The organism is Afipia sp. GW821-FHT14H12 (genome assembly GCF_058803465.1).
On sequence record NZ_JBXAOZ010000001.1, the window covers coordinates 511292 to 621228 of the forward strand.

118 protein-coding genes and 5 pseudogenes (1 of these 123 cut by a window edge) are annotated in these 109937 nt (G+C 56.8%); 77 read left to right on the plus strand and 46 right to left on the minus strand.

Translation table 11 applies throughout. The features are described from left to right. Positions 1-257: 257 nt before the first annotated feature. The 3 genes from AC1RNA_RS02480 to AC1RNA_RS02490 form a co-directional block, all read right to left on the minus strand. Complete coding sequence (locus AC1RNA_RS02480; protein WP_492950094.1) at positions 258-707, minus strand: hypothetical protein; 450 nt, start codon at positions 705-707, stop codon at positions 258-260. Between the two features lie 96 nt (positions 708-803). Beyond that, positions 804-1244, minus strand: coding sequence for a hypothetical protein (locus AC1RNA_RS02485; RefSeq protein ID WP_492950095.1), 441 nt, complete (start codon positions 1242-1244; stop codon positions 804-806). Between the two features lie 204 nt (positions 1245-1448). Beyond that, positions 1449-1835 (minus strand): outer membrane protein, encoded by a 387-nt coding sequence (locus AC1RNA_RS02490; protein WP_492951170.1) that lies wholly within the window; start codon positions 1833-1835, stop codon positions 1449-1451. Here AC1RNA_RS02490 and AC1RNA_RS02495 point away from each other — a divergent pair. From AC1RNA_RS02495 to AC1RNA_RS02515, 5 genes are all read left to right on the plus strand, one after another. Continuing rightward, positions 1758-1928 carry a hypothetical protein gene (locus AC1RNA_RS02495; RefSeq protein WP_492950096.1) on the plus strand — a complete coding sequence of 57 codons (171 nt, stop codon included), beginning with the start codon at positions 1758-1760 and terminating at the stop codon, positions 1926-1928. The genes AC1RNA_RS02490 and AC1RNA_RS02495 overlap by 78 nt on opposite strands. A 535-nt stretch (positions 1929-2463) precedes the next feature. Beyond that, complete coding sequence (locus AC1RNA_RS02500; RefSeq protein ID WP_492950097.1) at positions 2464-3417, plus strand: DUF4357 domain-containing protein; 954 nt, start codon at positions 2464-2466, stop codon at positions 3415-3417. 11 nt (positions 3418-3428) lie between these two features. Further along, positions 3429-3833, plus strand: a complete 405-nt coding sequence (locus AC1RNA_RS02505) for a hypothetical protein (protein WP_492950098.1) — start codon at positions 3429-3431, stop codon at positions 3831-3833. Then, a complete protein-coding gene (locus AC1RNA_RS02510; RefSeq protein ID WP_492950099.1) occupies positions 3830-4603 on the plus strand; it encodes a metallophosphoesterase in 774 nt (257 codons plus the stop codon). The genes AC1RNA_RS02505 and AC1RNA_RS02510 overlap by 4 nt, the downstream gene beginning before the upstream one ends. Beyond that, entirely contained in the window at positions 4600-6204 is a 1605-nt protein-coding gene (locus AC1RNA_RS02515; protein ID WP_492950100.1) for an AAA family ATPase, read from the plus strand. Before AC1RNA_RS02510 ends, AC1RNA_RS02515 begins: the two co-directional genes overlap by 4 nt. 47 nt (positions 6205-6251) lie before the next feature. Here the strand turns inward: AC1RNA_RS02515 and AC1RNA_RS02520 are convergent, their stop codons facing one another. Both AC1RNA_RS02520 and AC1RNA_RS02525 read right to left on the minus strand, forming a co-directional pair. Next, positions 6252-6458 carry a hypothetical protein gene (locus tag AC1RNA_RS02520; protein ID WP_492950101.1) on the minus strand — a complete coding sequence of 69 codons (207 nt, stop codon included), beginning with the start codon at positions 6456-6458 and terminating at the stop codon, positions 6252-6254. A 92-nt stretch (positions 6459-6550) separates the two neighbouring features. Next, positions 6551-6850: an HU family DNA-binding protein gene (locus AC1RNA_RS02525; RefSeq protein ID WP_492950102.1), complete on the minus strand. Its 300-nt coding sequence runs from the start codon at positions 6848-6850 to the stop codon at positions 6551-6553. Positions 6851-7665: 815 nt separating this feature from the next. On the opposite strand from AC1RNA_RS02525, the gene AC1RNA_RS02530 reads away from it, so the two are divergent. After that, positions 7666-7911 carry a DUF6894 family protein gene (locus tag AC1RNA_RS02530; protein ID WP_492950103.1) on the plus strand — a complete coding sequence of 82 codons (246 nt, stop codon included), beginning with the start codon at positions 7666-7668 and terminating at the stop codon, positions 7909-7911. A 150-nt stretch (positions 7912-8061) separates the two neighbouring features. Here AC1RNA_RS02530 and AC1RNA_RS02535 read toward each other — a convergent pair. The 3 genes and pseudogenes from AC1RNA_RS02535 to AC1RNA_RS02545 form a co-directional block, all read right to left on the minus strand. Further along, positions 8062-11386: pseudogene (locus AC1RNA_RS02535) on the minus strand (error-prone DNA polymerase). Then, complete coding sequence (locus tag AC1RNA_RS02540) at positions 11383-12885, minus strand: Y-family DNA polymerase (RefSeq protein ID WP_492950104.1); 1503 nt, start codon at positions 12883-12885, stop codon at positions 11383-11385. Before AC1RNA_RS02540 ends, AC1RNA_RS02535 begins: the two are co-directional and overlap by 4 nt. Continuing rightward, positions 12878-13690, minus strand: a complete 813-nt coding sequence (locus tag AC1RNA_RS02545) for an ImuA family protein (protein ID WP_492950105.1) — start codon at positions 13688-13690, stop codon at positions 12878-12880. The genes AC1RNA_RS02540 and AC1RNA_RS02545 overlap by 8 nt, the downstream gene beginning before the upstream one ends. A gap of 264 nt (positions 13691-13954) precedes the next feature. On the opposite strand from AC1RNA_RS02545, the pseudogene AC1RNA_RS02550 reads away from it, so the two are divergent. Continuing rightward, a pseudogene (locus AC1RNA_RS02550) lies at positions 13955-14536 on the plus strand (UdgX family uracil-DNA binding protein); the annotation flags it as partial. 38 nt (positions 14537-14574) lie between these two features. Here the strand turns inward: AC1RNA_RS02550 and AC1RNA_RS02555 are convergent. Beyond that, a complete protein-coding gene (locus AC1RNA_RS02555; RefSeq protein WP_492950106.1) occupies positions 14575-15012 on the minus strand; it encodes a DUF3147 family protein in 438 nt (145 codons plus the stop codon). Then, positions 15013-15351, minus strand: a complete 339-nt coding sequence (locus tag AC1RNA_RS02560; RefSeq protein ID WP_492950107.1) for a DUF3147 family protein — start codon at positions 15349-15351, stop codon at positions 15013-15015. It abuts the gene before it with no gap. Between the two features lie 72 nt (positions 15352-15423). Between AC1RNA_RS02560 and AC1RNA_RS02565 the strand changes: the two genes are divergently transcribed. Together AC1RNA_RS02565 and AC1RNA_RS02570 are read left to right on the plus strand one after the other, a co-directional pair. Beyond that, positions 15424-16005, plus strand: coding sequence for a phosphatase PAP2 family protein (locus tag AC1RNA_RS02565; RefSeq protein ID WP_492950108.1), 582 nt, complete (start codon positions 15424-15426; stop codon positions 16003-16005). Beyond that, positions 16005-16613, plus strand: a complete 609-nt coding sequence (locus AC1RNA_RS02570) for a cysteine hydrolase family protein (protein WP_492950109.1) — start codon at positions 16005-16007, stop codon at positions 16611-16613. The genes AC1RNA_RS02565 and AC1RNA_RS02570 overlap by 1 nt, the downstream gene beginning before the upstream one ends. Before the next feature lie 283 nt (positions 16614-16896). Here the strand turns inward: AC1RNA_RS02570 and AC1RNA_RS02575 are convergent, their stop codons facing one another. After that, positions 16897-17457, minus strand: coding sequence for a M15 family metallopeptidase (locus tag AC1RNA_RS02575; RefSeq protein WP_492950110.1), 561 nt, complete (start codon positions 17455-17457; stop codon positions 16897-16899). A 394-nt stretch (positions 17458-17851) separates the two neighbouring features. On the opposite strand from AC1RNA_RS02575, the gene AC1RNA_RS02580 reads away from it, so the two are divergent. From AC1RNA_RS02580 to AC1RNA_RS02590, 3 genes are all read left to right on the plus strand, one after another. Then, positions 17852-19015 (plus strand): GNAT family N-acetyltransferase, encoded by a 1164-nt coding sequence (locus AC1RNA_RS02580; protein WP_492950111.1) that lies wholly within the window; start codon positions 17852-17854, stop codon positions 19013-19015. 765 nt (positions 19016-19780) lie between these two features. Continuing rightward, complete coding sequence (locus AC1RNA_RS02585; protein ID WP_492950112.1) at positions 19781-20053, plus strand: hypothetical protein; 273 nt, start codon at positions 19781-19783, stop codon at positions 20051-20053. Next, positions 20050-20262, plus strand: coding sequence for a hypothetical protein (locus AC1RNA_RS02590; protein ID WP_492950113.1), 213 nt, complete (start codon positions 20050-20052; stop codon positions 20260-20262). The genes AC1RNA_RS02585 and AC1RNA_RS02590 overlap by 4 nt, the downstream gene beginning before the upstream one ends. A gap of 197 nt (positions 20263-20459) precedes the next feature. Here AC1RNA_RS02590 and AC1RNA_RS02595 read toward each other — a convergent pair whose 3' ends face one another. Next, positions 20460-20651: a hypothetical protein gene (locus tag AC1RNA_RS02595; protein WP_492950114.1), complete on the minus strand. Its 192-nt coding sequence runs from the start codon at positions 20649-20651 to the stop codon at positions 20460-20462. 1211 nt (positions 20652-21862) lie between these two features. On the opposite strand from AC1RNA_RS02595, the gene AC1RNA_RS02600 reads away from it, so the two are divergent. The 5 genes from AC1RNA_RS02600 (at position 21863) to AC1RNA_RS02620 (ending at position 24499) form a co-directional block, all read left to right on the plus strand. Then, a complete protein-coding gene (locus AC1RNA_RS02600; protein ID WP_492950115.1) occupies positions 21863-22072 on the plus strand; it encodes a hypothetical protein in 210 nt (69 codons plus the stop codon). 78 nt (positions 22073-22150) lie between these two features. Next, positions 22151-22864, plus strand: a complete 714-nt coding sequence (locus AC1RNA_RS02605) for a hypothetical protein (RefSeq protein ID WP_492950116.1) — start codon at positions 22151-22153, stop codon at positions 22862-22864. Positions 22865-22949: 85 nt separating this feature from the next. After that, entirely contained in the window at positions 22950-23207 is a 258-nt protein-coding gene (locus tag AC1RNA_RS02610) for a hypothetical protein (protein ID WP_492950117.1), read from the plus strand. Positions 23208-23569: 362 nt separating this feature from the next. Next, positions 23570-23935: a PRC-barrel domain-containing protein gene (locus AC1RNA_RS02615; RefSeq protein WP_492950118.1), complete on the plus strand. Its 366-nt coding sequence runs from the start codon at positions 23570-23572 to the stop codon at positions 23933-23935. A 66-nt stretch (positions 23936-24001) separates the two neighbouring features. Further along, the gene (locus tag AC1RNA_RS02620; RefSeq protein WP_492950119.1) at positions 24002-24499 is read left to right on the plus strand and encodes a hypothetical protein; all 498 of its coding nucleotides are present in this window, start codon (positions 24002-24004) and stop codon (positions 24497-24499) included. Positions 24500-24515: 16 nt separating this feature from the next. Here the strand turns inward: AC1RNA_RS02620 and AC1RNA_RS02625 are convergent, their stop codons facing one another. Continuing rightward, a complete protein-coding gene (locus AC1RNA_RS02625) occupies positions 24516-24803 on the minus strand; it encodes a hypothetical protein (RefSeq protein WP_492950120.1) in 288 nt (95 codons plus the stop codon). A gap of 109 nt (positions 24804-24912) precedes the next feature. On the opposite strand from AC1RNA_RS02625, the gene AC1RNA_RS02630 reads away from it, so the two are divergent. Continuing rightward, on the plus strand, positions 24913-25245 hold the full coding sequence (locus tag AC1RNA_RS02630; protein WP_492950121.1) for a low affinity iron permease family protein: 333 nt from the start codon (positions 24913-24915) through the stop codon (positions 25243-25245). A 193-nt stretch (positions 25246-25438) separates the two neighbouring features. Here the strand turns inward: AC1RNA_RS02630 and AC1RNA_RS02635 are convergent, their stop codons facing one another. Together AC1RNA_RS02635 and AC1RNA_RS02640 are read right to left on the minus strand one after the other, a co-directional pair. Beyond that, positions 25439-25681: a hypothetical protein gene (locus AC1RNA_RS02635; RefSeq protein WP_492950122.1), complete on the minus strand. Its 243-nt coding sequence runs from the start codon at positions 25679-25681 to the stop codon at positions 25439-25441. A 525-nt stretch (positions 25682-26206) separates the two neighbouring features. Continuing rightward, positions 26207-26359: a hypothetical protein gene (locus tag AC1RNA_RS02640; protein WP_492950123.1), complete on the minus strand. Its 153-nt coding sequence runs from the start codon at positions 26357-26359 to the stop codon at positions 26207-26209. 1009 nt (positions 26360-27368) lie between these two features. Between AC1RNA_RS02640 and AC1RNA_RS02645 the strand changes: the two genes are divergently transcribed. The 3 genes and pseudogenes from AC1RNA_RS02645 to AC1RNA_RS02655 all read left to right on the plus strand — a co-directional run. Continuing rightward, positions 27369-27590: a hypothetical protein gene (locus AC1RNA_RS02645; protein ID WP_492950124.1), complete on the plus strand. Its 222-nt coding sequence runs from the start codon at positions 27369-27371 to the stop codon at positions 27588-27590. A gap of 1059 nt (positions 27591-28649) precedes the next feature. Beyond that, entirely contained in the window at positions 28650-28910 is a 261-nt protein-coding gene (locus AC1RNA_RS02650) for a GCG_CRPN prefix-to-repeats domain-containing protein (protein WP_492950125.1), read from the plus strand. Between the two features lie 115 nt (positions 28911-29025). Further along, positions 29026-29268: pseudogene (locus tag AC1RNA_RS02655) on the plus strand (low affinity iron permease family protein); the annotation flags it as partial. A 124-nt stretch (positions 29269-29392) separates the two neighbouring features. Here the strand turns inward: AC1RNA_RS02655 and AC1RNA_RS02660 are convergent. Both AC1RNA_RS02660 and AC1RNA_RS02665 read right to left on the minus strand, forming a co-directional pair. Then, a complete protein-coding gene (locus AC1RNA_RS02660; RefSeq protein ID WP_492950126.1) occupies positions 29393-29671 on the minus strand; it encodes a hypothetical protein in 279 nt (92 codons plus the stop codon). Between the two features lie 379 nt (positions 29672-30050). Continuing rightward, positions 30051-30305, minus strand: coding sequence for a DUF2231 domain-containing protein (locus AC1RNA_RS02665; RefSeq protein ID WP_492950127.1), 255 nt, complete (start codon positions 30303-30305; stop codon positions 30051-30053). A gap of 375 nt (positions 30306-30680) precedes the next feature. On the opposite strand from AC1RNA_RS02665, the gene AC1RNA_RS02670 reads away from it, so the two are divergent. Further along, positions 30681-30890: a hypothetical protein gene (locus AC1RNA_RS02670; protein ID WP_492950128.1), complete on the plus strand. Its 210-nt coding sequence runs from the start codon at positions 30681-30683 to the stop codon at positions 30888-30890. A 982-nt stretch (positions 30891-31872) separates the two neighbouring features. On the opposite strand, the gene AC1RNA_RS02675 is transcribed toward AC1RNA_RS02670, so the two are convergent. Further along, positions 31873-32208, minus strand: coding sequence for a hypothetical protein (locus AC1RNA_RS02675; RefSeq protein ID WP_492950129.1), 336 nt, complete (start codon positions 32206-32208; stop codon positions 31873-31875). Positions 32209-32246: 38 nt separating this feature from the next. Further along, positions 32247-32609 (minus strand): MltR family transcriptional regulator, encoded by a 363-nt coding sequence (locus AC1RNA_RS02680; RefSeq protein ID WP_492950130.1) that lies wholly within the window; start codon positions 32607-32609, stop codon positions 32247-32249. A gap of 80 nt (positions 32610-32689) precedes the next feature. Here AC1RNA_RS02680 and AC1RNA_RS02685 point away from each other — a divergent pair, with 80 nt between their 5' ends. The 6 genes from AC1RNA_RS02685 to AC1RNA_RS02710 all read left to right on the plus strand — a co-directional run bounded on the left by AC1RNA_RS02685 (position 32690) and on the right by AC1RNA_RS02710 (position 35507). Further along, complete coding sequence (locus AC1RNA_RS02685) at positions 32690-33202, plus strand: recombinase family protein (RefSeq protein WP_492950131.1); 513 nt, start codon at positions 32690-32692, stop codon at positions 33200-33202. A gap of 164 nt (positions 33203-33366) precedes the next feature. Further along, positions 33367-33582 carry a hypothetical protein gene (locus tag AC1RNA_RS02690; RefSeq protein ID WP_492950132.1) on the plus strand — a complete coding sequence of 72 codons (216 nt, stop codon included), beginning with the start codon at positions 33367-33369 and terminating at the stop codon, positions 33580-33582. A 42-nt stretch (positions 33583-33624) separates the two neighbouring features. Then, a complete protein-coding gene (locus tag AC1RNA_RS02695; protein WP_492950133.1) occupies positions 33625-33909 on the plus strand; it encodes a hypothetical protein in 285 nt (94 codons plus the stop codon). 302 nt (positions 33910-34211) lie between these two features. Continuing rightward, positions 34212-34535 carry a hypothetical protein gene (locus AC1RNA_RS02700; RefSeq protein ID WP_492950134.1) on the plus strand — a complete coding sequence of 108 codons (324 nt, stop codon included), beginning with the start codon at positions 34212-34214 and terminating at the stop codon, positions 34533-34535. A 61-nt stretch (positions 34536-34596) separates the two neighbouring features. Then, a complete protein-coding gene (locus AC1RNA_RS02705) occupies positions 34597-34839 on the plus strand; it encodes a DUF6894 family protein (protein ID WP_492950135.1) in 243 nt (80 codons plus the stop codon). A 389-nt stretch (positions 34840-35228) separates the two neighbouring features. Then, positions 35229-35507 carry a hypothetical protein gene (locus AC1RNA_RS02710; RefSeq protein WP_492950136.1) on the plus strand — a complete coding sequence of 93 codons (279 nt, stop codon included), beginning with the start codon at positions 35229-35231 and terminating at the stop codon, positions 35505-35507. 38 nt (positions 35508-35545) lie between these two features. Here the strand turns inward: AC1RNA_RS02710 and AC1RNA_RS02715 are convergent, their stop codons facing one another. Then, positions 35546-35935 (minus strand): PRC-barrel domain-containing protein, encoded by a 390-nt coding sequence (locus AC1RNA_RS02715; protein WP_492950137.1) that lies wholly within the window; start codon positions 35933-35935, stop codon positions 35546-35548. A gap of 244 nt (positions 35936-36179) precedes the next feature. On the opposite strand from AC1RNA_RS02715, the gene AC1RNA_RS02720 reads away from it, so the two are divergent. The 4 genes from AC1RNA_RS02720 to AC1RNA_RS02735 all read left to right on the plus strand — a co-directional run bounded on the left by AC1RNA_RS02720 (position 36180) and on the right by AC1RNA_RS02735 (position 38303). Then, the gene (locus AC1RNA_RS02720; RefSeq protein WP_492950138.1) at positions 36180-36470 is read left to right on the plus strand and encodes a hypothetical protein; all 291 of its coding nucleotides are present in this window, start codon (positions 36180-36182) and stop codon (positions 36468-36470) included. A 170-nt stretch (positions 36471-36640) separates the two neighbouring features. Beyond that, the gene (locus AC1RNA_RS02725) at positions 36641-36823 is read left to right on the plus strand and encodes a DUF3606 domain-containing protein (protein WP_492950139.1); all 183 of its coding nucleotides are present in this window, start codon (positions 36641-36643) and stop codon (positions 36821-36823) included. 156 nt (positions 36824-36979) lie between these two features. Then, a complete protein-coding gene (locus AC1RNA_RS02730; protein ID WP_492950140.1) occupies positions 36980-37312 on the plus strand; it encodes a low affinity iron permease family protein in 333 nt (110 codons plus the stop codon). 493 nt (positions 37313-37805) lie between these two features. Beyond that, complete coding sequence (locus AC1RNA_RS02735) at positions 37806-38303, plus strand: YciE/YciF ferroxidase family protein (RefSeq protein ID WP_492950141.1); 498 nt, start codon at positions 37806-37808, stop codon at positions 38301-38303. Positions 38304-39347: 1044 nt separating this feature from the next. Here the strand turns inward: AC1RNA_RS02735 and AC1RNA_RS02740 are convergent. Then, on the minus strand, positions 39348-39695 hold the full coding sequence (locus AC1RNA_RS02740; RefSeq protein WP_492950142.1) for a hypothetical protein: 348 nt from the start codon (positions 39693-39695) through the stop codon (positions 39348-39350). Positions 39696-39707: 12 nt separating this feature from the next. On the opposite strand from AC1RNA_RS02740, the gene AC1RNA_RS02745 reads away from it, so the two are divergent. The 5 genes from AC1RNA_RS02745 to AC1RNA_RS02765 all read left to right on the plus strand — a co-directional run bounded on the left by AC1RNA_RS02745 (position 39708) and on the right by AC1RNA_RS02765 (position 42041). Continuing rightward, positions 39708-40199, plus strand: a complete 492-nt coding sequence (locus AC1RNA_RS02745) for a hypothetical protein (protein ID WP_492950143.1) — start codon at positions 39708-39710, stop codon at positions 40197-40199. A gap of 79 nt (positions 40200-40278) precedes the next feature. Then, positions 40279-40509, plus strand: coding sequence for a hypothetical protein (locus AC1RNA_RS02750; RefSeq protein ID WP_492950144.1), 231 nt, complete (start codon positions 40279-40281; stop codon positions 40507-40509). A 219-nt stretch (positions 40510-40728) separates the two neighbouring features. Continuing rightward, positions 40729-40998, plus strand: coding sequence for a hypothetical protein (locus AC1RNA_RS02755; protein WP_009339548.1), 270 nt, complete (start codon positions 40729-40731; stop codon positions 40996-40998). A 508-nt stretch (positions 40999-41506) separates the two neighbouring features. Beyond that, positions 41507-41773 (plus strand): hypothetical protein, encoded by a 267-nt coding sequence (locus AC1RNA_RS02760; protein WP_492950145.1) that lies wholly within the window; start codon positions 41507-41509, stop codon positions 41771-41773. A 91-nt stretch (positions 41774-41864) separates the two neighbouring features. Beyond that, on the plus strand, positions 41865-42041 hold the full coding sequence (locus tag AC1RNA_RS02765; protein ID WP_492950146.1) for a DUF3606 domain-containing protein: 177 nt from the start codon (positions 41865-41867) through the stop codon (positions 42039-42041). A gap of 457 nt (positions 42042-42498) precedes the next feature. On the opposite strand, the gene AC1RNA_RS02770 is transcribed toward AC1RNA_RS02765, so the two are convergent. Further along, the gene (locus AC1RNA_RS02770) at positions 42499-42825 is read right to left on the minus strand and encodes a hypothetical protein (protein WP_492950147.1); all 327 of its coding nucleotides are present in this window, start codon (positions 42823-42825) and stop codon (positions 42499-42501) included. Between the two features lie 75 nt (positions 42826-42900). Then, positions 42901-43356 carry an Hsp20 family protein gene (locus AC1RNA_RS02775; protein WP_492951171.1) on the minus strand — a complete coding sequence of 152 codons (456 nt, stop codon included), beginning with the start codon at positions 43354-43356 and terminating at the stop codon, positions 42901-42903. 558 nt (positions 43357-43914) lie between these two features. On the opposite strand from AC1RNA_RS02775, the gene AC1RNA_RS02780 reads away from it, so the two are divergent. Next, positions 43915-44208: a hypothetical protein gene (locus AC1RNA_RS02780; RefSeq protein ID WP_492950148.1), complete on the plus strand. Its 294-nt coding sequence runs from the start codon at positions 43915-43917 to the stop codon at positions 44206-44208. 2 nt (positions 44209-44210) lie between these two features. Here the strand turns inward: AC1RNA_RS02780 and AC1RNA_RS02785 are convergent, their stop codons facing one another. Next, positions 44211-44453: a hypothetical protein gene (locus AC1RNA_RS02785; protein ID WP_492950149.1), complete on the minus strand. Its 243-nt coding sequence runs from the start codon at positions 44451-44453 to the stop codon at positions 44211-44213. Positions 44454-44802: 349 nt separating this feature from the next. Between AC1RNA_RS02785 and AC1RNA_RS02790 the strand changes: the two genes are divergently transcribed. Continuing rightward, complete coding sequence (locus tag AC1RNA_RS02790) at positions 44803-44958, plus strand: hypothetical protein (protein ID WP_492950150.1); 156 nt, start codon at positions 44803-44805, stop codon at positions 44956-44958. Between the two features lie 669 nt (positions 44959-45627). On the opposite strand, the gene AC1RNA_RS02795 is transcribed toward AC1RNA_RS02790, so the two are convergent. Continuing rightward, entirely contained in the window at positions 45628-46383 is a 756-nt protein-coding gene (locus AC1RNA_RS02795) for an outer membrane protein (RefSeq protein ID WP_492950151.1), read from the minus strand. Positions 46384-46582: 199 nt separating this feature from the next. On the opposite strand from AC1RNA_RS02795, the gene AC1RNA_RS02800 reads away from it, so the two are divergent. Together AC1RNA_RS02800 and AC1RNA_RS02805 are read left to right on the plus strand one after the other, a co-directional pair. After that, complete coding sequence (locus AC1RNA_RS02800) at positions 46583-46849, plus strand: hypothetical protein (RefSeq protein WP_492950152.1); 267 nt, start codon at positions 46583-46585, stop codon at positions 46847-46849. Between the two features lie 264 nt (positions 46850-47113). After that, positions 47114-47590 (plus strand): hypothetical protein, encoded by a 477-nt coding sequence (locus AC1RNA_RS02805; protein ID WP_492950153.1) that lies wholly within the window; start codon positions 47114-47116, stop codon positions 47588-47590. Positions 47591-47648: 58 nt separating this feature from the next. Here AC1RNA_RS02805 and AC1RNA_RS02810 read toward each other — a convergent pair whose 3' ends face one another. Beyond that, complete coding sequence (locus tag AC1RNA_RS02810) at positions 47649-47858, minus strand: con-10 family general stress protein (RefSeq protein ID WP_492950154.1); 210 nt, start codon at positions 47856-47858, stop codon at positions 47649-47651. A gap of 191 nt (positions 47859-48049) precedes the next feature. Further along, positions 48050-48250, minus strand: coding sequence for a hypothetical protein (locus AC1RNA_RS02815; RefSeq protein WP_492950155.1), 201 nt, complete (start codon positions 48248-48250; stop codon positions 48050-48052). An 882-nt stretch (positions 48251-49132) separates the two neighbouring features. Here AC1RNA_RS02815 and AC1RNA_RS02820 point away from each other — a divergent pair. Together AC1RNA_RS02820 and AC1RNA_RS02825 are read left to right on the plus strand one after the other, a co-directional pair. Next, positions 49133-49462: a hypothetical protein gene (locus AC1RNA_RS02820; protein ID WP_492950156.1), complete on the plus strand. Its 330-nt coding sequence runs from the start codon at positions 49133-49135 to the stop codon at positions 49460-49462. 575 nt (positions 49463-50037) lie between these two features. Beyond that, positions 50038-50151 (plus strand): annotated as a pseudogene (locus tag AC1RNA_RS02825) (ACP phosphodiesterase); the annotation flags it as partial. A gap of 95 nt (positions 50152-50246) precedes the next feature. Here the strand turns inward: AC1RNA_RS02825 and AC1RNA_RS02830 are convergent. The 4 genes from AC1RNA_RS02830 to AC1RNA_RS02845 are packed head-to-tail and all read right to left on the minus strand — an operon-like array spanning position 50247 to position 55003. Next, complete coding sequence (locus tag AC1RNA_RS02830; protein ID WP_492950157.1) at positions 50247-51227, minus strand: hypothetical protein; 981 nt, start codon at positions 51225-51227, stop codon at positions 50247-50249. Further along, complete coding sequence (locus tag AC1RNA_RS02835; protein WP_492950158.1) at positions 51227-52345, minus strand: HlyD family secretion protein; 1119 nt, start codon at positions 52343-52345, stop codon at positions 51227-51229. The genes AC1RNA_RS02830 and AC1RNA_RS02835 overlap by 1 nt, the downstream gene beginning before the upstream one ends. A 19-nt stretch (positions 52346-52364) precedes the next feature. Next, positions 52365-53657 (minus strand): glycosyltransferase family 2 protein, encoded by a 1293-nt coding sequence (locus AC1RNA_RS02840; RefSeq protein ID WP_492950159.1) that lies wholly within the window; start codon positions 53655-53657, stop codon positions 52365-52367. Beyond that, on the minus strand, positions 53657-55003 hold the full coding sequence (locus tag AC1RNA_RS02845) for a TackOD1 domain-containing metal-binding protein (RefSeq protein ID WP_492950160.1): 1347 nt from the start codon (positions 55001-55003) through the stop codon (positions 53657-53659). The genes AC1RNA_RS02840 and AC1RNA_RS02845 overlap by 1 nt, the downstream gene beginning before the upstream one ends. A 453-nt stretch (positions 55004-55456) precedes the next feature. Here AC1RNA_RS02845 and AC1RNA_RS02850 point away from each other — a divergent pair, with 453 nt between their 5' ends. The 4 genes from AC1RNA_RS02850 (at position 55457) to AC1RNA_RS02865 (ending at position 58084) form a co-directional block, all read left to right on the plus strand. Then, positions 55457-56374 carry an NAD-dependent epimerase/dehydratase family protein gene (locus tag AC1RNA_RS02850; protein ID WP_492950161.1) on the plus strand — a complete coding sequence of 306 codons (918 nt, stop codon included), beginning with the start codon at positions 55457-55459 and terminating at the stop codon, positions 56372-56374. A gap of 250 nt (positions 56375-56624) precedes the next feature. Continuing rightward, complete coding sequence (locus AC1RNA_RS02855; RefSeq protein ID WP_492950162.1) at positions 56625-56984, plus strand: hypothetical protein; 360 nt, start codon at positions 56625-56627, stop codon at positions 56982-56984. Between the two features lie 546 nt (positions 56985-57530). Continuing rightward, positions 57531-57749: a hypothetical protein gene (locus AC1RNA_RS02860; protein WP_492950163.1), complete on the plus strand. Its 219-nt coding sequence runs from the start codon at positions 57531-57533 to the stop codon at positions 57747-57749. 104 nt (positions 57750-57853) lie between these two features. Then, a complete protein-coding gene (locus tag AC1RNA_RS02865) occupies positions 57854-58084 on the plus strand; it encodes a hypothetical protein (RefSeq protein WP_492950164.1) in 231 nt (76 codons plus the stop codon). 64 nt (positions 58085-58148) lie between these two features. Here the strand turns inward: AC1RNA_RS02865 and AC1RNA_RS02870 are convergent, their stop codons facing one another. Next, positions 58149-58373, minus strand: coding sequence for a hypothetical protein (locus tag AC1RNA_RS02870; RefSeq protein ID WP_492950165.1), 225 nt, complete (start codon positions 58371-58373; stop codon positions 58149-58151). A 965-nt stretch (positions 58374-59338) separates the two neighbouring features. On the opposite strand from AC1RNA_RS02870, the gene AC1RNA_RS02875 reads away from it, so the two are divergent. Beyond that, entirely contained in the window at positions 59339-59512 is a 174-nt protein-coding gene (locus AC1RNA_RS02875) for a DUF1328 domain-containing protein (RefSeq protein WP_492950166.1), read from the plus strand. 4 nt (positions 59513-59516) lie between these two features. Here the strand turns inward: AC1RNA_RS02875 and AC1RNA_RS02880 are convergent. Together AC1RNA_RS02880 and AC1RNA_RS02885 are read right to left on the minus strand one after the other, a co-directional pair. After that, positions 59517-60272: pseudogene (locus AC1RNA_RS02880) on the minus strand (Y-family DNA polymerase); the annotation flags it as partial. A 299-nt stretch (positions 60273-60571) separates the two neighbouring features. Further along, a complete protein-coding gene (locus AC1RNA_RS02885) occupies positions 60572-61870 on the minus strand; it encodes a PAS domain-containing protein (RefSeq protein WP_492950167.1) in 1299 nt (432 codons plus the stop codon). A 1730-nt stretch (positions 61871-63600) separates the two neighbouring features. Between AC1RNA_RS02885 and AC1RNA_RS02890 the strand changes: the two genes are divergently transcribed. From AC1RNA_RS02890 to AC1RNA_RS02925, 8 genes are all read left to right on the plus strand, one after another. Beyond that, positions 63601-64032 carry a sugar 3,4-ketoisomerase gene (locus tag AC1RNA_RS02890; protein WP_492950168.1) on the plus strand — a complete coding sequence of 144 codons (432 nt, stop codon included), beginning with the start codon at positions 63601-63603 and terminating at the stop codon, positions 64030-64032. Then, the gene (locus AC1RNA_RS02895; RefSeq protein WP_492950169.1) at positions 64025-65131 is read left to right on the plus strand and encodes a DegT/DnrJ/EryC1/StrS family aminotransferase; all 1107 of its coding nucleotides are present in this window, start codon (positions 64025-64027) and stop codon (positions 65129-65131) included. The genes AC1RNA_RS02890 and AC1RNA_RS02895 overlap by 8 nt, the downstream gene beginning before the upstream one ends. 5 nt (positions 65132-65136) lie before the next feature. Then, positions 65137-65886: a hypothetical protein gene (locus AC1RNA_RS02900; RefSeq protein ID WP_492950170.1), complete on the plus strand. Its 750-nt coding sequence runs from the start codon at positions 65137-65139 to the stop codon at positions 65884-65886. 3 nt (positions 65887-65889) lie between these two features. Further along, positions 65890-66585, plus strand: a complete 696-nt coding sequence (locus AC1RNA_RS02905; protein ID WP_492950171.1) for an acetyltransferase — start codon at positions 65890-65892, stop codon at positions 66583-66585. A gap of 1 nt (position 66586) precedes the next feature. Beyond that, positions 66587-67558, plus strand: coding sequence for a GNAT family N-acetyltransferase (locus AC1RNA_RS02910; protein WP_492950172.1), 972 nt, complete (start codon positions 66587-66589; stop codon positions 67556-67558). A gap of 130 nt (positions 67559-67688) precedes the next feature. Then, on the plus strand, positions 67689-68351 hold the full coding sequence (locus AC1RNA_RS02915) for a phytanoyl-CoA dioxygenase family protein (protein WP_492950173.1): 663 nt from the start codon (positions 67689-67691) through the stop codon (positions 68349-68351). Beyond that, on the plus strand, positions 68285-70051 hold the full coding sequence (locus AC1RNA_RS02920; RefSeq protein ID WP_492950174.1) for a hypothetical protein: 1767 nt from the start codon (positions 68285-68287) through the stop codon (positions 70049-70051). The genes AC1RNA_RS02915 and AC1RNA_RS02920 overlap by 67 nt, the downstream gene beginning before the upstream one ends. 174 nt (positions 70052-70225) lie before the next feature. Continuing rightward, positions 70226-70483 carry a hypothetical protein gene (locus AC1RNA_RS02925; protein ID WP_492950175.1) on the plus strand — a complete coding sequence of 86 codons (258 nt, stop codon included), beginning with the start codon at positions 70226-70228 and terminating at the stop codon, positions 70481-70483. A gap of 36 nt (positions 70484-70519) precedes the next feature. Here AC1RNA_RS02925 and AC1RNA_RS02930 read toward each other — a convergent pair whose 3' ends face one another. Together AC1RNA_RS02930 and AC1RNA_RS02935 are read right to left on the minus strand one after the other, a co-directional pair. Continuing rightward, the gene (locus AC1RNA_RS02930) at positions 70520-71059 is read right to left on the minus strand and encodes an isochorismatase family protein (RefSeq protein WP_492950176.1); all 540 of its coding nucleotides are present in this window, start codon (positions 71057-71059) and stop codon (positions 70520-70522) included. A 4-nt stretch (positions 71060-71063) separates the two neighbouring features. After that, a complete protein-coding gene (locus AC1RNA_RS02935; RefSeq protein ID WP_492950177.1) occupies positions 71064-71684 on the minus strand; it encodes a TetR family transcriptional regulator in 621 nt (206 codons plus the stop codon). Positions 71685-71777: 93 nt separating this feature from the next. On the opposite strand from AC1RNA_RS02935, the gene AC1RNA_RS02940 reads away from it, so the two are divergent. Beyond that, positions 71778-73328, plus strand: a complete 1551-nt coding sequence (locus AC1RNA_RS02940) for a 4-hydroxyphenylacetate 3-hydroxylase family protein (RefSeq protein ID WP_492950178.1) — start codon at positions 71778-71780, stop codon at positions 73326-73328. A 45-nt stretch (positions 73329-73373) separates the two neighbouring features. On the opposite strand, the gene AC1RNA_RS02945 is transcribed toward AC1RNA_RS02940, so the two are convergent. Then, complete coding sequence (locus AC1RNA_RS02945; RefSeq protein WP_492950179.1) at positions 73374-73871, minus strand: hypothetical protein; 498 nt, start codon at positions 73869-73871, stop codon at positions 73374-73376. Between the two features lie 145 nt (positions 73872-74016). Further along, complete coding sequence (locus tag AC1RNA_RS02950; protein WP_492950180.1) at positions 74017-75810, minus strand: ABC transporter ATP-binding protein; 1794 nt, start codon at positions 75808-75810, stop codon at positions 74017-74019. Positions 75811-76015: 205 nt separating this feature from the next. Here AC1RNA_RS02950 and AC1RNA_RS02955 point away from each other — a divergent pair, with 205 nt between their 5' ends. Then, positions 76016-77086: a glycosyltransferase family protein gene (locus AC1RNA_RS02955; RefSeq protein ID WP_492950181.1), complete on the plus strand. Its 1071-nt coding sequence runs from the start codon at positions 76016-76018 to the stop codon at positions 77084-77086. Here the strand turns inward: AC1RNA_RS02955 and AC1RNA_RS02960 are convergent. Continuing rightward, positions 77075-78301, minus strand: a complete 1227-nt coding sequence (locus AC1RNA_RS02960; RefSeq protein WP_492950182.1) for a rhamnan synthesis F family protein — start codon at positions 78299-78301, stop codon at positions 77075-77077. The two genes, AC1RNA_RS02955 and AC1RNA_RS02960, sit on opposite strands and share 12 nt — an antisense overlap. 209 nt (positions 78302-78510) lie before the next feature. Here AC1RNA_RS02960 and AC1RNA_RS02965 point away from each other — a divergent pair, with 209 nt between their 5' ends. The 8 genes from AC1RNA_RS02965 to AC1RNA_RS03000 all read left to right on the plus strand — a co-directional run bounded on the left by AC1RNA_RS02965 (position 78511) and on the right by AC1RNA_RS03000 (position 87134). After that, a complete protein-coding gene (locus AC1RNA_RS02965; RefSeq protein WP_492950183.1) occupies positions 78511-79974 on the plus strand; it encodes a UbiA family prenyltransferase in 1464 nt (487 codons plus the stop codon). Continuing rightward, positions 79971-81293 (plus strand): FAD-binding oxidoreductase, encoded by a 1323-nt coding sequence (locus AC1RNA_RS02970; RefSeq protein WP_492950184.1) that lies wholly within the window; start codon positions 79971-79973, stop codon positions 81291-81293. The genes AC1RNA_RS02965 and AC1RNA_RS02970 overlap by 4 nt, the downstream gene beginning before the upstream one ends. Positions 81294-81295: 2 nt before the next feature. Further along, positions 81296-82042: an SDR family NAD(P)-dependent oxidoreductase gene (locus AC1RNA_RS02975; protein WP_492950185.1), complete on the plus strand. Its 747-nt coding sequence runs from the start codon at positions 81296-81298 to the stop codon at positions 82040-82042. Next, positions 81976-82971, plus strand: coding sequence for an NAD-dependent epimerase/dehydratase family protein (locus AC1RNA_RS02980; RefSeq protein ID WP_492950186.1), 996 nt, complete (start codon positions 81976-81978; stop codon positions 82969-82971). Before AC1RNA_RS02975 ends, AC1RNA_RS02980 begins: the two co-directional genes overlap by 67 nt. 7 nt (positions 82972-82978) lie before the next feature. Continuing rightward, a complete protein-coding gene (locus AC1RNA_RS02985; RefSeq protein ID WP_492950187.1) occupies positions 82979-84265 on the plus strand; it encodes an NAD(P)/FAD-dependent oxidoreductase in 1287 nt (428 codons plus the stop codon). A gap of 226 nt (positions 84266-84491) precedes the next feature. Beyond that, positions 84492-85145: a class I SAM-dependent methyltransferase gene (locus tag AC1RNA_RS02990; protein WP_492950188.1), complete on the plus strand. Its 654-nt coding sequence runs from the start codon at positions 84492-84494 to the stop codon at positions 85143-85145. A 28-nt stretch (positions 85146-85173) separates the two neighbouring features. Then, a complete protein-coding gene (locus AC1RNA_RS02995; protein WP_492950189.1) occupies positions 85174-85581 on the plus strand; it encodes a GtrA family protein in 408 nt (135 codons plus the stop codon). Then, positions 85578-87134, plus strand: a complete 1557-nt coding sequence (locus tag AC1RNA_RS03000) for a hypothetical protein (protein ID WP_492950190.1) — start codon at positions 85578-85580, stop codon at positions 87132-87134. The genes AC1RNA_RS02995 and AC1RNA_RS03000 overlap by 4 nt, the downstream gene beginning before the upstream one ends. Positions 87135-87237: 103 nt before the next feature. Here the strand turns inward: AC1RNA_RS03000 and AC1RNA_RS03005 are convergent, their stop codons facing one another. Then, positions 87238-87924 carry a methyltransferase domain-containing protein gene (locus AC1RNA_RS03005; protein WP_492950191.1) on the minus strand — a complete coding sequence of 229 codons (687 nt, stop codon included), beginning with the start codon at positions 87922-87924 and terminating at the stop codon, positions 87238-87240. Between the two features lie 217 nt (positions 87925-88141). Beyond that, positions 88142-90241, minus strand: a complete 2100-nt coding sequence (locus AC1RNA_RS03010) for a glycosyltransferase family 2 protein (RefSeq protein ID WP_492950192.1) — start codon at positions 90239-90241, stop codon at positions 88142-88144. Between the two features lie 475 nt (positions 90242-90716). On the opposite strand from AC1RNA_RS03010, the gene rfbB reads away from it, so the two are divergent. Genes rfbB through rfbC form a run of 4 tightly spaced genes read left to right on the plus strand, consistent with a single transcriptional unit; the run spans position 90717 to position 94153 of the window. Beyond that, complete coding sequence (rfbB, locus tag AC1RNA_RS03015) at positions 90717-91796, plus strand: dTDP-glucose 4,6-dehydratase (RefSeq protein ID WP_492950193.1); 1080 nt, start codon at positions 90717-90719, stop codon at positions 91794-91796. Continuing rightward, on the plus strand, positions 91730-92716 hold the full coding sequence (rfbD, locus tag AC1RNA_RS03020; protein ID WP_492950194.1) for a dTDP-4-dehydrorhamnose reductase: 987 nt from the start codon (positions 91730-91732) through the stop codon (positions 92714-92716). Before rfbB ends, rfbD begins: the two co-directional genes overlap by 67 nt. A 1-nt stretch (position 92717) precedes the next feature. Next, entirely contained in the window at positions 92718-93614 is an 897-nt protein-coding gene (rfbA, locus tag AC1RNA_RS03025; RefSeq protein ID WP_492950195.1) for a glucose-1-phosphate thymidylyltransferase RfbA, read from the plus strand. Continuing rightward, entirely contained in the window at positions 93611-94153 is a 543-nt protein-coding gene (rfbC, locus tag AC1RNA_RS03030) for a dTDP-4-dehydrorhamnose 3,5-epimerase (RefSeq protein WP_492950196.1), read from the plus strand. The genes rfbA and rfbC overlap by 4 nt, the downstream gene beginning before the upstream one ends. A 21-nt stretch (positions 94154-94174) precedes the next feature. On the opposite strand, the gene AC1RNA_RS03035 is transcribed toward rfbC, so the two are convergent. Next, on the minus strand, positions 94175-95923 hold the full coding sequence (locus tag AC1RNA_RS03035; protein WP_492950197.1) for an NADPH-dependent assimilatory sulfite reductase hemoprotein subunit: 1749 nt from the start codon (positions 95921-95923) through the stop codon (positions 94175-94177). Positions 95924-95934: 11 nt separating this feature from the next. Further along, complete coding sequence (locus AC1RNA_RS03040; RefSeq protein ID WP_492950198.1) at positions 95935-97767, minus strand: assimilatory sulfite reductase (NADPH) flavoprotein subunit; 1833 nt, start codon at positions 97765-97767, stop codon at positions 95935-95937. A gap of 605 nt (positions 97768-98372) precedes the next feature. On the opposite strand from AC1RNA_RS03040, the gene AC1RNA_RS03045 reads away from it, so the two are divergent. Next, on the plus strand, positions 98373-99977 hold the full coding sequence (locus tag AC1RNA_RS03045) for a PAS domain-containing sensor histidine kinase (protein WP_492950199.1): 1605 nt from the start codon (positions 98373-98375) through the stop codon (positions 99975-99977). 55 nt (positions 99978-100032) lie between these two features. Further along, positions 100033-100404 (plus strand): hypothetical protein, encoded by a 372-nt coding sequence (locus AC1RNA_RS03050; protein ID WP_492950200.1) that lies wholly within the window; start codon positions 100033-100035, stop codon positions 100402-100404. Here AC1RNA_RS03050 and AC1RNA_RS03055 read toward each other — a convergent pair. From AC1RNA_RS03055 to AC1RNA_RS03065, 3 genes are all read right to left on the minus strand, one after another. Continuing rightward, a complete protein-coding gene (locus AC1RNA_RS03055; protein ID WP_009338841.1) occupies positions 100401-101081 on the minus strand; it encodes a polysaccharide biosynthesis/export family protein in 681 nt (226 codons plus the stop codon). The two genes, AC1RNA_RS03050 and AC1RNA_RS03055, sit on opposite strands and share 4 nt — an antisense overlap. A gap of 122 nt (positions 101082-101203) precedes the next feature. Further along, positions 101204-101860, minus strand: coding sequence for a peptide-methionine (S)-S-oxide reductase MsrA (msrA, locus tag AC1RNA_RS03060; protein ID WP_492950201.1), 657 nt, complete (start codon positions 101858-101860; stop codon positions 101204-101206). Positions 101861-101926: 66 nt separating this feature from the next. Beyond that, positions 101927-102244 (minus strand): hypothetical protein, encoded by a 318-nt coding sequence (locus tag AC1RNA_RS03065; protein WP_009338837.1) that lies wholly within the window; start codon positions 102242-102244, stop codon positions 101927-101929. A 314-nt stretch (positions 102245-102558) separates the two neighbouring features. On the opposite strand from AC1RNA_RS03065, the gene rpsT reads away from it, so the two are divergent. From rpsT to gyrB, 5 genes are all read left to right on the plus strand, one after another. Next, on the plus strand, positions 102559-102825 hold the full coding sequence (gene rpsT, locus AC1RNA_RS03070) for a 30S ribosomal protein S20 (RefSeq protein ID WP_009338835.1): 267 nt from the start codon (positions 102559-102561) through the stop codon (positions 102823-102825). A 1213-nt stretch (positions 102826-104038) separates the two neighbouring features. Beyond that, positions 104039-105472, plus strand: coding sequence for a chromosomal replication initiator protein DnaA (gene dnaA / locus AC1RNA_RS03075; RefSeq protein WP_009338833.1), 1434 nt, complete (start codon positions 104039-104041; stop codon positions 105470-105472). Positions 105473-105644: 172 nt separating this feature from the next. Then, positions 105645-106763, plus strand: a complete 1119-nt coding sequence (gene dnaN, locus AC1RNA_RS03080) for a DNA polymerase III subunit beta (protein ID WP_009338831.1) — start codon at positions 105645-105647, stop codon at positions 106761-106763. Between the two features lie 164 nt (positions 106764-106927). Next, complete coding sequence (gene recF / locus AC1RNA_RS03085; RefSeq protein ID WP_492950202.1) at positions 106928-108067, plus strand: DNA replication/repair protein RecF; 1140 nt, start codon at positions 106928-106930, stop codon at positions 108065-108067. A gap of 237 nt (positions 108068-108304) precedes the next feature. Beyond that, on the plus strand, positions 108305-109937 hold the 5' portion of the coding sequence (gyrB, locus tag AC1RNA_RS03090) for a DNA topoisomerase (ATP-hydrolyzing) subunit B (protein ID WP_009338827.1). The gene runs 797 nt beyond the window's last position; only the first 1633 of its 2430 coding nucleotides appear in the window; the start codon lies at positions 108305-108307; the stop codon falls past the right edge of the window.

The window sequence follows — 109937 nt, forward strand, 5'->3', positions numbered from 1 at the left end:
TCCGGCGGAAATATAGGGCAATCCCCGTTCCGAGAACGTAACACGCTGCGCCGGCACTGATCTGTGCCAACGCGGCGCAAAATCGTGCGAGGTGTAAAGATGATGCTGATCAGTTTGGGTGCCATGCTGTTATCTTGGGTGGCTTTCATTTGGCTGTTTGATCCTGATGGTTTTCATAAGACCGCGCATGAACGATCAGTCCCGCGCGAGGGCAAGAGATCGAGATATTACCAGGAGAACGATCGATGATAACTGGATCACAATGTCGAGCTGCGCGTGCTCTTGTTGAGGTTTCGCGCCCCAAGTTGGCCAGACGCTCTGGAGTCGACCTTTGCGCTATTGAGCATTTCGAGAATATCACCAGTTCTCTCAAGCGTGACGAGATTGAGGCGGTTCAGCTTGCTCTGGAAGAACTTGGAGCAATCTTTATTTCCGAGAATGGGGCAGGTTATGGAGTTCGCTTGAAATTCAGCGACCTCGAGGCCGCGCAGATCGCTCGCCTCGAATGCGAAGGCGGCATCGTTGCGAACGATCGCGTCCCCTAATCGAATATCGCTCAACCGATGAACGAGGCAGCAGATCACGGATGTACTGACTGCTGCAAAGCCCCGCCAGAAATGGCGGGGCTTTCTTTTTCCGTAGGAACTTCTACGCCAATAGAAAACCCCGCCGGAGCGGGGCCAGGTCTTTTGGGGTGCGGTACGCATCGCGATACTCTACGAGCGATGACACAAAGATATTCACTTCCTAAACGAAAAGAAGCCCCGAAAATTGGGGCTTCTGAACGATTCTTCGACGACTAGTTAGCGGTGATGGCCGCCATGACCACCTCCGCCGCGGCCACCCATATGTCCGCCGCGTCCGCCACCAATTGCTCCACGATTCATCGTCGATGCGCGCATGGTGCGAATAGAAGCGCCGCCTCGAGGCCGAACGGCATTGCCATGCCAGTGACCACCGCCACCGCGATAATGACCGCCGCCACCACGGTGCCAGCCGTGCCAACCTGCACCGCCGCCCCAGCCGTAACCACGACGCCAGCTATAGCCGCACCAATAGAATCCCGGTCCATGCCAGCCATCGTCATACCAACAGTAATTCCGGCCGCTGAAAAAGAACTGCACCTGTTCAGTGGCAGATGGCAAAGCTGTCGAAGCCGGAACGTTAGCCTGAAAAGCCATCGCTGGCGCCGCAAATAGAATGCATCCAGCCATTGATGGCAGAGCGAATTTTGAAATTTTCATTCGATGTTCTCCCGTTAGCGAACGGCAATTTGGACGGCAAGTTCCAAGTTCCGCTTCCGCCAGAAGCCTGATTCGGCCAGCACCTAACGATCGGCCAGAAAACGAAAAAGCCCGGCACAAGGCCGGGCTCAGAGTATCGGAATTCACCTATTGGAGAAGTCGTCTTGTCATCCTGTCAGGTCCTCACCCGACGATCAGAAGATCTTAGTACTTGGCAACAACCGGGCCACCCCAGTTGAAGTGGTAGTTGATGCCAGCCTTAACCGTGTGAACAGTTGCGCCGACGTCTGCCAAACCAAAATAGGTCTTATCACCATAGTCAGCGTACATGTATTCAGCCTTTGCCGACCAAGCCGGAGCGAACATGTACTCAACGCCAGCTCCGATAGTCCAACCAGAGTGGAGCTGAGTATCGGAGATCGTCGCACCGCCGCTGGAAATGGCCACCCGATTATCAGCCCAAGCCCAACCGCCCTTGGCGTAGAGGAGTGCCGGACCCGAAGTCCAGCCGAGATGGCCAGTCACGCTGCCGAACGAGCGAATTTTGTCTTCGAAGCTGCCAAGACCAACAACTGTCTCGTTGTACTTGATACCCGAACCAGCGGCGTCAGCTTCGATACCGATTTTGTCAGGCTCCGCTCAACCGCCGACAAGCTCAAGCACCTGGTGCCCTTCGCCCTCTGAGGCAAGGTAATAGCGGCCACCTTAGCTTGTTTCATCCAATAGGGACATCAGCCACGAAACAGAGCCCTCCATTAACCATCGTGCCGGATGTATCGTTTACGTATCTAGCTTTTTGATTTGGCGGCCTCCACGTTGAGGAGGCCAGAGCGCGAGAGCTTTTGGCGGCCGCCGCCTGGTGTTGGAGCACCAAACGACGGCCTAACCACAACCGACTTGATAGGAGTCCGTCATGGCTAGGTGCCAGTTTATCCGCGATTCGCGGCCCCCTTCCCATCCTTTGTTGTCGATGATCGTTGCCTGTTTAGGGCGGCCGGGCCGGACCTTGTTCCGTTCTGACGGCTGTATGCCATTGAGCCTGCCCATCATCGGCTTCTCACTCGCCATCTAGCGATCGGCCGTCCTGGACGGCGTGCATAACGCACGCCCTGGGTTCGCCGTCTCGTGACCTGCGCTCATCGATGTGAGCGCGGCAAGGGATGCGTGCGCCCTGCCCTCAGGACCCGATACCTTCATCGTACAGCAAGGGATTTCATCAATGTCTTCAGTTTGTCAGCCCGCTTTTGATACGGGGACCACGACCATCATCCATCGCCCAAAATCCGGGATCACCGGCTTTCGGGACATCATCGACGAGGCATCAAGGCTCTCGGTCTGTGTCTTCCCGTTTGGGCCGATCAACGAGGAGCTGCGCACCCGCCTTTCCTGGCTACCTGCCTGTTACATCCTCTCCAACGGACGCGAGATCTATGTCGGCGAGACCGGCCATATGGCGCGGCGGCTCAATGACCACCTTGCCGATCCGGACAAGTCCTTTGCTCGCGAAGTCTATGTGGTCAGCGGGATTGCGCACCGCTGGTACGACAAGTCCGGACCGATGTTCCTGCAAGAGCGTCTGACGTGCATGGCGGAAGCCGCAGGCTTCGTCGATGTCCGCAAGGACAAAAGCCCACCACATGCGGAGCCAACATCCTGGCATCGGACCACACTGGAACGCATCGTCATGGACGCCGAGCGTCTGTTGTTCGATGCCGGCTGCCGCGCGTTCCACTCCAATAATGCCAGGCCCACACTTTCCCTTATGCCGTCGTTGGCGCCAGTTACCGCCAGCGACGACGAGGATGACGAGAACAGCCTGATGCAGATCGGCGTCTCAACCGCACCGATCGGCTCAGAAGAGTACGAACTCAACTACTCCGGCATCTGGGCGCGCGGTTATCCCCTGGGTGACAGTTTCGTCGTGGCCGCAGGATCTGAGGTTCGCGCCTCCATCAACCCCAGCGCCCGGCCAATCGTCGCCACCCGTCACGCCATGCTGCGGGACGCCTGTGCCCTCGCCCCGATCAGCGGCATCGAGGATCGCCTGCGTCTGACGCTGGCCGTGGCCTTCGGCTCCCGGAACATCGCAGCCCAAGTCGTTTGCGGTGCCCAGGCCTCCGCCCGTCACTGGCAACGGCTCAGCCATGCCAGTCCCGTCATCGTGGCCGCGTGAGGAGTGAGGCCATGACACACGCTCTCGATAAGACGTCTCCGCTTGCCTGGTGGCGAACGGTGCCTCCCAGCCGCCTCGACGCCACGCATTGCTATACCCTGCGCCGATCGCTGGCGCAGATCGTCGTTCTTGGCGAATCCGGATGGCAACGGGCCGTTGCCGGCGATGCCGAAGAAGCGATCGGCATTGCCCTGCCGCTCATCCACCGCGAGGAATCCGGCTCACGCCTCGATATCGTCATGAGCGCGGTCCTGCTGTGCGCCCTGAACGGCAATCCCGCCGCGGCGCTGCTGCTCGCCCATGCGCTCGATAGCCGGTCCCATCAGGATCTGTGGCCACTCACCGAGCCCTGGCTCGCCAGGATCCCGACACCAAAGACGCCCAAGTCCGAGCGTTCGCAGGAAGGTGCAGCATGAAGCTTCAGATCTTTAGCGACCTCCACGCTGATATCTATCCAGCTAAAGCGATCCAGTTTCAGCCGGACATCGATGCGGCGATCGTGGCCGGCGACACCTGCGAAGGCGCCGACAAGGCCTTCGCCACGTTGCGCGGGATCGTACCTTCCGAGATCCCGATCATCATGGTGCTGGGCAACCACGAGTTCTATCGCCGGTGCTTGCCGGAGGAAGTCGCCCTGGCAGAGAGGCTCGCACCTGAGTTCAACATCCATCTGCTCGAGAACGAGACAGTGGTCTTGAACGGCGTTCGCTTCATCGGTGCCACCTTGTGGACCGACTACAGACTCTTTGGGGAGCACGCCGCCCCCCTCATAATGGAGCACGCCCGGGAGATCATGAACGATCATCACCGGATCACCTGGTCCAAGCAGCCATTCCAGCGCTTCCGCCCCACTGACGCCTGGCGGCTGCATCTGGAATCACGCCAGTACCTGGAGACGATGCTCAGAACGCCGTTTGACGGCCCGAGCATCGTCGTCACCCACCATGCGCCGCATCCTGGATCGCTGCATCCGATCTACAAGGATGATCTCTTGTCGGCGGCGTTCGTGTCCGACCTGTCGACGTTGCTGGAAGGGCCTTATGGGCCTGACCTGTGGGTGCATGGCCACGTCCATCACGCCTTCGACTATGCCGTCCACAAGACGCGCATCGTCTGCAACCCCAATGGCTATGGCGACGAGAACCCTGCCTTCAATCCCTCCCTGGTCCTGGAGGTGGGGTCATGAGCGAGCCATTCGATGGGGATGACGACGATGACGACAACAGCCTCGGCCCGGACGATCATGAAGGTGATAACGAGGAGATCAGCATCACGGTCGATGGCGAGCGGCTCCTGTTGGGGACGGCCGCCGACAGTGGGGACCTCAAGGACGAGCGGCTCAGCCTGCACCGGCTGTTCCGTTACGGCCTGCTCTGCGCCGAGCGCTCCAGCCTCGCCGAGGAGCGGCTTGCCGCCGAGATCAATGAGATTGCACCAAAAGTGGCGCTGGAGCCCTGGCTCATAGCTAAAGACTATGCCACCGGCGCACTTCTTGCCGAGGAACTGGATCGTCTTGCCACGGCAGAGGACCGGGCGATCCTGCGCAGTCTTTCCGACTGCGTGCGGCTGTTGTCCTTGCCGGCGCCGCATATCGCCTATGATGCCAAGGCCTATTGGCGCGTCACGGCGGCCCTGTTCACGGCCCGCAAGAAGCGCTGGCATGTTTTAAGCCAGCCGATGCTGGCCGAGGTGGAATCCTTCCTCTACGGCTGGGCAGCAGCACCTCTTGTCTTGCGAGTGACACCCGAGCTGCAGCACTACAACCGCGCGGTGGATGCCGCCCTTGGTTTGGGCGACTTCATGGTGGCGTGCCGCATCCAGGCCGCCCAGGAGGAAATCCGCAACGAGTACCGCCATCGCGACGACGAGAAAATACCGGACAAAACACCAGCCAGTGAAGATTCTGGCCCCGCTGAGGCGCCTCCCGACCATGTCATGGTGTGCTCCCTGCCCGAACAGGGGGCCAGTTCTTCTAGCAAGAGCCTGACCAAAACCTACCAGTCCGCGATCAACTCACCTTTGCCGCTTACGTTGGCGCCCGCGCTGCCCAAGGTGCGCGCAAAGCTGCTGTTCGAGTTCCCTTACGCACAGGAGGCGATCGACACCATCCTGTCCGACCTCGTTGGCCAACGGATCGTGAGACTCAAACCCACCTTGCTGCTCGGCCAACCCGGCGCCGGCAAGTCCCGCTTTGCCAGACGTCTGGCGGAAGAACTCGGGCTTATTGTCTGGCGCGTCGACGGCGCGCAGTCGGACGGCTCGATCTTTGCCGGCACCGACCGGCGCTGGCACTCGACCGAACCCTGTCATCCGTTCATGGCAGTGCATCGCGCGGGGCACGCCAATCCGCTCGTGCTGATTGATGAGATCGAGAAGGCTGCAACCCGAAGCGACCATGGCCGGCTGTGGGATTGCCTGCTCGGCTTCTTCGAACCGGAGACAGCCGCGCGTTATCCCGACCCTGCGCTACAGACCGCGCTCGACCTGTCGCATGTCAATTACATCATGACCGCGAACAGCACCGATGCCCTGCCCTCGCCGCTCAAGGATCGGCTGCGCGTAATCGGCTTCCCCTCGCCGCAAGTCCGTGATCTCGACGCACTGCTACCCGCGGTCATTGCCGGCATCGCCCTTGAGCGCCAGCTCGACCCGCGCTGGATCACGCTGCTGGACGGTGAAGAGCACTGTGTAACTGCTCAACATTGGAAGGGTGGATCTGTCCGGCAACTCAAGCGGATCGTCGAGGTCATCCTGAAGGAAAGAGAGAAACAGAGCGTCCAAAATTAGCCGGATGCAAATAACGCAGAACAGCGGTCTTCTGGGAGTAAAACGACCTAACGCTGATGACCCAGTCCGATGCCGAGCTTCAAGGCTTTCTGACGCAGCGAGCCTTCCGTGCGCTTCATTTGCTTCGCAATTTTAGCGACCGGGGTTCTGGCTTTCGAATGGGCTCGCAGGGTCTTGACGTCATCCTTTGTAAAAGGCCGGCGCACGGATTTCTTCGGCGCTTTCTTCGTCAACTTCCTCACCTGCTTGACCATCCAACCCTCCTAATTACTGGCAGATGCGCTTTAGCACATCATCGACCGGGATCAAGAAGTGGAGATCACAACGGGTCTCCACTTCCATCAAGTCAGACAGCGTCCTTGGCAGCCTTGACTGGGCGTGCTCGAACGATCTTTCGAGCAGGCTTGGCTTTAAACGTCATTGGCTCTCCAGTGAACGGATTGGTACCTTTGCGTGCCTTCGTCGCCGGCTTTTTGATTACGACAAACTTGGCAAAGCCCGGAACGAGAAACGTCCCGTTCTTCTTCAGCTCCTTGTAGCCAATCGTTGCGAGAGACTCGAGAACGCCTTTCACATCTCTCTTCGAGAGCTCGTTAGCTTCGGCGATCTTTTCGATCAGTTGCGATTTCGTCATCTGAGTTGCCATGTCGACTCCATTGATTCGGGCGGTCGACGATACTCGATTTCGCAACTCTTCACCGGCCCATCAGGGCGTTTCCCACCACCATCCGAAGAACTGACGTCGGCGGCTTGCAGGCGATAATCTGTCGTGTTTTGGAGACGACAATAATAGTCCAGATAATCATCTGCCCTCGGTCAAACATGGGGCGGTGCTGTCGGCTAGCGCTTGTGCCCGACGGTTAGCGTTTGGCTCGCGGACGTTAATCGCGCCTACCTTGCAAGGGCGCTGCCCTTGCAATGAGACCACAAGAAGCTCTTGTGTAACATGGTCGTGGCCGTCCTTATCCGTGTCGACACGCCAGGCTCGCAGGATCGCGGTAATTGGCTTACCGTCTGACACCCGCCATTCGAGCTTGTCGCCAAATACCTTGTCTGCCCCACGCCAAATCAGACCAGGCTCGTCGTCTCGTTTACCTGTCGGAAAATCTTGAAGGCAACCAGATTGCCCTCATCGGCAACGATTGCTACCGCCGTGTTCGTTATGGCACTGCTCTACAGCTTGTTTTTGCCATGACGCGACAAATGAAAACGTCATGGACTGACGACGATCACCGTCGCCTCCGGGAATACGCCGAAAGAGGCCCATTCCGCCTTCCGCATAGCCGCCGCCCTAAAGCGATCTGTCGCTGGTGTGAGAACGGTGGCGCAGCGAATCGGCATCACGATCCTCAGTGGCAGAGCCATCCGTGCAAAAAATAACTTGAGTTAAAGGTCCTTCGGAAGGCCCGGAAACTTTCTCGCCCTTTTCGTTTTAAACACTCGAAAGGGGCTCGGCGGATAATGGCACGTTACTATTTCGATATACGGGAAGATGATGTCCTTGTCCCGGACAAGGAAGGAATGGAATTCCTCGACTTGGAAACGATGCAGAGAGAGGCCGTGCACACTCTTGGTGATCTCGCAAAGAGCATGCCCTTTACGATTCAGGAGCCCGGCCCTCAGGCGGCTACGATTGAAGTCCGAGACGATAATGGGCCGGTGCTGAAGGTCGACTTTCTGGTTTCGTGGAACGTATTCCGCCAATAGAAATTCGCCTGGTATCCTTACGCTGACGGTTTGAACCTTGGAGTAATGCTTTCGAGTGATGGAGCTGGATTTAAGCTGCGGAGTGATTCATTGCCGCAGCGTCGTGTATCGGCGGCTAGCAAGCGCGCGTTGCTAGGAGTTACTCTGCTTTTAATGAAAATCCCGGGAAGCAGGAAGAATCCGCACTTGACGCGGATGCCGGGCTTTAGTCGAAGCCGGGGAAATCAACCGCTGCCTGTCAAAAGAATTCTCCGCTGGCAGATATGGGGGTAAAGCGTCGTTGGAGAGTCCAATCAGATCGGGCGTGCGATCGAACAGGCGATCCGCCACCAGATGGACCACACGATCCGGGCTACTCTGGATAACACCTTCGATTTCGATCAGCCGCGCACCCATCACTTCCTTGCGGAATTTCTCCATCACCTTCGGCCAAACTACGATATTGGCGATGCCGGTCTCATCCTCCAGCGTCATGAACACGACGCCCTTCGAACTGCCTGGCCGCTGACGAACGAGTACCACGCCCGCACACCGCACGCGCCGCTTATCATTCGCATGGGCAACGGTCGCACAGGAAACAATCCCCTCCTCCGTGAATGTCGCACGGAGGAATTCCATCGGATGCCCCTTCAGGGACAACCGTATCGTCTGATAGTCGGCCACCACTTCTTCCGGCAAGGGCATTTGCGGCAACGAGACACTACCTTCATCAGGCTGCTCACGGGCGGTCATCGATTGAAACAATGGCAGCGACTCATCGTCTGGCAGACGTCGAACGGCCCACAGCGCGCTGCGCCGATCCAGCCCCAGCGAGCGGAAGGCATCGGCATCGGCCAGCAGGATCAGAGCACGCTTCGGCAACTTCGTCTCGCGCGCGAAATCCTCCAGTGATGTGAATGACTGCCTCAACCGCGCCGCGACGATCGCCTCGCCCCAGTCCTCCGATTTTGTCTTGCCTTGTATCCGGCGCCACCTCTCCTCATCCGGATCGGCGCATTTGAATCCATCGATCTGCCGGAAGCCGAGGTGCAGCACGTGGTATATGCCGCTTCGCTCTCCCAGAGTGTTCTGTGAAAAGCCGTGAGACACATCAATCTCACGGACCTCGACGCCGTTCTGGCGCGCATCGCCGACGATCTGTGCCGGCGCATAAAATCCCATCGGCTGCGAGTTCAAAAGACCGCAGGCAAAAGCATCGGGATGGAAACATTTCAGCCAAGCGGACACATAGACAAGCTGGGCGAAAGCCGCGGCGTGACTTTCAGGAAAGCCGTAGCTGCCGAAACCCTTGATCTGATCGAAGCAGCTTTGCGCAAATGCGGGATCGTAGCCGCGCTTAATCATGCGGCCAACCATGCGTTTCTCAAATTTCGGCATGGTGCCGACGTTGCGGAACGTCGCCATCGCACGCCGCAAACCATTGGCTTCCTCGGGCGTGAATTCTGCCGCCGCCATGGCGATGCGCATGGCCTGCTCTTGAAATAGCGGAACGCCGAGCGTCTTGCACAGCACGTCCTTCAGTTCATTCTTGTTGCCGCTCTTCGGATAAGGATATTCGATCTCTTCCGGCTTCATCTGCCGCCGCTTCAGATACGGATGCACCATATTGCCCTGGATCGGGCCGGGCCGGACGATCGCGACCTCGATAACAAGATCGTAGAAGGTTCGCGGCTTCAGGCGCGGCAGCATATTCATCTGCGCGCGGCTCTCGACCTGAAACACGCCGAGCGACTCGCCACGGCAAAGCATGCCGAACACCGGGCCGCTATCATCCTTTTCTGCCTTGATATCTGAAAGCTGGTAGCGGTGCTCCTTGTGATCCGCGATCAGATCGAAGCATTTGCGGATGCAGGTGAGCATGCCAAGCGCCAGCACATCGACTTTCATCATCTTCAATGTGTCGATGTCGTCCTTATCCCACTCGATAAAGGTGCGGTCCTCCATCGCGGCATTGCCGATCGGCACGTAGGTATCGAGCCTGTCTTGCGTCAGCACATAGCCGCCGACATGTTGGGATAGATGGCGCGGAAATTCGATCAGTTCGGTGGCAAGCTCGACGGCGCGACGGATCATTCCATTCTGCGGATCAAAGCCCGCCTGTCTGACTTGCATATCACTGACGCCGGTGCCCCAGCTTCCCCACACTGTATCGGCCAATGCTGCAGTGACGTCTTCTGTCAGCCCGAGCGCCTTGCCGACATCGCGGATAGCGCTGCGCGGCCGGCAGTGAATGACGGTAGCGACGATTGCCGCGCGGTGGCGCGCCATAGCGATGGTAAACATACTGCATCACCTCTTCGCGCCGCGAATGCTCGAAATCCACATCGATATCTGGCGGCTCAAGTCGTTCTTCGGAGATGAAGCGCTCGAACAGCACATCCGTTTCTGTCGGATTCACCGAGGTGATGCCGAGCATATAACAGACGGCGGAATTCGCCGCTGACCCACGCCCCTGACACAGGATACTCTGCGAGCGGGCATACTGAACGATGTCATGCACCGTCAAAAAGTAATGCGCATAACCGAGCTTTTCGATCAGGCCCAATTCCTTGTCGATGGTCGCCTGTAATTTTTCGTCGATACCGCCGGGAAAATAATGCCGGATTCCTGCGTTGGTGAGATCCCTGAGATGTCCTTGCGCTGTCTTGCCGGGCGGTACGGGCTCATCGGGATATTGATATCTTAATTCGTCGAGGCTGAAGGTGATGCGATCTGCGAACCGCATGGTCTCCTCGATCGCCTCCGGCAGATCGCGGAAAAGCCGCACCATCTCGTGGCCGGGCTTCATATGTCGCTCGGCATTGGCTTGCAGCTTTTTGCCGATAGCGTGGATCGTGGTCTTTTCGAGGATGCAAGTCAGCACGTCCTGCAGTGGACGACGCGACGGATGATGATACAGAACGTCGTTGGTGGCGAGCAGAGGCACATCCGCTGTTGTTGCGATCCGGTACAGACGGGAGAGGCGCCGCCTATCGTCGCCACGATACAGCAGGCTTGCAGCCAGCCAGACTCCATCGGCGCGGCTTTGCTTCAGCCGGCCGAGCACCTTCAACGCAACCGTCGTTTCAAACCGATGCGGCAACGTCAGAACCAGCAGCTGCCCCTCGGAGAACTCCAGAAGATCATCGAGCGTGAGAAGGCATTCGCCCTTCTCCGCTTTGAGCTTGCCGCGCGACAGCAACTGGCAGAGACGACCATAGGCAGCGCGATCGCGCGGATAGGCCAGAATGTCCGGCGTTCCATCCATGAAGACGAGGCGCGCACCGATCAGGAGTCTGGGCTTGTATTTGACCTCATCGTTTGCAAGCTCGCTATAGGCACGCACAACGCCAGCCAAGGTATTGCGGTCGGCGATGCCGATCACCGGTAGCCGGTGTTCGCTGGCCTGATGCACATATTCCTGCGGCTGAGACCCTCCGCGCAGAAACGAAAAATTGGTGGTGATGCCGATTTCCGCATAATCGGTGACCTTCATGCGAACACCCCATGGACGTACCATTTAGGGTCGATACGCTCGCCTTTGTCATCGAGAGACTCGCTTCCGTAGAGACCATCGCGATAGATCCAGAAACGCAGGCCTTCCGTGTCCTCGACACGAAAATAATCGCGTGTGAGGACAGACGTCTCGTTCTTCCACCACTCCATCGCAATGCGTTCTGGCCCTTCCGCCCGCACGACCGCATGGGTCGCACGCCGCCATGTAAAACGAGGTGGCGGACCATCCGGAACGGGCGCCGCTGTGACCTTGATTTCCTCTGGCCGCTTGAACAGCCGCAGCGGGCGTAGCGGCGGTTCTTTCGCGACACGTTCCGGCCATTCAGTGACAGAGGCCACGCTAAAATGCTGCTGCGCCGGCAGGGCCAGCGCGGCGCACTCGGGGACATGCGTATCCTGCGGCAGGTAAATCATGATCCGCTGCCTGCCAAGATGTGCCGCAAGGCGGTCGATCAATGCCGCCACCTCATCATTGTCCTGCGTTCGTGCATCGAGATCGCGCTGCTCCTGCACCACGGTATCGACGCGGCTTGCAGACAGCCGGATGAGATCGAACCCGAAGCCCGGGTCGAGCGGATCGGCCAGCGCATTAAACCGTTCTCGGAACAGACGATCGATCAGGCCTGGGCGCGTCACCGGTTGTCCCGCATCGACGGCGATGGTACGCACCGCGCCATCGACGCGAAAGAAACTGGCCTCCAGCCGACGGGCGCCCTTGCCTTGCTGCTCCATCGCAACCACGAGTTTTTGCGCCAAGCCCGATACGGTCGCGGAAATCGCATCTTCGGTCGCAACCGGCTCGGCAAAATGCCTCTCGACCAAGAAGTCAGGCGGCAGCCGCCGCGGACTGATCGGCGCATCGGATTGCCCGAGCACTTCCCGCAACACATCCGTGAACGCCTTGCCGAACCGCGCGGCGATCTCGCGGGGCTCACGAGAGGCAACGTCGCCAATAGTCTTCAGCCCGGCACGGCGCAATCCGCGTGTGATGGCATCCTCCGCGCCGAGCGCGAACACAGGCAAGTTCTCAACAGCTGCAGACTCTTGCCCTTCCGGCACGATCCGGCCGCGCACTGCGCGCGTCAGCGCCCGCGCGCAAGCCGACGTTCCGGCAATCGCCGCATTGACGACGAACCCTTGCCGCGTCAGTGAATCGCACACCAGCGCCAGCATCTTGGCTTCGCCGCCGAACAGATGCGCGCAACCGCTGATGTCGAGAAACAATCCGTATGGCGGATCGAGCGCGACCAGCGGCGTGAAGCGGTCGCACCAGTCCGCGATATGAGCGAGAGCCTGCGCATCCGCCGCTACATCGACCTCGAACATCTCAATGTCGGAACAGATCGCCCGCGCATTGGCGACCGGCATGCCAATCTCAAGCCCGATGGCCGCCGCCGCATCGTTCATCGCGACGATCTGCAGCGCGTTATGCTGCTTGTCAGCGACAATCCAAGGTTTACGAAAAAACGTCTCACCCAACCCGGCGCAGATGCGTGACCGATCCTCCCTCAGGAGTCGGCGTTTGATGCGGTCGGTCGGCAGGCGGGGCAACCAAAGGCTGAGAATGCGCCGCCGGTTCACGGAAGATACGCTCGTCACAATTCCACTCCATGATCCATCGACCACTCTGCCCATGACGATTGCGGACAAGTTCTGCATCGAGCATCGGTTCGCCCCAAGCACTCCATGCTGCTTTGGGTAGCGAGCGCGCTGCCCGCACCACCCAACGTGTCTCTGCCGTGCTGACGGCAGGTTGGCTCGATGTACAAAACATCACGCAGGACACGCCGGACGATTGAGCGGCCAGCGTCAGCCGCCGGCTGGCCGTGAGATCGAAAGTCTTCGTCTCGCCCCATACTTCGCAGACTACCGCGCCCAGTGCATCGCAGGCCAGCGCATCGGCAGTCACCTTCAGCGCGGTTTCCGCATTCGGCACCCGCACCAGCACCAGGCGGCACGGATCGAGACCAAATTCAATAAACCCGCTCATCGACAAGGCACCCGCTTCGGCTTCTGCAAAATCCTGCTGCACCCAGAGCATCGGCCGGTGGTTTGCCAGTCGCTGAACCAGGCCGGCGGCGAAACCAGTCGCAGAAGCTGACTGCCGAGTCTCGGTCGCAAATACCTCATGCAGCGCACCGCGCAACAGGCCGCCCTGTAGCGTCGCATCCACACCAGCATGGCCGAGCGCCACGCGCTCCACCTGCTGCGGCATGGTCTGCGCCTCAAGATGGCGGATCGCGTCCCGCAAGGACGCAAGCGTACTCACACGCGCGCCGGTCATGCGCCGTTCCCAGGAATTTCGGACCAGTCCCTGCTTTCCTAAGACGGACCAACCCGTATGTTCATGTTATGTTCTAATATAATCCTACCCAGCCTGAATGAGTCAACCAGAGTCTTCAGGGCTGATTTTCATCAACAGAACCAATGAGATTCAACGTCTGGCGAGGGAAACTTGCCGTCTCTCGTTTCATTGAGCTTGAGAAAGCAGAAGAGAGAACCCATGCGCCACGCCGCCCGTCTCCCCGAGCCCGAGCTTTTCGGAAAAGAAAGCCTTGCGGATTTGCGCGAAGAAGCCGCCCATTGCCGGGCCTGCCATCTTTACAAGCATGCCACGCAAACCGTGTTCGGCGAAGGTGCGGCGCACGCGCCCATCATGCTGGTCGGCGAACAGCCGGGCGACAAGGAAGACCTCGCCGGAAAGCCGTTTGTTGGCCCCGCGGGACAGGTTCTGGATCGCGGATTGAATGAAGCCAAAATTCCGCGCAACACGGTCTACATCACCAATGCCGTGAAGCATTTCAAATTCGTGCCACGCGGAAAAATCCGTCTGCACCAAAAACCAAACACGCCCGAGATCAGAGCCTGCCGGCAATGGTACGAACGCGAGTTAGTGACAGTGAGGCCTGCTTTGGTCGTTGCGATGGGAGCCACGGCCGCGCAATGCGTCTTCGGCAAGATCACACCGATCGGGAAAAATCGCGGCCACTTGCTGGACTTGACTGAAGAGACCAAGGCCTTGGTAACCGTGCATCCGTCCTATCTATTGCGCCTACCCGATCAAGAATCGAAAGAACGCGAATACAAACAGTTCGTCCGCGATCTCAAGCTGGCTGCTTCTTATTTGTGAAAGACTTGAAATTTCGCTTCCCTGTAAACTGAGGGCCATCACCGTCCAACTGCTCGCGGGCATATTCTTCCGAGATACCAGGCCGCAACGGAGACGATGCTCCATGCTGCCATCGCTAGTCCCAGCACGGCAACAGGCGACAGAAATCGTCCAAGCCAAACAGTCAGCGCAAACGCCACCATGCCGGCGCTCCCTAAGGCAGCACCAAAGGCATCGAGCGCTGCAGCCTCCTGCCCACGGCGAGCGCCCTGCAGGTGTTTCATTTCCTTGCGCCTGCGTTCGTGCTTTTCGATCAGCGTTGCACTGGCACAGAAGATCGCCGGAAACGCCAGAAACAACCCGCCCCAGGAGGGTCCAGCTAGTTTCGCAACGCCGCCCGCGAATATAGTCGCAAGACCGCCAAGCACGAAGCGAATGACAAGCTCGTACCACCGGTTTTGCTTGAAGCTTGCGAATTTAAGCCGGATAATCGTCATTCAAGCTCCAAAGGCAATCAGCAATCCGGCACCAACGCCAAACCATGCGAGCAGCGCCGTGATGCTAGCAGCTCCTGCACTCCATCGTTTGCGCATCAGCAGATGGCAGACGAGGAGGCCGTAAACCGCGAGCGCGATGCTGCCAAAGACCATCGCTCGTGCCTCTGCAGCCACATAATCGATACCATGACTTTGAAATGCCAAGCCAAGCGTCACCAGCGCCACCGATGGCGCCGCACTGAACAGCCCTGCGAAGCTCTTTGGCCGCAGAGGGTCGCCCAGCAACGCAAAGGCCGACACGACAATTCCGCCGGCGAGGAAGCGAATGACAAATTCCAAAACCCTTGCTCCTCACTCGTGAGGAAGAACTTTCTGTGACGGACCGAGTTCCTTTATTTGAAAGGACACCGTATGGCCCTTGTTACAATCAAACCCACTATATTCGACAAACGGATTGCGAAATCGATTTCGAGGCAAACCGATCCGCGCGTTGAAACGGCAGCGGAGGTGCTCACATGGGGTGCAGACGAACATCTGCTGTTGGTTGCCTCCGCGATTTTCTGGCTCGCCTCCCGTCACTCCGATAGGCGAATCAAGCAAGTGGGAACGCACTGCCTCGTCACCACCGTGGCAACGGCGATTTCACCGCACGCCCTGAAAACTATGATCGACCAGAAGCGGCCAGACCGGAAGCCCTTCGCTCAACATCGACACGGCATTCCCCGTTCGGGCAAGCCAAATGATGCATTTCCCTCCGGCCACGCAATCCACATGGGGGCGCTTGCTTCGTTCGCGACCTTACTGCCACGAAACCTGCGTTACGGCGCCTGGGTCGCAGCGTCCATTCTCACAACGACGCGCGTAGTTTTGCTGGCACACTGGGTGACCGATGTCGCCGCTGGATTTGCCACAGGCGTGGTGCTCGAGCGCATGGTCCGGCTGTGGACGCGGCCCCGGCCGATCTCGCGCAAACATCGAAGGACATCCTTCTGATGGGCACGCTGCGTGGCACAATCAGCGAGCAGAGCGTCCATCTATGTATCGACATGCAGCGGCTGTTCGCGCCGGGCGGGCCTTGGATGACCCCGTGGCTAGAGCACACGCTTCCGGTGATTGCGACGCTCGTCGAACATCAACCCCGTCGCACCCTTTTCACGCGCTTCATTCCCGCGAAATCTCCCTCCGATGCGTTCGGAACATGGCGAGCGTATTACGAGAAGTGGCGCGACGTGACATTGGATAACCTCGATCCCGCTTTTATCGATCTCGTGCCGGAGCTGCAGAAATTTGTACCTCCGGCCGCGCAGTTCGACCGGCCCACTTATTCGGCTTTTGCAGACGGCCGTCTGCATGCGTGGCTGCAGGATCGCCACGTCACCACGCTGATTGTCTCCGGTTCAGAAACGGACGTCTGCGTGCTGGCCACCGTTCTGGCCGCGGTCGATCACGGCTATCGGACCATTGTGGTGAGCGACGCGCTTGCCAGTTCTTCGGACGAGAGCCATGACGCGCTGATTGATCTATACAACAGACGCTTCGACATTCAGATCGAACTGGCACCCACCGAAGAAGTGATCAAAAGCTGGAGCCTTCCTGTGTGATGCCCCGCAGCTGAGGCTCAGAAAATCGTTCGCTTATCCGCGCTCTTGCTGAAGAAGTGGGCTGGCTGGAGGGTCATCGCGAAAATCACACCAAGCTGCAAACAACAATGATCGCCGACTTAGTTTTCCACTGAACCTCGTATTTCCGCTGAGCGGAAGCATTGTGCCCTGTGTCCCTGCTAGCGGTTTCAGAACCTCGGATCACTATCGCGACGGGAAACGAGCCACGCCGCAGTCAAGCGAGATCAGCCCGTGTTGACGGACGAATGCCGCGCCGATCGAATTATTGATTCGCGTAGCGCGCTTGATGCCGTCGCGCGTAATTCTGACCCCACCCCGTCCAGCCGCCAATCTGAAAATGCCCGCTGTCACGATGCCCCCATTGAGCGCCCGAAATTGCGCCGCAGGAATTAGCGATTTCAACTTCATTTGAAGGCATGCGGGGAGTCGTTCGGTTACGCCCTGTTTGGTTGATGTCTATCGCTAGTCCCGCCCGGTGCAGCGAGCCTCGTAACGAGCCGCGGGCGCGCCAGCCGCCCATGAACCGGATCGGGTATCCCTGCCGTTCAAGCCGGTCCACAATGCATTGAAACGAACCTGCAGCCGAAGCGGCGACATGAGCGGTGGCACCCGAAAGAGCCCGCACGTTGCCCGTGCCACGTTCAGCGATCACGATAGCTCGACCTGGGAATGGCGCGGAAACTACAGGAGCGCCCATCCCACATACCGGGTGCAGTTCAGTTCCAGTCTCGATGCATTGCTGCACACGATTGCGATAGCGCGCTTCAGCATCTGAAGCCGCACAGATGAACGTAAGTCCCGCGATAATCATGATCCGAGCCATTCTTTTACCTCGACGTTGTAGGTTGAAGGACTAGCCAAGAGTGTAGAGCCTAGAATTCAACTTGCTGCGGTACGGGCTACGAGTGCTCCTGCCGACCCGATCAGCCAAATCTTTTGGAGAAGGCCATGTACGGCGTCGTTGCGCCAAGCATCGCCCATGTTTGGGGTTGCGGGCTTTAATTTGGCTAAGGACCGTTCGACGCGCGATTCCCGGCATAGGGACTAACGCTCAGCCCGCGACATAGACTCCCGGTCGCGATACCACTTTCGGCTGATGGAACCTGACTTAAAGTGGGGATGTTTGATTTATGTCGCCGTTCAACATCGGCGGCTAGAGCCCGGGAGGACTAAACCTCCTAAGCCTACCTACGGCGGCCAGCAAAGATCAGCGGCGCATGAAGCAGTATATTCCAGCTCCTGAGCTCCTCTCAGTCCGACCAATCGGCGCCGATGGACTACATACCTGTGAGGCGTGGCAAACCACCTTCGCGGACCAGCGCAAGGATCACCGCTACTACGAGATCGTTGCGGACACGATCCGCGATCGCCTCCAGTACGGGTGTTTCGCAATTCGCAATATGGCGGGTCACGTGCTGGCAGTGCAGCCTTATTTTCTGCTTGACCAAGATCTGTTGGAGGGTCTCAAGTTTGAGCGTTCGCCGCTCGTTGCGCGCATTCGTAGCTATTACCCGCATTTTCTGAAACTACGCACGCTGATGCTCGGCTGCACTGCAGGCGAAGGACATCTCGCGGCAAGTAGGCATCTTTCGTCCGCGGCCGTCGCCAGGGTATTGGCGCGGAGTATCGTTGCCCAAGCACATGTGTTGGGTGCACAAATGATTGTGCTTAAGGAGTTTCCACGCAGCAATCGCCGCGACCTCGCGTGTTTCGAGCGCGAAGGGTTTAGGCGTGCACCGAGCATGCCCATGACGACGCTTGACATCGACTACGATAGTTTCGATGACTACATGCAAAAGGCACTAAGCGGAAATGCACGCTGTCATCTGCGGAAGAAATTCCGCGCAACTGAAAATTCAGATCTCAAGATGACGGTGACCGATAATGCAGCAAGCTTTATCGATGAGCTCTATCCGCTATATCTGCAAACCTACGAACGCTCAAACTTTCATTTCGAGAAATTGACCAAGGACTACTTCCGCCGCGTCGGTTGCGAGATGAGTGACAAGACTCGGCTCTTTATTTGGTATCGCGGCAATACCATGATGGCATTCTCGCTATGCATGGTAGAGGGCGACGATATTTTTGGCGAATATATTGGCCTCGATTACAACTTCGCGATCGACCTCCATCTCTACCACTACATTTCACGCGACATAACCAGCTGGGCGATGATCCATGGTTATAAACGCTTCCGCAGCAGCGGGTTAAATTACGATCCCAAGCTCCATCTGGGGCATCGGCTCGATCCAATCGATCTTTATGTGCGGCACGTCTCGCCGCTTGCCAACTGGGTCATGGGACTAGTGCTGCCATGGATCGTCCCGGCTCGCTACGATACGGCGCTGCGGAAATTTCCCGACTATCGCCAACTGTGGTGAGCTTCGATCCCGCAGCATAGTTGCGTTAAGCTGCGCCAATCCAAGCGTAAAAGCATAAACGTTAGACGATGAATACCTCTTCTGAGTGACTGTCTCGTTTCAATGCACGGCAGTAACCTCAGGCGATGCGAAGAGAAGATGGGGCTGCCGAACTCATTCTCGGTGTAATTTTAGGCATCGGAGTTGGCCTAGGAGTTATTGTGTTGGTTGCCGCAATCCTGTTCGACGTCTTCCCAGTGTAGATCGATCAGTTCTTCGAGACTGCAAAATATAAGCGCAGCCTATGGAAGCGGTTCTGACGTATCTATCCACATTCGGGCTCGTCTCTCTATTGATCGGCTTTGGGAACCCAAGCTGTTACTTTGAGATCTAAACAACAAGTTCTTCCTGAAATGTTGTGGGATTGGAACGACACTCAAGTCAGCCCGACCGGGTGGGGGCACCCTTTAAACCCGGCCGAGCTCTAGCCGCACGCCTCGGAACACAGCGGCTTATTTCCAAGCCTCTTTTGCAAATCCACGTTCCTACCCCAAAAGAGGTATGAATGAAAACCACGTCGCTATCGCTATCACGTCAGGCTCGACGGCGTGATCCCGCTCGGGAGATCGCGAGAATACTGCGCGCCCTGTTCCCGCCGTGCACAATTCGGCGAGCGTTCTTTCTCTCTCTACGCCGCCAGTAAATGACAGCAAGCTCCGCACGTTCCCGGAACGAATCACGCTGGCTCTCATTGAATCCGCCGTTCTGGTTACGGAGTAGCGTAAAATGAGTTGGTCAGCGTCGTGGATAAAGACGTTTGTTTCTCCTCAGGGCAAACCTACCAAGACGCTGACCGACGCTCGCGATTATCTGCTCAAGCTCCCATCCCAACATGCTGAACATGATTTGCAGGCTGCGATTGAAGCGGTCCTGATGGCTGCTGAAGGCCGTAGTCCGATGCTGCATGCCATGGCTGGGATCGGCACCGTGCTCAACGGCAGAAAGGGCATCCATCTTCCGAAATCATCCAGCCGACCACGCTGGGAGCGATTGTCATGATCCAGGAAGCAGAAACAATTATTGCCACAGTACGGGCTGCTCAAAAGCTACTCGGAGAACGCCTTGATCCGGCAACGCCGGGCGCCGATCGAGAGACATTGAGCCGCGTTCTCGACTTGCTGGATGACGACCGCTTTAACGAAGCGGTCAAGGAGCTCGAACTGGAGGACAATCCAGTAAGAACCACTTGGATTCCGAAGAAGATGTGAACGACAAAAAAGCCAGCCACTCCGAACAGGGAGGGCGGCTAAGGCATGGGAGGTAACAGACTTACCGATCTGTCGGCGGAGAAGGCCTCACTGGCCGGGTTGCTGAGAGGGCGAGGCGCGCGCTGGTCATGAACGGGAGGAAGGCATAAAGCTTTCTAAACCGTCCCGCCCTTCACGCTGGGAGCGATCATCATGACTCAGGAAACGGAAACCGTTATCACCACAGTTAGGCTGCGCAGCGCCTGTTGGGAGAGCGTCGGGACCCAGTCACGCCCAGCACAGACCGGGACACGCTGACCCGCGCTCTTGATCTGCTCGACAACGACAAATTCAACCACCGTCATCGCCTCGGAGAAGGGCAAGGAATGATGCGGATCTTCTGAAACCATGCATTAACCGTGCTAGTTACTCTCCGACGAATGGCGGATGCGATCATTGACTCTGCACAGTATACAGGCTTTGGCGAAAACAACGGCTTCATTATGCGATGCTAAAGCCATGGGATTCTCTTAGCGACCACGAAAAGATTGAGTCGCTTCAGAACGCGCTCCACCGCCTCCGGGCCGAAGTCGCAGAAATCGGTGCTGATGCGCGAAGCGCTAAAGCCGTGGCCGAAGAGATGGGCAAAGCCATGATGGTGCTCGAAAAGAGATTGGCTCACAAAGAACAAGTTTGATCGAGTTTCACTGGTTTAGAATACAAAAATCCCGCCTCTCCGAGTAAGGAGGGCGGGTTAAGTCTTGGGGGAAACATAAACAATAACCCACATCGCGCGCGATAGCTTCATCAACCGGTCGGGAACCCGATCACCGCGACCATCAGTCCCACCATCGCAATCGCAATGCGGGCGTGACGCCAGTCGGGTATGTCAGAATCCGGCAATTCGATATGCGATAGGCCGCTTGCGATAGGGCTCGATCTGCCAAGCCTGCTCTTTCCTCGCCCACCTCGGCTGAAAACCGCCACGGCGCCGGCGACAGGGCCAGACGGCCTGCCCTCCAAGGTCGAGCCGGTCCTGCGAATGCCACGCCACACCAGTTCGGCGTCGACGTTCACCGCGTATTTGAAATGGCCTCAGAAAAGCTTCATCCTTCCACGGCGGTGCGAGTCGGCATCCCGAACGGCATGGCCGTCGTAGAGAGCCTAGCCCGAGCGAGACGGCGGAACTTCTTCGCGCTGACTGTTGGCTTTCCTATGCCCTCGCACGGCATCGAGACATTGCACTCTGGCGTGTAACGCTGGTACACGACATGACGCGGGCAGGCTTCAGCAATCGGCACCGCGCGGACAAGCGCAAGCATCGCGACAATCACGATTCTTATTTCAATACCTCTTTGTGGGTAGGAACGTGGATTTAAGGAGCGGCTTGAGTATCGCCGCTGTGAACCAAGCTCGGCGGCTAAAGCCCGGCTGGGTGGTTAAGCCTCAGCTTCTGCCCGGTCGGGCTGACTTATGGGTATTCGCTGACTGCTTCGAACGATATAATTACCGGTCGCTACCCTGAGCAGCGACTAGGGCCCGGCTGGACCATCGCACCAACTTTGATCCGGCCGGGCTGACTGGAACAAACTTTTCCGAACGGATTTAGAATTAGCCGTTTATGATTGATGCGGCAGGCCCGGCCGGTTTTGGCGGTTCGCAACGAGAGAGCTGGTCGGGCTACTTCCCTCAGATCGTGGTTTGGTCGAAGCGCCTTTCGATGCGCTCAAGGCGCCGGGTGATGTTGTCGAAGTTCAACCGCAGCAATTCGTTGTTCGACTTCATGTGGGCTATGAAATCACACTTGCGGATGCAATTGTCTCAGGTGTGAAACTCGACCTGCCGGACGTGTTCACCTCCATCCACTTCCTAGCGTGGAACGCGATTTTCGGAGGCCTGTTACGACACCATGGCCTCTGTTCATTCCAATATGGCGTTAATCAAGCGCCAACCCCGGACCTCGGCTTCGGGTCGCTGGGCCCGACGTGCAAGGCGCAAGTTTCTTTCCGTTTTTCCGAAGGGTTTTTACGACCCAGATTACTTAGAACTTGAGCGCGACTATAAATGGGCCGCTCATACCGAGTGGAACAAGAAATTATCCAAAAGCCGATTTGCAGCACTAATCAAAAAGGGCTCGTTTACTGAAATCGCTCAACAGGCGGTCCGGATCGAGTCTAAAACAAACCTACTCTTTTCTTTTGAAAAGATGGCTTTACGCGACGCTGTCAGAGATCTAGAAGGCGCAAAGCTATTCTCACAGTCCCTCTTTAAACTTCTCTACGGTCGCGGTGCCCTCAACTCTCGCTTCGACCAATGGATCACCGCTATCGGGCATTTGCCTCGTAGACAGACGCGGGTGCTCACCTGGCCTCTCGCGACAGTGTTCGGTTTTATCGCTCGGCCGGACGAGCATTTTTTCTTTAAGCCGACCGTTACTCGCGAAGCCGCTCGCCGGTATGGCGTTGAACTGCCTTATGCGTCGCGACCATCGTGGCCCATCTATCGATCCCTGCTCGATTTCGTAGACCAGGTTCGAGCTGACATTAGCGATCTTCGATCGCGCGACATGATCGATCTTCAATCGTTCCTATGGGTGCAGGGATCGGAAGAATACCCCGACTGAGCAAGTTCCTTCGTGCAATGTGAAAAATACAGGAACATTTGTCGTTCCATAGTTTTGTCCGACATTGGAAATTGAGGAGGATGCTATGAGAAAGATTCTATTCGTTGCTGCTGTTTCGACCATTGCTCTTAGCGCACCTGCTTTCGCTGAAGACGTGGGCGTAGGTGTAGGCGTCGGCCCCGTCGGAGCGGGAGTGACGGTCGGCACGGGACATGACCATTATCGCGATCATGACCGCACCACTGTTATTCATGAGCGCGAACCACGCGACAAAACCGTTGTGATTAAGAGGCATCGACCCGAGGTCCAAAGGAAGACCATTCTTCACGAGCACGATGACTAAGGAATTGGCCCCCTGTCGGGGGCCTTTTTCTCCTACCAAGCGCGGCCGATCTTCCGACTTCAAACCTTGCGGCTCCTCCGCCAAACGCGCAGGCGCTGAATGATGACCAAGATGGCAGACCGCTCCTGATCGTTCAGTCCGTTGATCGCTCCTTCACAAACACGACCAATCCCATTCCATGGGCTTATAAATCTGATTGCAGGGACGGGATTCGAACCAGCAGCAATCCGGTTATGACCGGAAGTCTTGGCAACCTTGCTTTAGTTCGTGCCGTACAGCCTTCCCACGATATTCTTCAGAAACTGCCGATTGGAACGTGCAGTGAGCCATGCTGTTGAGCCTCCACAAAACGGGAGGCCTTCATGGCAACTGAAACCAAAGAGACATCCGGACTTATCGGAAGCGACAAGGTCGAAGGGACAGCCGTCTACGGATCAGACGGAAACAAGATCGGCTCAATCGAGCGCATTATGGTTGGCAAGAGAGACGGTCGTGTTTCTTATGCCGTACTCAGCTTCGGCGGCTTTCTCGGCATGGGTGACGAACATTACCCGTTGCCTTGGAACCAGCTCAAGTACGACACTCGCTTGGGCGGTTATTTGGTCAACCTCACCGAAGACCAACTCAAAGGCGCGCCGAAGTACAGCGGCGATTCGTGGGACTGGGAAGATCGCAACCGGGCTCGCAAGGTCTCAGACTATTATGGGAGTCCTTGGATGGACTACTGAGAGCTGGCCCGGCGTAAAACGCCGGGCTTTATTTTCGAACGAATGCATCAGCGACCGAGGCCGCCAATGAATTCCGATCCTATCGGACTGCTGCGCACTGCACTCGCGATTAAAGCATCCAACATTCAACACGCCGGTCAGGCTTACGTTCGCGATCAGGCGTTTCGCGGTAAAAGCGCGATCTCTTCATATGTGGTTGGAGTCTGCTTTCTTCTCGGCGCCACGGTGTTCGCCATCATCGCCATTTTAATAGGCGCTGCAGCGCTATTCCGCTTCATCGAGGTGCGTTACGGGCTTTTCGAGGCATTCGGCGCGGCAGGGGGCGCCATGGTCGTCGTGGCCTTGATTTCGATGGCGATAGGCCTGTCGAAAATGAACCCAAAATCTGACCGAGTCGTTCCATTAGCTAGCCGCATCCGCGTCGCGGCGCATTCTCATCCAATAACGAAAGAGAATGTCAAAGACGCAGCCATTAGCCTAGTCGACGAAAATCATCGCTCATCTACACTTGGGTTGGCCTTAGCGGGTACGGTCTTGAGCTATCTTATTTTGCGTCGACGTTGAACCAAATCGCCCTGCTTTAGCTCTTCGTCTTTGGCGGGATTGGCACGGACTGAAACGAGACGTCACCTACGACGTGGGACGCTCCTTCCTCGGACATAACGCAACGATATTTTGTCGGATTCTCCCATTCCGCACCAAACGGATCGGCATCGGCGGCAAAGCGCCTAGCCTGCTCATCGCTTTCCGCAGCTATGATCGCCACGTAACGACCATTTGGATTCGTCGGTTCGAGCCGGAAGACCAGATTGGTTTCAGGGACTTTTATTGGCGGCGCATGGATTTCCGGGACCTGATCCTCGACCATGCCGAGGAAACGGGTCAGTCATCTCCACGTTCCGTGAAACCCTCGCTAACGGCTTGCATTATCAGAGTTGCCCTTCTCTACTTGGCGAGGTTCAAGAGAGGAGCGTCAAATGCTGGCCAAGACAGCCTCATCCATCTTAACTAACCTTGGAGCCCTCAGCGCGAAGCCCTTAGCTTTTCTGACGGTCATCGCCTATGGGAGCCTATGGCTCATCTTTCAACGAGAAACTCTCAACTGGCACGGCGTCGCAACCCTTGCCACCTGGATGATGACCCTCTTTATCCAAAGGTCCGAGCATCGCGACACCCAGGCCCTTCATGCCAAGATAGACGATTTATTACGGGCCAACCACGAAGCCAGAACAGACCTCACCAAAATCGACAAACGCGAGCCTGAAGAAATCGAAAAGTACCGAGACAGGCACAACGACCAAGAAGACTAGAACGCAGATCGTCACCTTTATCGCGTCTTTCAGTCGGCAAGCGCATCCAGGCAGGAGTCTTGCGCGATAGCCAAATGCGCGCGCGGACAACGTAGGCTACAATGCATCGAGTGTACCGGCCCGATCCGCTCATGGACAATCGCTCAACCGGTTGGATTCGCGGCGAGTTGCGACCTTCGACCGAAGCAGATCACTAGTCGGCTGACTTAAGGCGTCTCATCCTGAACTCTATCCGGTCTTGAGGCAGTTCTCGCCACCACTCCACCTCTGACATGTAGGCGGCCGCCGGCCAGCGATCGAGCCAGAGCCTAGCCCGTGCCCTCGCCTCTTCCCGTGGCAGCGTAAAGGTCTCCCGAACGTAGCCGTCATCGGCGGCCTTTGCTTTCCGGCGCTGCCTGATGCTGTCGGCTAGATCTTTGGGAGATTTGTAGGCCATCACAAATCACATTGGCTCCGCAACTGCCGGAACAAGCATTTGGCGTTCGGATTATATGCCGGGAGCAGACGTTAATGCCTATTTTTCGATATGTTGCGGTTGTCGGTTCGTGCCTTCTAGCACTGTTGTTTTTGACGGGCTCGTATCTGCAGCCACCCACTAACGAAGCCTCAGATTTTCAGATCGACAAATCGACGATACGCATCATCAGTCAGATCCGTACGCCGCCCCCAGTAATAATCGACGGTATAGAAAACGCCGGTTTCTGACTGTAAACGAAAGAAGCCCCGAGATTTCGAGGCTTCTTTGTCTTCTATTCCGTCAAGCTTTAGCGACTGGTCCCGCCAGATCCGCCACCGGCACTACCCCCAGTACCACCGCTACCGGTGCCAGCTCCGCTACCTCCGCCAGCGGCACCTGGGCCACCGCCGCCACGCCCGCCTCCGACGCTAGCGCCACCGAAACTCCGACCACCGGCCGAGCCGCCGCTAACGCCACTTCGCCCTCCACCATACGACCCACGGTTCACGCCGTTCCCGCGAACCGCACCACTCGAATTTCCTCCCCGAGAGGGAGAACCGTAATCGCCTCTGTCTCTGCCGCCTCGGCGATGCCCTCCCATTTGATGGTCGCCACCGCGGTGGTCCCAGTGCCTGCCACCACCATGACGCCAACCATGCCAGCCTGGGCCGCCGCCCCATCCGTAACCCCGACGAAACGCATAGCCGCACCAATAAAAGCCAGGACCGTGCCAGCCCTCATCGTACCAGCAGTAGCGTCTCCCTCCGTAAAAGAACTGAACCTGCTCGGTCACGGTCGGCAAAGCTGGAGCGGAACCGCTCGCAGGAACGGCCATCGCAGGAGCGGCGAAAAACGAAACGCAAAGCGACGTTGCGACAAGTAACTTTTTCATCGGAACCTCCTTACGAATTTAAACGGTAAGTCCGTTTCGAGAGGGATGTTCCGGGAGGTTCGCCGGGTTGCAGCTACGAAAAGAGGGCGCGGTGAGATGTCCCCCGCGCCCTCCTAGACTCGCTGAACCAGGCGGAAAGACCGCCATGCCTTGTCCTCTGAACTTAGCGGGCGGCCTCAGCGAGGTGACAGCGCTTCGAACTAGACACTGGACCACCTCCTTTCGTTGTTCGTGATTTTGCATTTAGGCACGGGAGCCGCCAAGTTCAACGAGCCGCTCGGGCTACCAAAGACACCGGTCTCGCGACGAGCGGGTTCTGGAACTGACAGATCGGCCGAAGCCAACCGGCGAGACAATCGAGCATTAGCGAGGCTTGGGACCAAACCGACGAGCCGAAGATTTGAGCCATAGGGCCGAAGTCGTTGGAGTGATTGACGGGCGCTGCGGAAGGTCAGGTCCGGTCCCCCATGCTACCGCAGGCGTTGCACCGTATTGGACGGTTGGAAGGGCTTCTCGGCGAAAACTAAAGCCGGGCTAGCTGATAAAAACCAACCCGGCGAAAATGCTAAAATAGGTCTTCGCTTCAATAAAACGATCTTGTCTCGACGCTTCTCAATGGCAGCAGAACGAAAAAAGCCCCCCGAACTTGGAGGGCGGGCTAAATCTTGGAGGAGACAGGCTACCGGTCTATCTACCCGCAGTAGTATTCACAGCAGAACCGGAACTCGCGGCGAGCTTGATACTTGAGAATCGCTTAACCTAAGGAGTTTCGAAATGAAAAAGTTTCTTATTGCCGCTGCCGTTTTGTCGATTACAGCAGGGTCAGCATTTGCTCAGGCTGGTACGGCCAAGGGCACCAGCAACGACTCCAACCCACCCGCATCGGCGTCGTCCAACGACATGTCAAAGAATCCTGACACGATGTCGAAGGGCACAATGACGAAGCATTCATCGAAAAAGAAGATGAAGAAAAAGAAGCATCATTCGAACATGTAACAACATAGACGCCGCAAAGTGCTAAAATCTCCGTGGCCTTGGAGGGGAAACGCTCCGAGGAAAAAAGGAGAGCCATCAGGCGCGCCCATACTTAGGCCGAACAGTTTCTGACGTTCGGTCGATGGCAATAGCATTGGCATTTCAATTCGAGCAAGCCGACTTTCTGGGAAACTTAACCCCGAAAACGCGGCGTTTGGTCAAGAACGGATCGAGCCCACTTCCCCATGGAGTCCCCGACAGTTGGAGGAGGATTAAGCAGGAAGACTTCAAGGAGACCTATCATCGAGTCGGTGTTGATGGCGACGTAAGGGCGCGGCAGTGAACAATGACACCAGCGAGCCTGGCGCCTATTGCCTACCCGGATCAGCGGCCTGTAAGGCAAACTACAATTTGGGACTTCGCTTACGAGTTTGCTTCTCGCCGCCATCGCCATCCCAATAATCTTGGTCGTGGTCGCCATTGTAGGCGCCGTGAAATGAAAAAGCCCGCCGCTCCGAGCATGGAGAGACGGCGGGGCTATTGAGCGAGTTCTTATCTGCTACCGCGTGATCCGCTCGGCCTCGACCCACCTGAGATTGATCCAGAGCCCGACGACGAGTCCATGCTGCTGGACCCCACGTCAGTCGTTCCGCTGGGATGACCGGGGGCATAACCAGAGGCTCCCGGAGAGTTCGACTTCGATCCCTTCTTCTGCATTTCATGTCCCGGAGCGTAGGCGAAAGCATCGGACGATCCCTTTACGCTTCCGTTGTTCTGCATTCATGGCCGGGTGTGGTTGTTTGGGCGAATGAAGCGCCGACAGGAACAGTAACGCCGTTGCGGCTACGCAAATTGCCTTTTTCATGGTGCAAATTCTCCGAATGGTTTATCGACCGACGGCAGCACAGCTGCGAAACGCGCGTTCCGCTCAGAACAATCGTTATAAAGAGCCCGCCTATTCCTCGCTTTCGAATTATTAACTCGCCGTAATGGACTGGGCGGAAATCGGGCTGGTTTCTTCAGACAACGTTCAGTCGCGAAGTAATGAAATGAAGTCCTCAAGTGAAGGAGGATCAGCTCATGAAGTTACTTGCAGCAACCGCACTCGCCATCGGTTTGGGCGCAGCTTCGGCTCAGGCGATGCCAGTTTCATCGTTAGGCGATAGTATTGCGCCCGCAGTTCAAACCGTTGGCTGGCGTTGCGGGCCCGGTTGGCACATAAATCCTTGGGGACGTTGCGTGCCTAGCCGTCGATTCTACGGAGGCCCACGGTTTTATGGCGGCTACGGATGGGGTCATCGCGGCTGGCATCATCGTCATTGGCACCGTCGCCATTGGTGACCAATAAAGAAAGCCCGCTTCGGCGGGCTTTTTTAATAGTCCGACCCGAGACTCATTCATAAGCGCTCGTCTGCGAAGAAGCTTTTCTGATGGGGATTAGGTCGCTGTTTCACCAGGCTACAGCGACACCTGGCAGTTGGTGGTCAACACAGGAACGACCATCGTCACATTTCTCATGGTGTTTCTTATTCAGAACACGCAGAACCGCGACACGATGGCTTTGCAGGTCAAGTTGTCAGAGTTGATCATCGTATTGAAAGACGCAAACAACCAGCTCGCCGATACAGAGAATGCGAGCGACGAGGAGCTGAAAGAGGCGCACGAGGAGATTAAGGAACGAGTTTCCCAACCTGACTAGAGCGTGCCCTCACTACGGCCTTCTTCATCAATTGCCACTAGGTCTGCGACGATGGTCGACCATATAATGAAGGTCATCGTGAACTTAATAGATAGCGACGCATTCCTTGGTGGCTGGCGGGCAATCACGGAGAATCTAAATGGCAAATGAGCAACGTGGCGGAAACTTCGCAAATGATCCCCAGCGCGCTTCGGAAGCAGGCAAGAAGGGTGGCGAACATAGCCATGGCGGTCAGCAGCAGCAGGGTGGCGGTTCTCAGGGGCAACAGGGCGGCAACCCAGGAAATTTTGCCAATGATCGCGAAAAGGCGAGCGAGGCCGGCCGGAAGGGCGGGCAAAGCTAATTCAGCTACCGCATAGAACAGTCTGAAGCTCGGGATCACCGTGGTCCCGACTTTTTTCAAGAACGAGGGCTTAGAGACGAAGGCCCGACCTACTTACTGCAACTAAATTATCATGCGCGCATTATCCGGCGCTTGTGCCGGGTGCCAACCGGCCACAACGGAGACGATGGACGCGGCCATTTTGCCGGTTTCTGGCTGCGACAACAACGCATTGGTACGCGCTGACATCTGACCTGTTCTCGGTGCAAGCACTCGATCAACCAATTCTAACGAGGCGTGCGCGCGATGGGGCGGAAGCTTAGAAACAAGCTACTGCACAAACGCGTTTCGCGAAGCGGCAGAGTTTAGCTTTGGCAAAAGCGGAGCGTGGAGGCTGGCTTGGACCAGCAGTTCTTCGGCTCTCCAGAGTACAATTAGAAACTTTGTCGTCATTACTCGTCTAAGCTGCAGGACGCATCGTGTCGTCCTTGTAAGTCATCGCGGGTTCAGAGCTCGTCTGACCTGGCGCGTCTAAGACAGCTACGTGATGACGATAGACCATTTCCCAGCCCTTCCATCCCGTAAACAACAGAATGCCGACGACCACGATCGACAAGATCCAGCCCCACGATTTGATTGCGATGTCAGGACCTTGTTCGTACCGAAGAAGAAAGTTGACGAGCGCAATAGCGACTGCGGTTAGATTGCCAAACATATGCAGGAAGCTTTCAGGAGATCATGAGGCGGTGTTGATGGCGGCGGAAAGGCGCAGCAATGAACAATGACACCAGCGAGCCGGACGCTAATGGACTGCCCGGACCAGCGGCCTGTAAAGGCAAACTCCAATTTGGGACTCCGCTTCCGAGTTTGCTTCTCGCCGCCATCGCTATCCCAATAATCTTGGTCGTGGTTGCTATTGCAGTCACCATGAAATGAAAAAGCCACCTTCTCCGAGCAGGGAGACCGGCGAAATCTCTAAGCCCAATCGGGGCGCTATGGTCGATCTCGCTAGCAGAAGGAACACGCTTTCTTCCGCCGACTTCTTCGAGTCGCAAGCCTCTATTTTCATGTCGCCATTAGGAGATCGAAGATGGCAAGCGCAGCAGATAATAATCCAAAACATCACACCCAAAAGATGCAAAAAGCCCTCGGTGAGATTAAACAGCATCTGCGTGAAGATATAAAGAAAGTCGACGAGCCACAGTTGAAGGCGATATTTGAGACATCCGCCGAGGTGATCGGCGGCTTAGAAAAAGCGTTCAAAGACTACGAGCAAAAGAACGAAAGCGCTTGGCGCTAATCACGGCTCGTGGCGGCGATCTTGCAGGGCAATCTGCACATCGATCCTTTCCAAGGTATATTTGGATAACAACAAGCGTCGGCTCCGCTCCCTACCACAGCACTGACGTGGGTGGCCTCAGATGGCGGCTGTTCATTGACATCGGGCTCTTCCCTCTAAACCGAAAGAAAATAATCACCCAGTGGTGGGAAGTTCCGGGAACAGGCCACGGCCCGGCCTATTAATAACCTGCTCAGAAGTAGAGTTTGGTGAAGGCGTTTTTCCTGCTGAAACTTTCGAAGGCCCAGCCACAGAGGGGAGGAAGGTGCAAGCGGCCATTGATGCTGTAATTAATGGGCAGGCGTGCTTCACGCATAGCTGGCATTTTTGTCCTCAATAGCCGCTGACAGAACGCCGTCGCGCTACCCATAGAAAGAGAACGAAAGTAAAACTGGTGGAGTGAACGAACTTGCCAACCAGCTTGCCAGAAAAACCTAACGTTCGAATAGGTAATCAAGGGCGGCTCGGCATTGCCGCCGTCACCCTATTGTTCATCACAACAATTATTTTTGCTTGGGTCTTCACATAACCCGCCTTGGGAGCCTCTCGGCGGTGTTGAAGCACATTCAAATCCCATCAACGTAGTCCCAAGCATCATAAATCGAAAATTTTGAACTGCCAGTGTGAAAGCCTGGTCGCGGTTCCTCCTCATCAATCGAAATGAGGGCTAGCACGCAGATAGCGACCAATCCTCCAGCAGCCATCGATATCAGGACCATCGTCAGACGCCTCTGGGAGTGAAGGTGCAGTCCTCCACGCACCGCAAGCCTTGCACCGTATTGGACGGCTGGAAGGGCTTCGCGGCAAAAACTAAAAGCCGGGCTGGCTGACCAAATTGGTCAGCCACGCCGGGGGAATGCTGCGCTAATGCAGTCGTAAAACATAAACGCTAGTTTACGTTTTAAATTGATGTATCCAGCTGCCCCCTTTTACCGGGCGGGCATTATCCGCGTTCTTTACTCAGCGCGATTTGCATTGCAGCGATCTCACCTTGCCTCTCAATGGGGGCATTCAACCTGACAATTTCAAGTTTGCCGTGCCATCGGTTTTGAACTTCTAGTAAGAAACGCTGCCTCTCGCCTGAAGCAACTCGAAGCTCCTTCATAATTTCTAGCAATTGTTCTTTGCAAGTCGTGATTTGTTCATCCAGTGGGCCAACCACGCCCGATATTATGTGGCGACCGACCACGAATGCGCGGTGGCCCGCTTTTCGATTTTGGTTCGTCGCTGATCGAAGCTCCAATAGAAGCAGCCCAAATACGCTTTGAACCTTTGCCATTTGTGTCTCTGGAAACTCATCATCCAGGCCGCTAAAGCTCAATGCAGTAATGTAAGACGAAATTTTTGATCGCTAAAGGATACGATTTCCCATCTGTGCGCAAATTCATTTCGGATTTTTCGGAGCAGCTCCAGGTCTTCTGATTGCCTAGCAGTTATCAAACCTAATGAAACGGCCATCTTTATTCGAGCTGAGAATGTACCAAGTGGGGCATTGAAGCCCTCCAACAATTGTCCCTTCGGCTTTCCTGCTATTAAAGATGATCCGATTAGGTCTCCCAAAGCTTCCTCCGCGAAGGCAGCGAAAGCCAGTATCGCTCCTCGTTCATCAAGCTGGCCGATCGTTTTGTTTAAGCGATTGAGGCTTTCGAAAACTGCATCGTTGGTGCTGGTGGCCTGCATTACCAATCCGTTCGGCGATCATGCTAGAAAGTTCGAGTGACGCCGTTGACCTATATTCTAAGCAAGCCGACGGCGGGTCAATGAATCGCTTTATTGCCTACTATCGCGTATCGACGGAGCGACAGGGCAAATCTGGGCTCGGCCTTGCGGCGCAACGATCAAAGGTTACCCATCACGCTTGTCAGCACGGTCCGATCATCGCCGAATTCTACGACATCCAATCTGGCCGGGACGACGACCGCACCGAACTTCAAAAGGCACTCGCCCTAGCCAAACGCGAAAACGCCAAACTGATCATTGCTCGTCTCGATCGCTTCCCTCGACGTGTCAGCTTCACCGCTCAGATCATGGAGCAAGGCATCGGCTTAGTCTGCGCTAAAATGCCAAATGCGTCAGATTTTCAGCTGCATATCTTTGCGGCATTGGCTCAGGAAGAACGGCGATTGATTTCCGAGCGAACGAAAGCTGCTTTGGCGGAGGCGAAACGTCGCGGAGTTGTCCTTGGGACGAATGGAAAGAATCTAGCCGCGAAGAATCGCAAGGCCGCTAACGAATTTGCGTCTCAGCTTATGGCGAACCTGATGCGGATTTAATGCTGCGACCTTAGAGTCAGATATTGTTCGCGTCGGTCACCATGAACGTATCGGCGTTCGGCCTTTCCAGCTTCCACGGCGGTGGGAAACGGCGTTTCGAACCACTTGACTCCAAGAGAACAGAATAGGAACATGGTACGTAAGAGGTCAACACGGACATTATCATGTCGGCACAACCGGAGCCTGATCTACAGGCGGAATCGGATCGATTAGACGCGATCTGCGATCAGGCGATTGCGGCTTGCGGCGGCGACCTTCGCAGCGCAATACGCGCGCTAATCTTGGCAAACGAATATCTGGAATGGGAAATGGAGCAGAGCGTTTCGCGCGGATTTTTGCGCGGAGTGAAACATGGGCGCTTCAACTGCTATTCGGGTTAAATTATATCCTCCGAGATGACTGGTTAAGGTGAGAGGATAGAAATGCAAGATATTCGGCTCTTTATCGACAAACTCCACGCCGACGCTCAAGCCTGCGAAACCATTGGTCAAACGGCGCCGAATGAAGGGAAGCGTAAGATCTTCGCTGCGCTTGCCGACACATATCGGAAGCTGGCCAACGAAATGGAGCGGATCGCTGCCGCTCACGCCGTCCTGGATGAGGAGCGCGAGAAGAACCTTCTTGGAGTGCTTGGCGGCAATACGAGCACCGCTGATAGTCTTGCGGAGATAGCAAAAGTGCTGAGTTCGGCAGCGCCAAAGTCATAGCCACCATCGGAACTAGCCGACTATCTCATCGTTATCGGCAATCTATCGTACCTGCGAGGATTGCTGTGAAGAACGGAAGCTGGACTGAAGACGATTTGCGCACCTTGCGTCTGTATGCTGAGCAAGGACGGTCCGTTTATCGAATAGCAGCGGCACTGAATCGAACTGCCTCTGGGGTTCGGTCGATGGCTCAGCGGCATGGCATTTCCATTCGCAGCGGTCAGGAGGTGAGCCGAGCATTTAGAGCAACGAACGCTGAAACGAGCAATTCGTCCTCACCCCGGTAAACCAAGCAGGTAACCGTGAGCACCATTGACCTACGTGAGGAGCGAGTTTTCTGGCGAGAAAACTATCATGCGCGGACTTTCGACTTTGCGTCGCGTCTAAACTTTATGCGGTTCGATGACTGCGTTTTTGTTGATTGTGTTCTACTCCTGGATGATGGCACGGAGCAGTTAGCCTTCACGGACTGCACTTTCAAAGACTGCAACATTGATCGGATAGATGAGGATGCTGTCCGAGGTATCCGCTCCGAAAATAATACGTTTGATAAACCCATTGCGTTGCGCAAAGCAGATTTCGACAAGAGGCTCGCCGAGGCGCTGCAAAATCAAACACGTAAGTAAGATCTATGGAACTTTGGCAATGATCAGGCATTTTTTGTCTCCATAATTATGGAGATGAAAGTTGCCGCGATATTTTTTTAACATTCAGCACGGCTCTGAACATCATTTCGACGAGCACGGCGAAGAACTCTCGGATAAGCATGCTGCCTGGGCCGAAGCAACGAAAGTTGCGGGACAAACGATCAAGGACATCGATGGGAAGTTGCGCCCCGGCCAGGATTGGCGGCTGGAAGTCAGAGACGAATTTGGTGGACCGCTGTGGGAAATCCGCGTGGCTGCACAAGATAAACGGAATCAAGCATAAGAAAAGCGACGCGCCGACCCGCTCCGAAGATCGCGGCGGCATTATTAGCGAGATCGCAACAAACCCGACCAAGCGGGAAGCATTTCAGAAGCTAGCCGACGAATATCGCAAGATGGCGCCGGGAGCTTGAACGCTTGTTATCAACGATGCCGTTTCAGACGGATCTGAATAGAAAGCCCGCTAGCAATCATGAAAACAAAAGCCGAGGAATATCGGGAAAGGGCGACGGACTGCGATGAGCTTACTTCTCAGCAGACAGAACGGCCGAAGCGAAAGCGTTATGAGCGAAGGGCAGAGGCGTGGCGCGCACTAGCGGAAGAGTAGGACTGGCTAGACGGGAACCAATTGCATGAGGAGAAGTAGACCGATGCAACGACTCCATGGCGCCCATGAAAACCTATGAACGAGTGATCGCGCTCGGCATGTTCGAAGCCCTGAACAAAGCCCATCTCGTTCCCGGCGATGCTCATCTGTCAAAAGCGAGTGCGTTGGCGCTTCCCGAGCACGGCATGTCAGGCGATCTCTTTAGGGAGAACACTTTTATCGCGATCAGAAATCTTAGAATAGCGATAGACGAATGCGAGAACGAAGAGCGATTGGAAGCGCTTTATTCCGCTGCGCTAGCAAGGGCCTGCCTCTGGGCCGAAGCGCGCTCTGAAGCCGAATAGAGAATCCCGCTCAGACGGGATTCTCTGGGACGTGCGGCTTATTTTTTATCGACCGACCATGACGTCGTTTCCTTGTTGTACTTAAACCCTGTAGCTTTCTTCAGAGAATCCTTGCTCTCGTTCAGCGTAAGCCACCACTTATTATCCTTCTTCGTTCCCTTAACCGCTGAAAACGGAACGGCTACATCCTTTTCGCCAACGCCGAGAAAGCCGCCGACGCCGATGACGAGTGCGGTGATTCGACCGTCCTTGTCGATCAGAACATCGTCAATCTCACCGATCTTGTTTTCCTTAGGATCGTAAACAGCCTGCTTATAGTAGTTAGTCACAGTAGCCGTGCTCGGCGGAAGCGTCGAAAGCGCTTCTGCCGCGAAAGCGGTCGCCGATAAAACCGTGGCGATCACGGTCAAACAAGCAAGGGTCTTCATGGGTATCTCCTGAATTATGGACCCCCTGAACTGACCAGCGACGAGCAAGTTCCTCGCCCTCGCTACTGCTCTCCTAGGCGTTAGAGGAACGATCTTTTACTTAAGGTCTTTTCTGCGAGCCATCGCCCGCCGTTTACAAAGGGGCCTGTCGCGATAGCCAAAGGCCCTCTGGCCCGCTATCCAAAACTAGCGCTCGCGCGGATAGCCAAAGGCGATAGCTTCCTTCTGAATGGCGTCACGCCGCATGCATCTCGTAGAAGTGTTCGTACCCAAACCGGCAGATTCTGGAGAACGCCTCTCCTCGCTCCAAAATATGCTCTTGCAGCAATTCGGAGGAGTGACCGCCTATTCGCGCGCTCCAGCAAAGGGTGTTGAAGTTCAGGATGGAAAGCAGGTTGAAGACGAGATTGTCATTCTGGAAGTGATGACGGATTCCTTGGACCGTGCATGGTGGTCATCGCTCCGCGGACAACTTGAACGCGATTTTATGCAGCGCGAAATTTTAATCCGAGCCTCGGAAGTGCAGCAGCTATAAGCGAACGGCTCGCTGGGCTCTCCGGCCTCAAATAGATAATCAAGCACCCTCCGCTCGATGGCGGGTTCAGCCGCTTTCGGCTTTCCGCTACATCGCGCCATGAACACGCCGCGGAACTAGCGTCCCTCTACCTCCTTGTTTGTATCCAAACAAAAGCAAGGCGGAGCGACATGGCCGACGATCTGTCAAAGAAGGGTCCTCAGGACCGCAGCCACATCAACATGCATGAAGATCACGAGGTGAAGTACTGGACCCACCACCTTGGGGTGAGCCGAGATGAACTCAAGCGAGCCATCGACAAGGTCGGGACCTCCGTAGCTACGGTGCGAAAAGAGCTTGGGAAAGAGGATTAATCGGACGACCTCAACCTAAGCTTCGGAAGCGTTAGGAGCGCTCCAGGACATTTCGGAACGAAAAGTTCCATGCGTCGTTTTCTCCATATGAGAGGTATTCTTCCGAACCCAACGAGGACGTCAGAGCACAGCTCTGGATCAAGCTGGTTCTCCCGTATGGCTAACGCCACCGCGACTTGGACGGGACGCCCTATCGCGTTTTTGACCGCGGTTCTGATCGTTCTCATCTGGGGAATTACGGGGCCTATCTTTCACTACAGCGATACGTGGCAGTTGGTGATTAACACCGGAACGACGATCGTCACATTCCTCATGGTGTTTCTCATTCAGAACACGCAGAACCGTGACACCATGGCTCTTCAGGTGAAGCTTTCCGAACTAATCATCGCGCTGAAAGACGCGAATAATCGGGTCGCAGACATCGAAGATGCGAGCGACGAGGAGTTGGAAAGAGCACATGAACAGGTGAAGGAACGCGTTTGCAATTAACCAGGTGATGCAGCTGCTTAAGCTGTACGCAACTGGAATTGCCTAACTGGATCGCTCTAATGCACTTTGCCCATCTTAGCGACGGTCGGGCTCTACCGGGTCTGGCTTGCTGACCGTTAGATCGTGACTGGTCTACTAAAGGAGAAATCACATGCCAATTTTGCTCTGGCTGCTGGGAATCCCCTTCCACTAATTTTGCTCACCATCTTGGCATTGTAGGCTGCTCAGATGAGGAGCCTTTCTTGTCGCACAGGCTAGGGCGCGCCTATGGAGTTTCCATCATTAACCTAAGTTAAGTCTCGGCTCGATGGATGAAACCATATCATTATGAAAACATTAGTGAACGCTCGCGCCGGGTGACAACCGGCCACAATGGGGACGATGGACGCGGTCATTTTGCCGGTTTCTGATCGCGACACCAACGCATCGGTACGCGCTGACATCTGACCTGTTCTCGACGCGAGCGCACACCCCGAATTAGAGGCTGGCACACATGTCGAAGACTAAAACTCTCAAGGATCTATTCCACGATACGCTTAAGGATATCTACTTCGCTGAGAAGAAAATTATGAGCGCATTGCCGAAGATGGCGAAGGCAGCTCAAAGCGATGACTTGAGAGCAGCTTTCGAAACGCATCTCGAAGAAACCGAAGGTCAGGTAGAGCGCCTTGAAGCGGTCTTCGAGGAGCTTGGTGAGACGGCGCGCGGCAAAACCTGCGATGCGATTATGGGTATCTTGGACGAAGGCAAAGAGATCATGTCGGAATACAAAGGCGCACCTGCCCTTGATGCCGGCCTTCTCGCTGCGGCCCAGGCCGTCGAGCATTATGAAATCTCGCGCTACGGGACGCTCATCACTTGGGCAGACGAGCTCGGTTTAAAGAAAGCCAGCCAGCTTCTAAAAGAGACGTTGGCCGAAGAAAAGAAAACCGACCAGACGCTCACCGGAATTGCGAAGTCAGTCGTGAACGCGGAAGCCGAGGCCGCATAACTCCGATGGCTCGGCGGCAAAGCCGGGCCATTTTCGCAGGGATCAGACAATGCCGCCCACAATTAGACTTGTCGGATATGATCTCTACAAACTTCCAAAGAAAATGCGACGAAAGCTCGGAAAGAAACTCCCGACAAAGCGTGTCTCTAGAAAGAGGCAGAATTTGTCTCTGATGAAAGCGGGTAACAAGGCCGCAGAACAAAGCAGCAAATAGGAAACCCCGTCGGCAGACTGATTAAATTTTGCAGGAAATCGCTACGAATTTACAATGGTATCGGACAAGATCGCAATCACCCGCTCGCGGTGTGACCGCTCTTTTGGCGAGCTGTATCGCCGGATACGGGCGGGCTTTGAAAAAACAGTGTCCGCACTGCCTGCACATCATCATATTTTCTGCAGAAAACGAAGATCCGAGTATTAAACGGGCGCTAAGATTGGCTCGGGCCCGACGAACTCAAGAACGAGAGGATGGAAACAAAGAAGCGGGACGAGCAAAATAGAATCCGAGCCGCGATCCGCGAAGTCAGGTCAGCGCGCGAGGTTATCGGCGGCCGAGTTTACGTTCGGGATCAATTTGACGAGGGTTAGCAACCCACTGGAAAGCGAACTCGGAAGTTAGGTCCAGCGCCGTAATCTGCGAATCCGGCTCTCAGCTTCTCTCACCTGCTCGGCCGTCGACACTTCACGGATCAATCTCGATATCCGCCAACTCTCCAAGTCGCCGTCGCGGATGGCCTCCTGTCGCAATCGATACGCCATATCCTTCAGGCGACGTTTAACCAACGCAGGGTCGTACATCTGTCCCATCGGGAGCCTCCATGGTTGCCGGGACTAATCCCCGTCTCGTGGCAGATTTCCATGACGGCAAGTTTCGTAGTTAACGTCGCGAAAACAGCATTATGAAGATGCGATATAGATAACCCCGCCGGAGCGGGGTTTTAATGTTCACTTTCGGTCCCGGGAGTTGTTGTCTTTGGTGCCTTCCCGTCTTCCACTCGATCTCGTTGCGAGATCACGAGGTTAATCAATCTCAAAGGCCGCTGGTTAGCGCCGTCGCGCAAATATCACTCCCGCGACGAATGCAGCGCCCAGCATGACAAACGGCGCCGTCCGGGTGAGCTCAACGATTACATCCCGCCAGCTCGCATGGCGGTCGCTAACGCTGCTGACGGGACTTGGCAGTGTTGCCGGCGCGCGCTCAGTTCTGTCCACTGAGGCGTATCCACGTTCTTCCAGTATCTTCATTCCTTTTGGTGTCAGCTCGTACAGGTCGCCGTCCTTTAGGACATAACCCTCTACGACGAGAGAGGTGACCTTTCCCTTTTCGTCATTGTCAAAGGCGATTGACGAGCCAATGGCGCGCAAAAGGGCAACTTGCTCTTCGTCCAACATTCGCATTCTCCTGTGGCTGTGAACGCCCTCAATGGACCGTCGTTCCAAGCTGCCGGAACACTCTTTGCGTTGGTGCATTACGCAACCGAAGCCATCGCCCGCCGTTTGAGATGGCGCCTGTTGGATAGCCAAAAGCCTCTGGCCCGCTATCCAAAACTAGCGCTCGCGCGGATAGCCAAAGGCGATAGCTTCATCTTGACCTATGGCAGCCGCATGCATCTTGTAGAAGTGTTCATATCAAAACCGACAGACTCAACAGAACATCTTTCCTCGCTGCAAAACATGCTCTTGCAGCAGTTCGGAGGGGTGACGTCTTATGCGCGTGCGCCGGCAAAAGGAATTGATGTGGAGGGCGGAAAACCGGTTAAGGATGAGATAATTATTTTGGAGGTCATGACGGACTCCTTAGATCAAGCATGGTGGTCATCCCTTCGGGACCGGCTTGAACGAGACCTGAAACAGCAGGAAATTCTTATCCGAGCAACAGATGTGCAAAGGCTTTAAGAGGCAGCAAGATACGAAACGGCGTCCGGGCTGAGCCTAGAAGATTTCGCAGAGTGTCAAAACTGCAAAGGAGTATGCCATGGGATTAGCGACATACGCCGTTATGGAGCACAATTCCAAGTGGGTCGTCTTTCACGATGGCGCACCAGAGGGTGATTTTGCAACAAAAGAAGCAGCGTTCGAAGCCGCAGTTGCCGCCGCTTCCCTTGCCATCCGTGAAGGACACGAGGTTCACGTTAGCGCCCCCGGCCGCGAGGCTGGCAATGAGACATCTCTCGGAGCAGAATCGGGCGAGCCCTTCCCAAAATAGAAAACCCCCGCCAGCAATCATGAAAACGAAAGCAGAAGAATATCGAGAACACGCTGCCAACTGCGACGAACTAGCTTCTCAGCAGACAGAGCGGCCTAAGGGGAAGCGATACGAGCGAATGGCAGAAGCCTGGCGCGCTTTGGCCGACGAACAAGACTGGTTGGATGGGAATCAATTGCATGGGGAGAAGTAGACCGATACACAGATTCCACTATGCCCATGAAAACCTATGAACTAGCGATCGCGGTTAGCGTGTTCAAAGCCCTAGACCAAGCCCATCTTGTTCCCGGCGATGCCGATCTGGCAAAAGCAAGTGCGCTGGCGCTTCCCGAGCACAGCATGTCAGGCGATCTCTTTAGAGAAAACACCTTCATAGCTATTCGAAACCTTCGGCAAGCGATAGACGAAGGCGAGGATGATGAGCGACTGAATGCGCTTTATGCTGCTGCACTTGCAGCAGTCTGCCTCTGGGGCGAAGCGCGCTCGTAGTTACATAATGCGTACTTTGAGTAATTTACTACGAGGTTTTATAACGCAGGTTAATCTATCGAGACATTTTCCCGCGCAGCAGTCGTTTAGACTCGCATTCGCCCGCCAAAGGCGCAGGATCAATTCACCACCGAACGGACCTAGGTATACATCGCTGATGAGAGCGTCGGTTGCGTTCCCGCCCTGCCAAACGGAGGGAGCAGCACATGTTCTCATTTAGAGATTCAGATACCGTCGAGCGCGTATTCTTATTGATAGCAGCCTGCGGCACGATGGCACTCCTCACCGCAATCATTTATTGGCTGCAATTCTTATAATACATCACACGCGAGGTCTCCGTGCAGAATGCATTCCTCATCGCACTCTGTATTGGAATTGTCGCGTTGGTCGTTGGCCTGACTCTGCTGATTAATTGAGATAGAAAACCCCGCTGGAGCGGGGTTTGTTGCCATTATAGGAAGAGCGACTTGAACAAGAGATGCATTCCACGCCATGATGAACATCGATTTTGGGGAAAATCAGTGTAACGGCCATAAAGGACATCAAGCTTTACATCGATAAACTCAATGCCGACGCCGAGCATTGCGTCACAATTAGCGAAACAGCAACGAGCGAGACCAAGCGCGCGGCCTTTAAAAAATTGGCCGCGACCTATCGAAAGCTGGCAGCGGACCTCCAGCGAATCTTGGAGGATCACGCCGAGACGGACGCGCAGCGTGACGAGCATCTACTTGGTCTCCTTTACGGCGATGAGGAAATCACGCGTAGCGGCTAGCCCACATCCAGAATCTGACCAGCCCAACCGTCTGGAACGGCCGCGCCCCTGCCCGATTGTCCTTACCCAGCCCAAGCCAAGGTGGAGCGACATGGCCGACGATCTGACTAACAAAGGTCCGCAGGACCGCCGCCGCATCAACATGAATGAGGACTTTGAGGTCAGATACTGGACCGAAAATCTAGGCGTGTCGCGCGAGGAGCTTCAGAGGGTCATCGACAAGGTCGGGACGTCAGTCGCCACGGTGCGAAAAGAACTCGGGAAATAGTCTCCGTCACTGCTGGTTAAACCCCGTAACGCCCTCTCCTCGGCCGCAAGCCTCGACCCTAAGGTCCCGCGATCTTCATCCCGCAGGTTTGGTGAGGCGAGTAAGAAGTGACAATGACCGATAACCTTTTCATGACCGCGAACGATGAAGCGGCGCAGTTCTTCATCCATGGGGCTGCCCCGTTTTTTGTCAAAAGGTATTCAGAAAGTCTTCGATGTTGCGTAGGCCAGCGGACAACCGCCGACCTACGCTAAAGCCTATTTCGTTGGGCGGCTATCAATCCCGAGGCCACGCTCAAGGCTGGCAATTCTGGATTCCAAATCCGTCATCCAGTCCTCGGCGGGGATCATTCTCGGATTCCCAACCCTGATTTCAGAGCCGAGAACTGCCTCTTTAAGTCGCCGCAGCCGTTGAAGCTCGAAGGCTTGGGGCATGCTCTTAAACATCGCCGCCTCCATCAAGCCGCCGCAGGTACGCGGGATACGGATCGACGCCGCACAGGCTTTCCCCCGGGCGGTCGAGGCCGGTGATCCAGGCTTGAGAGGGCCTCGAGAATCTCATCAATCGACACCGGTTGCCGTTGGCCAGGTATAGCCCGTAGTGACGGGCACGATGTCACTGCAGCCGCGTCTGAGGCCCAAGACGCCAAGATCGCTCTTTTTTCTGCGACGGTCAGCCCATCCTGGGCCAGAACATCACGGGGATGGTCATAAACCGATCCAGGATGAAAAATACCGTTGAGATCGAAAACATCGTCGTCGTTGAATCTACCGTGGATAGTCATGTCGTCCTCCTTTTTCTCCTTTCGTTGCGGACGGCAAATGAAGCGGCTCGGAGCACCGAGCCGCTTCGAGGAAGGTCAGGCGGCCTTCGATTCGATCTGGTGTACGTTCGAAGGGGAGGAGCCCGCGTTGATTTCGATCTTACGCGGCTTCATCGCCTCCGGAATCTCTCGGACCAGATCAATACGCAGAATGCCATTCTCGAAGGAGGCATCCTTCACCTCGACATGATCGGCAAGGCTAAATTGCCGTCGGAACGCGCGGGCGGAAATTCCGTGATACAGGAACTCCCGCTTTTCCTCGTTCTTGCGGCCCTCGATCGTGACGACATTCTGCTCAGCAGTAATGTTGACGTCGCTCGGCGCGAAGCCAGCCAGTGCCAAAGAAATCTGGTACTGGTCGTCACCCACGCGCTCGATGTTATACGGGGGGTAGCTTTCCTCGTTGCTGCGTTGCGCCGCATCAACGAGATCGATCAATCGGTCGAAGCCGATCGAAGATCGCCACAGAGGCGTAAAGTCAAAAGTCCTCATAACCAAATCCTCCATAGAGCAAGATGGATACGAACAGACACCGGACACCGCCGGCGCCCGCCTCGCGGAGCCCATCAGGCGCTCCGCACCACTTATCGTGGCGACAAAAAGTTAGAAAGGAGCCGGCTGTCGTCAAGAGCGTCTCCAAAAATTTTTAGTCAGATGATCTCAGCCGCCGCATCCGAAAATCGACGGTCGACCGTCTATGTCTGGGTTCCATTTGATTATGGTCAACAGAACGACCGATTCCTGGTTAGCTGGATTGACAGCCGAGCGGCCTTTCAGGGATGGCCGTTGAGGTTGGGCCCCGGATCTCCATTGGTCTGGGGCGCCTCATTTCCGAGGTTAATCAGCAATCCTCAGCCGCCTCATCCCTATCCCTGTGTTGGCGCAGTGGCGTCCACTTGTGGCGGCGCAGTTGGCTTCTGGACCGAATGCCGCCCGCTTCCGTTTTCCGCCATCTGCTGGCCTGGAAAGGGTCACAAGGCGAGGCGGAACGGCCTTCCGCAACCGTGAGTTTCCATCAGTGTGTCAACGAACGCCTTTTGGAGAACGATCATGCGAAATAATCTAATTCCTGCCGTCGCTTTGGTCATGATCGGATTCACTGCTCCCGCGACGGCAGCTGACATCGGTTACGTTCAGGAACCGGTGACCGAGATCTACACCCAGGCCGGGCCGCTGCCGGTTCAGGCAGCTATCGATATCGCCAGCGGCGTTGGACTGGTTTCGGTATCCGACACAAACAAGTGGTTCAACGAATGGCAGATCGAGGGCTATGACGTCACTGGTCGCTATATGGAAGTCGATGTCGATGCGCGAACCGGTGCGATCGTAAACGTCGATAGGTGACGTCAAGCAGCCGACCTCAGCCGCCGCATCATGAACTCGATTTCCCCGTCTGGTAGCTGTCGCCAGCCCTCAACCTGCGACATGTACGCCGCCGCCGGCCAGCGATCGAGCCCCAGCCGGGCGCGAGCCCTCGCCTCTTCCCGCGGCAGCGTGAACGTCTCCCGGACATAGCCGTCGTCGGTCGCCTTTGCCTTCCGGCGCCGGGATAGGCTCTCAGCCAGGTCTTTCGGGGTGCGGTAGGCCATCGCGGCTCTCAACTGGTGACGGCCTCAAAGTGGGTGTTAGAGGAACCCTCACCAACCCCGATAATAATAGTGCCGACGATAATAGCGGTGCCTTGGATAGTAGGCGTATGGCCCGCCGTAATATGCCGGTGCGTACCCATAATAGGCAGGCGCATAATATCCATCATACGCGGGCTCATAACCGTAGCCGTAGCCGTATGGATCGTAAGCGCCGTATGGACCGTAGGCACCATAAGCACCTGCGGCCAATGCTCCTGCCACGAGGCCGAATCCGATCCCCGGACCCCAGCCAAAGCCACCGTGGCCAAAGCCACCGTGATGCCAGCCACGGGCGTCCGCAGGAGAAGTCATGAGTGCTGAGGCGACCATCGCCGCCGCGGCAACCACCAACACTTTCCTTGTCATGGTTTTTCCTCCTTCGATGGAGGTGTTCAAAACCAGCGATACGGGATTTGGTTTCGCTCGATTTGCGGCCGATCTGAAATTTTGTTTTATAATTCTATAGCAAAAACCCGAGCGAACTTAATCGGCTAGGTTTTTCGGGTGCGGTAGGCCTGACCAATCAGGTAGTCGCCGCTACCGCTGGAACAAGCATTTGACCCCCGGATTATATGCCGGGAGCGAGCCAGCAATGCCTATCTTTCGATATTTTGCGGTCGTCGGTGCAAGCCTTTTGGCACTGCTGTTTCTGACTGGGTCTTATCTACCGCCATCCACTGACGAAGCCTCGAATTTTAAGATCGACAAATCGACGATACGCATCACGAGCAAAATCCGCACGGCGCCTCCAGTAATCATCGAAGGCAGTGAAAAAGCCGGCTTCTAACCGTTCCGTTCGTGAGCACGATCAAGTTCCGCCAAATTTCTCCGCAAATTGCCCTGCGTTCTGGCCTTAGTCAGGAACGTGGAAATCGCCTCGGTGTTGCTCCTCCGTTAAAGGAGGAGATAAACATGCCAGTACTTTTTCTTTGGGCCGTCCCGGCCATTATCGTGATTGGTGGTGGAGTCTACCTTATCGGCCACATCCATTGAGAAAAAAGGACGCGCTCTCGCGCCAATTTTTACTCAACCATGAAACGATGCTCGCGTCGGCTTTAACTGCGCGGTTAACAAAAATCAAAAAAGCCCGGCGTTTGCCGGGCTTTTCTTAAATCGCTGGAGCGATCAGTCAATCTTAATAACCGGTCCCAGCAACCGTGCCGCCCCAGTTGAAGTGGTAGTTGATGCCGGCCTTCACGGTGTGAATGTCGTCGCGGTAGCTAATCGCCGTTCCCGACGGGAAGGCGCCAGGAGCGTTGAGCACGTCAACATGGGTGTGGCCGAAGTTGTAGTACTGGTATTCGATCTTGGCTGACCATGCCGGGGCGAACATGTATTCGAGACCGCCACCGATGTTGTAGCCAGTGTCCTTCTGGCTAATGCCGACGATGTCACCCGGTGCCAAGTTGAGGGCACGAACGCCATTGTCGTCGCGGAACGCAGCGCCGCCCTTTACGTAGAGGAGGCCCGGACCCCAAGTGTAGCCAAGGCGGCCAGTAACCGAAGCCAGCCAGTCGTTGCGGTCACGGATAACACCGCCACCCGCGAGGTCAGTGAAGGTGCGATCGTTGCTCGAAAGGCCACCAATGTCGCCCTCGACACCGAGGACCCAGTTGTTTCCGAACTGGTAGTTGGCACCGAGCGTGCCGCCGCCAAAGAAGGCGCTCTGGCGGTTGCTGGCTGCAAGCGTGCCCGCCGCAAAATCGCTGGTGTAGCTATTGCTGCCGCCAAAGGCGCCGCCGACGAAACCACCGATGTAGAAACCGGTCCAGTTGTAAACCGGAGCAACGTAAGCTGGTGCCTTGGTGTAGGTACGGGCCGGAAGGTCGGCAGCGAACGCGGCGGTCGAGCTCAGAGCAGCGACGGTGACTGCAAGAAGAAGCTTTTTCATAGGAATCCCCCTATTAAAAGTTATGGCGAGAATGAAAACACTTCCCAATCTTCGAGACAACAACACATGATCGTAAAAGGTGTGATTGCCTTATCGGGCGGCATTTTTGCAACTAAATGGAACCGCAAACGCCTAGCGGACGACCATAGCGATACAACCTCGATGGGCGGATGAAACGGACCAGGGGATATTAGTCCGTATGCTCAGGGCGGGCCACCATCCGGTTCAACTGCCAGGCTTCGATGTCGGCACCATACAGCAACTTCTTGGCAGCTTCGATGGCGGACTCATCGTCGGGACATTCTATCTCCCGAACCTTCTGAAGGTGGCCGTCATCTCTAATGATGGCGGCAGTAGTTCCGGGAGCTATGGCGCAGGATGTGATTACGCGATCGGTAAGGACTGGCTAGTGATCGATGAAAGCGAGACGAAGATCACGCTTACGCCAGAGAGCGAGGATGCCTAGGAACAAAAATTTTTTTGTCCATTCATCCTATGTCTATGATGCGATTAAAGAAGAACGCTTGGACCGACGATGAGCTAGCAAAGCTTCGCGAATATGCGGAAGCGGGTTGGTCTATTATCGCATCTCATCTTCATTGAACCGCTCTCTGGGGAGCTTACGAACCATGGCCCAGAAGCACGGCATTAAAATCAGGCCTCACAGACTGTCGCTGGAACCAACGAAATAAGATCGACTTGAATCCGCTGTTCAGTAGCGGAGTTGCGTATGGGTTGGTCAGCACCACTGGATAAAGCTTCTGTCTCTCCGAAGGGGGAACCGATCGAAACGCTGGCCGACGCGCGCGACTATCTACTCACTTTGCCAAAATCCCGACACAAGGAAGAACGTTCAGGCGGCCGTTGGGGCCGTGCTGATGGCGGCGGAAGGCCGTGGACCACTCCTCCATGCCACGGCTGGCGTCGGCTTGGTTCTCAATGGCCGCTCTGGATTACAGCTTCCGAAATCATCCCGCCGTCCACACTTGGAGCAATCATCATGAATCAGGAAACGGAAACAATTATTGCCACAGTACGGGCTGCTCAAAAGATATTCGGAGAACGCCTCCATCCGGCAACGCCAGGTAATGATCGAGAGACATTGACCCGCGTTCTCGACCTGCTGGATGACGAACGCTTTAACGAAGCGGTCACGGTGCTCGAACTGGGGGACAATCCAGTAAGAACCACCTGGAAGACGGCGTGAACGACAAAAAAGCCCGCCTCTCCGAGCATGGAGGGCGGGCAATAATTAAGGTTTGCAATTAGCTCTGGCCACCTTTGCGGCCGGCTTCACTTGCCTTCTGACGATCGTTAGCGAAATTTCCGGGATTGCCGCCCTGCTGGCCAGAGGAACCGCCGCCCTGTTGCTGCTGGCCGCCGCGGCTATGTTCGCCACCCTTCTTTCCAGCTTCAGATGCGCGCTGAGGATCGTTTGCGAAGTTACCAGAACCACCGCGTTGTTCGTTTGCCATGTTATGCTCTCCGTTGTTTGACAACGCTAATTCAATCGAACTCTCTAGATCGAGTTCTGCCCTTTCGTCAGTTTAATGCTCGCGGCGTTTTGGTGGCGGCGATTGGTAGCAAAAAAGCGTGCGCCGGATTCTCCCGCTCGCGGCCTTAAGTTTCAGGGAGGTATGGACGTAATCCCGTCCACAGCGGAGGTTCACCGCATGACCATTGCCGCGAACGAATAGAAGATCGGCAGAAAGATCACGGCCAGAACAAGGAAGTCGCGGACGTTGATCATGACGCCACCCGAAGCGCAATCGCTCCAGCAATCGATCGCGGTCGCTCCCTCACCGCGTTGCCGCCATTTCCGCTGCGAACGATCCAGACGTTGCCCGAGACGTGGGAGACAAGTCACCGACGTGATGACGCCAGACCACTACAGCGCCGGACTTGGGATGGGATTTCGAGCCGGGTTGCCCATGCCGCCGCCCGACTGAGCCGCGCATCACCGTCGCGCCCGCCACCAACCGCACCATGCGCGACGCTTGGCGTTCCATCGAGCGGCCCAGCGCGGTACGGCATTCCCCGCCCGATCCGCGGGCATCCCGAACGGCATGGCGTCGTATAGCGCTTGGCCTCGGGCGAGCCGGCGGGCTTCCCGAGGTAACCTCGAACAAGCGCAAGCATCGCCATAATCGCGATTTTCATTTCATTACCTCTTTGTGGGTAGGAACTGCCGAAGTTACGGGCGGCTTGGTTTAGGCCGCCAAGTTGCGTACCAGCGGCTAGAGCCCGGCTGGGATTGCCCCAGAGAACTCCTCCGCCCGGCCGGGCTGACTTTCATCGTCCCACGATATTTCTGGAACGAGCTCTGTCGGGCAGACTTGGCCCTCGTCGCTGGTGAGATTCATTGCGACTTGGCCCGGCTGGGAGTGCTCCTGCCGCCCAGCCGGGCTAATCTACAGATACACGCGGTCTAGCCGCATGATCCCCGGACGAAGCCTTCAATCTGTTTCAGTTCGCGAACAGCCCGCAAGCTCAAGGCCGCAGATCATCGTTGCGACGGTAAAGAGCTTTCGCATTGGATAGTCCTTTCGATGTGAGGGCGGCTTGAGAGATCTTGGCGCCTGTTGCTGCGGATACGGTCGGAACGTCGGGGCGAGCCGCGACTGATGGCGGGCACGGCTTTGGTGTTGAATTCACGTAGATGCCCCAGTCTACGGGGCACCTTTAATATAAGTTAATGCCCGGAGCCGCCGGGCGCGGTAAACTTCAGCCTCTTTTGGGGCTTCTCCAAATGGATCGACATAAATCGGAGAGAAAAGCCGATCTGGTCGAGCTCCTGAAGGGTGCTGCAGGCGGGATGCTTGTCGCCACCGCAGGAGGTGTGGCAGTCATGCTCCTATATTTCCTGTTACTGCCCGCAAACTTCCTGCTGTCTGTTGAGTGTAAAATCACTCGGAACCAGCTGAATATTTTTGCCTCGCGAGATAGCTGCAACCGGCGTTTTATTCGTGCCAGCGCCGTTCCGGTGTCTCAAACAACCCTGCCGGTCGAAGCCGAGCCAAGCGCCAGCAGCGGACTGGTCGCGCCGGTCTTGGCCAGAGATGCGGATCCGGGCCAGTAATAGCCCGCCAGCCCGAAGGTACTGCCCGCGTGCGTTCGATTCGCACCATGTCGCTTTCATTGCCGCCAAGGGTGTTGATGTAGTTTCCCTCTTCGCCTGCATAGAAGCCGACGTGACCAGCCCGCGAGACTTCACGCCTCGCTAGAACGTGACGATGCTCCTATCTCAATTGATCGCGATTCAACTCCGACATGCGTCTAACCCCCTGGCGCCTGTGGATCATATCGGCATGCGATATGTACGCGGTATTGTAGGTTAATAAGGGAAAAGGACTTTGCTGCTGCGCGCTCCAGCCGCTCAATGTCTGAAGACGTGAGCCGTAAAATATAAACGCTGGATTATCTTTTAAGAGGATCAGCACCTCGGACTGATGATACTTGATCCACTCTATAATCAGTCCGCACAAGCCATTGATTGAGTTTGGCTATATTAAACGTTGCTTTTGGCTGAAAGGAATACTGATTATAGAAAGTTGAGCTCCAAATTTTTTATCATCAGATGTGCTGGCATTGCGCCCGATTGCAACTTCCATCGCAGCGTCAAGGGTATCGCGGCAAGCGCGCCTACAGCGGCACACCGACGAGGGGGGAGTCACGAACGACAGCACTGCTGATTTTCTTCGCAACTTCATGCAGGAGTTCCATACATTCATCGCACGGGTTCGGTCAGTACTGCCGAAGGATGCGTAGCGCATACCCATTATCGAAAAGCCGTCACACAGATAGAGAAGATAATCTCGTAGGCGACTGCCTCGCCGTGATATGGCGAAAACCGAATGGCCGAGCTACTCAATCTTTCCCGGAAGAATCGACCACCCCGTCCAATCGTGCAGCGCCCAACCAAGATAGGACGGATGTGAAATTACATGCTCCTCGATGAATTTTAGGTCGGCAAGCACAGCGGCTCGTTGCTTCTTATCGGGCGTATCCGCGTAAGATATGTTCATCCCAGCACCAGCGTGTGTCTCAAGAGAAAATACAATACGACGTGACCCAACAAGATCGGCACGCCGCAACTCTCCAACGATTTTTTTTATCACATTCGACGGCTTGGTGCTGTAACTCATGATGACGTACTGCGAAACGAGCAGCATCAAGTGATCGATCAGCGGTTTACGAACGCCGGACAAGGTCGCCTGCAACGACTCGCCCATATATTCGTCCACCCAGCTTGGGATTGCCGCGCCATAAGCGACGCCTGCCTGCTGCGTCTTCTTGCGAAGGCTCGCATGGATTTCCAGCCACTCCGTCAGGATCTGGTCTCGCGCAGCCAACTGCTCGCGGCTCAACCCGCTTTGCGCAACGCCGTTGGTAAAGCGATTTTTCCCCTCGCCTTGCCCATCCTGCGGTTCCATGTCCGAGTGGAAGCCGACGAAGGGAACGCTGTTACGCTGGTTGTAGGCAATCATTGCATCCGCGGCGGCATAGAGTCCGGCAGGGCCCTCCACGTCCGAAAAATAGCCGCGCCACCCCTCCAGCCCCCATGCTTGCACCCCGATCCCATGCAGCGCAGCGAGAAGCTTTCTAAGAGGCGTCTCCTTCTTGGTATAATCGGATGCGCGCAGGAACAGATAGACCTCGGTCAACCCAATGGCTTTTGCTTCCTTTAGAAAGGCATCAAGGCCGGCTGGATCAAGCAAGATATCGTCGGTCTTCCAGACCCACATGGCATGGACTCTGGCCGTTTCGGACGCCGCGAGTGCAGAGTTTGAAAACAACCCGAGCCATGACACTAAAATAAGCAGCGCCGCCTGGCGGCGCGTCATCATCCGGCCCGATGGGCAACGGCAGCAGTGGGCATGATGCCTCCCTTGACCATTCGGATGAACCGCTCCAATGCTTGATAGGGTGCCGTCTGCGCAATCCGGCCGCTGCCCGATATGAAATTGTCTCCCGTGACAACGATCTTGGTCGCCATCGGGAAAGGTCGCTCGTCGTAGAGTTTTATCTTCACGATCTGCCCGCGCGTGGGCGGGCGAAATGCTTTCTGAAACTCGGGTGGGAGAGGAACGGTGAGAGGCAGGATTTCCTTGACTGTTCCACCCGTACTGTTGAATCCATCGGCGACTTCAACATGGTCTCCCACCTCGGTCTTATACAGCGTGCCGGTATCGAGATAAACGAGCGCATATTTGGGGCCGACATAGACCTGCGTCAGTTGATCGCCCGGTTTGACCACGTCTCCCTGAACTACGATTTTGGGCCCGACGATGCCGTCTGCGGAAGCGACAATCTCGCCATTGTTGTAGATCGCGCGCAGATCATCGAGGGTTTTTTTGGCCTCGGCCTGAGATTCCTGCAGCCGCTCCAGTTGATCGACGGCCGCTTTGCGCTCCGCTCCCCGTGACACCTTCTCCTGCATCGCCGCGTAGCGGTCCTTCGATACGCTGGCGATGAAGGTATCGGACACAAAACCGATGGAATGGGAGGCCTGAAGTTTCTTCAGCTGATTCTCCGCTTCGGTAAGCCGTTCATCGGCGTTCTTCACAAGCGCATTAGCGACTTCGTACTTCACTGCCACCTCGGCCTGGCGCCCGGAGGTTTCGGCCGCTCGGGCCGTCAACGCGGCGAGCGCCTCGATCACCTCTGGCGAATGAGCCTTGAGGAGAAGTTCTCCTTTCTGGACACGCTGGCCCGGCTGAACCAGCACGCGCGTAACCTGAACGGCGTAAGGCGAGGCGATGACAACGTGATCCGAAATCACGAGCCCTTCAGCGCGAAGCCATAAATAAGGGCCGACGAACAAATTGGTCAGGTAGAGGAAAACTCCGAGCACTGCCGCAAGATAAACATAGCGGCCGTAATTGCGGCGCTTCTTCTGGTTGGCGCGCACGTCGTTGAGGAATCGATCAGCACGAACTCGCTTATGCAGTTGCGTGATCATCCTCTCCTCCCATTCCCATTTAATATGTCATGGCCTGCTTCGTAATCCGTGAAGGCGAATAGCTGTCCTGGTATGAACGGCGATGGACCCATTCCTCGTAGTATGCGTAGAGGCGCACGAGTCGCATGAAGACGCCGTTGTAGAGATTGAAGGTCAGCAGGTACGGAGCGATGGTCCAGACCATTCGCGCGTCATATCGACGGGTGACCTTCAAGGCGATCAGGAATCCCACCGTATCGAGCAAGAGATAGAACAGAGCGATAAAGCCAAGGATCGTCCATGCCGCACTGCCGAAGATCAGAAACATCCATCCGATGTAGACCGGAAAAACAATCGTCGTGAGCACATTCATGATCAGGAACTCGATCTGCTCAGCAGTCTCCAGAAGCTGAAACTTTCGGCGACCCGGATGGAGCGCATCCCTGAATTTACGAAACCGCGAGCGGAGCGCATCGCGGTCCCAGCGCCGGCGTTGATTCATGATGCTCGTCACCGTGGCGGGGACATCGGTGAAGCACCAGGAATCAGCCGCAAAGCGAATCTTCCAGCCCGAGCGCCGAAGCCGCAGCGTCAATTCGAAGTCCTCTCCGGGACCGGTCGTCATTTCTCCAACTTGTTTCAGTGCCGTCCGGCGGAAAGCCCCGAACGCGCCCGAAACGCAGACGACGATGTCCAGCATATCCTGGGCACGCTTGCCCAAAGCGATCGAGACCATGTATTCGATGCTTTGCCATGCGGCCACAGCCGACCAGCCGAAATTCCGCACTCCGATGGAACCGGTTACGCCACCTACTTCCGGATCGACAAACGGTTCGATCAATTTTTCAATCGCATCGAAGTCGTAAGAACAATCTGCGTCGAGATTAATGATGATATCCCCCTTGCTGAGGAGGATGCCCACGTTACAGGAAGTCGGTTTACCGCTACGGACCTGGTTCGAAAGCGCCACGCTGATCTGACCCTCCCGCTGCAGCTTGTTGATCATCTCGCGCATGCCGTCCGTCGAGCCATCGTCGATCACGATGATTTCGTCGATCCGGCGGGTCTGTTCGCCGAGCGAGCGCAGGCACCTGCCCATCGCATCGGCTTCGTTATGACCCGCGACCACCACGCTAATCTTGAGCTTTTCGAGATAGGCCCGTTCACGCGCCGTAAGCACCGACGTCTTCGTAAAGCTTGCAGCGAATATCGCGAGAGCCGACAGCGTATATCGCGGAAACTCCAGCAGGATCATAAACCAGAACATCGAGAGCCATGTTTGCCAATCGAATTGGCTCAGCATGACGATGGGAGTGGGAGCCTGCGATATCATTATTCAAGCTCACTTCGCAGCGCACGAATCCGGACCGGATCCAGAACGTCATACCTCAGCCCCGGATCGACCTTTAGCACCGCACCCAGCCGGTTGGCGATAAACCGGACGTACTCGGTTGCGGCGGCTCGGTCCGCGTGAGTCATCAGAACCAGAAAATTGTCCTCATCGACCTGGTGGAATGCATCGGTTGCCCGCAACGCGCTGTGCAGGACATCCTGAATCAAGTTCAAGGTCATGTCCCACAGGCGGAGATTCTGGGTTCGAACAGCCGCGCCGTTGATGAAGCACAGATGCACAACCTCAAATGCCGTCTTGAACTCCCGGTTCTGGCGGATTGACTGTTCCAACAGAACCGAGAAGACATCCAGACGGCTGTGAGCGTTCGAATTCGCGGAAACGCCTTTGACAAGACGCTGAATTGCCAGGGACGTCAGCCGGAAGGAATAATAATCCTTGCGCGGGACCTGTTCGGTGTCGTGATGGGCCCCGCAGTCGATGCATTTAAATCCGACCACGGCTAGATCGCTCACGCCGCCGCAGGCATTGCAGGACAACACAGATCCCGGCTTGTCGTAATCCAGTCCGATATGGCGCAATCCAGCCCCGCATTTCGGGCACTCAAATCTGCTGCCGGTGCGAAACTCCGATTCAGGTGCAAGATGCCCGCACATGTAGTGATTGATTGTCGGTTTTTCGTGAATGTCGGGCGAGCGGCATGTGTAGCACTCCTCACGAACGGAGATTCGCGCCGAGCCGCAATCCGGGCAGACATGGATGCGATCAAAAAAATGGCGCGTCAGAAATCCATGCCGATAAAGCTGGTGAGCTGTCTCAGGCATATCGATAAGCGGCCCCGCGGTGGGATAGCGCACGAATTCGCGATCAGCCGAATCGTATTCCGGATCAAGCCGCGTCTCTCTGGAGAACATGCGGCAGAGAAGTATGTCTCCCATCGACGTCGAACGCCGTATCGACCCCGCGATCTGATCTGCGCGGGCGTGAATTACCTTAGCCCGCTCCCAGGCCGCGGGCCCGGTCGATACGCTATCGGTCAGGCGCTCGTTTCCAGGTACGAGACTAATGACTGACACCAGAGGGTCGGGAATATCGTTCAAGAGCCTGACCAGCTCATGTTCATCGACCACGTCTGTTAATAGAATCGCATCAATCGGTTCGCCGAACACAGTCGGCTTCCAACCGGTCGGAAATGAAAGAGCCTTTGTCGAAGTCGGATAAGGAAAAAAGAAGAGAGTGGTGTCTGGCCGTGACACGAGAAAGGAAAGAGCGGTCAGCTCTGGATACTTGGTCTTACCCAAACTCGCGGCGTTACTCAGGTTACCCATACGCCCCCCTGACACACTTTTCAGGCAGAGGCTCAACAAGGGTCACTGAGCCGCCGCTCGACAACCAAGCTTGTGATAAAGCTCTTCTTGAAACCGGCTGGAAAATTTTGAACCGGATAAAACAATTAAGCTTTTATTAAATACTCTTTCCGGGGCGCTCGCAAGCGGCGCTTAATAAGCGCAAGTTGAGCACGAGATGGAACCATTCTCGTCTGCATGATGAAACTCTCCGCGACCTCAAAAAGCTCGAGGACGCGGTTGCTTATATCCATCCTGGCGCTCTTGATCCCCCATAATAGTCCTTCATCCCGCTGCAAGCTCTCGGCTATAGGGCGAGAGACGACTCTCCAATGAGGAGACGGCAAGAATCCGGACGACCGGAAAAGAACCAGCCGACAAAGTGTTTCGCATGCCTGATTGAGCCAGCGAGATCATGGAAGCGGAGAACCGGCTATGTCCACATACCTGGTGACAGGCGGCTGCGGGTTCATCGGTTCCCATCTCGCGGAAACGCTGATCGCCGACGGTCATCAGGTCCGCATCCTCGACAATCTCTCGACGGGTAAATTTGAGAACAAGGCTGCAGCGGCGGAACTCACACTGGGCGATGTGGCCGACGCCGAGACGGTCAGGCAGGCAATGGCCGGGGTTGACGGCTGCTTCCATCTCGCAGCCATTGCCTCCGTTGAGAAGAGCAACCGGGATTGGCTCGGGACACACCGCACCAATCTCACGGGCGCCATCACATTATTTGATGCAGCTCGCACCAGCGCGCGCCCAACCCCTGTCGTCTATGCTTCTTCGGCCGCTGTGTACGGTAACAATCCCAACCTCCCGCTCACGGAGGAGGCTACGACGCATCCGCTTTCGGCCTATGGAGCCGACAAGCTCGGTTGTGAACAGCACGCACTCGTTGCCGGGCAGGTCCACGGGATTCCTACTTGCGGCTTGCGCTTCTTCAACGTGTATGGGCCACGCCAGGATCCCGCGTCCCCGTATTCTGGCGCGATCTCCATCTTTTGTGACCGGCTGCGCTCGAGCCAAAATATCACGATACACGGGGACGGACTCCAGACCCGCGATTTCATTTTCGTAGAGGATGTTATCCAGGCTCTGATCGCCGCTATGATGAAGGCGTCCCATCAGGCTCCGGTCTACAATGTGTGTACGGGACGCGCGACGACGATCCTTCGGCTGGTCGATGTGATCGCCAGTCTTCTCAACCTGCCAGCGAACGCGGAGTACGGAGCCGCCCGGCCCGGTGATATCCGCCGCTCGGTCGGGGATCCATCGAGAGCTCGCTCTGGTCTCGGCTTTAAAGCACAGACCGACCTCCGGATCGGGCTGAGCGCCACCATCGATGCAATATAAAGCGCGGAGGTCCGATGCACGCATAAAGCTTGACTTTAGGAATGCCAAGCAATTGGGAGGCCGTGATGGGAAAAGCGATAATCCGTGAGTGGGCAAAGGATCAGACTCCGGTCCAGTCCGAGGATGAACACTTCATGATTTGCCCGGTCTGCCGCAAGAAATTTGACATGCGCGATTTGGCGCAAATCATGAAGCACATTCACGAAGGTTGCGGAATACCCCTCCATAGGGGTGCATTGAGGAGGCTGTTGTGAGTAAATCTCGCTGGTCACCATCGATCGTACCAAACTATGCCGACCATAACTTCTATCTGGCCATGGACCGCCTCGATGCCGACACAACGATATTTCACGAGCGAGTGGTCGAAGCGACGGACTTGGAAACGGTCATTTCCGATATGCTGACCGGCCAGCACAGCGATCCGCTGCGAGTTCTTTCGTTCAATCCTTCCGAAAAATGGTCGGAAGATGTTTCTGAGGACGTAGCGCGAGAAATTCAGCGCAGATGCGATCTTCAGCTTCACGACGTGCCATCATCCTTGCAGGGTTTTGTAGACTATCAACTCGGGCACGACAGAAGCAGACAACTTGCCCTCAAGCTCGTCTCATAGAAGAAAGCCCGCCCCAGGAGAACCCGGGGCGGCCCTGATAATGATCTTGCTCGAATTATCGGCTTCCGCCTGCCGATCCTGACCCACTTGATGTCGATCCGGCCGCACCAGACCATGTAGATTTCCCCATCGACCCGGCGCTGCCCGTTGTGCCGCTATGTCCAGGCGCGTATCCCGAAGCACCGGGAGAGCCGGACTTAGAGCCCTTATTCTGCATTTCATGACCCTGCGAATAGCCGGAAGCACCAGGCGATCCAGCCTTGCTTCCCTTCTTCTGCATCTCGTGGCCGGGCGTGTTATTGGATTGCGCGAACGCCGCTCCCGAAAGGAACAGCAGAGCTGTGGCTGCAACGCACATCGTCTTTTTCATCGTGACCTCCATTGTGGTTTCCGACCAGGGGCAACATAGCGACCAAGTGCTCGTTACTGGAAGCTAAAGACGAAAAAGCCCGCTTCTCCGAGCATGGAGGGCGAGCATTTGCCCTGACGTGGAACTTGCGCGGAACGGATTGATTTTCAGTTGTTCTTTAACGACGGAGATCGCAAATGAAAAAGTTGATAGTCGCAACCGGCCTTGTTATCGCAATGACCGGTGCTGCATTAGCGCAATCGAACACTGTTCAGGGCAGCAGCAACAACCCGCATCCGCCTCGTTCTGCCTCTTCAAATGACGCATCGAAAAACCCATCGGCCTACATGCGACAAACACAAGCCCAGGGCCGGCACCATGTGCGCCTTCATCACCGCAAGCATCACATGCATTAAAAAGACAAGCCCGCCACCCGAGGGGCCGGCTTCCTAGGAACCTGAATTGCTCCAGACGATTATGGCTTCGCACCTATATGGTGAGTAACCGAGGAGGTTTCGAAATGAACATTAAAACGATTGCGGTCACTGCCCTTGCACTTTCTGCGGCTACGCCTGCCCTGGCGGCAGATTTTTATGTCGTGCAGGACGCAACAACCAAGAAATGCACAGTCGTTGACACCAAGCCAACGGCGGCGACCATGACCGTCGTGAGCCCGAGCGGCAAGGTCTATACCACGCGCGAGGAAGCTGAGTCCGCGCTCAAGACGATCACGGTCTGCGAGACCAAGTAAAAAATAGCCCGCCTCGGGAAACTGAGGCGGGCTTAAGTCTAGGGAGGTGTGGACGTAACCCGGTTCACGGCACACGCGATGGCATTTGCGACAGATCGCGGGCGTTCTCGGACCACGTGGCCGTCTTGCCGGACTTCACGATCCATTGGCCGGTTCGCTCATCGCACCCGATATGATGTCGCCACACGACAATCCTTCCGACCGCCGGGCCATGGGCGGTCCGGCCGTAACCAGCCCACCAGCGCGCGAGATTGCCAGCAGGGTTCGAGATGCCCAGATGCTTCCGCATCCACCAGCCGCACCATGCCCGGCTCGACCCAGTTTACCGCCCTTCCCGTCCTATCAGTCGCCATCCCGAATGGCATGGCGGCGTATGCTTTTGACCCCGGGCGAGATGGCGAGCTTCGTGGGATGAAGCTGCAAGAATTCCTTGCAGGTTGCTGACGCCTTCGCATGGCATCGTAACGTTGCAAGCTGAATCAAATTTCTGATGCGCAACCTGTCGCAGGCACGCATCGGATTGCGATACAAAAACGACAGCGCAAAGCGCCGCCAAAATGACTGTTCGAAGCATGAATAATCCTTCTTAGTGGTGGAACGGGATTTGGGGAGCGGGATGAATCTGCGTCGCCGGTTTTCTCCACCCTCACGGCGGCTAGAGCCCGGCCGGATTACTACGCCCCCAACTCCAACCGGCCGGGCTGACCCGGGAACGCTCCTAATGCCTAGGAATTGGACTGGAGCCGTCGAGGTCAGTGGCAGCTAGAGCCCGACTGGGGTTTAACGGGTACCCCACCCGGTCGGGCTGACTTACAGCCGCCCCACGACATTTCCGGAATAAGCTCTATCGGGGAGACTTGATCCTCGTCGCTGGTGAGATTCATTGCGACTTGGCCCGGCTGGGAATGCTCCTGCCGCCCAGCCGGGCTAACCTACGGATCCACGCGGTCTGCTAAGTCTTTGGAAGGTGTGCACGTAACCCGGTTCGCAGCCCGCCTCGTAGGCCCGCTTTTCGCTAAGGAGGTAAGCTTTGGCTGCCTTTGCGACTAGGCGATTGGATTCGAGCGACCAATCATTATCTCATAGCCGCGGAACGCTGCAGCGTGCGTTCCTGCCAGCCGCTGGATGGGAGATTGGGGAGAGCGTGGCGGATATTTCCTAGTCTGAGGCGGCTCTAAACTGCCGACGGAACCATCGCTCAGAAGGGCGGTTAGCTTGGTACAATCGGCAGTCTACTGCGAACGGGTTTTCGACATGTCAATTTTGAAATGGGCCCTGATCTTTTTAGTCGTATCTATCATAGCCGGCTTGCTCGGTTTCACGGGGGTATCAGCTGCGAGTGCCGACATCGCGAGAGTTCTATTTTACGTCTTCGTAGCCATTTTCCTGGTGCTATTGATTCTAGGTCTTACAATATTTAGAGCCTGACGGCGCGCGTCATCGGCTGCCCTGCATCCACAGCGATGGTGCGCATCGCGCCATCGACGCGACAGAAACTGGCCTCCAGCCGCCGGGCTCCTTTGCCCTGCCGCTCCATCGTAACCATGAGTTTTTGCGCCAGGCCCGACACGGTCGCCACAATCGTATCTTCGGTCGCGACCGGCTCGGCAAAACGCCGCTCCACCATGAAATCAGGCGGCGGCCGGCGCGGACTGATCGGCACATCGCATTGCCCAAGCACCTCCCGCAACATGTCCGTGAACGCCTTGCCGAACCGCGCCGTAATCTCGCGCGGTTCACGGGAAGCAACGTCACCGATGGTCTTCAGTCCTGCACGGCGCAGTCCACGGGTGACCGCATCCTCCGCGCCGAGCGCGAACACCGGCAGCGGCGCGACGGCGGCAGCCTCCTGCCCTTCCGGCACGATCTGGCCGCGTGTAGCCCGCGTCAGCGCCCGCGCGCAGGTGGGTGTTCCGGCAATTGCTGCGTTGACGGCAAACCCCTGTCGCGCCAGTGAATCGCATACGAGCGCCAGCATTCTGTCTTCACCGCCGAACAGATGTGCGCATCCGCTGATGTCGAGAAACAATCCGTATGGCGGATCGAGCGCGACCAGCGGCGTGAAGCGGTCGCACCAGTCCGCGATATGAGCGAGAGCCTGCGCATCCGCCGCTACACCGGCTTCGGCTTCCGCGAATTCCTGCTGCACCCAGAGGATCGGCCGATGATTCGCCAGACGCTGAACCATGCCTGCAACAAAACCGGCCGCAGAGGCCGACTGCCGGGTCTCCGTCGCGAACACCTCATGTAGCGCGCCGCGCAGGAGGCCGCCCTGCAGCGTCGCACCCACACCGGGATGGCGCCACGCGCGCCATCTGCTGAGGCATGGTTTGCGCCTCAAGATGGCGGATCGCGTCCCGCAAGGACGCAAGCGTACTCATGCGCGCGCCGGTCATGCGCTGTTCCTGGAAAATCGAGATGGTCCTTCGTTTTCCCTAACGACGGAGCAACCATTATGTTTGCTCCGCGGTTTCGCGTGACCCCGCTTCAAACCATTAGGCGCTCTAGCGGAACGCTGAGCCTTAGTCGAAGGCCATCCCGCTGCCAGTCATGCTCGATCTTGCCTCCTAACTCTCCGGTGACTGTGCGCTCAGTGAGAAGACTACCAAAACCGCTACTATGCGGCGCGGCCTCGATAACCGGACCACCCGTTTCATCCCAGCTTAAATGGAAATCATCACCGCTCGCGTCCCATGTCACACGGATGCACCCGGTCGGTCGGGAGAGTGCCCCATACTTAACCGCGTTCGTAGCGGATTCATGCAACGCGAGTGCAAGGCCGGTCACAGCCTTCGCTCCCACCGGCAAATTGGGTCCGGTCACCACAAGCCGGTCTGGTGAACCATCGTCATACGGCTGCAAGACTGTGCGCACCAGCGCATCCACCGTAGTCTGCCGACTCTCATGTTCCGTGCCCATAATGCCGGGACGTACTAAATCCTTTGCTCGTAACAGTGCGTCAAGCCGACCACGAAGAGCCTGAGCCATTTCTCCCGGTGTGATGGAAGACCGAGCAGTCAAACTGATAAGTGAGTGAAAGTTGGCGAATATGTTCTTCACCCGGTGGTCCGCCTCACGGGCAAGCAGCCGTTGCCGTTCCTGGGCGTTCTTTTGATTCGTTATATCCACTACCACGCCGACGAAGCGCTCAGGCTTGCCATCTTCGCCATACAGGCATTCACCACGGGCTTCGACCCAGCGCATACTCCCATTCTTCGGTAGGAGCCTGTACTCCTCAACGTACTTTTCGCCGGTCGCAACAACGTGGTTGACCGAATTGGCGACCCGCTCGACATCCTCCGGATGGATACCAGCGACGTACTCCGCCAGAGGAGCGCCCTTTTCGCCTTTGGCAGGATCGACCGAGAACATTTCGGCAAAGTGAGCATCCGAAAAGAAGATGTCAGACTGCACATGCCAATCGAATGTGCCCACCATTCCAGAAGCGTTGAGGGCTTGGCGCAGTCGCTCCTCTGTTTTGGCTAACGACCGTTCCGTTTGAACGCGCTGGGTGGTTTCCACTACAATGGCCAGAACACCAGCAGGACGGCCCTCCTCATCCAGCACGGGGCTGTAATCAAGGTTCATCCAGACTTGCTCTGGAAAACCTTTTCGGTGAAGCGTGAGTTCTTGATCACGGTACGAAAGCGCACCTCCGCTCAAACCCACCTTCATCACGTGATCGTTAAAAGCGGCGACCTCAGGCCAGCCCTCTCGCACTTTCGATCCGAACAGGGCGGGGTGACGTTCACCTGCGAAGCCGGAGTACGCATCGTTGTAAAGCATGATCCCATCCGGTCCCCAAAGCAGCACGATGGGGACTGGCGAGCGCAGCAGTGCGGAAACCGTCGTCCTTAGGCTCTGTGGCCAACAGGAGATTGGTCCTAAGCTTGTATTGGCCCAATCGCGAGCGCGTATGAGTGTGCCCGTATCGCCGCCGCTGAATGGGAAGCTATCGTCGGTTTCGCCGTTCATTACGCTCTCAAAGTTGCTCATTAACGGAACGCGCCGAACGAAACAGGTTCGGTTCTCTAACGGTGTTGCATGTTTATGATCAGACGACGTGAAAGGAGGGCGGCCCTGTAGGTTGGGTTCTGTTTCGAGCGCAATAGCTCGACCCACTTATGTTAACGCAACTAAAAAGCTGCTCAAGAGTCTGTTTTTGAGTAACATATGTTAATCGCCGGAAGGCGGCCCCCATGGGTTCGCGATCCGAGGAAATGCGAAGTCAGACAGTTCCAGCGGCTGCCACAGGCTCAGCGCTCGACCTAAGTCCATGAACAGTCGCTGACGCTAGGACTCTCTCCTTCCCCAGTGACATCGGTAGCCGTTCCGCCGAGAAAGGCTTCAAAGCGTTCGGCTGTGATTTGCATCGTGACCCGATATTCACCAAAGGTACGGCTTTCAGAGAAAAAACCGGCCAGCATCCTTGTTTAAACTAAACTTTGGCCCAGGTCTGCCGATGGACCCCGTTCTATTGCGCAAGGACCGAATTTTTCCGTGGTGTTGCGGCGAACGAAACGATCGATCTGTATCAGCTCTTCATCGGTGGACCCGAAATAGGCCTTGCCGACCGGTACGAGCTGCTCGCCTTCGTCTCCGTCCGCCCAGACACCGAACGTGTAATCCGAATAATAAGACGAGCGCTTGCCAGCATCTGGTCGTAGAGTCGGCGCTTCGTCCGTAATTTTTGAAGATTCGTCGCCGACGCATCATAGACAGGTTCGCCGGCTATTCTAAAAACATCTATCGATGAATCATTGATTTCTTAAAGATCGAGCGGCAGCAAGACCGGTAGTCGATGCTATCAAGCTAGCAAATCAGCAAGCTAGCGGATGATCGTGTTGCGCCGAAAGCTCGTTGACGATCCAGACCCGTAATTGCCCTTACTATCCTGGAGGCCTTGTGTTTCGCCAAAGTGCCATCCATTGTAGCGACGTCAGTACCAACGGCATCGCCGGGTACGGAAAAAGCGCGCCAATCAGGCTCAAGTTGAAATAGGACGCAGGGTCCCTCCCTCTCCGCCAAAGCACTTCATTAAGCGGCAGAAATTGAAGTCTATGTTTGAGTCAATTCAGCCCAATATCCGAGCTTAAATTTTATCCGGACGAAGAGCCGACGCTACAGCGTTTGCCGGACAGGTCTCCGACAATACAGCTTTGATTGATGGTCGCGAAGATGCAGATGGCATCATTGCTGTGAAGCTTCACTACAACAGCAATGGAAGGTTCTCTGTCGCGTGTGCAGGCGGATTGTTGACGATCAGATCGGCGCACCCGCCGCGGCTGACTTCGCCGCCGACGCAACACTTTTAGATAGGGGAAATCCGCAGAGTGCCTGGCATTGAGTCTTCCCCTTTGGCAAACTCAGCCCACGGATTTTATTTCCAGATCGTCCGAAAGTCCGAGGTGGGCAAGGCAGCATTCGCCGGAGAATAATATTCTTCGGTGCAATTCAAATGACGACAACCGTCAATGCTTCACGAGCGACAACTACCAATATAACATCGACGCGCGATGGAATCAGAACGCTGGAAGAAGCTTGAATTGAACAAAGTCTCGGACGTCCGGGGCAACCTTTCCATCGCGGAGGGAGGGCGGAACATCCCCTTCGAGATCGCGCGCCTTTATTACATTTATGACGTGCCCAGCGGATCGACCCGGGCGGGACATGCTCATAAAGAGCTGAGGCAGTTATTTCTGGCGCTTTCCGGAAGCTTTCATCTGCATCTCGATGATGGTTCAAGCGTAGAGACAATTTTATTAAATCGGCCGCATACCGGCATATTGGTAGAGCCGGGTGTCTGGCGCGTCATCGACAACTTCTCCGGAGGCGCGGTCTGTCTCGTCCTCGCATCCCACCATTACGATGAAGCCGACTACATTCGGAACTATTCCGATTTCATAACTTATGTTCGCGAACAACGCATGGCTCTGCCCCGTGCATAAGATTCCCTTTTTCGATCTTCAAAGTGCCACACGGGAAATCCGCGAAAGTCTTCTAAAGGCTGCCGAAACAGTTATTGATGGCGGGCAGTACATCCTAGGCGATCATCTTTCGAGGTTTGAAGCCTCGTTCGCTGAATTCTGCGGGGTGCGAAATGCGATCGGAGTCGGCAGCGGCCTCGATGCTCTCGTCCTCATCCTGCGTGCCCTCGATATCGGACGTGATGATCATGTTATCGTCCCGGGGCATACGTTTATCGCCACGTGGCTAGCCGTCACGCAATGTGGAGCCATCCCTGTTCCGGTTGATGTGGAATCCGCCAGTTTCAATGTTGATCCAGATCGCGTCCGCGCTGCAATCACCCCCAAAACAAAAGCGATCATCGCGGTGCATCTCTATGGACGCACGGCCAATGCGACCGCCATTTCGAAGATAGCGGCTGAACATGGATTACATCTCGTCGAAGACGCCGCGCAGGCTCACGGCGCCTTGCACAACGGGAGAAAGGCAGGCGGCCTTGGGTGTGCCGCCGGCTTCAGCTTTTATCCGACAAAAAACCTGGGCGCCTTGGGTGATGGAGGCGCTGTTACCACCAATGATGACAAGCTGGCTGAACGTATTCGCCAGATGCGCAACTACGGATCGCAGATCAAGTATCATCACGATGAGATCGGCATCAATTCGAGGCTCGATGAATTGCAGGCTGCGTTTCTGAGCGCCAAGTTGCCGCTTTTGCCTGAGAAAACGGAGCGACGGCGCGCCATAGCCCGCCGCTACAACAGCGGCCTCGCCGGAATGCCCTGCATTACGCCCCAGTTCGATCCCGAAGCTGTATGGCATCTCTACACTATCCGCACGCGCCGGCGGGATAACCTCCAGCAGGCTCTGCACGGGCTCGGGATCGGAACATTGGTGCACTACCCTATTCCACCGCACTTGCAGCCGATATACCGGTCGACATACGAGCGGAGCGAACTGCCCGAAAGCATGCGTGCCGCCGAGGAAGTGCTCAGCCTTCCTCTCTGGCCGGAGATGCAGGACGAACAGGTGGATCGGGTCGTGAGCGGCCTCGCAGAAGCGTTCAAGCTTCTTGGGATGTAACGGCAATGGCCAAAACTGTATCTTATGACGTCTCTGGATACGAAGAATTTCAGCGTCGCGCGCGGGACAACGCGCTAAGTGGCAATCAGAAAGCCGGCTTTCCGGACGATCTTCGCGTCGGCAAAAGCCAGTCGATCTTGTCCGACATTATCTCGAAGATGCCGGCTTTCGGCCAGCCCGGCGCATCGATCCTGGACATCGGGATTGGATGCAGCGACCTTTCACATGCGATCGTGGCTCATGCAATGGAGCTTGGTCAGAAGTTGACCTTGATTGATGGAGCCGAAGTACTCGAAACGCTTCCAACCGCGCCGAACATCACCAAGATCGAAGGGCCCTTTCCGCGATGCCTTCGCGATACGAACAGCATCGGACCGTTCGACTCGATTCTGGCCTATAGCGTCGTACAGTATGTCTTTGCTGAAAGCAGCATCGGGTCGTTTGTCGATGAGGCACTCATGCTTCTGAACCGTACGGCTGGCGCGTTTCTCATTGGCGATATTCCGAACACCAGCATGCGCAAGCGATTCCTGGTCAGCGACGCAGGGCGCGCGTATCACCATGAGCACTATGCCGGCCAACCCTCCCCTGCCGTTCAATTCAACACCCTGGATTCCGGTCAGATTGACGATGCGATAATACTCGGCCTTGTCGCCAGAGCCCGCAACGCGGGCTTTCAGGCATTTGTACTGCCGCAAAATCCTTCACTGCCTATGGCGAATAGACGAGAAGACGTTCTGATCAGAAGGCCATAAGTCATGACACAGAATGAAACCGGCAACCGTCGGCTTGTCATCGTGGGAGACAGCTCCTTCGCCGAAGTTGCATTCGAGATGTTCGATGCCGACGAAACATACGATGTTGTGGCTTTTGCCGTACATGCCGCATTCCGCAAACGCGAGTCCCTGTTTGAGCGACCCGTGCTTGCGATTGAAGAACTGACGGAGAGGTGTCCACCGGAAACCCATGACGCATTTGTCGCGCTGACCTACCGCGAACTCAACAGAGCCCGAACGCGCCTTTGCGCCGAGATGAAGGCGAAGGGCTATCGGCTGGCGACATTTATCAGCAAACAAGCCTTCGTTTGGCGAAACGTGCCTGTCGGGGAAAACACCTTCATCTTCGAAAACAATGTGGTGCAACCGTTCTGCGAAATCGGAAACAACGTCATCCTTTGGTCCGGCAATCACATTGGGCATCATAGCGTTATCGAAGACAATGCGTTCCTGGCCTCCCAGATCGTAGTCTCCGGACATTGCCGCGTTGGCCGCAACAGCTTCATTGGGGTGAATGCGACTTTGGCGGATCAGGTCACGCTGGGACCCGACAACTGGATCGGCCCCGGAACCTTGATCACGAAAGACACCGCTGCCGGATCAATGTATCGCGAGGAGGATACAGTCATATCGCGTGTCGCGTCGAAGCGCTTCTTTCGTGTCAAATCAGATGAGTAAATTGAGCGTTCAGCCTTATTCGTCCGATCTCCGCACGCGGTGGGACGAATTTGTGGCTCTCAGCAAAAACGGCACGTTTCTCATCCAGCGCGGATTCCTGGAATACCATTCCGACAGGTTCACGGACGCTTCGACGATCGTGACGGACTCCGAAGGACGCATTAAGGCGCTGTTTCCCGCAAGTCGATCGGGGACGCAGATGTCGAGCCATGGCGGCCTGTCCTACGGCGGGATGATTTCCGACAAGACCATGACGGCGCCGCTAGCTCTGGACGTCTTTGCGGCATGGTTGAACTATTGCCGCCACACAGGAATATCCGAGGTCGTTTATAAATCGATTCCGGCCATCTACCATCGGATGCCCGCCGACGAAGATCGTTACGCGATATTCTATCACGGAGGGGTGTTATATCGCCGCGACGTCACCTCCGTGATTGATTTCACAGCAGAGGCTCCCGTCCAGGAGAGGCGGCGGCGAGGCCTCAAGAAAGCCCTCAAGGCAGGTCTTCATTTTGAAGAGATTTCAGATATTGCCGAGTTCTGGGCTGTTCTCAATCAGAACCTGAATTCCCGGCACGATACGAAGCCTGTGCATTCGCTTGACGAGATCTTGTTGCTGAGAAATCGTTTTCCGCAAAACATTCGATTGTTTGGGGTATTCGGAAACGGCGCTCTCCACGCAGGCACCCTGCTATTTTGCTGCGGCCACACGATACATGCCCAATATATTGCATCGAGCGAGGAAGGCAGGATTCAGGGCGCGCTTGATTTGCTGTTCTCAACACTCATCGATCGCCTCCGCGAAAGCGCCCGGTATTTCGACTTCGGCAACTCAAACGAAAACGAAGGACGATACTTAAATCGAGGCCTCATAGAATTCAAGGAAGGGTTCGGCGCCAGATCGATCGTGCAGGATTTCTATCGAATTGACCTCGACTCATGGCAATCCGGGGCAACGCTCCATGCCGATTGAAGCGCGGCGATGGGAAAGGCGCCGCTCCCTAACAGTATTGGAGCGGGCTGGAACCCTGAATTGAGTTGCCCCTGTCTAGTAACTTTTAACTTCGAAAAGGACGGACTTTCTGCTTTGAGGGAGATGAATAATGGCAAATGAAAAAAGCTACGGCGTCCGAGAGCGCATGGATGAGCCGGCCGACGACTTCGACGCCGCCATCGAAGCGTTGCAGTATCGGGGTTTCGCCGTCGTGCCGAACGCGCTCCCGCATGAACGGGTGGCCGACCTCAATAGCCGGCTGGATGCAATTTACGCACAACAATGTGAAGAAGTCGGTGGAGAGGAGAATCTTCTGGCGATTTCCGACGCGGACATCGTGCGCTGCCCATTGGCTTATGATGACACTTTCCTGGATCTGGCCCTGAATCCGGCAATCATCGAAGTCGCCAAGCGCCTCATCGGACCCAACGTCTTGCTGCTCATGCAGAACGGCGTTATCAATCGCCCTGAGCGTGTCCAGGTGCAGACGTCATGGCATCGCGACCTCAATTATCAGCACTGGGTCTGCTCGCGCCCTCTTGCCATCAGCGCCATGGTTTGCCTCGAAGACTTTACCGAAGAAACCGGCGGCACGGTCTATCTGGCCGGCAGCCACAAGGCGGAGGCCATGCCGTCGGAGTCGGCATTGAGTTCCCTCCACCAGACGCTCCCGCGAAGGTCGGCTCGATCGTCCTCTTCGACTCCATGGTCTTTCACCGCGCCGGTATCAACCGATCCGGGCGAATTCGCCGTGGCATCAATTATGTCATAGGAGCGCCCGTTCTGGCCCAGGCCGTCGATATTCCCAACATGCGGAAAAGCCTGCGCCATCGGACCCATTCATGGCAGGCTATCTTGGTTATCGATGGAATCCGGCCCCAAGCGTTGCCAAGTGGCGGCAAAAGAAGATCGGAGCAAAGCGCGCGTAAAACAGAGCAAGAGGCAATGAATTTTACCTTGAATGATGTCGCTGACGTTCGGGCCTTTTGCGACGATGTCCGCGCGATGGCCCGGCAAGGCGCCCTGGACGATGCCTTGCGGTCGGTGGCAGAACTCGTCTGCCGTGTGATGGAGCGCGAAAGTTCCTGGGGCAGCGTGTTCTCATCCCCGGAACTGGATGCCGTCTGTCAGGAACTCGGCCGGCTGCCCCCGATGAGCGCCGGAAAAATCATAAACGAAGACCAATCCGTTTTCCTGGTCACCGCGGTCGCTGGCCTTGGCGGTCACACGCGGGTGTTGATGGATCTTGCCAGCGCGGACCCCGGCAAAAAGATCACTGTGCTTGTTTCCAACGTCATGAATGACCTGACCAGGCGATCGCTGAAGGAAACACTCCACAAGCTCAACCCATCCATTCAGATCGAACTCGCCCCCAGCAAGGAAATGGACGCCACTCTCAAGTGGCTGCAAGGCAGGCTGCGATCGCTGCGCCCCGCGCGCACATACATCCTGCAACACCATTTCGACTCCACCATTGTCGCCGCCGTTCAGCCCGAACTCGTCGACAAATTATTTTATTTTCATAATTGCGATTACAATCTCGCACTCGGCGTTCATATCCCTCACGCAACCCATGTCGATTTCAACGGCAAGGGGTATCACCACTGCCGCAACGTCAAAGGCGTCAAGAATAGTATTTACTGGCCTCTCGTCGCCGACGCTCCCGCAAGACAGGCGCAACCGCAATTCATGACCTCCGGGAAAATCATTACCGCAACGTCCGGCGGGCTTCCCAAGTTCGACACGTCATATCTGAGTGAGCAGGTACCATACCGGCATAATTACATCTCGGTGCTACCCTTGATCATGAAGGCGTCCGGCGGCGAGCATCACCACATCGGCCCCCTCCCTTACCATGTTCTGGCGGCGATCGAGGAACAGCTTAAGAATAACAACATAGCTGTGGAGAAATTCATCCATACGCCTTGGGTGGAGGACGTAGCTTCAGAGTTGGTCCGGCGCAATGTCGATCTGTATGTCGGCTCTTTTCCCCTTGGCGGCGGACGAGCGACGGTAGAGGTCATGGGTGCGGGCATTCCGCTGCTTCTTCACGAAAACTATGCCAGCGCCTTCTTCACCGACGTGGCCGAAGCATATCCGCAAGTGCTTAAATGGCGGACACCGGATGAACTGGAATCAATTATTTCTGGACTAACGCCGGACCTTTTGGCGGATCATTCCGCCCGCGCGCGCGCCTTTTATGAGGAGCGACATCAGCCTGTCTATCTCAGGAAGGCGGTGCGAGAGACGCTTGACGGGAATCCGCCTCCTCCGCCCCCCTCTCCTCATCACTATTCCAATACTCTGCAACGTTATCTCGATCTTCGCGCTGCTACGGAAACATCCAATGCAAGATCCACCAGCGTCACTTCGGCAGCGCACACTGCGCGCAGAATCGCCACGAAGCATCTCGCGATGGTCTTGATCAACAGATTGCTGTTTAAGTGCCGCAAGCTCATTTTGAGGCGTTGAAATTTGTCGAAATCCGCATTCGACGTAAACAAGTTCTGCGAACGCATTAAATTGTGGCTTGCAAGTTCCCGTCCGGGAAAGCCGCACTCGAGAAGCCATCAATATTCAAACAAGGAACAAAGGCTATTCGCCATCGTTGGGGCTATATAAACCTGCAAGCGGCGATGGCATGCGATGATCGAAAAGGTTGCGTTACCCAAGGATGCGAGCCTTGAGCAGCTTCATATCGTGATAGGAGCGCTCTATCTGAGCCTGGGCTATATGATCAAGCGCATTGCCAAGCCCACAGACATTGCGTCGACAGCGCGACTCAAAGAAGAATTCATGAGCGCGCTGAAAAGTGGCGATATCGATATGTCCATCCTCGACGATTCGAAGACATTCGATTTGGTCGTCCAGATGATCGGGAGCCTATTCGAAAACAAGGCCTAGTCTTTGGGACTTATAGGGCCTCACAGGCGCGGATCGTCATTTTTCCTTGATCAACGCAATCGCGCCCCGAAAATTGCGGTGCTCAGCTGTCTGAAGCCATTCGAAGACGACCATCTCGGTGGTGACAATTTCTGCGCCATGACGCTCCATGCGCCGGAGCGCGGTTTCCTTGTCTTCCGGGCTGCGTGAGCCGAGCGCATCGCGCACGACATAAGTCTTCCGGGAAGCATGCAGCAGGCCGAGCACCGTTTGCTGGACGCAGACATGTGCCTCACACCCGGCAACAACGACATGCGCATCGGAGGGGATTCGGTCGAGAAAACCGTTTTCCCGGCACGCGTCGAAGAATTGCTTGTGAACCAGCGGGCCTTTCCCAACGGGCAATTCCTTGACAGTCGGGCCGAGGCCTTTGGCATTCTGCTCGGTGAACATGAAGGGGATGCCGGCCAGTTCTGCCATTTCGATCAGTCTATTTGCATTTCGGATTGCGACTGCACCTGCATCGATCGCAGGCATCAGACGCGACTGGAAATCGACGACGAGCAAAAGGGAGCGCTTGGGATCAATCGTGAGCATCGTTCTAGCCTTCGGAGAGGTGGGCGATCCGGTCCTTGACGTAAGCTTCCATCCGGTCCGCGGCGGATGCGCCGAACATGCGGATGCGTCCGGTGTGAAGCAGCAAGAGCAACCCCGTGGCGTGAGCAAAGCAATCGACCATGAGAAGATTGGCCTTCTGCCGCGAGGCGCCGAGTTCGAGCGCCGCGTCGGCGATAGGGCGCAGCGCGGCTTCGAGCGCTGCATTAAGGGTCTCGTCGCGCGCACGCCCGAGCCCGGCCGGCTTCATGCCGCCCCGGAACAGGTAGAAGCCAAGATCCAGATCCCGTGGATTCTCTGTATAGAACCGGAAGAAACCCATTGCTGCTGCTTTCAGCCTCTGCGCGGCCGTTCTTGTCTGCGCGACCGCCTCGTGAACCGCCTCGCCAAGCGACGCGAGGGAGGCCTTCAGCACCTCCGCATAGATCGCTTCCTTGGACTCGAAGTAAAAATAGAGCGCTGCAGGCGTGTAGCCGGCTCTGACCGCGATCGCCCTGAGGCTCGCGCCCTCAAGCCCCTCCTCGGCGAAAATCTGCTTCGCCGCATCGAGAATGAGTTCGCGCTTGTGTTCACTGACCGCTTCGCGCCGCCTTTGCCCCTTTTCCACTGCGTGGGTCCTTCGAATCCAGCTTGACAGTAATTCTAACAGCGTTAGATTTTTTAACACTGTTCAATAAATGAGACAAGTGGGAGAGACGCCATGTTGATGTCGGCGGACGGCTACCGGGAATCCCTTCGCTCCTACAAGCCTCGGGTTTTCATCAATGGACAGGCCGTGGAGAGCGTGGCCGACGAGCCGCTACTCGCACCCGGCATCGCGGGCGTAGGCGTCACCTACGATTTCGCGCTCAGCGAGGAGCACGCGCCGATCATGACGGCGCGGCAGGCCACCTCCGGAAAGATCGTCAACCGGATGCTTCACATCAACGAGACGTCGCAGGACCTGCTGTACAAGCTCGAAGCTGTGCGCCTGGTCTGCAAGACATCCGGTTGCGCCCAGCGCTATCTCGCGCACGATGCCTTCAACGGTCTCTATCAGTCGACGGCCCTGACGGACGCGCGCCACGGCACGGATTACAGCCAGCGCTTCCTCGCCTACCTTCACGAAGCTCAGGAGAAGGACCTCACACTTGGCATCGCGATGACCGACGCCAAGGGCGACCGGTCAAAACGGCCAGGCCAGCAGGTCAATCCGGACGTCTACGTGCACATCAAGGAACGGCGCAAGGACGGCATCGTCATCCGCGGCACCAAGGCGATTGTCACCGGCGCGCCCTATATGCACGAGTTTCTCGTCATGCCGTGCCGGACGCATGCGCCAGAGGATAAGGATTGCGCGGTGTGCTGCGCCGTCCCGTGCGATGCTCCCGGTGTGACCATCATCGCCCGCCCGGCAGGCCGCCCCGGCGAGGCGTCCGCCAAATTCTCCGCCAAATATGGCCAGTCGGTCGGCGTTGTGATCTTCGACGATGTCTTCGTGCCGCACGATCGTATTTTCCTTGCGGGTGAGACCGAGGAAGGCGGCTTCCTCACAACGTCCTATGCCACGCATCACCGCCATTCCTGCATCGGCGCCCGCGCGGGGTTCGGCGATCTCCTGATCGGCGCCGGAGCGCTGATGATCGAAGCCAACGGGCTCGATATAGAGCATCATACCCATATCCGCGAAGCGATGGTGGAACTCATCACCATCACGGAGGGTTTCTACGCCTGCGGCGTCGCTTCATCCGTTTACTGCACGAAGGATCCCGCCGGGTCTGTGATGCCGGATGCGGTGTTCTCCAACATCGGCAAGCTGCTGCTTGCCACCAAGATCTACGACATGCATCGGATCGCCCATTATGTCTCGGGCGGCTTGATCGTTGCACTGCCGGGCCCCGATGAAGATCACAACCCGGAAACCAAGGCTTCGCTCGCCGCCGTCATGGGCGGCCGGCCCGATATTCCCGCCGAACAGCGGGCCGAGGTCGCGCGCTTCATTGAAGACCTGACAGTTTCACACGAAGCGGGCTGGTACTCGGTGATCTCGCTGCACGGCGGAGGCTCGCCGGAAGCGATGAAGCGCGAAATCTGGCGCAATTATCCGGTGATGGAAAAGGTCGAACTGGTGGAGAGCCTTCTCGATCGCGGCGTTCTCGACGAAGGCCGCCGCGTCTCCAAACAGCCTGGACGCTGCTGCGCCACAGGTTGCGAGGTACCCGAGGCGCCTCAGACCGTTAAGGCGCCAGCTCTTGGGAATGCAGCGGAGTAGCGCGCCAGCCGACCGCGCTCAGCCCTCGATGAAGCTCACGGATTATCATTGCTTTTGGATGGAGACGTTCATGCCGCTCAGGTCAAAGTCAAACTGAAGTCCAAGCTGTTTGCCTTCCAGAGTCAGGATGACGCCTTTTGCGTTGCGCATTTGAATAACCCGCACGCCCCGAACCACCGCCACGCCCGCGCCGAGCGCCGTGTAGACGCCCTCGATGTCGGTTGGCTGGTGCATGTTACGAGCAGTGCCGACGAAATCCGTCGAGGAGCCGCCGAACGTCAACCCCGCGCTGATACCCCCGACATGGAACGGATAGATCTGGTCGCGAAATTCCAGAATGCCGCTGCCCGTCTGCGCGCCAACGAACCATCCGGCCTTGAAGAACTTGAAGCGAACCGATCCTGTTTCAGCGTAGCTGGGCGACGATACTGCCGCGAACAAGACGGCCAGCATCGCGACCAACAAGGCGGATCGAGACCCAACCAATTTACGGATTCGGGTGCCGGTCCATCCCCGAGCAGACGTGTGGCCGTCGTTCAGCATCGTGTCCCCCACCCAAATCGATAAAACCGTAAGCGGCGGCACTCAGGATAAGCTGAGAGCCGGAGCTTTGGAAAGCCCCTCGCAAAACTATCAAGGGGTGGGACGAAATCTGGCCATGATCGCCCTCCCGCGCATACAGATTATATCAAATATGATGAGATGGCGCCGCCGCCTCATGCTGCTGGAGGCGGAAGAAAGCGGCGTAGCGGCCATCCTTCCGAAGGAGATCGCCATGAACGCCGGATTCGACGATCATGCCATCCTCCACCACTAAAATCTGGTCGGCATGCATGATCGTGTGAAGGCGATGTGCGATGACGATCGTCGTGCGATCTTTGCATAAACGCGCGATTGCTTCCTGCACGAACTTTTCCGATTCCGAATCGAGGGCTGCTGTTGCTTCATCAAGCAGAATGATCGGAGCGTCCTTGATCAAGGCCCGGGCGATTGCAACCCGCTGGCGCTGACCTCCGGACAATTGAGTGCCATGCTCTCCAACCGGAGTGTCGTAACCCTGAGGAAAGCTCATGATGAAATCATGCGCACAGGCGGCGCGGGCCGCTGCAACGATCTCCTCCTCGGTCGCGTGGAGTTTACCGAACGCGATGTTCTCGCGGATGGAGCCACGAAAGAGATAAACATCCTGCCCGACATAAGCAGTCTGCCGGCGAAGCGAGACACGCGAGCAATCCGAGATCGGCTGGCTGTCGATCACCACTGCTCCTCCATCCACCTCGTAAAATCGCAGGAGAAGCGACAAGATCGTCGACTTTCCGCCACCGGAAGGTCCCACCAGCGCCGTCACCTTGCCAGGACGTGCGATGAAATTCATCGACTTGAGTACGGGCTGCTCGGGACGATAGGCAAATGTCACATCACGAAATTCGACCTGCGCATGCGTGAGCTTCAAGGCCGGCTTGTTACTATCATCCGGCTCGGAAGCCGGACTATCGATGATTTCAAGGAGCATACGCGCACCGATCAACATGCCGCTGAGATCGATATTGACTCGCGCCAGCCGCTTCGCCGGTTCATATGCCAGCAGAAACGCCGTAATGAACGATACGAACTGCCCGGGCGCCGCATTGGTCCCGATAACGCGATAGCCCCCGTACATCAAAGCACCGGCGATCGCGACGCCGCCCAGCATTTCCATCAAAGGGCCAGAGCGGTTGGAAACGACGGCCATCTTGTTGGCATGGGTTTCGACTTCGGCAACGCTCCGATCGACGCGCGCCTGCATCGTGCCTTCGAGCGTGAAAGCCTTTACCGTGCGTATTCCCTGCAAGGATTCCTGCACGGCTTCCATGATCGTTGCCGCGCTGAGGAATTGGCTTGCGGCAAGACTCTTCACTCTGTGTACGATCTTGCGCACGAACAGAAACATCGGGGGCGCCACAACCAGACTCAGCAAAGACAATAACGGATCCTGCGATACCATGACGGCAACAAGGCCGACCAAGGTCAGGAAATCCTTGCCGACGGTCGTCATAACCAGAGACAGCACCTGAGTGATCGAGGCCGCGCCTGCGGATAGACGATTCAAATAATCGGATGAATGCGATTGCGAATAAAAACCGATGCTTTCCTGCATCATTTTCGCAAAGAGCCTGCGCTGGTTGTTGGCGAGGATGGCATTGCTGATCCGTGACAGCATGACAGCCTGCAAATAGGTAGCCACGCCTTTGGCGGTAAAGAGCGCGATGACCAGCACCGACAAGGTCATGATGCCGCTGATACTGCGATAAACATAAGCTTGGTTGATGACTTTACCGAACAGATATGCAGACCCGGCGTTGGCGCCGGCCCCGATCGCCATCAGAAAAAATACGAGCAGATACCGCCGCCAATAAAGCATACCCTGTTCCGCAACCAGCCTCTTGATAAGCTGAAACGCGCCATAGGGATCGTCGGTGATTTTCCGAGGAGTCGGAGGCATATATTATCCAGGCGGCAAACAGTCTGCGCCTGATTGCCCACTATGAAGTCCATTTTCAAGTCGAAAACCAAGCTATTGGGGCCCAAAGGCGGATTTCCTGGAAATAGGAACGACCGTAACCCAGGGATGCCGACCTGTTCCTTTTTATTGCAGCATTCTAAGATGGTGATGCCATCAAAGAGACGTCATCGCAAAAAGCCAGAACATGATGCTTTTTTCTCATTCCCACTTTCAATACCGGCCGAATTCCGAACCTCTTGTTCTGGCACTTTCATCGGACATCGAACTTAGCGAGATTCGCATCAGGCCGTTTCTTGCAGCGCTTCTTGCGCGCGGCATGATCGCAGGCTTCCAGATGGCCGACCGCAACATGCATTCGATGGGATGGCACAAGGATTTTTCCTTTACCCACATCTGGTGCCACCGCAACGTATCGACGGCTCAATATCGATTTTTGCGAAAAAACCAGAATGTCCCGATCATCTACGACCTCGACGACCTGATGACCGCCACGCCGGATTTCGTCAAAGCGAGACCGCGCAACGTTGCGCGCATCCGCTGGTGCCTGGAACACGCACAAACGGTGACGACCTCGACCGACGTCCTGCGAAGCCATTTGCTGCAACAGATCCCTTCGTCGAAACCGGTCATCACCCTCAAGAACGGGTATTCCGGTCACGCAACGCCAATCCCTTTTCCAACCACGCCGCAGAAGCGGATCATATGGACCTCGGGTGACCACCCATTCGTGACACGCGACAATCCGGAATTCACCGCCCGGCTCGCGGACATCGCGAACCGCCATGGCTATGAAATGGTCATCATCGGGCGCTTCGACCCTGCGCTCGGCAAGCTCTTCAAGCTGTCCCGATACATCCAACGACTCGACTTCAACTCTTACCGGGAGATTCTACGATATTTCGCCGGCGCCATTGGGCTGGCCCCATTGCCGTCGGGGCTTTCGCCGCACAATCAGCAATTCTTCGATGCGAAGTCTGATATCAAACTGCTCGACTATCTCGCCAGTGGACTCGTACCAGTCTGCACCAGCACGCCGCCCTACACGCAGTCCGAGCTGTATATTCCAGAACTCGCCGCCGAAAATCCGGATGGCCTTCTCGACAAGCTGGAAAGCTGCATCGCCAATCACGCGAACTGGATCGAGCGGATAGATGATAAATTCTATGCAACCAATGTCATGACACAGCGGCAGTTTGGTCCGCTATCACAAGCTTTGGACAACATCTTTCCTGCTCGACCAGAATCAATCGGATAACGGCTTTGCGAGTGGCCAGGCCGTTTCTTCAGTTGTCATAGGCGGAGAGGCCATTCCCGGCAGCGCTCCGAATATGCGCTCAAGCGCATGCTGAAGGGTGCCATCGGTTTGTCCGGCTTCTTCAGGGAAGTCATCCTGGGACAGATTCAGCGGCTTTAACAGGTCAAGCAATTCACGACGAATCCAGAACATCGTTCCCGCAAAAAAGTCCGGCTTGAAGCGCTCTTCTGGACACCCCAGCCGTTTTGCAAGCTCAAGTGTGAGTGCTGCATTTCGTGGCCACGTATCTGGATAATTTCCCCGAAAATGAGATGAGCCCACCAAACCCAATCTGGGCTGGCTTACAAACCTTTGAAGAATAGCCGTCACCAATTCATCCGACCCCAGCAGATCATTCAGAAGCAATCGGCGCCAAACCTCTCCAAAAATCATGCGCGGGCCCAGCGATACTGTTTTCTTTCCGTGCAATTTGCAGATCAGTTCAAAACCGTCGAGATGCCCTTCTCGCAAGAGCTGAATGAAAGGCCCGACGTCACGGCCACGATTGGGATAGACCAACACCTTGGCGTCAGGAAATTGCCCGGCAATCCGAGCGGCAAAATCCGGGTTCGGCTCATTCAATGTCACGATCAAACTAAACGGGCATGTGAGATTCCGCAGCCGCCTCTCGAAATCCGGCCAGACATCGCAATAATGCAAATGGACGACAATTCCGGTCGCGATGCTGCCATTTAGTTGCAGCGGCTTTGAGCAGACGGGATGCTCAACGACCTCGTATCCTAGCGTCCGCTGTAAAGCGGGGCTTGAAACGCCAACATCCCATTCCGCCATCGTCCTCATAGCGCGCGACGTCTCAAGACCCTTAGCTCCATATGCGTGGAAAAGGGGGAGTATCGTCAGACCATCGCCCGCATAACGGTTGAAGCGATGAAACCGGGAAAATCGCAGCGCTTTGAAAAAATCCTTCAGATGAATTTTTCTGAAAGATTTGACATCGACTTCCTGCCGCAGAACGTACAAATCAGCGTCCCGGCCAGAAGACTTCACGATGTATTCTGTTTCAGGAACAGCCGGAATAAATAACGGATGCGAATTCGGATCCGTCTTCCAAATTCGGACAAACGGCTGAGAATCTACTTTGCAGGACGCCCGCAAATAATAAAACCGGTCTTTCTGAAGGCTAAATTTGCTCCATGCCACATCCGGACTCGCCATTACTTCCTCAAACGATCCGTGAGAACCAATCATTCTGATACTAATCGTCCAAGGCGCCCTGCGGATGCTGACCGGTTGGACATCCCGCAGCAGCAAGCTCGCCCAATCCCAGCTATCATACTGTGGCTTATAGAAAAATCTTCGCCTATAGTCCGCTTTAGCGCTCAAATGATACAACGCGAAATGGCTTCATAAAAGCAAGACCGCGAATGAACCAAACCTCTATGCATACCGCCTCCTATCAGCAAGCGATTCTGCCGATAGTTGTCGATCTCGATCACACCTATCTCAAGGTTGATTCGTTATATGAACTGTTCGCGGCCTCTCTTTTTTCCAAACCCGCCCAAACACTTCGATCCTTATTCCAGCTTACGCGCGGAATAGCTGCATTCAAATCCAGGCTCGTGGAGATCGCAAAGCTGGACTCGGCATCCCTGCCGGTGCATCGCGAACTGATCTCCTATCTCGAGGAGCAGTCTGCGCTTGGCCGCGACATTCATCTCGCAACAGCCGCGCACATTTCAATCGCACGCAATATTGCGTCCGAGAAGAAATTATTCAAATCCATATACGGCACCAATCCGGACGTGAACCTGAAGGGTGGCGCCAAGGCCCGACAGTTGCTGGAGGCGTTTCCTGATGGCTTCGTTTATGCAGGTGACAGTACTGCCGACATCCCGGTCTGGCAGGCAGCCCGCGCTGCCATCGTCGTTTCACCCAATCGAAGGCTAGCCAACCATCTTCAGGCTTCGGGAATCCCCATCGAACAGACTTTCATCGAAGGGCCCCCCGCGCTTGCGTCATGGTGGCGCGCCTTTCGCCCTCACCAATGGACAAAGAATCTCCTTATCTTCGTGCCACTTATTCTCGGCGCGCCGGATGTTACCCTAACAGGCCTCATCACGACTTTTGTCTTCATGCTGCTCCTGTGTGGGGTGGCTTCCCTCACCTATGTTGTGAACGACATCGCCGATGTGACGGCGGATCGCAAACACTGGTCGAAACGGCGGCGCCCCTTTGCAAGCGGGGCAATTCCAATTCGCGACGGATTAATCGTTGCCAGCTTCGGATTGCCCATTCTCCTTCTGATCGGCTTATTGATCTCTCCGCCAGCCGCCGCATGCCTTATCTGTTACACCGCGATAACACTTGGCTATTCGTTTGGCTGGAAGCGCGTTCCGCTGTTCGACACTTTCCTGATAGCCCTGCTTTTCACCATCCGGGTGCTCATGGGGACCATAACCGCGTCCCTCATCACCTCCGTGTGGCTGATGGTCTTCTCGATGTTTTTCTTCTTCTCCATGGCCCTTGCCAAACGCCATACCGAAATCCTTCGGGCCGCCGAACACGGGCTCGATCACATCGAGGGCAGAGGATACCGGGCCGACGATGCCGTGCTGACGCTCGTCATGGGCCTGAGCTCATCGATGGCCGCTATCGTCCTCGTCGTGATTTATATGGTCGAGGAAGTCTTCACACGCAGGATGATCTACGCCGAGCCGGTCTGGTTATGGATCACACCGATGGCGATCTTCCTGTTTGTGTGCCGCATATGGATATTGTCCCATCGCGGCCGCATGACGGACGATCCTGTTGCATTTGCTTTGCGCGACCGTGTTTGCCTCGCTCTCGGCGCGTGTGTTGTGGCCGCAATCGCATTGGCGATTTCATGAGCTTCGTGCGTCGCGCCGATATCGTTTCGTGGGGGCGAACCTCCCGGATAGAGGCGCGCGTGGCATCTCCATCGTTTCGGGACGAGGTTGACGATCTCGTCCGCGAAAGCGGTCAGGATACTCACCGCACTCTGGCATTCGGCCTGCGCCGATCCTACGGAGACAGCTGTCTCAACGGCCATGGATCCATGATCGACATGACCGGATTGAGCCGGTTCATTCATTTCGATCGCCAAACGGGCCGTCTTGTTGCGGAAGCGGGTGCAAGTTTCGACGACATCCTGAAATTGATTGTCCCCGCCGGTTTTTTTCTGCCCGTCACGCCCGGCACGAAGTTCGTGACCCTCGGCGGCGCCATCGCCAATGACGTCCATGGAAAAAATCATCACAGTGCAGGCACCATCGGGCGCTGGGTCCGCCAACTTCAGCTTTTGCGAAGCGACGGCACCTTGCACACCCTGACCCCGGACGACCCGACAGGGCTGTTCGCCGCGACCATCGGCGGCCTTGGTTTGACAGGCGTTATCGTCTCGGCCGAGCTGGAGCTTATTCCCATCGCCAGCGCCAATCTGGACACAGAAGTCATCCCGTTCGGAAGCGTCGGAGAATTTCTGAAATTGTCCGCCGAAAGCGAACAAGCCTATACGTACACCGTCGCCTGGGTAGATTGTTTGGGAATGCGGGGGCGCATAGGGCAAGGCATTTTCACACGCGCACGACACAGCGACACCGGAACACTGAAAGTGCATGCGCCAGGCCACCTGACGATCCCCATAGAAGCTCCGGGTTTTTGTCTCAATCGCTATTCACTATTCGGATTCAACACCGCCTACCGCTTTGCAGCCGGCTTGAAGCATCGGAAAACGACTCATTATGAGCCGTTCTTCTATCCGCTCGATGCGATCGGGCAATGGAACCTGCTGTATGGACGCAAGGGCTTCTTTCAATACCAATGCGTGGTACCACCTGCCGAAGCCGAACCGGCCTTGACGGAGATGTTGCAGGCGATCGCAACAAGCGGCGAGGGGTCCTTTCTGTCCGTACTCAAAACATTTGGAAACGTGGCATCTCCCGGATTGCTGTCTTTTCCCAGGGAGGGCGCCACTCTGGCGATGGATTTCCCCAATCGGGCCACGACGTCCATTCTCTTCAACAGATTGGATGATATCGTTCGAAATGCGGGCGGGCGCCTCTATCCGGCCAAGGATGGTCGGATTTCAGCGGACATGTATAAAGCGGGATATCCGAATCTGGAGCAATTCACACCGCACATGGACCCTGGTTTTTCTTCCTCGTTCAGCCGCCGGGTGGGCCTCTAAACATGTCTCCTCCAATCAAGGTTCTCATTCTGGGCGCAGCGTCGGGTATCGCCGAAGCGACGGCGCGGCTCTACGCGAAGGAAAACGCCATCATCGGCCTGGTGGGCCGGAGCATCGAGCGGCTGAATCAAATCGCCGCCGACCTTAAAATACGCGGCGCCGGGCGCGTCGAGATATTCGAAGCGGATTTCCTGACGGCAGATCCAGCCTCGATACTGGTACACGCCAAAGAGGCGTTGGGCGGACTGGATCATATCCTGCTCGCCTATGGCGTGCTCGGAGATCAATCCGAAGCCGAACAATCTTCTGAGGCAACCCGCAACATTATCGACGTCAATTTCAGATCCGCCGCAGGATGGTCGCTCGCGGCCGCCTCGCTGCTGGAGCAGCAGGGCACGGGCTCTCTCGTCGTCCTGGGGTCCGTCGCCGGCGATCGCGGACGCCGTTCGAATTATATTTACGGAGCGGCCAAGGGCGGCCTCGCTATTCTCCTGCAAGGCATCAGTCATCGTTTCGCGGGCAAGAGACCCCGCGCCGTCATCGTCAAGCCGGGGCCGACCGATACGGCCATGACAAAGGCCATGGCCAAGGGCGGCCCGCTTTGGGCGTCTCCGGATGCCGTCGCTAAAATCGTGCGAAAGGCCGCCGACCATGGAGGACCTGTGGTCTACGCTCCGGCGCGGTGGCGGCTGATCATGTTGATCATTCGCTCCATCCCATCCGCGATTTTCAACAAAATGAATTTCTGATGCGCAGAATAGTCGTCACTGGCGCAGCCGGCCTTGTCGGGCAGAACCTCGTCGCGCGCCTGAAATCACGCACGAATATCGAGCTTATCGGCATCGACAAGCATGCCGGGAATTCGCGTTTATTTCGTGAAATCCATCCCTCGGTTCAATTGATAGAGGCCGACCTGTCGAAGGCGGGTTCCTGGCAGGACTGTTTCGAGGGCGCAGACACCATCGTCATCAACCAGGCGCAGATCGGCGGACTGCAATACGACGAATTCGAATCGAACAATATCCTGGCAACCAAGAATATTCTCGATGCCGCCAACAGGCACGCCGTGAACTATTTCGTCGGCATATCCTCGTCCGTCGTCAATTCAAAAGCTTCCGATTTTTATACGCGGTCAAAAACCCTGCAGGAAGCAATCTACACCGAAAGCTCGATCCCTCACGTCATTCTTCGCCCGACCCTGATGTTTGGCTGGTTTGACCGCAAACACCTCGGCTGGCTTCGCCGTTTCATGGATCGCGTTCCCCTGTTTCCAATTCCGGGAAACGGACAGTTTATTCGTCAGCCTCTTTATGTCGGCGACTTTGTTTCGATTATCGTATCTTCGATCATGAGCCGAAAGACCGGCACCTTCGATATATCGGGCCTTGAGCAAATCTCTTACGGCGACCTCATCAAGACAATCCACGACGTGGTAAAACCAAAAGCCCGGATCGTTCACATCCCGTATCAGCTCTTCTGGATCCTGCTGTGGCTTTACGCCCGCTTTGACAAAAACCCGCCCTTCACCACGAAACAGCTGGAAGCGCTGGTCATTCCCGAAACCTTTCCCGTGACCGATTGGCCGGGGCAATTTAATGTAACCCCCACGCCGTTGCGGGATGCGCTTGCCCAGACATTTCTCGATCCGGAACATTCACCCATCACGCTGTCATTCTAGGTGAGGCATGAGCCATATTGTCGTGCTGGGCGCGGGCCCGATGGGATTGGCGGCGGCGCAACGGGCCGTAACGCTCGGGCATCAGGTTGATTTGCTGGAAGCAAGCAGCGAAGTCGGGGGCATGGCTGCTCACTTCGACTTTTCCGGCGTTTCAATCGAACGATTCTACCATTTCATCTGCAAATCGGATCAACCGACGTTTGATCTGATGAAAGAGCTCGGCATCTTCGACAAAATGCGGTGGGCCAACACATCCATGGCTTATTACACCCATGGCAAGATCCACAAATGGGGCGATCCCATATCGTTGCTGCGATACCCTCACCTCAGCATTATCGAAAAATTGCGCACCGGATGGCAGATGTTTTTGACGACAAAAGCCAGCAACTTCGCTGCGATCGAGCATCTGACCTCCCGAGAATGGATCGAACGCGGGTCCGGCAAATCGGTTTACGCCAAGCTCTGGAAACGGCTTCAGGAGTTGAAATTCTATGAGCTCGCCGATGAAGTTTCCGCATCATGGATAGCCACCCGCATCAAGCGCATCGGGAATTCCAGAAAATCCATCTTTCAGGAACAACTCGGATACATCGAGGGCGGATCAAAGACGCTGATGCATGAAATCGCCAATAACATCCAACGTAAAGGCGGGCGAATTCATCTTGGAGCTCAGGCCGATCACGTGCGCGTCGAAGACGGACGTGTAACAGGCGTCTTCGCTGCGGGTGCAAACTATCGAGCGGATGCGGTCATTTCCACGATACCGATCCCTTTCATCAACGACCTCATACCGGATCTGCCTCAAGGCTTTCGGGACAGATACGCATCCATCCGGAACATCGGAGCCATTTGCGTTCTGTTCAAATTGAAAAAATCGGTCACGCCGCACTTCTGGCTGAACATCGTCGATGACAGCATGGATATTCCCGGCCTGATCGAATTCTCCAACCTGCGGCCGGTCGGCTCAACGATCATCTATGCGCCCTATTACATGCCGACCAGCCAACCCAAATGGAAATGGGAAGACCGTCAGTTCATCGAACAGGTGAAGGGTTACATCAAGCGCATCAATCCTTCGATCACCGACGACGATATCCTCGATACGAAGGTCGCACGCCTGCGCTACGCACAGCCCATTTGCGAGCCTCATTTCCTCGACAAGCTTCCGCCAGTCCAAACGCCTGTCCGCGGCCTGCAAATCGCAGATACTTGCTTCTACTATCCAGAGGATCGAGGCGTGGCCGAAAGCATCAGGCTTGGGCGCCGAATGGCAGAAGCCGCATCTCTTTCCTAACGCTGATATTTCCGAGATCGAGTTTCACAGCTGCCGCCGGTTCTCTGCCGAGCATGGAAAACGCACACCTAATGCACAGAAACTGGCTCTGGGCGGTACCTTGATGCATTCTTCATCGATGCTAATCTCTCGGAATCCTCCAGCGTACAAAGCCATTTGCGCACGCTATAGCGATGACAACCTAGCCTATCGACGGCACCCGCAACCGAGATCAATAGACTATTCCATGAACGACCTTTCCAGCATTTACAAGGCACGCTTTTCCAACACAGGACTCGAAAAGAGAAAGCGTGTATGGAACGTGCTGTGCAGCCAGTTCTTCCAAAGCTACGTCCCGCGATCTTCTGCAATCCTCGATCTTGCATGCGGCTATGGCGAGTTCATCAATAACATCGGAGCTTCGAAGAAGTACGCCGTAGACCTCAACCCCGATGCGCCTAAATACCTTGGGTCGGATATAGGCTTTCGCCTCACCCCTGCTTACGATCTGTCTCATTTCGCGGATGACAGCCTGGACCGTGTTTTCACCTCGAATTTCCTCGAACATCTTCCCGACAAAGCCGCGTGTGATGCCGTTCTGAAGGAGGTCCGGCGCGTTTTAAAACCGGGCGGCCAGTTCATGATCCTTGGCCCCAATATCCGCCACGCGTATCGCGAGTATTGGGATTATTACGATCATTATTTGCCACTATCCCACCTGTCGCTTGTCGAAGGCCTAGTGTTGGCAGGCTATACGCCGAGAACGGTGCTTGACCGCTTTCTGCCATACACGATGAATAATACAGCACCGACGACAGATTGGATTATTCATTTATATCTTCGGATTCCACTTGCCTGGAAGATATTCGGCAAGCAATTCTTTGTCGTTGCAGAAAAATGACCACCTCAACTGCTACCCCGGTGACGCTGTGAAACATCAATTCATACGCTTCATACTTGTTGGGGCAATCGCTGCGGCAGCTAACATAGTCAGCCGTATCCTTTTTTCTCAATTTACCAATTTCGAATACGCGATCGTATTGGCCTACTTTATTGGCATGACAATAGCATTCGTCCTGTCGCGCCATTTTGTATTTGACGGTAACGAAAGTCGGATTGAGGGCCAGATTGCCCGCTTCGTCATCGTCAACTTAGTTGCACTTGTGCAAATCTGGATCATCAGCGTCGGCCTTGCGACTCTTGCGTTTCCGTTCATCGGATTCACATGGCGCGCCGAACTCGTTGCCCACACCATCGGCGTCCTGAGTCCTGTGATAACAAGCTATCTGGGACATAAGCACTTTACATTTCGGAAATCGCTCGGCGGGAACGCATGACTAAACTTGGCCATCCCAGCAATAATCGCAAGCTCGACCTTCCACCTTCTCAAGGTTCAAAGACTCTTAGTTGTATTTTACTAGCGTCTTTGATTCTCATTGTGATCGGCGCAAAATTCCTGCTCATTAAAAATTATGGCTTGATGGTTCCCTACTGGGACCAATGGGATGCGGAAGCAAGCAACTTATATAAACCTTACCTGAACTCCGACCTGTCGATAGTCTCCCTATTTTCGCCTCACAACGAGCATCGCATTTTTCTAACACGTATCTTGTCGTTACTTCTTCTTGAATTGAACGGAGGATGGAATCCACTTTTTCAAATGATCATAAATGCATTTCTGCACGCACTATCAATTTGCATTCTCTCCACTCTCATTCTCAAGATTATTGATATCTCTCAACGAGGTATTTTTCTCTTTTTCACTGCGTTAGTTTTTGCCTTGCCTATTGGCTTTGAGAATTCACTGAGCGGCTTCCAAAGCCAGTTCTATTTCATAGAAATATTCTCATTCCTTGCGATTGCAGCTCTTGTCCGGGCGAAAGCTTTCGGCCCGCTATGGTGGCTTGGTACCTTGTGGTCGGTTCTTGCGTACTTCTCGCTGGCATCCGGTGCACTTACTGTCGCATCCATCTTTCTGGTTGTCGCGTGCCAAATCTTTCTTCGGTTGCGACGCGGAGCAAAGGAAATGGTTGCTGCGGCAATACTTTTGATCCTTGCATTCACAATGATCTGCTTTGTGCCTCACATACAAGGGCATGATCAGCTCGGCGCACACAGCCTGCGTCAGTTTCTCGGCGCGTATTTCCGTTTTCTTGCGTTTCCTTTTGGGAATGCTGGAGTGATCCTTGCGTTGCCAATGGCCATTTATGGATTGTACATTTTGCGGGGCCGCATTGAACTCAACTCCCCCCACTGGGCCATTATGGGCTTGATTTTGTGGCTGCTCGCACAAGCAACGTCCATCGCCTATGGCCGCGCTGCAGCTAGTACCTCATCCAGATATCTCGACTTAGCGATTATCGGATTGCCTCTGAATCTTGGCATCTTGTTGTTTGCCCTGCGCACGGAATTCATCGCGCGTCGCGTAATAATTACAGTAGCCGCAGTATGGCTGACTTTGACGACTGCACAACTGATGTGGAAGACTTCTAAGGTAATTCTTCCGGATGCAAGCCTCCACCACGAATACAGCGTACAGCAAGAACTCAACGTAAAAAAATATCTAGCAGGCGATCAAACCGCCCTGCGAGGTAAGCCATGGCAAACGATCCCATATCCGCAGTCAGATCGCCTCGAAATGTTATTGTCGGATCCGACGATTAGATTGTTCCTGCCGGAAGGCTTTCGATCCAATCAAGACCGCTCCGAATTCGACAAGCGAGCCTTTCTTGCCGGGCGTACAAGAACAGCGTTTCAAAACCTAACTTCCGACACTCTAAAATATTCATACGTCTTTTTGTCATTAGGAATCGGACTCGCATTCTTGACGATCCTGCTGACTTGTGAAGAGGCTTGTCTTAAAAGGGTCCCCAAGGCTACGGATACCTAGAGCCGGTATCGATCTCAAAAGAACTCTTCCTAACCGCATCTCTGCATCGCTGGCCGACTCTCCTGTATCGAGCTAGACATTCCATGCTCGGGCCTTGGTGAAGTTATTTCTTTTGCAAAACAGCAGCGAATTCCAGATTGTTTCTGGCCGTGGTATGTACCGATAGAACCTCCAAGTTGGACATTTTCAGTTCAACAAGCGAATTCATAATGGCCGTGAAACTTGATGGCGTAAAGTACCAAGCATGAACGTCAGAATAGCAACCCTGCTCAAGACCCAAGATCAATTTCCGCTCGTCATCTAGACTGAAATTTTCATTCCCGGCTGGAGCGCCATGATCGCCAGACCAGTGACGGCGGGGATCGTTGTGCGTGGATAACGTTGCATGCAGCTTATGAGACGCCAGCGTGTGCAGTAATCGCTTCTCTACATATGCGGTCATGACGCTACCTATGGTCGATAGCGGCATGAAATGATCGAAACAGTATCGTTTGTCCGGGATAATCAGCAAATAGCGACCGTCTGTATTCAGTAAGCGCTCGACCGCCTGTAAATGACGGACAAGATCGGGCTGATGTTCTATACAATGACTACTGACAACAAAATCAAAAGTGAAATCGACAATACCAAGATCTCCGTGGCTTGAAACATAATGGATATCGACGGGAGAATCCGCATTGTAATTGTGCTTAGCCGCTCGAATTATTAGCTTCTCTTTATCCAAAACATCGAAGTAGCGAACATTTTCCCCGCGCACCAGCGGATTAGTAAACGGGCCTATTTCAAGCACTGTATGGCGCGTATCAATACAGGCAATAAGCTCTTTCTTCGTGATCGGATAAGCCGTCGATCCGAAAAGACGATAGACAGCACGCGTTGGCCTGAACCTCGTCGGCCTGCTGGAGAAGAACCCTTTTGCCGGAGATATTTAGTCAATGCGCTCATACGAAACCATCAATCTCCACTTAAGATTTCTCGAATAAATCCAGATAATGTCCTGTTAAGAGTCATGCCTGAGGCGAGACTTCAGTATTTACGCTTCGCCATGGAAAGACAACACGCGGAGGAAAGGCCAACTCAACCCCCGAGTGCTCCAGAGAAAGGCTGGGATGATGGAACGGATCGCAGCAAAGAATACCCCCCCACCGCTCCTGTATATATTTCATCTCACCTTGAAGCCGCTTGAGATTTTTTCCTGCGGTGTCCGCGCCTCGACTCTTGGACTCATGATGCGTCAAGACTGCAAATGGCGTAAAGATGATCCGGTATCCAGCCTGCCGAATCCGAATACATAAATCGACATCATTATACGCCACTTGCAAATCCGCCTCATTGAATCCCCCGATCTCGTCGAATACGGATTTTCTGATCGCCATACAGGCAGCAGTTACGCACGAAACATCCCGCGCGATCCCGAGCGCCCCATAGTATCCTGAAGCCTTTTCCGGCTCCGATATATAAAGATGACCGGCAACCCCTCCGATCCCTAGAACAACGCCTGCATGCTGAATGGTTCTGTCGGGATACAGCAGCTTGGCGCCGACTGCGGCCACATCAGGCTGCAGCAGATAACGCACCATCTCCTTCAACCAAGCAGGGTCGATGATTTCAGTGTCGTTGTTGAGAAGCAGCAATATATCGCCTTTCGCTACCTTTGCCGCCTGATTATTAATGCGGGAGTAATTGAAGGGCCCGGAACAATCGACCACGACAGCACCGGAGCGCCTTGCCTCTTCGAAGAATATTGCGGTTTCCGTTTCAATGCTTCCATTATCCGCCAGAATGATTTCAATATCGGGATAGTCGGTGCGGCGAAGCCCATTGAGGCACGCCTTTAAAAGATCCGCGCGATCACGAGTCGGAATAATCACGCTCACTTTCGGCCAACGATCAGGATCGCTTCGGACGACACGATGAAACCCATCGATCGCCGCTGTAACAACAACTGTCTGGCCTGCGGCATGGAAATGTTCGGCGATTGCCTTACGCGCTGAATCCGTAGCCCGTTCGCGCTGCGTCGATGAAAATGTTCCGGCATCTCCATAGATTCGCCAGTGATACAGAATATGCGGCACATGTATAATCGGAGCTTTCGTCGACGCGATTGCGCGCAGCACAAGATCATAATCCTGGCTGCCCTCCACGCCAGACCGAAAGCCACCCAAACTGCGCATCATCGAGGCGCGAATGACCGTGAGGTGGTTTAAGTAATTCTGGCCGTATAATCTCTCGGGATTCCAGTCCGGCTTGAAGAAATGATCGTAGCGCCTCCCCTTTTTGTCGAGCTTGTCTTCATCAGAATAAAAAATGTCTGAGTCTGGATGGCGATTGATATAAGTGGCCACTGTCGCAAGCGCGTGCGCCGGAAGAACATCATCGTGATCGAGGAGGGCAATATAGTCCCCGTCCACGAGCTCAAGCGCCGAATTAGTGGCTGCGCTAATGCCGCCATTCTTTTCTCGCAACACAAATTTGATTCGGCCTTCGTCGTCAGACAAGCTTTCCAGGAAGCCTCGGACGTGCGGCTCTGGCGAGGCATCATCCACAAGACATAATTCCCAGTTCTTATAAATCTGGCTTTTGACCGATGAGACCATTTCCGCGAGAACATGCTGCGGAGTGTTATAGACAGGAACAACGATGGAGAATTTGGGTTTGATTTTCAGTTTGGAGACAAATTGAGAGATGCGCTCCTCTTCGCCAGCGTACAGCGTGTCATAACGATCGATCCACTCACAATACATCAATCGCCGCACGAAGCTTTCGTTCATCCTCAATAATCGAGCGATAAGCGAAAAGACCCCAGATATTCCGCTTTTCGAGAGCCGTTCGCGATGTCGAAATGCCACGCGCCATAATGCTTCAAGTCGGGGCAATCGACGGACCCTCACACTGAGATCCGATCTGCCAGATGCCCCCTGCTCATCCCGCACGATCAGGACAACGCCGTTTATCTGGCTGGACATCCGCAAGACTTCGCGGATCGTTCCAGATTTTCCGGGAGCGATTTGGACCTTCAGCTCCGGCATCTCACCGGACTGCTGCATGAGGAAATAGCGACGCCCTTCTCCATGCGCCCGCACACTGTCGACGACCTGAATATCCACCCAACCGCGCCATCCTCCTCGCGGAGGATCGAGATCAAATCGTTGGGCAGACCCATCGTACGTGAATGTACTTCTGGTTCCTCGAAGACGGGCCCCGATCCTGCAAATTAACCTGAAAAGGCCCATTATCGTCCTACAAGTAAACAGATAGAAATTACGGATTGTACCGCACCCTTAGAGCGCCCGCGGCTATTTCAAAAACACACCGACACTTCAGGATGTGGCATCGATCAATCCTGCTTACGCATCTTTATCAACATCACCGAATCTAAAGTGACTATCGATGATGCCAACGCAGACAACTACCCGCCGAGACCGCACACCAGATTAGCTTAGCGGCGGACCGATAATGAGATTTTGCCGCTGGTTTCAGCGTGTCCAAACATCTCATATCCTGTATAAACCTCGCCTTCAGTAACAGGCTCCCCAGTGGACCATGCTGCTATCTCATTGATTTCACTAGAAATTGTGTCGAATGACCGCGCCATCTTCTCCTCCCATCCTCGTCACCGGTGGTGCGGGATTTATCGGCTCGAATTTCATTCGGGTCTGGCTGGCGCGCGAGACCGCGCCAATCGTTAATCTCGACAAGCTGACTTATGCAGGCAATCTCGAGAACTTCAGCGATCTCACCAATCAGCGACTTGAATTCGTTCACGGCGACATTGGTGATATCGCGCTACTTAAGAAGCTGCTCGCGCGCGTGCGCCCGCGTGCCATCGTCAATTTCGCGGCGGAGTCCCATGTCGACCGCTCCATACATGGCCCGGGCGATTTCATCGCGACCAATGTGGTCGGCACGTTTCACCTGTTAGAGTGCGCGAGGGAATATTGGCTGCACCTGGACAAGGCGGAGCAGGATGCGTTCCGCTTCCTCCATGTCTCGACAGACGAGGTCTACGGCACTCTGTCCGCGGACGATCCGGCCTTCTCCGAAACCAATGCTTATCTGCCGAACAGCCCTTATGCTGCATCGAAAGCCGCGTCGGATCATCTCGTCCGCGCCTGGTATCACACCTACGGGCTTCCGGTTATCACGACAAACTGCTCGAACAATTATGGCCCGTATCAGTTTCCCGAAAAACTAATCCCGCTGATGATCCATAATGCCATCACCGGCAAGCCGCTGCCTGTCTATGGCGACGGACTTCAGATCCGGGATTGGCTCCATGTCGAGGATCACTGCGAAGCCATCAGGTGCGTCCTCGCCGCAGGCCAACTCGGCGAGACTTACAACATCGGCGGCAACAGCGAAAAAGCCAACATCGATGTGGTTCATACGCTTTGCGGCATCCTGGATGCCGAGCATCCCCGCTCCGATGGACAGCCCTATAAGACTCAGATCGCATTCGTAAAGGACAGGCCCGGACACGATCGTCGCTATGCCATCGATGCCACGAGGATCAAAAATGAACTCGGCTGGACACCGAAGGAAACCTTCGAATCCGGCCTGCTCAAAACCGTCCGCTGGTATCTTGCCAACTCGACATGGACCGACCGCGTGATCTCCGGCGCATATCGCGACTGGATCCAGAAGAATTATTCGGCACGGTGACGGCTTTGCGCATTTTGCTGCTGGGCAAAGACGGTCAGGTCGGCACATCTCTGCAACCCCGGTTGGCAAAGCTCGGAGACGTTTCTGCGCATAACCGCACGACCTGTGATCTCGGCGACGCAGGACAATTGCGGAATGTCATTCAGGCAACTCGTCCCGATCTGATCGTCAATGCCGCAGCCTACACCGCTGTCGACAAAGCCGAGACGGATGCAGACCTTTGCTACAGGATCAACGCCGAAGCTCCCGCTATTCTCGCCGAGGAAGCCAAAGCCTTGGGCGCATGGCTCATCCATTATTCAACGGACTATGTTTTCGACGGCACCAAAGCGACGGCCTATGCCGAAAACGATCCGCCTTCTCCGCTCAGCGTCTATGGCCGTTCGAAACTCGCCGGCGATGACACCATTGCATCGACCCTCCCGGATCACTCTATTCTGCGCGTAAGCTGGGTCTATGGGGCCGCAGGCCAAAATTTCGCAAGGACGATTTTAAAGCTCGCTTCCGAGCGAGACGAATTGCGGATCGTCGCCGACCAGTTCGGCGCCCCAACATCGGCTGACCTGATTGCGGACACCACGGCTGAAATCATCACGCGCTATCTCGCTTCACCCAATCGCGGAGATGCTGCGCTCGCTCGCGGGGTTTTCAACCTTGCTCCTTCGGGACGCACATCCTGGCATCACTATGCCGTCGAGCTCGTACGCGAGGCAAAACGGCAAGGCTGGCCGCTCAAACTCTCCGAAGACAAGATTATCCCTATTTCAACGAAAGACTATCCGACGCCCGCCGCGCGCCCCAAGAATTCCCTACTCGATACGACAAAACTGCGCCATCTGCTTGGCTCCGACCTTCCCCAATGGCAGACTCCGCTGCGGGGATTTATTGCCCAATTACATGACGTGAACAGACAGGCTTGATATGGCTTTTGACCGCAAGAGAAAGGGTATCGTTCTGGCCGGCGGCTCGGGCACTCGCCTGCACCCGGCAACGATCGCCGTCAGCAAACAGCTCCTGCCGGTCTTCGACAAGCCCATGATCTATTACCCGCTGACCGTGCTGATGCTGGCGGGCATCCGTGAAATCCTGATCATTTCCACCCCCCAGGACACGCCGCGCTTCGTGCAGCTTCTGGGCGACGGCTCAAAATGGGGTATGCGGCTTGAATATGCCGTTCAGGAGCGACCGGAAGGGTTGGCTCAGGCGCTGACGATTGCCGCTCCTTTCGTCGGCCAGGACGATGTCACGCTCGTCCTCGGCGACAACATCTACTATGGGCATGGATTGCCGGACCTGCTGGACTCGGCCTCCAACCGCAAAAGCGGAGCGACCGTTTTCGCGTATCGCGTCCACGATCCGGAACGCTACGGCGTAGTTGAGTTCGACAAAAGCCATCGTGCGCTGTCAATCGAGGAAAAACCGCAAAAGCCGAAATCCTCTTACGCTGTCACGGGCCTTTATTTCTACGACAACGATGCGATCGCCCATGCGCGAGCGATCAAGCCCTCTACGCGCGGCGAACTGGAAATCACCGACGTCAACCGGCGCTATCTCGATGCAGGCCTTTTGAACGTCGAGATTCTGGGCCGCGGGTTTGCATGGTTCGATACCGGCACACATGAATCTCTTTTGGAGGCAAGCCAGTTCGTCGCGACACTCGAGCACCGCCAGGGTGTGAAGGTCGCCTGCCCCGAAGAAATCGCGTTCAACCAGAAATGGATCGATGCGGCGCAACTCGATACGCTCGCCACGGCGCTCGGCAAGACCGGTTATGGCAAGTACCTGAAAGATCTGCTGCGCGAGGAGACCGCATCATGAAAGTGACGGCGACCGCGTTGGACGGCGTCATGGTGATCGAACCGCAGGTTTTTCACGACACGCGTGGCTATTTCTTCGAGAGCTTCAATTATCAGCGCTTTCGCGAGTTTGTCGCGGATGTCCCGTTCGTTCAGGACAATCAGTCATTCTCGAAAAAAGGTGTCGTGCGCGGCCTGCATCATCAGATCGCCCCGAAGGCTCAGGGCAAGCTCGTGCGGGTACTTGCGGGAGAGATTTACGACGTCGCCGTCGATATCCGGCGCAACTCGCCCCAGTTCGGGCAATGGACCGGAATCATCCTCAGCGCGGACAACAAGAAGCAACTCTGGATTCCGGAAGGGTTCGCCCACGGCTTTCAGGTTCTGAGCGAAACCGCCGAAGTGCTGTACAAAACGACGGATTACTGGTCCGCCGAACACGAGCGCGCGATCCGCTGGAACGATCCGACCCTTGCGATCGACTGGCCCCTCAAAATGAACCCTGTCGTGTCAGACAAGGACAATGACGCGCCCCTCTTGAGCGCGGCAACCCTCGCCTAGACGACATTTGCCGCACGCGCATCAGTCGTTGAAGTAGCGCCCTTCCTTCACCTCCGCGACATAACCCGCGCGGATGGCGAAGTCCCCGAAATGCTCGCCTTCCTTGCGCTCACGCGCGAAGTGTCCGAGCACCTTGTCGAGGGCTTCCAGAATTGCCGGCTCGCCGACATTCTCCAGATACATCTTGTTCAGGCGCTGGCCGTGGAAGCCGCCGCCGAGATAAAGATTGTATTTGCCCGGCGCGCGGCCGGTCAGCGCGATCTCCGCAACATAGGGCCGCGCGCAGCCATTCGGGCAGCCCGTCATGCGGATGGTGATCGGCTCATCCTTGAGACCGTGCGCACCCAGCAGGGTTTCGATCTTGGTAATAAGGTCGGGCAGATAGCGTTCGCTCTCGGCCATTGCGAGACCGCAGGTCGGCAACGCCACACACGCCATCGAATTCAGCCGCAGGCCGCTGCGGGTTTCGAATTCATCGAGCCCGTACTGCTTCATCACCGCCTCGATCGCCGGTCTGTCCTCCGGCGCGATGTCGGCGATGATGAGATTCTGGTTCGGCGTGAGGCGGAAATGCCCCTTGTGGATGCGGGCAACCTCGCGCAGGCCATCCATCAGCGGGCGGCCGGGCTGGTTGATGACACGGCCGTTTTGAATGAACAGCGTGCAGTGCAGACGGCCGTTCTCGCCCTTGATCCAGCCGAGCGGATCGCCGTTCGAGGTGAAGGCGTAGGGCTTTGCCGGGTCCAGATCGAACCCTGCCCGGCGCTCGATCTCGGCCTTGATCCAGTCGAGGCCCTTGTCGTCGATGGTGTATTTGAAGCGCGCGTGCAGACGATCGACCCGATCGCCATAGTCGCGCTGCACCGACATCACCGCATCGATGGTCGGAAACAGCTTTGCGGCATCGATGTAGCCGATAACGCTCGCAAGTCGTGGATAGGTCTTCGGCGCCTGATCGGTGCGGCCAAGGCCGCCGCCAATGGCGACGTTGAAGCCCTTGAGCTTGCCGCGCTCGACGATGGCGATGAGCCCCAGATCCTGCGAGTAAACATCAATGTCGTTGCTCGGCGGGATCGCAAAGCCGATCTTGAACTTGCGGGGCATGTAGGTGCGCCCGTAGAACGGCTCCTCACTGCCATCCGGCACCTTCTTGACGGTGGAGGGATCGCGCTCCTCCTCGTACCAGATTTCACGATAGGCGCCGGTGCGATGCAACGCATGTTCGCTCGCCTGCTTGGCGAGCGCATAGACTTCGGCATGCGCCTTCGAGACGAGCGGGTTCACAGTAGCCATCACGCCGCGGGTGTCGTCGCCGCAGGCGGCCTTGGTGTCGAGCAACACCTCACGCAGCCCCTGCAAGGCCGGGCGCAGATTGTGCTTGAGCACATGATGCAACTGGAAGGTCTGACGCGTGGTCAGGCGCACCGTGTCGCCGCCATAGGCGCGGCCGAGTTCGTCGAGCTTGAGCCACTGGCTCGGGCTGCAGACGCCACCCGGCAGACGCACGCGCGCCATGAAGGAAAACGCGGGCTCGAGTTTCTGGCGGCGGCGCTCATCGCGGATGTCACGGTCATCCTGCTGGTAGATGCCGTGAAACTTCATCAGCTTGTTGTCGCTCGGATCGACCGACAGTGTGATCGGGTCCGCGAGACTCTTGGCGATGGTGCCACGCAGCTGGTCGCTGTTGGCCTTCAGCGTCTCGTCGGGGCCGAGCTTGTCGAGCGGCTGCGACCGATCGCGGCTGCGATCAACTTCAACTTTTACATCCATCACGCGCGCCTTCAGTAAACGTCGAGCAGGTAGCGGCGATCGCGCTGCAACTCGGTCAAATATTCGTTCGCCGCCTCATGGCTCAATCCGCCATGCGTCTCGACCACACTGGCGAGCGCCGCATGCACGTCGGGGGCCATATGGGCGGCATCGCCGCAGACATAGACCTGCGCCCCTTCCTCGAGCCAGGCGTAAATATCGCGGCCCTGTTCGCGCAGCCGATCCTGCACATAGACCTTGTTCGCGCCATCGCGCGAGAAGGCGACGTCCATCCGGCTCAGCGCGCCGCTCTTGAGCAGCGCCTGCCATTCGACCTGATAGAGAAAATCGCTGCGGAAATTACGTTCCCCAAAGAACAGCCAGGAGCGGCCCGAAGCCGCTTCGGCCTCGCGCTGCTGCATGAAGGCGCGATAAGGCGCGACCCCCGTGCCTGCACCGATCATGATGATCGGCACGTCATTGGCGGGGAGATGGAAGTGCGCGCTCGGCTGGATATAGATCGGCAGCGTGGCGTCCTCGTCCGTCAGAGAGGCGAGATAGCCGGAGGCGACGCCTGCGCGCGGCACGTCGTGCAGATTGTAGCGCACGGTGCTGACCGTGAGGTGGACCTCATCCGGCGCAGCCGCGAGGCTGGAGGCGATCGAATAAAGCCGCGGCTGCAACGGTCGCAGACCGGCGAGCAGCTTGGTAGGCTCGATTCCCGTCGCCGGGAAGCGGTTCACGATGTCCAGGACATGGTGGTTGTGCAGGAACGCGGTGCGCGCCGCACCTTCTTCGGGGCTGCGCAACTGTTCCAGCTCCGAAGAGCCGGTAATGGACGCCCAATGGTCAAGGAAGCGCGGCGTCGCGGCAGTAATTTCAAAAGCGCTGCCGAGCGCTTCGTGGAGTGGCAAGGTCTGCTGCTTCACCGTCACAGGGGCGTCGGCCTGCAATTTCAGCTTCTCGATCAGAGATGCGACCAGCGCCGGATTGTTGCGCGGCACGACGCCGAGCGCATCACCCGGCTGATAGTTCAGCCCGGAATCCGCCAGCGACAACTCGATATGCCGCGTTTCCTTGCTGGAACCACGGCCCGTGAGCACGATGTTGTCGATCACGCTCGCCGCAAATGGATTCTTCTTGTCGAACGATGCCACTTGCGCGGGAGCGGCGGCAGACGAGGCGGCCACCGGCGTTGCGGCGGAGGCCTGCGCGACAGGCGCCAGGCGATGCAGCACGTCGGCATGCCAAGCGGCGGAAGGCTCCTCGTAATCGACATCGCAATCGACGCGATCGGCGATACGCTGCGCGCCCAGTTCCTCAAGGCGGCGGTCGATGCGCTTGCCGGCTTCGCAATATTTCTCATAGGTGGAATCGCCAAGCGCAAGCACCGCGAACCGCAGTTGCGGCAGCTTCGGCGCCTTGCGGCTTTCCAGGAACTCGAAGAAACCGACACCGGCCTGTGGCGGGTCGCCCTCGCCATGGGTCGAGGTGATCACGACGAGATCCTGCTCATCCTTCAGGCCGCGCACCTTGTAGTCGGCCATGCTGGCCGCGCTGGCATTGATGCCCTGCGCCTTGGCGTCCTGCGCGAAGGCCTTGGCGAGCGCGGCGCTGTTGCCGGTCTCGCTGGCGTAAAGGACGGTCAAGGTCCGGCTGGCGACGGCGGGCGCGAGCGTCGCGGCTGGCGGCACCTTTTCCACCACAGCCGTAGCGGAACCGGTCCTCAGGCGGAAGGAATCGCTGACCCCGGAGAAATAGCCGCTGATCCAGGTCGCCTGCTCCGGCGACAAGGTCGTCGCCAGCGAGCTGATCTGCTGCCACTGGTCTTCGGAAAGCGCCGGGCCGGGGAATACTTTTGTCATTGCAACCTTGCTCTCGATGCAGCGCGAACCCATGGTTCGCGGAGGCGCCTTCGCTTCAAAACGCGGCTGCAGGACCACTCGCCTGCGCGCCATTTCGGCGAAGGACAACATCGTTGTGCAACTTCATATGGGCCGATGCAAACGCGATGCGAGCCATGCGCAGCATCCGGAAAATTGAAGTTATGCCTGCAAAAGAAGGCTCTTTTGCAAGCGCATGAACGAGCGAAATGTCCGTGCTGCGTCCCGGACCGCGGCGAGAATATCCTTCTGTCGGAACCCGGCATTTACCCTCTTGCGCCATCGAAAAAATATTTTCGTGACCCGGCAAAGCACATGGCCGGCTCGCCGGTTTCCGGAATTTTCGTGACAGATTCGCCGGGTCTCACCGCCCGGCCGCCTTCCTTCCGGGCATTTGAAGACCGGCCGAGGGAACGGCCCGATGCATACCCCAGAGAGGCACCCGACAAATCCGCTGACGCCCCGCCGGTAACCATCCGAACGGTTTTGCGGCCCCGGGACGCCGGAAAAGGCTGGAACGAACGGGGCTTGCCGATGTTAGTGAGGCGGACGAGCGGCTTCACGGAAAGCCCGTTTTTTGAGGGGTCATGGAATTTTCTGACCGTTACGCCGCATCCCTGACAGACGATGGCCGCTACCGCCTGCTGGTCGAAGCAGTGACGGACTACGCCATCTATATGCTCGACCCCAACGGCATCATCACAAGCTGGAATCCCGGCGCTGAGCGCTTCAAGGGATATACGGCGAGTGAAATCATCGGCCACCATTTCTCCCGCTTCTATTCCGAATCCGATCGCGCCGACGGCCTGCCCGAGCGGGCGCTGGAGACAGCACGGAAAGAGGGCAAGTTCGAGAGCGAGGGCTGGCGCATCCGCAAGGATGGCACGAAGTTCTGGGCCTACGTCATCATCGATCCGATCCGCGCTCCGGATGGAAGCGTGGTCGGCTACGCCAAGATCACGCGCGATCTCACCGAGCGGCGCAACGCGCAGCTCAATCTCGATCAGCACCGCGAGGCGCTGCTGCATTCGCAGAAAATGGAAGCCATCGGCCAGCTCACCGGCGGCATCGCACACGATTTCAATAATCTGCTGATGGCCGTCATGGGCAGCCTCGAATTGATGCGCAAGCGGCTGCCAGACGATCCCAAACTTCATACCCTACTCGAGAATGCGATGCAGGGTGCCCGCCGCGGCTCGACGCTGACGCAGCGCATGCTCGCCTTCGCGCGCCGGCAGGACCTCGTGCAGACTGCCGTCGACATTCCCAATCTGATCCGCGGCATGACCGAACTGCTACAGCGATCGCTCGGCCCGTCCATCGATATCCAGACGCAATTTCCGCTGGTGATTGCTCCGGCTCTGACGGATGCCAATCAACTCGAAATGGCGCTGCTCAATCTCGCCGTGAACGCGCGCGACGCCATGCCGGACGGCGGCCAGATCGTGATCGCCGCGCGCGAGGAAAGCGTGTCCGAGCAAAACCGACTGGCCCTCGCACCGGGGTCATACATCTGTCTCAGCGTCGAGGACGGCGGCACCGGCATGGACGCCGACACATTGCGCCGCGCGGCCGAGCCGTTCTTCACCACCAAGGGGCCCGGCAAGGGCACCGGCCTCGGGCTGTCGATGGTGCATGGCCTGACTGAACAATGCGGCGGCCGCTTCGTGCTCCAAAGTGCAGCCGGCAAGGGCACCACCGCTGAACTGTGGCTGCCGGTCGCCAAACCGAAATTGTCGGTCACACCGCCCGCCTTGCAGATTGTCCAGCCTACTCCCGATCAGGAGTCGCTGGTCGTACTCGCGGTCGACGACGACATACTGGTGCTGACCAACACCATCGCGATGCTGGAGGACCTCGGCCATGTCGGGTTGGCCGCCTCGTCGGCGAAGGAAGCACTCGACATCCTGCAAACCCGTGATGGTGTCGATCTCGTCATCACCGATCAGGCGATGCCGCACACGACCGGCCTGCAGCTCATCACCGACATCAAGACGCAGTGGCCCGATCTTCCCGTGATCCTTGCCACCGGCTATGCCGAACTCGAACGTGGCGCCGGCGACAACGTGACGAAACTGCCGAAGCCTTTCACCCAGGCCGAGCTTGGGCGTGAAATCACGGAAATGAACCGCCGCTCTCCGCGCAAGGGAGCCGGACAGGTTCTGAAATTCCGGCAGGGTGCCGTATCGTGAATTGACCGTTGGCAATTCCGCTTGCCTTCAGGCGCGGGAATGCAACAATCGCAGCATGATGAAAGTCGCCCTCAGCTTAAGATCCGCAACATTTGGGGCTTGCCTCGCGCTCGTGACAGGCGCCGCATTGTCCTCATCCGCGATGGCGCAGGACACCGTGCGGTCCCCCTTCACCTCGACGCTGTCGAACACCACGCCGCTTGCCTTCGGGATGGATGCTGAGAGCGCGGCGGCGGCACTCGGCGCACCGCTGACTTATGTGAGCGGATCGCCGGGCAACGAGACCTTCGCCGTCATCCGCATGGTCAACGGCGACGGCTTCCTGTTTCGCAAGGACCCGCTTTATCTGCAATTCCGCCATGGCCGCCTCACCGGATGGAAGGGCGACTGGAGCCGCAGCTGGCTTGGTCGATCGCCGATGTTCTAAAACCAGCGCTCGCCGACGAGAATGGTATCGCCGGGCTTGAGTGTGGTTGCGAGCGGCACTGTGGTGGTCACAGGACCCGCCGGATAGGTCCGTGTCAGCTTGACGTCCTGCCGCTGCGCGCGCGGCGTGAAACCGCCTGCGATCGCCACCGCGCTTTCCGCCGTCATGTTCGGCACGTAAGGATACTGGCCCGGTGCCGTGACTTCACCGAGGATAAAGAACGGCCGGTAGGCCTCGATCTCCACCGCCACATAAGGCTCGCGGATATAGCCGTGCTTGAGGCGCGCGGTGATCACGCCCGCGAGTTCGGCCGGCGATAATCCCTTCGCACGCACGCCGCCGATCAATGGCATCGTGATCGAGCCGCCGGCATCGACCGCATAGGTGTTGGTCAGTCCTTCCTGACCAAAGACGACGATGCGCAGCTTGTCGCCAGCATCAAGCCGGTATGGGCCTTCCGTCGCGGCATAGGCATTGGCGACATTCGCAGGGATCGCGGCGTTCGCCGGTACCACCACGGGTGCACAGCGCTCGGCGGTGCAGGACGCGGTCTTGTAGATCAGCGCATCGAGATCGGCGCGCGGCGCAACGGCAGGCGGCGCAGAGGCACGCATGCAGCCCGACATCGCGAGCGCAATCAGGGTGACGACAATCAGTGACACGCGAGACGGCCGCACCAAACGCTCCGGGCTTGCCCTTTCTCAAGAAAGGGGTTTGCTCCGGTGTGCAGCACTTATGGTTAACAAAGGGTAAGTGGCGCGGGATCGGCGCTTCCCCGACAGGGAAAGCGCCTTTTCATTCAAGCATTGACGCCGATACCAATCTGGCAGGACACGCCGGTACCGCCAAGGCCGCAATAGCCGCCCGGATTCTTGGCGAGGTATTGCTGATGATAGTCCTCGGCAAAATAGAAATGCTCCAGCGGCGCGACCTCAGTGGAGATCGCAGCATAGCCCTTCTCCGAAAGCGCCTTCTCGTAGGCCGCCTTCGAGGCCAAGGCTGCCTTCATCTGCGCCTCGCTCGTCGTGTAGATCGCCGAGCGATACTGGGTGCCGATGTCATTGCCCTGCCGCATGCCCTGCGTCGGATCGTGGCTTTCCCAGAACGTCTTCAGAAGCGTCTCGTAGGAGATTTTGGCCGGATCGAACACCACGAGCACCGCTTCGGTGTGCCCGGTCAGGCCGCTGCAGGCTTCCTCATAGGTCGGGTTGGGCGTGACACCTCCGGCGTAGCCAACTGCAGTGACGTACACGGCATCGCCGAGTTGCCAGAACTTGCGCTCCGCACCCCAGAAGCAGCCAAGCCCGAACACGGCGGTTTCCATGCCCGCGGGATAAGGCCCTTTCAACGCATGCCCGTTGACGAAATGGGCCCGTGCGGTCGGGATCGGGTCGGGCCGTCCGGGCAGCGCCTCGGCGGCGGTCGGAACGGTGAGCGGCTTGCGGGCAAAGAACATGGCGGTCTCCTGCGCTGTGACGAGGATATAGGTACTACGCAGGCGACCGCGAAAGGTTACGCCCGCTCAGTCCCGCCCATAGCCGATCAGCGGCTTGGCCGGGCGGCACAGCACCAGAAGCGCGATGCCGAGGACGCCCAGCACCACGCAGGTCGGCTGATGCAGAACGACCTTCACAACATGGTCCCACAGGAACATCGAGGTGTCCTCGACCTTCGCCTGAAAGGCCCGCTGGCTCGCCTGATTGATGTCATTCCAGAAGTCGCCGAGGCGGGTCAGACGCAGGGTCTGGTCAGCGATCGAGCGCGCGCCGTCATAAACCAGGAAGATGAAAGCCCCCGCCAGCAGCAGCAGGCCAATGAGGCGAAACAGACCGCGGAACATGAGCCCCCCTTGCCAGACGAAGCGGCAATACCGGGCAAAGCCGTAAAATTCAACCGAATCCGCCCGGTTTCCCTCGAATCCGGGCCATTCCCGGGCCGGGGAAGTCGTTGACGGTCGAAAGTCGCCCCCTTATAAGGAGGCCCAATTGGCGGCGGAGAAATCCGGCCGCCGCTGTTCTTTGAGGCGCGCCCTCATTCTCTGACAGGCGCAGGCTCCGGGACGCGGAACATCATCATTATCGCATCGGCCGTGTGGCCGAGCACGACCAGCCCGGCCTCTTTAAACGGAGTGCCGCCGAAGGACGCAAAGAGACCATGGCCAATACCACCTCCGCCAAGAAGGCGACCCGCAAGATTGCCCGCCGCACTGCGATCAACAAATCCCGCCGCACCCAGATGCGCGGATCGGTTCGTTCGGTCGAGGCTGCGATCGAGAAGGGCGACCGCACTGCTGCCCTCGAGGCGATGAAGCAGGCCGAGCCTCAGCTCATGCGCGCCGCTCAGCGCAACATCATTCACAAGAACAATGCGAGCCGGAAGGTATCGCGCCTCACCGCGCAAATCGCCAAGCTCGCCAAGTAAACGATCAAGTCCATCATCCCTGCTCCCGCAGGATGCATTGAAGGCCCGGCAATGCCGGGCCTTTTGTTTTTGGGATCGCGCCGCACCATGCGCGCGTAACCATTCTTGTGCGGCGGCACGTCACATCGTACGCAACGGCATCCGCAAAAAAGCAACCACTCACACGCCGCTCTTGCGCGCTGCATCGCGCCGCCGCGCGGTTTCGCGCTGTCAATAGCCACGCCGCACGCACGCATCGGCGCACCCAAAGCTACCCTGTTGCGACGAACAGAAATTAGCGCGACTCGATAATCACTTATCGGCATAGCGTGACAGACCACTTTGAAAGCGCCGCACCGCTCTGGTGAATCGTAAATGATTTATGAATTTATTTTGGCGTACCCAAGTTTTGTGACAACGCCTGACGTTCACGAATCTGTCCGGAGATTCAAAAAGTTGGCGATGCGTATCGCGACCCTCCCCAACACCGTGCCGCTGACGCTCAAATTTTTTCGTCACGCGCCAAAAATCATTCCATTGCGGGAAGTTTAGCCTCGTGTATTTCTTACTTCGTCGCGGCGCATCGCGGCTGATCGGATCGAATGGCCCTTGGTGAAACAAGGTCCCTTGATCGAAAGGCCAAGGGCGGACGTGCAAATCAAAGTGCAGGTTTAGCGACGCTTCCTCAGCGATGATGGAGAAGGAAACTCACACAGTTTGTGAGAATGGCTTGCTATGTCGGAATTCGTCTTCCCCGTCCGGGTCACAGGCACGGGAGAAAAGCCGGAACGCAGAGCAGTCTCCTTCATTGACGCTGGGGAATGTAGAGGAACGGTACGGGCAGGCGGGTCACAAGACGGCGAAGGCGTTGGGCGCCAGGCAGCCGCGATTTAAAAATTGAAATGACTTAAGCTCGCTGCGGCCCACGTAGCGAGAGGGGGGAGAATTATGCCTTTCGAGACGTCTTTCGACATTCTCGGCCTTCACTCCGCAACGGCAGACTCCGCAACGCAAGTCGGTCCGGCTGAAAGGCATCCCACGCGCGTCCTGCGCCATCGCGTGTTGCGGCCTCCCAGTACGCATCCAAATCCGCGCTAACCTTTTCGCTCTCGTCTCAGACCAATGATCGTACCGGCGCGTTTGCACCGAACGGGAAGCTGTCTGTGACGGGATGCGGAAGGAGACGCATTAACCGCCAAACCAACCAGAAACTCAAACCAGAAAAGCAAACGAAATGGCAATCGCAGAAGGCATCGAACAGGATCGTTGGACTCGCGTAAAAGGGCGGCTGCGCTCGACGGTGGGAGAGGACGTTTATTCAAGCTGGTTCGCGCGCATGGATCTTGAGCGCGTTGGCGGAGAAAGCGTGCATCTGTCGGTGCCGACACGCTTCCTCAAGAGCTGGATCCAGACCCATTATGCCGACCGCGTGCTGAGCTGCTGGCAGGCCGAACTGCCGGAGGTGAGCCGCGTGGATCTCACCGTGCGGACGCCGGTTCGCGCTCCCGTCGTGGCCAAGGATGCCAAGGCCAGCGTCGAGGAACGGTTGAGCGAGCACGAGCATCGCGGCCCTTCGGAGCTACGCTCGGTTGCGACCGTGCCGGTGTCGGCCAGCCATGAGGCGCTCGGCGGTTCGCCGCTCGATCCGCGCCTGACGTTTGCGACCTTCGTCGGCGGCCGCTCCAACACGCTGGCGCTCGCCGCCGCGCGTCAAGTCGCCGAAGGCCGCCGTGGCGACAACGTGATGTTCAACCCGCTCTACATCCACGCGGGCGTAGGCCTCGGCAAAACCCATCTGCTGCAGGCGGTGACCTGGGCCGGCAACTCGGCCGACCGCAAGGTGCTGTACCTGACCGCGGAAAAATTCATGTACGGCTTTGTCGCAGCGCTGAAAACGCAGACCGCGCTCGCCTTCAAGGAAGCGCTGCGCGGCATTGACGTGCTGGTGATCGACGACCTGCAGTTCTTGCAGGGCAAATCGACCCAGGCCGAGTTCTGTCACACCCTCAACGCGCTGATCGACGCCGGACGTCAGGTGGTGATCGCGGCGGACCGCCCGCCGTCCGATCTGGAGAGCCTCGACGACCGTGTCCGCTCGCGCCTCGCAGGCGGCTTAGTGGTCGAGATGGGCGCACTGGGCGAAGAATTGCGCCTCGAAATCCTCAAGTCGCGCGTCTCCGCCGCCCGTGCCCATCACGCGAGCTTCGATGTACCGCTGCCGGTGCTCGATTATCTCGCCAAAGCTATCACCCATAACGGCCGCGACCTCGAAGGCGCGATCAATCGCCTGCTCGCCCATTCCAAGCTGAACTCCACGCCGGTGACGCTGGAGATGGCGGAGCGTGAAGTCCGCGACCTGATCCGTCCGCAGGAGCCGCGCCGGGTCAAGATCGAGGACATCCAGCGCGTCGTCGCGCGGCAGTACAATGTCAGCCGCTCGGACCTGTTGTCCTCGCGCCGCACCGCCAATGTGGTGCGCCCGCGCCAGGTGGCGATGTACCTCGCCAAAACGCTGACGCTGCGCTCGCTGCCGGAGATCGGACGCCGGTTTGGAGGCCGCGACCACACCACCGTGCTGCATGCGGTGCGCAAGATCGAGTCGCTCGTCTCCAAGGACGTAGCGCTGTCCGACGAGGTCGAACTCCTCAAGCGGCAATTGCAGGAATAACGAGGAAACAGGCCGTTAAACGGCCTGTCCTCTCTTGCACAACGCCCCCAATCACGGCACCTTAGCCGCCCCGCGACGGGGCCGGGCGCCTCGCCTGCCCCTTCGTGGTGTCATGACCGGCGCGCCTTCGCGGCTGCCCGGTTTCCCAACGATCGATGGCAGGCGGAGTGTCATGAAAGTTACGGTCGAGCGCGCGCAACTGTTGAAGTCTCTGGGCCACGTCCATCGCGTGGTTGAACGCCGCAACACAATCCCGATCCTCGGCAACGTCCTGATCCGCGCCGACAACGCCCGGCTGAGCCTGAAGGCGACCGACCTAGATCTCGAAGTCACCGAAACCCTGCCAGCGGAGATCGCCACCGGCGGCTCCACCACCGTGCCCGCGCACATGTTCTACGACATCGTGCGCAAATTGCCGGACGGCTCGCAGATCGTGCTGGAGAGCGACGGCGAACGCGCGGTGCTCGCGATCCGCGCCGGACGCTCGCGCTTCACCTTGCAGACCCTGCCGGAGAGCGACTTCCCCGACCTCGCCGCAGGTGAGATGACCCATTCGTTCACGCTGTCCGCCGCCGACATGAAGCGCCTGATCGACCGCACCCAGTTCGCGATCTCGACGGAAGAAACCCGCTACTATCTCAACGGCATCTATCTGCATGCCGCGGGCTCCGGCAAGGAGCAGACGTTGCGCGCGGTCGCAACCGATGGCCATCGCCTCGCGCAATTCGACCTGCCGCTACCGAAAAGTGCCGTCGGCATGCCCGGCGTCATCGTGCCGCGCAAGACGGTCGGCGAAGTGCAGCGCCTGATCGAGGACAACGAGGCTGAAATTTCGATCGAACTGTCTCAGGGCAAGATCCGCTTCACCCTTGCCAATGTGGTGCTGACCTCGAAGCTGATCGACGGCACCTTTCCCGATTACGGCCGCGTCATTCCGCAGAACAATGAGAAGGAACTCATCGTCGACAAGCGCGATTTCGAGGCAGCCGTCGATCGCGTCTCCACGATTTCAAGCGAGCGCGGCCGCGCCGTGAAGCTCGCGCTCTCGGCAGGCAAGCTGGTGCTGTCGGTCGTCAATCCCGATTCCGGCAGCGCCACCGAGGAACTGGAGGTCGAATATGCCTCCGATCCGCTCGATATCGGCTTCAACTCACGCTACCTGCTCGACATCGCCGCCCAGATCCAGGGCGACGCCGCGGTGCTCAAGCTCGCCGACCCCGGCTCACCGACGCTGGTGCAGGACAAGGCCAACCGCGACGCGCTCTATGTGCTAATGCCAATGCGGGTGTGACGTCCCTTACTTCAGACTGTCATTGCCGGGCATAGCCGTTTGAAGAACGGCGTCGTTCCACTCGCCTACGCCCGGCAATCCATTGCTTGAAACTCCGGGCATCCTGAATTGTCCGCTAGCGCGGACGATGGATACGCGGGCCAAGCCCGCGTATGACATTCCTCATGACCTCCTCCCGCATCCTGCGCCTCAGCCTCACGCAATTCCGCAGCTATCGCGCGGCAAGCGTGACAACGCGTGGCGATCTCGTGGTGCTGGTGGGGCCGAACGGCGCGGGCAAAACCAATTGCCTCGAGGCGATCTCGCTGCTGGCGCCAGGACGCGGCCTGCGCCGCGCCCGCTTCGAGGACATCGCCAACCGCGCGGGCGACGGCTCATGGGCCGTGTCGGCGGAAGTCGAAGGCGCGGGCGGCCTTGCGACACTCGGCACCGGGATCGACGCGCCCACGGGCGAAGACGGGAGCGCCAAACGCCGCATCCGCATCGACCGCGAGGCGGTTTCTTCCGCCAGCGCCTTCGGCGAGCATCTGCGCATGGTGTGGCTGACGCCCTCAATGGACGGGCTGTTCACCGGCCCCGCCTCGGAACGGAGGCGCTTCTTCGACCGCCTCGTGCTCGCGATCGACAAGGATCATTCCAGCCGCGTTTCCGCGCTGGAGCGCTCGTTGCGCTCGCGCAATCGCCTTTTGGAGGACCGCAATTTCGATGCGCACTGGTGCGAGGCGATCGAGCGCGAAACCGCCGAGCTTGCCGTCGCCGTCGCCGCCCAGCGCGGCCACACATTGCAACGACTCTCCGCGATGCTCGCCGCGCGCGGCGCGACCTCGGCGTTTCCTTCTGCACGCATTACACTCGATGGCTGGATGGAAAACGCGCTGATGAGCGAACCGGCGACAGCGGTGGAGGACCATTACCGCGATATCCTACGCAAGAGCCGCTTGCTCGATGCCGCCGCCGGACGCACGCTGAACGGACCACACCTCACCGACCTGCATGTGATCTACGCGCCGAAAGAGATGCCCGCGAAGGAGGCCTCCACCGGCGAACAGAAGGCGCTGCTGATCGGCCTGATCCTCGCGCACGCCAGCCTCGTCGCCGAGATGACCGGCATCGTGCCGCTGCTTCTCCTCGACGAAGTTGTGGCGCATCTCGACCCGCGCCGCCGCGCCGCTCTGTTCGACGAACTCGCAACGCTCGGCGCGCAGGTCTGGATGACCGGCGCGGACCCTGCCGCATTCACGGAAGCAGGCACACGCGCAGACCGATTCGAAGTCGAGGACGGCGCGATCAAGCCAGCCCGGTAGATCTGTTTTCGGTCTCTCTGCGCCTCCGAAACAGCCTCTCAAAGGGGCGCGAATCAGGCTTTTTGCGAGCCCTCGAAAAGCCCGCCGGCGGCCTTGAAAAACAGTCAAAAAACATTATTTTTTCAATAGCTTGGTTACACCTACTTTGTCCTAGGCGCAGACCCGGTTTCGTGCCACAAATCAACAGCTCGCAGCCTCAGTTTTCAGGCGCGCATCCTTATCCCGCAAAGGCTTCTCATGAGCGAACCTGCCCGCAAGTCGACCTCCGAACCGGCTGCCGAATACGGCGCCGAATCGATCCGGGTCCTGAAGGGTCTCGACGCGGTCCGCAAACGCCCCGGCATGTATATCGGCGACACCGATGACGGCTCCGGCCTGCATCACATGGTCTACGAAGTCGTCGACAACGGCATCGACGAAGTGCTCGCCGGTCACGCTACGCGCGTCGAAGTCACTTTGAACCCCGACAATTCGGTGACCGTGTACGATGACGGCCGCGGCATCCCAACCGACATCCACAAGGGCGAAGGCATCTCGGCAGCCGAGGTCATCATGACCCAGCTACATGCAGGCGGAAAATTCGACCAGAACTCCTACAAGGTGTCCGGCGGCTTGCACGGCGTCGGCGTCTCGGTTGTCAACGCGCTGTCAAGCAAGCTCGCTTTGCGCATCTGGCGCAACGACAAGGAACACTACATCGAGTTCAAGCACGGCGATGCGGTGGCGCCGCTCGTGGTGGTCGGCGATGCCAATGGCAAGCGCGGCACGGAAGTCACGTTCCTTGCATCGACCGAGACGTTCACCCACACCGATTACGATTTCGACACCCTGGAGCATCGCCTGCGCGAGCTCGCCTTCCTCAATTCCGGTGTCCACATCCTGCTGTCGGACAAACGTCACGCCGTCGAGCGGCGCGAGGAGTTGCATTACGAGGGCGGCGTCGAAGCCTTCGTGAAATTCCTCGACCGCAACAAGAAGGCCGTGGTCGACACCCCGATCGTGATGCGCGCCGAACAGAACGGCATCAGCGTCGAAGTCGCGATGTGGTGGAACGACAGCTACCACGAGAACGTGCTCTGCTTCACCAACAACATCCCCCAGCGCGACGGCGGTACGCATCTCGCCGGTTTCCGCGGCGCGCTGACGCGCCAGATCACCGGCTACGCCGAGGGCATGGCGAAGAAGGAAAAAATCTCGCTCACCGGCGACGATTGCCGCGAGGGCCTGACCGCCGTGCTGTCGGTGAAAGTGCCGGACCCGAAGTTCTCCTCGCAGACCAAGGACAAGCTCGTCTCCTCCGAAGTTCGCCCGGTGGTCGAGAACGTGCTCAACGCCTCGCTCTCCGCCTGGCTCGAGGAACATCCCACCGAGGCCAAGACCATCGTCGGCAAGGTGATCGAAGCCGCCGCCGCGCGCGAAGCTGCGCGCAAGGCGCGCGATCTCACCCGCCGCAAGGGCGCGCTCGACATCGCCTCGCTGCCCGGCAAGCTTGCCGACTGCCAGGAGCGCGATCCGGCGAAGTCCGAACTGTTCATCGTCGAGGGCGATTCCGCCGGCGGCTCCGCCAAGCAGGGCCGCAACCGCGAATTCCAGGCTGTTCTTCCCTTGCGCGGCAAGATCCTCAACGTCGAGCGCGCGCGCTTCGACAAGATGCTCTCCTCCGAGCAGATCGGCACGCTGATCACCGCGCTCGGCACCGGCATCGGCCGCGACGATTTCGACCTTTCGAAGCTGCGCTATCACAAGATCATCGTGATGACGGACGCCGACGTCGACGGCGCCCATATCCGCACGTTGCTCTTGACGTTCTTTTTCCGCCAGATGCCGTCGCTGATCGAGGGCGGGCATCTCTACATCGCCCAGCCACCGC

What these genes read in the sequence shown, in the direction of transcription:
- AC1RNA_RS02480 (WP_492950094.1), bottom strand. Translation starts at nt 707, where the DNA reads ATGCGTACCGCACCCCAAAAGACCTGGCCCCGCTCCGGCGGGGTTTTC.
- AC1RNA_RS02485 (WP_492950095.1), bottom strand. Translation starts at nt 1,244, where the DNA reads ATGAAAATTTCAAAATTCGCTCTGCCATCAATGGCTGGATGCATTCTA.
- AC1RNA_RS02495 (WP_492950096.1), top strand. Translation starts at nt 1,758, where the DNA reads ATGGCCAGTCACGCTGCCGAACGAGCGAATTTTGTCTTCGAAGCTGCC.
- AC1RNA_RS02500 (WP_492950097.1), top strand. Translation starts at nt 2,464, where the DNA reads ATGTCTTCAGTTTGTCAGCCCGCTTTTGATACGGGGACCACGACCATC.
- AC1RNA_RS02505 (WP_492950098.1), top strand. Translation starts at nt 3,429, where the DNA reads ATGACACACGCTCTCGATAAGACGTCTCCGCTTGCCTGGTGGCGAACG.
- AC1RNA_RS02510 (WP_492950099.1), top strand. Translation starts at nt 3,830, where the DNA reads ATGAAGCTTCAGATCTTTAGCGACCTCCACGCTGATATCTATCCAGCT.
- AC1RNA_RS02515 (WP_492950100.1), top strand. Translation starts at nt 4,600, where the DNA reads ATGAGCGAGCCATTCGATGGGGATGACGACGATGACGACAACAGCCTC.
- AC1RNA_RS02520 (WP_492950101.1), bottom strand. Translation starts at nt 6,458, where the DNA reads ATGGTCAAGCAGGTGAGGAAGTTGACGAAGAAAGCGCCGAAGAAATCC.
- AC1RNA_RS02525 (WP_492950102.1), bottom strand. Translation starts at nt 6,850, where the DNA reads ATGGCAACTCAGATGACGAAATCGCAACTGATCGAAAAGATCGCCGAA.
- AC1RNA_RS02530 (WP_492950103.1), top strand. Translation starts at nt 7,666, where the DNA reads ATGGCACGTTACTATTTCGATATACGGGAAGATGATGTCCTTGTCCCG.
- AC1RNA_RS02545 (WP_492950105.1), bottom strand. Translation starts at nt 13,690, where the DNA reads ATGACCGGCGCGCGTGTGAGTACGCTTGCGTCCTTGCGGGACGCGATC.
- AC1RNA_RS02555 (WP_492950106.1), bottom strand. Translation starts at nt 15,012, where the DNA reads ATGACGATTATCCGGCTTAAATTCGCAAGCTTCAAGCAAAACCGGTGG.
- AC1RNA_RS02565 (WP_492950108.1), top strand. Translation starts at nt 15,424, where the DNA reads ATGGCCCTTGTTACAATCAAACCCACTATATTCGACAAACGGATTGCG.
- AC1RNA_RS02570 (WP_492950109.1), top strand. Translation starts at nt 16,005, where the DNA reads ATGGGCACGCTGCGTGGCACAATCAGCGAGCAGAGCGTCCATCTATGT.
- AC1RNA_RS02575 (WP_492950110.1), bottom strand. Translation starts at nt 17,457, where the DNA reads ATGGCTCGGATCATGATTATCGCGGGACTTACGTTCATCTGTGCGGCT.
- AC1RNA_RS02580 (WP_492950111.1), top strand. Translation starts at nt 17,852, where the DNA reads ATGAAGCAGTATATTCCAGCTCCTGAGCTCCTCTCAGTCCGACCAATC.
- AC1RNA_RS02585 (WP_492950112.1), top strand. Translation starts at nt 19,781, where the DNA reads ATGAGTTGGTCAGCGTCGTGGATAAAGACGTTTGTTTCTCCTCAGGGC.
- AC1RNA_RS02590 (WP_492950113.1), top strand. Translation starts at nt 20,050, where the DNA reads ATGATCCAGGAAGCAGAAACAATTATTGCCACAGTACGGGCTGCTCAA.
- AC1RNA_RS02595 (WP_492950114.1), bottom strand. Translation starts at nt 20,651, where the DNA reads ATGGTTTCAGAAGATCCGCATCATTCCTTGCCCTTCTCCGAGGCGATG.
- AC1RNA_RS02600 (WP_492950115.1), top strand. Translation starts at nt 21,863, where the DNA reads ATGATTGATGCGGCAGGCCCGGCCGGTTTTGGCGGTTCGCAACGAGAG.
- AC1RNA_RS02605 (WP_492950116.1), top strand. Translation starts at nt 22,151, where the DNA reads ATGGCCTCTGTTCATTCCAATATGGCGTTAATCAAGCGCCAACCCCGG.
- AC1RNA_RS02610 (WP_492950117.1), top strand. Translation starts at nt 22,950, where the DNA reads ATGAGAAAGATTCTATTCGTTGCTGCTGTTTCGACCATTGCTCTTAGC.
- AC1RNA_RS02615 (WP_492950118.1), top strand. Translation starts at nt 23,570, where the DNA reads ATGGCAACTGAAACCAAAGAGACATCCGGACTTATCGGAAGCGACAAG.
- AC1RNA_RS02620 (WP_492950119.1), top strand. Translation starts at nt 24,002, where the DNA reads ATGAATTCCGATCCTATCGGACTGCTGCGCACTGCACTCGCGATTAAA.
- AC1RNA_RS02625 (WP_492950120.1), bottom strand. Translation starts at nt 24,803, where the DNA reads ATGGTCGAGGATCAGGTCCCGGAAATCCATGCGCCGCCAATAAAAGTC.
- AC1RNA_RS02630 (WP_492950121.1), top strand. Translation starts at nt 24,913, where the DNA reads ATGCTGGCCAAGACAGCCTCATCCATCTTAACTAACCTTGGAGCCCTC.
- AC1RNA_RS02635 (WP_492950122.1), bottom strand. Translation starts at nt 25,681, where the DNA reads ATGGCCTACAAATCTCCCAAAGATCTAGCCGACAGCATCAGGCAGCGC.
- AC1RNA_RS02640 (WP_492950123.1), bottom strand. Translation starts at nt 26,359, where the DNA reads ATGGTTGGCGTCATGGTGGTGGCAGGCACTGGGACCACCGCGGTGGCG.
- AC1RNA_RS02645 (WP_492950124.1), top strand. Translation starts at nt 27,369, where the DNA reads ATGAAAAAGTTTCTTATTGCCGCTGCCGTTTTGTCGATTACAGCAGGG.
- AC1RNA_RS02650 (WP_492950125.1), top strand. Translation starts at nt 28,650, where the DNA reads ATGAAGTTACTTGCAGCAACCGCACTCGCCATCGGTTTGGGCGCAGCT.
- AC1RNA_RS02665 (WP_492950127.1), bottom strand. Translation starts at nt 30,305, where the DNA reads ATGTTTGGCAATCTAACCGCAGTCGCTATTGCGCTCGTCAACTTTCTT.
- AC1RNA_RS02670 (WP_492950128.1), top strand. Translation starts at nt 30,681, where the DNA reads ATGGCAAGCGCAGCAGATAATAATCCAAAACATCACACCCAAAAGATG.
- AC1RNA_RS02675 (WP_492950129.1), bottom strand. Translation starts at nt 32,208, where the DNA reads ATGGCAAAGGTTCAAAGCGTATTTGGGCTGCTTCTATTGGAGCTTCGA.
- AC1RNA_RS02680 (WP_492950130.1), bottom strand. Translation starts at nt 32,609, where the DNA reads ATGCAGGCCACCAGCACCAACGATGCAGTTTTCGAAAGCCTCAATCGC.
- AC1RNA_RS02685 (WP_492950131.1), top strand. Translation starts at nt 32,690, where the DNA reads ATGAATCGCTTTATTGCCTACTATCGCGTATCGACGGAGCGACAGGGC.
- AC1RNA_RS02690 (WP_492950132.1), top strand. Translation starts at nt 33,367, where the DNA reads ATGTCGGCACAACCGGAGCCTGATCTACAGGCGGAATCGGATCGATTA.
- AC1RNA_RS02695 (WP_492950133.1), top strand. Translation starts at nt 33,625, where the DNA reads ATGCAAGATATTCGGCTCTTTATCGACAAACTCCACGCCGACGCTCAA.
- AC1RNA_RS02710 (WP_492950136.1), top strand. Translation starts at nt 35,229, where the DNA reads ATGAAAACCTATGAACGAGTGATCGCGCTCGGCATGTTCGAAGCCCTG.
- AC1RNA_RS02715 (WP_492950137.1), bottom strand. Translation starts at nt 35,935, where the DNA reads ATGAAGACCCTTGCTTGTTTGACCGTGATCGCCACGGTTTTATCGGCG.
- AC1RNA_RS02720 (WP_492950138.1), top strand. Translation starts at nt 36,180, where the DNA reads ATGCATCTCGTAGAAGTGTTCGTACCCAAACCGGCAGATTCTGGAGAA.
- AC1RNA_RS02725 (WP_492950139.1), top strand. Translation starts at nt 36,641, where the DNA reads ATGGCCGACGATCTGTCAAAGAAGGGTCCTCAGGACCGCAGCCACATC.
- AC1RNA_RS02730 (WP_492950140.1), top strand. Translation starts at nt 36,980, where the DNA reads ATGGCTAACGCCACCGCGACTTGGACGGGACGCCCTATCGCGTTTTTG.
- AC1RNA_RS02735 (WP_492950141.1), top strand. Translation starts at nt 37,806, where the DNA reads ATGTCGAAGACTAAAACTCTCAAGGATCTATTCCACGATACGCTTAAG.
- AC1RNA_RS02740 (WP_492950142.1), bottom strand. Translation starts at nt 39,695, where the DNA reads ATGTTGGACGAAGAGCAAGTTGCCCTTTTGCGCGCCATTGGCTCGTCA.
- AC1RNA_RS02750 (WP_492950144.1), top strand. Translation starts at nt 40,279, where the DNA reads ATGGGATTAGCGACATACGCCGTTATGGAGCACAATTCCAAGTGGGTC.
- AC1RNA_RS02755 (WP_009339548.1), top strand. Translation starts at nt 40,729, where the DNA reads ATGAAAACCTATGAACTAGCGATCGCGGTTAGCGTGTTCAAAGCCCTA.
- AC1RNA_RS02765 (WP_492950146.1), top strand. Translation starts at nt 41,865, where the DNA reads ATGGCCGACGATCTGACTAACAAAGGTCCGCAGGACCGCCGCCGCATC.
- AC1RNA_RS02770 (WP_492950147.1), bottom strand. Translation starts at nt 42,825, where the DNA reads ATGACTATCCACGGTAGATTCAACGACGACGATGTTTTCGATCTCAAC.
- AC1RNA_RS02775 (WP_492951171.1), bottom strand. Translation starts at nt 43,356, where the DNA reads ATGAGGACTTTTGACTTTACGCCTCTGTGGCGATCTTCGATCGGCTTC.
- AC1RNA_RS02780 (WP_492950148.1), top strand. Translation starts at nt 43,915, where the DNA reads ATGCGAAATAATCTAATTCCTGCCGTCGCTTTGGTCATGATCGGATTC.
- AC1RNA_RS02785 (WP_492950149.1), bottom strand. Translation starts at nt 44,453, where the DNA reads ATGGCCTACCGCACCCCGAAAGACCTGGCTGAGAGCCTATCCCGGCGC.
- AC1RNA_RS02790 (WP_492950150.1), top strand. Translation starts at nt 44,803, where the DNA reads ATGAGTGCTGAGGCGACCATCGCCGCCGCGGCAACCACCAACACTTTC.
- AC1RNA_RS02795 (WP_492950151.1), bottom strand. Translation starts at nt 46,383, where the DNA reads ATGAAAAAGCTTCTTCTTGCAGTCACCGTCGCTGCTCTGAGCTCGACC.
- AC1RNA_RS02800 (WP_492950152.1), top strand. Translation starts at nt 46,583, where the DNA reads ATGCTCAGGGCGGGCCACCATCCGGTTCAACTGCCAGGCTTCGATGTC.
- AC1RNA_RS02805 (WP_492950153.1), top strand. Translation starts at nt 47,114, where the DNA reads ATGGGTTGGTCAGCACCACTGGATAAAGCTTCTGTCTCTCCGAAGGGG.
- AC1RNA_RS02810 (WP_492950154.1), bottom strand. Translation starts at nt 47,858, where the DNA reads ATGGCAAACGAACAACGCGGTGGTTCTGGTAACTTCGCAAACGATCCT.
- AC1RNA_RS02820 (WP_492950156.1), top strand. Translation starts at nt 49,133, where the DNA reads ATGGATCGACATAAATCGGAGAGAAAAGCCGATCTGGTCGAGCTCCTG.
- AC1RNA_RS02830 (WP_492950157.1), bottom strand. Translation starts at nt 51,227, where the DNA reads ATGACGCGCCGCCAGGCGGCGCTGCTTATTTTAGTGTCATGGCTCGGG.
- AC1RNA_RS02835 (WP_492950158.1), bottom strand. Translation starts at nt 52,345, where the DNA reads ATGATCACGCAACTGCATAAGCGAGTTCGTGCTGATCGATTCCTCAAC.
- AC1RNA_RS02840 (WP_492950159.1), bottom strand. Translation starts at nt 53,657, where the DNA reads ATGATATCGCAGGCTCCCACTCCCATCGTCATGCTGAGCCAATTCGAT.
- AC1RNA_RS02845 (WP_492950160.1), bottom strand. Translation starts at nt 55,003, where the DNA reads ATGGGTAACCTGAGTAACGCCGCGAGTTTGGGTAAGACCAAGTATCCA.
- AC1RNA_RS02850 (WP_492950161.1), top strand. Translation starts at nt 55,457, where the DNA reads ATGTCCACATACCTGGTGACAGGCGGCTGCGGGTTCATCGGTTCCCAT.
- AC1RNA_RS02860 (WP_492950163.1), top strand. Translation starts at nt 57,531, where the DNA reads ATGAAAAAGTTGATAGTCGCAACCGGCCTTGTTATCGCAATGACCGGT.
- AC1RNA_RS02865 (WP_492950164.1), top strand. Translation starts at nt 57,854, where the DNA reads ATGAACATTAAAACGATTGCGGTCACTGCCCTTGCACTTTCTGCGGCT.
- AC1RNA_RS02870 (WP_492950165.1), bottom strand. Translation starts at nt 58,373, where the DNA reads ATGCGGAAGCATCTGGGCATCTCGAACCCTGCTGGCAATCTCGCGCGC.
- AC1RNA_RS02875 (WP_492950166.1), top strand. Translation starts at nt 59,339, where the DNA reads ATGTCAATTTTGAAATGGGCCCTGATCTTTTTAGTCGTATCTATCATA.
- AC1RNA_RS02885 (WP_492950167.1), bottom strand. Translation starts at nt 61,870, where the DNA reads ATGCTTTACAACGATGCGTACTCCGGCTTCGCAGGTGAACGTCACCCC.
- AC1RNA_RS02890 (WP_492950168.1), top strand. Translation starts at nt 63,601, where the DNA reads ATGGAATCAGAACGCTGGAAGAAGCTTGAATTGAACAAAGTCTCGGAC.
- AC1RNA_RS02900 (WP_492950170.1), top strand. Translation starts at nt 65,137, where the DNA reads ATGGCCAAAACTGTATCTTATGACGTCTCTGGATACGAAGAATTTCAG.
- AC1RNA_RS02905 (WP_492950171.1), top strand. Translation starts at nt 65,890, where the DNA reads ATGACACAGAATGAAACCGGCAACCGTCGGCTTGTCATCGTGGGAGAC.
- AC1RNA_RS02915 (WP_492950173.1), top strand. Translation starts at nt 67,689, where the DNA reads ATGGCAAATGAAAAAAGCTACGGCGTCCGAGAGCGCATGGATGAGCCG.
- AC1RNA_RS02920 (WP_492950174.1), top strand. Translation starts at nt 68,285, where the DNA reads ATGGTCTTTCACCGCGCCGGTATCAACCGATCCGGGCGAATTCGCCGT.
- AC1RNA_RS02925 (WP_492950175.1), top strand. Translation starts at nt 70,226, where the DNA reads ATGATCGAAAAGGTTGCGTTACCCAAGGATGCGAGCCTTGAGCAGCTT.
- AC1RNA_RS02930 (WP_492950176.1), bottom strand. Translation starts at nt 71,059, where the DNA reads ATGCTCACGATTGATCCCAAGCGCTCCCTTTTGCTCGTCGTCGATTTC.
- AC1RNA_RS02940 (WP_492950178.1), top strand. Translation starts at nt 71,778, where the DNA reads ATGTTGATGTCGGCGGACGGCTACCGGGAATCCCTTCGCTCCTACAAG.
- AC1RNA_RS02945 (WP_492950179.1), bottom strand. Translation starts at nt 73,871, where the DNA reads ATGCTGAACGACGGCCACACGTCTGCTCGGGGATGGACCGGCACCCGA.
- AC1RNA_RS02950 (WP_492950180.1), bottom strand. Translation starts at nt 75,810, where the DNA reads ATGCCTCCGACTCCTCGGAAAATCACCGACGATCCCTATGGCGCGTTT.
- AC1RNA_RS02955 (WP_492950181.1), top strand. Translation starts at nt 76,016, where the DNA reads ATGATGCTTTTTTCTCATTCCCACTTTCAATACCGGCCGAATTCCGAA.
- AC1RNA_RS02960 (WP_492950182.1), bottom strand. Translation starts at nt 78,301, where the DNA reads ATGGCGAGTCCGGATGTGGCATGGAGCAAATTTAGCCTTCAGAAAGAC.
- AC1RNA_RS02965 (WP_492950183.1), top strand. Translation starts at nt 78,511, where the DNA reads ATGAACCAAACCTCTATGCATACCGCCTCCTATCAGCAAGCGATTCTG.
- AC1RNA_RS02970 (WP_492950184.1), top strand. Translation starts at nt 79,971, where the DNA reads ATGAGCTTCGTGCGTCGCGCCGATATCGTTTCGTGGGGGCGAACCTCC.
- AC1RNA_RS02975 (WP_492950185.1), top strand. Translation starts at nt 81,296, where the DNA reads ATGTCTCCTCCAATCAAGGTTCTCATTCTGGGCGCAGCGTCGGGTATC.
- AC1RNA_RS02985 (WP_492950187.1), top strand. Translation starts at nt 82,979, where the DNA reads ATGAGCCATATTGTCGTGCTGGGCGCGGGCCCGATGGGATTGGCGGCG.
- AC1RNA_RS02990 (WP_492950188.1), top strand. Translation starts at nt 84,492, where the DNA reads ATGAACGACCTTTCCAGCATTTACAAGGCACGCTTTTCCAACACAGGA.
- AC1RNA_RS03000 (WP_492950190.1), top strand. Translation starts at nt 85,578, where the DNA reads ATGACTAAACTTGGCCATCCCAGCAATAATCGCAAGCTCGACCTTCCA.
- rfbB (WP_492950193.1), top strand. Translation starts at nt 90,717, where the DNA reads ATGACCGCGCCATCTTCTCCTCCCATCCTCGTCACCGGTGGTGCGGGA.
- rfbD (WP_492950194.1), top strand. Translation starts at nt 91,730, where the DNA reads ATGGACCGACCGCGTGATCTCCGGCGCATATCGCGACTGGATCCAGAA.
- rfbA (WP_492950195.1), top strand. Translation starts at nt 92,718, where the DNA reads ATGGCTTTTGACCGCAAGAGAAAGGGTATCGTTCTGGCCGGCGGCTCG.
- rfbC (WP_492950196.1), top strand. Translation starts at nt 93,611, where the DNA reads ATGAAAGTGACGGCGACCGCGTTGGACGGCGTCATGGTGATCGAACCG.
- AC1RNA_RS03035 (WP_492950197.1), bottom strand. Translation starts at nt 95,923, where the DNA reads ATGGATGTAAAAGTTGAAGTTGATCGCAGCCGCGATCGGTCGCAGCCG.
- AC1RNA_RS03040 (WP_492950198.1), bottom strand. Translation starts at nt 97,767, where the DNA reads ATGACAAAAGTATTCCCCGGCCCGGCGCTTTCCGAAGACCAGTGGCAG.
- AC1RNA_RS03045 (WP_492950199.1), top strand. Translation starts at nt 98,373, where the DNA reads ATGGAATTTTCTGACCGTTACGCCGCATCCCTGACAGACGATGGCCGC.
- AC1RNA_RS03050 (WP_492950200.1), top strand. Translation starts at nt 100,033, where the DNA reads ATGATGAAAGTCGCCCTCAGCTTAAGATCCGCAACATTTGGGGCTTGC.
- msrA (WP_492950201.1), bottom strand. Translation starts at nt 101,860, where the DNA reads ATGTTCTTTGCCCGCAAGCCGCTCACCGTTCCGACCGCCGCCGAGGCG.
- AC1RNA_RS03065 (WP_009338837.1), bottom strand. Translation starts at nt 102,244, where the DNA reads ATGTTCCGCGGTCTGTTTCGCCTCATTGGCCTGCTGCTGCTGGCGGGG.
- rpsT (WP_009338835.1), top strand. Translation starts at nt 102,559, where the DNA reads ATGGCCAATACCACCTCCGCCAAGAAGGCGACCCGCAAGATTGCCCGC.
- dnaA (WP_009338833.1), top strand. Translation starts at nt 104,039, where the DNA reads ATGGCAATCGCAGAAGGCATCGAACAGGATCGTTGGACTCGCGTAAAA.
- dnaN (WP_009338831.1), top strand. Translation starts at nt 105,645, where the DNA reads ATGAAAGTTACGGTCGAGCGCGCGCAACTGTTGAAGTCTCTGGGCCAC.
- recF (WP_492950202.1), top strand. Translation starts at nt 106,928, where the DNA reads ATGACCTCCTCCCGCATCCTGCGCCTCAGCCTCACGCAATTCCGCAGC.